Source organism: Flavisolibacter ginsengisoli DSM 18119, assembly GCF_900129295.1.
Lineage (GTDB): Bacteria > Bacteroidota > Bacteroidia > Chitinophagales > Chitinophagaceae > Flavisolibacter > Flavisolibacter ginsengisoli.
On record NZ_FQUU01000001.1, the window covers coordinates 1 to 115,343 of the forward strand.

General features: G+C 39.3%; 91 protein-coding genes (1 of these 91 running past the window's edge). 27 read left to right on the top strand and 64 right to left on the bottom strand.

Features of this window, described 5'->3' with window-relative positions:
• The 4 genes from BUA53_RS00005 to BUA53_RS00015 form a co-directional block, all read left to right on the top strand.
• Window positions 1-1,828: T9SS type A sorting domain-containing protein (locus BUA53_RS00005; RefSeq protein WP_084079724.1), on the top strand; the 1,828-nt coding region annotated here is incomplete at its 5' end.
• Window positions 1,829-1,977: 149 nt separating this feature from the next.
• Entirely contained in the window at window positions 1,978-2,103 is a 126-nt protein-coding gene (locus BUA53_RS21610) for a hypothetical protein (protein ID WP_262494382.1), read from the top strand.
• Between the two features lie 397 nt (window positions 2,104-2,500).
• Window positions 2,501-4,546, top strand: a complete 2,046-nt coding sequence (locus BUA53_RS00010; RefSeq protein ID WP_217652895.1) for a glycoside hydrolase family 97 protein — start codon at window positions 2,501-2,503, stop codon at window positions 4,544-4,546.
• A gap of 22 nt (window positions 4,547-4,568) precedes the next feature.
• Window positions 4,569-5,273 carry an ROK family protein gene (locus tag BUA53_RS00015; protein ID WP_072833198.1) on the top strand — a complete coding sequence of 235 codons (705 nt, stop codon included), beginning with the start codon at window positions 4,569-4,571 and terminating at the stop codon, window positions 5,271-5,273.
• A 15-nt stretch (window positions 5,274-5,288) separates the two neighbouring features.
• Here the strand turns inward: BUA53_RS00015 and BUA53_RS00020 are convergent, their stop codons facing one another.
• A complete protein-coding gene (locus BUA53_RS00020) occupies window positions 5,289-7,910 on the bottom strand; it encodes an MGH1-like glycoside hydrolase domain-containing protein (RefSeq protein ID WP_245792979.1) in 2,622 nt (873 codons plus the stop codon).
• Window positions 7,911-8,042: 132 nt separating this feature from the next.
• Window positions 8,043-8,996 carry a glycoside hydrolase family 5 protein gene (locus BUA53_RS00025; RefSeq protein ID WP_072833199.1) on the bottom strand — a complete coding sequence of 318 codons (954 nt, stop codon included), beginning with the start codon at window positions 8,994-8,996 and terminating at the stop codon, window positions 8,043-8,045.
• Between the two features lie 387 nt (window positions 8,997-9,383).
• Here BUA53_RS00025 and BUA53_RS00030 point away from each other — a divergent pair, with 387 nt between their 5' ends.
• A complete protein-coding gene (locus BUA53_RS00030) occupies window positions 9,384-10,151 on the top strand; it encodes a hypothetical protein (protein ID WP_072833200.1) in 768 nt (255 codons plus the stop codon).
• 76 nt (window positions 10,152-10,227) lie between these two features.
• On the opposite strand, the gene BUA53_RS00035 is transcribed toward BUA53_RS00030, so the two are convergent.
• From BUA53_RS00035 to BUA53_RS00060, 6 genes are all read right to left on the bottom strand, one after another.
• Window positions 10,228-10,524 carry a cupin domain-containing protein gene (locus BUA53_RS00035; RefSeq protein WP_072833201.1) on the bottom strand — a complete coding sequence of 99 codons (297 nt, stop codon included), beginning with the start codon at window positions 10,522-10,524 and terminating at the stop codon, window positions 10,228-10,230.
• A gap of 39 nt (window positions 10,525-10,563) precedes the next feature.
• Window positions 10,564-11,745 (bottom strand): aldose epimerase family protein, encoded by a 1,182-nt coding sequence (locus tag BUA53_RS00040; protein WP_084079725.1) that lies wholly within the window; start codon window positions 11,743-11,745, stop codon window positions 10,564-10,566.
• 13 nt (window positions 11,746-11,758) lie between these two features.
• Window positions 11,759-13,723 carry a glycoside hydrolase family 127 protein gene (locus tag BUA53_RS00045; protein ID WP_072833202.1) on the bottom strand — a complete coding sequence of 655 codons (1,965 nt, stop codon included), beginning with the start codon at window positions 13,721-13,723 and terminating at the stop codon, window positions 11,759-11,761.
• 15 nt (window positions 13,724-13,738) lie between these two features.
• A complete protein-coding gene (locus BUA53_RS00050; protein ID WP_072833203.1) occupies window positions 13,739-17,074 on the bottom strand; it encodes an amylo-alpha-1,6-glucosidase in 3,336 nt (1,111 codons plus the stop codon).
• Between the two features lie 69 nt (window positions 17,075-17,143).
• Window positions 17,144-19,939, bottom strand: a complete 2,796-nt coding sequence (locus BUA53_RS00055; RefSeq protein ID WP_072833204.1) for a formylglycine-generating enzyme family protein — start codon at window positions 19,937-19,939, stop codon at window positions 17,144-17,146.
• A gap of 544 nt (window positions 19,940-20,483) precedes the next feature.
• Window positions 20,484-21,494 carry a LacI family DNA-binding transcriptional regulator gene (locus BUA53_RS00060; RefSeq protein WP_072833205.1) on the bottom strand — a complete coding sequence of 337 codons (1,011 nt, stop codon included), beginning with the start codon at window positions 21,492-21,494 and terminating at the stop codon, window positions 20,484-20,486.
• 186 nt (window positions 21,495-21,680) lie between these two features.
• Here BUA53_RS00060 and BUA53_RS00065 point away from each other — a divergent pair, with 186 nt between their 5' ends.
• The gene (locus BUA53_RS00065; RefSeq protein ID WP_072833206.1) at window positions 21,681-23,693 is read left to right on the top strand and encodes a beta-L-arabinofuranosidase domain-containing protein; all 2,013 of its coding nucleotides are present in this window, start codon (window positions 21,681-21,683) and stop codon (window positions 23,691-23,693) included.
• 173 nt (window positions 23,694-23,866) lie between these two features.
• On the opposite strand, the gene BUA53_RS00070 is transcribed toward BUA53_RS00065, so the two are convergent.
• The 13 genes from BUA53_RS00070 to BUA53_RS00130 all read right to left on the bottom strand — a co-directional run bounded on the left by BUA53_RS00070 (window position 23,867) and on the right by BUA53_RS00130 (window position 40,836).
• A complete protein-coding gene (locus BUA53_RS00070; protein WP_084079726.1) occupies window positions 23,867-26,068 on the bottom strand; it encodes a right-handed parallel beta-helix repeat-containing protein in 2,202 nt (733 codons plus the stop codon).
• Window positions 26,069-26,128: 60 nt separating this feature from the next.
• Window positions 26,129-27,190 carry a hypothetical protein gene (locus tag BUA53_RS00075; RefSeq protein ID WP_217652896.1) on the bottom strand — a complete coding sequence of 354 codons (1,062 nt, stop codon included), beginning with the start codon at window positions 27,188-27,190 and terminating at the stop codon, window positions 26,129-26,131.
• Window positions 27,191-27,368: 178 nt separating this feature from the next.
• Complete coding sequence (locus BUA53_RS00080) at window positions 27,369-28,448, bottom strand: DUF5007 domain-containing protein (protein WP_072833209.1); 1,080 nt, start codon at window positions 28,446-28,448, stop codon at window positions 27,369-27,371.
• 52 nt (window positions 28,449-28,500) lie between these two features.
• On the bottom strand, window positions 28,501-29,277 hold the full coding sequence (locus tag BUA53_RS00085) for a fasciclin domain-containing protein (protein ID WP_139256294.1): 777 nt from the start codon (window positions 29,275-29,277) through the stop codon (window positions 28,501-28,503).
• Window positions 29,278-29,296: 19 nt separating this feature from the next.
• Window positions 29,297-30,901 carry a RagB/SusD family nutrient uptake outer membrane protein gene (locus tag BUA53_RS00090; RefSeq protein WP_084079727.1) on the bottom strand — a complete coding sequence of 535 codons (1,605 nt, stop codon included), beginning with the start codon at window positions 30,899-30,901 and terminating at the stop codon, window positions 29,297-29,299.
• Between the two features lie 13 nt (window positions 30,902-30,914).
• Complete coding sequence (locus BUA53_RS00095; RefSeq protein ID WP_072833212.1) at window positions 30,915-32,243, bottom strand: SusC/RagA family TonB-linked outer membrane protein; 1,329 nt, start codon at window positions 32,241-32,243, stop codon at window positions 30,915-30,917.
• The gene (locus tag BUA53_RS00100) at window positions 32,240-34,135 is read right to left on the bottom strand and encodes a SusC/RagA family TonB-linked outer membrane protein (RefSeq protein WP_072833213.1); all 1,896 of its coding nucleotides are present in this window, start codon (window positions 34,133-34,135) and stop codon (window positions 32,240-32,242) included. Before BUA53_RS00100 ends, BUA53_RS00095 begins: the two co-directional genes overlap by 4 nt.
• Window positions 34,136-34,609: 474 nt before the next feature.
• Window positions 34,610-35,176: a 2-oxoacid:acceptor oxidoreductase family protein gene (locus tag BUA53_RS00105; protein ID WP_072833214.1), complete on the bottom strand. Its 567-nt coding sequence runs from the start codon at window positions 35,174-35,176 to the stop codon at window positions 34,610-34,612.
• A gap of 1 nt (window position 35,177) precedes the next feature.
• Window positions 35,178-36,014, bottom strand: coding sequence for a thiamine pyrophosphate-dependent enzyme (locus tag BUA53_RS00110; RefSeq protein ID WP_072833215.1), 837 nt, complete (start codon window positions 36,012-36,014; stop codon window positions 35,178-35,180).
• Window positions 36,004-37,074, bottom strand: a complete 1,071-nt coding sequence (locus BUA53_RS00115; RefSeq protein WP_072833216.1) for a 3-methyl-2-oxobutanoate dehydrogenase subunit VorB — start codon at window positions 37,072-37,074, stop codon at window positions 36,004-36,006. Before BUA53_RS00115 ends, BUA53_RS00110 begins: the two co-directional genes overlap by 11 nt.
• Before the next feature lie 32 nt (window positions 37,075-37,106).
• A complete protein-coding gene (locus BUA53_RS00120; RefSeq protein WP_072833217.1) occupies window positions 37,107-37,400 on the bottom strand; it encodes a 4Fe-4S dicluster domain-containing protein in 294 nt (97 codons plus the stop codon).
• A 216-nt stretch (window positions 37,401-37,616) separates the two neighbouring features.
• Complete coding sequence (locus BUA53_RS00125) at window positions 37,617-39,668, bottom strand: acetate--CoA ligase family protein (protein WP_072833218.1); 2,052 nt, start codon at window positions 39,666-39,668, stop codon at window positions 37,617-37,619.
• Window positions 39,669-39,771: 103 nt separating this feature from the next.
• Complete coding sequence (locus BUA53_RS00130) at window positions 39,772-40,836, bottom strand: glycoside hydrolase family 26 protein (protein ID WP_217652897.1); 1,065 nt, start codon at window positions 40,834-40,836, stop codon at window positions 39,772-39,774.
• On the opposite strand from BUA53_RS00130, the gene BUA53_RS00135 reads away from it, so the two are divergent.
• Both BUA53_RS00135 and BUA53_RS00140 read left to right on the top strand, forming a co-directional pair.
• Window positions 40,835-43,372: a sulfatase-like hydrolase/transferase gene (locus BUA53_RS00135; protein WP_084079728.1), complete on the top strand. Its 2,538-nt coding sequence runs from the start codon at window positions 40,835-40,837 to the stop codon at window positions 43,370-43,372. The genes BUA53_RS00130 and BUA53_RS00135 overlap by 2 nt on opposite strands.
• Window positions 43,373-43,509: 137 nt before the next feature.
• Window positions 43,510-45,483: a KUP/HAK/KT family potassium transporter gene (locus BUA53_RS00140; protein WP_072833221.1), complete on the top strand. Its 1,974-nt coding sequence runs from the start codon at window positions 43,510-43,512 to the stop codon at window positions 45,481-45,483.
• 466 nt (window positions 45,484-45,949) lie between these two features.
• Here the strand turns inward: BUA53_RS00140 and BUA53_RS00145 are convergent, their stop codons facing one another.
• The gene (locus tag BUA53_RS00145) at window positions 45,950-47,104 is read right to left on the bottom strand and encodes a TIGR03118 family protein (protein ID WP_084079729.1); all 1,155 of its coding nucleotides are present in this window, start codon (window positions 47,102-47,104) and stop codon (window positions 45,950-45,952) included.
• 161 nt (window positions 47,105-47,265) lie between these two features.
• Window positions 47,266-47,520, bottom strand: a complete 255-nt coding sequence (locus BUA53_RS00150) for a hypothetical protein (RefSeq protein ID WP_072833222.1) — start codon at window positions 47,518-47,520, stop codon at window positions 47,266-47,268.
• A gap of 245 nt (window positions 47,521-47,765) precedes the next feature.
• On the opposite strand from BUA53_RS00150, the gene BUA53_RS00155 reads away from it, so the two are divergent.
• A complete protein-coding gene (locus tag BUA53_RS00155; RefSeq protein ID WP_072833223.1) occupies window positions 47,766-48,236 on the top strand; it encodes a response regulator in 471 nt (156 codons plus the stop codon).
• A 34-nt stretch (window positions 48,237-48,270) separates the two neighbouring features.
• On the opposite strand, the gene BUA53_RS00160 is transcribed toward BUA53_RS00155, so the two are convergent.
• The 5 genes from BUA53_RS00160 to BUA53_RS00180 form a co-directional block, all read right to left on the bottom strand.
• Window positions 48,271-48,693 (bottom strand): tellurite resistance TerB family protein, encoded by a 423-nt coding sequence (locus BUA53_RS00160; protein ID WP_139256296.1) that lies wholly within the window; start codon window positions 48,691-48,693, stop codon window positions 48,271-48,273.
• A gap of 164 nt (window positions 48,694-48,857) precedes the next feature.
• Entirely contained in the window at window positions 48,858-49,130 is a 273-nt protein-coding gene (locus BUA53_RS00165; protein WP_072833225.1) for a hypothetical protein, read from the bottom strand.
• Window positions 49,131-49,174: 44 nt separating this feature from the next.
• A complete protein-coding gene (locus BUA53_RS00170) occupies window positions 49,175-49,927 on the bottom strand; it encodes an acyl-CoA desaturase (RefSeq protein WP_245792980.1) in 753 nt (250 codons plus the stop codon).
• An 87-nt stretch (window positions 49,928-50,014) separates the two neighbouring features.
• Window positions 50,015-50,443 (bottom strand): response regulator, encoded by a 429-nt coding sequence (locus BUA53_RS00175; RefSeq protein WP_072833226.1) that lies wholly within the window; start codon window positions 50,441-50,443, stop codon window positions 50,015-50,017.
• A 4-nt stretch (window positions 50,444-50,447) separates the two neighbouring features.
• Window positions 50,448-51,920, bottom strand: coding sequence for a sensor histidine kinase (locus BUA53_RS00180; protein ID WP_072833227.1), 1,473 nt, complete (start codon window positions 51,918-51,920; stop codon window positions 50,448-50,450).
• A 382-nt stretch (window positions 51,921-52,302) separates the two neighbouring features.
• Here BUA53_RS00180 and BUA53_RS00185 point away from each other — a divergent pair, with 382 nt between their 5' ends.
• Window positions 52,303-52,545 carry a KGG domain-containing protein gene (locus BUA53_RS00185; RefSeq protein ID WP_084079730.1) on the top strand — a complete coding sequence of 81 codons (243 nt, stop codon included), beginning with the start codon at window positions 52,303-52,305 and terminating at the stop codon, window positions 52,543-52,545.
• An 805-nt stretch (window positions 52,546-53,350) separates the two neighbouring features.
• On the opposite strand, the gene BUA53_RS00190 is transcribed toward BUA53_RS00185, so the two are convergent.
• From BUA53_RS00190 to cphA, 3 genes are all read right to left on the bottom strand, one after another.
• Complete coding sequence (locus tag BUA53_RS00190; protein ID WP_072833228.1) at window positions 53,351-53,560, bottom strand: hypothetical protein; 210 nt, start codon at window positions 53,558-53,560, stop codon at window positions 53,351-53,353.
• Window positions 53,561-53,656: 96 nt separating this feature from the next.
• Entirely contained in the window at window positions 53,657-53,848 is a 192-nt protein-coding gene (locus BUA53_RS00195; protein ID WP_072833229.1) for a DUF3606 domain-containing protein, read from the bottom strand.
• A gap of 82 nt (window positions 53,849-53,930) precedes the next feature.
• Window positions 53,931-56,570 (bottom strand): cyanophycin synthetase, encoded by a 2,640-nt coding sequence (gene cphA / locus BUA53_RS00200; protein WP_072833230.1) that lies wholly within the window; start codon window positions 56,568-56,570, stop codon window positions 53,931-53,933.
• A gap of 110 nt (window positions 56,571-56,680) precedes the next feature.
• On the opposite strand from cphA, the gene BUA53_RS00205 reads away from it, so the two are divergent.
• Window positions 56,681-57,550 carry a cyanophycinase gene (locus BUA53_RS00205; protein ID WP_072833231.1) on the top strand — a complete coding sequence of 290 codons (870 nt, stop codon included), beginning with the start codon at window positions 56,681-56,683 and terminating at the stop codon, window positions 57,548-57,550.
• Window positions 57,551-57,654: 104 nt separating this feature from the next.
• On the opposite strand, the gene BUA53_RS00210 is transcribed toward BUA53_RS00205, so the two are convergent.
• A complete protein-coding gene (locus BUA53_RS00210; protein ID WP_072833232.1) occupies window positions 57,655-58,686 on the bottom strand; it encodes a fatty acid desaturase in 1,032 nt (343 codons plus the stop codon).
• Window positions 58,687-58,797: 111 nt separating this feature from the next.
• On the bottom strand, window positions 58,798-59,049 hold the full coding sequence (locus tag BUA53_RS00215; protein WP_072833233.1) for a hypothetical protein: 252 nt from the start codon (window positions 59,047-59,049) through the stop codon (window positions 58,798-58,800).
• Window positions 59,050-59,200: 151 nt separating this feature from the next.
• Here BUA53_RS00215 and treS point away from each other — a divergent pair, with 151 nt between their 5' ends.
• Window positions 59,201-62,539 carry a maltose alpha-D-glucosyltransferase gene (treS, locus tag BUA53_RS00220; protein WP_072833234.1) on the top strand — a complete coding sequence of 1,113 codons (3,339 nt, stop codon included), beginning with the start codon at window positions 59,201-59,203 and terminating at the stop codon, window positions 62,537-62,539.
• Between the two features lie 423 nt (window positions 62,540-62,962).
• Here treS and BUA53_RS00225 read toward each other — a convergent pair whose 3' ends face one another.
• The 3 genes from BUA53_RS00225 to BUA53_RS00235 form a co-directional block, all read right to left on the bottom strand.
• Entirely contained in the window at window positions 62,963-63,766 is an 804-nt protein-coding gene (locus BUA53_RS00225) for a hypothetical protein (RefSeq protein ID WP_072833235.1), read from the bottom strand.
• A 152-nt stretch (window positions 63,767-63,918) separates the two neighbouring features.
• Window positions 63,919-65,301, bottom strand: a complete 1,383-nt coding sequence (locus tag BUA53_RS00230) for an ammonium transporter (RefSeq protein ID WP_072833236.1) — start codon at window positions 65,299-65,301, stop codon at window positions 63,919-63,921.
• Window positions 65,302-65,330: 29 nt separating this feature from the next.
• Window positions 65,331-66,395, bottom strand: coding sequence for an outer membrane beta-barrel protein (locus BUA53_RS00235; RefSeq protein WP_072833237.1), 1,065 nt, complete (start codon window positions 66,393-66,395; stop codon window positions 65,331-65,333).
• A gap of 562 nt (window positions 66,396-66,957) precedes the next feature.
• Between BUA53_RS00235 and gltB the strand changes: the two genes are divergently transcribed.
• The gene (gene gltB, locus BUA53_RS00240; RefSeq protein ID WP_072833238.1) at window positions 66,958-71,481 is read left to right on the top strand and encodes a glutamate synthase large subunit; all 4,524 of its coding nucleotides are present in this window, start codon (window positions 66,958-66,960) and stop codon (window positions 71,479-71,481) included.
• 84 nt (window positions 71,482-71,565) lie between these two features.
• On the top strand, window positions 71,566-73,047 hold the full coding sequence (locus BUA53_RS00245) for a glutamate synthase subunit beta (protein WP_072833239.1): 1,482 nt from the start codon (window positions 71,566-71,568) through the stop codon (window positions 73,045-73,047).
• A gap of 45 nt (window positions 73,048-73,092) precedes the next feature.
• On the opposite strand, the gene BUA53_RS00250 is transcribed toward BUA53_RS00245, so the two are convergent.
• From BUA53_RS00250 to BUA53_RS00270, 5 genes are all read right to left on the bottom strand, one after another.
• Entirely contained in the window at window positions 73,093-75,663 is a 2,571-nt protein-coding gene (locus BUA53_RS00250) for a phosphoenolpyruvate carboxylase (RefSeq protein ID WP_072833240.1), read from the bottom strand.
• A gap of 88 nt (window positions 75,664-75,751) precedes the next feature.
• Window positions 75,752-76,867, bottom strand: a complete 1,116-nt coding sequence (gene leuB / locus BUA53_RS00255) for a 3-isopropylmalate dehydrogenase (RefSeq protein WP_072833241.1) — start codon at window positions 76,865-76,867, stop codon at window positions 75,752-75,754.
• A gap of 12 nt (window positions 76,868-76,879) precedes the next feature.
• On the bottom strand, window positions 76,880-77,464 hold the full coding sequence (gene leuD / locus BUA53_RS00260) for a 3-isopropylmalate dehydratase small subunit (protein WP_072833242.1): 585 nt from the start codon (window positions 77,462-77,464) through the stop codon (window positions 76,880-76,882).
• 28 nt (window positions 77,465-77,492) lie between these two features.
• Window positions 77,493-78,899, bottom strand: a complete 1,407-nt coding sequence (gene leuC / locus BUA53_RS00265) for a 3-isopropylmalate dehydratase large subunit (RefSeq protein ID WP_084079732.1) — start codon at window positions 78,897-78,899, stop codon at window positions 77,493-77,495.
• Between the two features lie 5 nt (window positions 78,900-78,904).
• Window positions 78,905-80,077, bottom strand: a complete 1,173-nt coding sequence (locus BUA53_RS00270) for a 2-isopropylmalate synthase (RefSeq protein WP_072833244.1) — start codon at window positions 80,075-80,077, stop codon at window positions 78,905-78,907.
• 175 nt (window positions 80,078-80,252) lie between these two features.
• Between BUA53_RS00270 and BUA53_RS00275 the strand changes: the two genes are divergently transcribed.
• On the top strand, window positions 80,253-81,794 hold the full coding sequence (locus BUA53_RS00275; RefSeq protein WP_072833245.1) for a hypothetical protein: 1,542 nt from the start codon (window positions 80,253-80,255) through the stop codon (window positions 81,792-81,794).
• Window positions 81,795-81,901: 107 nt separating this feature from the next.
• Entirely contained in the window at window positions 81,902-82,354 is a 453-nt protein-coding gene (locus BUA53_RS00280; RefSeq protein ID WP_072833246.1) for an SET domain-containing protein, read from the top strand.
• A gap of 46 nt (window positions 82,355-82,400) precedes the next feature.
• Here BUA53_RS00280 and BUA53_RS00285 read toward each other — a convergent pair whose 3' ends face one another.
• Window positions 82,401-83,504: a glucose 1-dehydrogenase gene (locus BUA53_RS00285; RefSeq protein WP_072833247.1), complete on the bottom strand. Its 1,104-nt coding sequence runs from the start codon at window positions 83,502-83,504 to the stop codon at window positions 82,401-82,403.
• Complete coding sequence (locus BUA53_RS00290) at window positions 83,501-85,330, bottom strand: glycoside hydrolase family 15 protein (protein WP_072833248.1); 1,830 nt, start codon at window positions 85,328-85,330, stop codon at window positions 83,501-83,503. Before BUA53_RS00290 ends, BUA53_RS00285 begins: the two co-directional genes overlap by 4 nt.
• A gap of 411 nt (window positions 85,331-85,741) precedes the next feature.
• On the opposite strand from BUA53_RS00290, the gene BUA53_RS00295 reads away from it, so the two are divergent.
• On the top strand, window positions 85,742-86,767 hold the full coding sequence (locus BUA53_RS00295; protein ID WP_072833249.1) for an AI-2E family transporter: 1,026 nt from the start codon (window positions 85,742-85,744) through the stop codon (window positions 86,765-86,767).
• Between the two features lie 85 nt (window positions 86,768-86,852).
• Here BUA53_RS00295 and BUA53_RS00300 read toward each other — a convergent pair whose 3' ends face one another.
• Both BUA53_RS00300 and mgtA read right to left on the bottom strand, forming a co-directional pair.
• The gene (locus tag BUA53_RS00300) at window positions 86,853-87,347 is read right to left on the bottom strand and encodes a hypothetical protein (RefSeq protein WP_072833250.1); all 495 of its coding nucleotides are present in this window, start codon (window positions 87,345-87,347) and stop codon (window positions 86,853-86,855) included.
• Between the two features lie 188 nt (window positions 87,348-87,535).
• On the bottom strand, window positions 87,536-90,067 hold the full coding sequence (gene mgtA, locus BUA53_RS00305; RefSeq protein ID WP_245792981.1) for a magnesium-translocating P-type ATPase: 2,532 nt from the start codon (window positions 90,065-90,067) through the stop codon (window positions 87,536-87,538).
• A gap of 164 nt (window positions 90,068-90,231) precedes the next feature.
• Between mgtA and BUA53_RS00310 the strand changes: the two genes are divergently transcribed.
• Entirely contained in the window at window positions 90,232-90,618 is a 387-nt protein-coding gene (locus BUA53_RS00310) for a hypothetical protein (RefSeq protein ID WP_072833251.1), read from the top strand.
• 36 nt (window positions 90,619-90,654) lie between these two features.
• On the opposite strand, the gene BUA53_RS00315 is transcribed toward BUA53_RS00310, so the two are convergent.
• From BUA53_RS00315 to BUA53_RS00325, 4 genes are all read right to left on the bottom strand, one after another.
• Entirely contained in the window at window positions 90,655-91,125 is a 471-nt protein-coding gene (locus tag BUA53_RS00315; RefSeq protein ID WP_072833252.1) for a response regulator, read from the bottom strand.
• Between the two features lie 96 nt (window positions 91,126-91,221).
• Window positions 91,222-91,386: a hypothetical protein gene (locus tag BUA53_RS21095; protein ID WP_175545986.1), complete on the bottom strand. Its 165-nt coding sequence runs from the start codon at window positions 91,384-91,386 to the stop codon at window positions 91,222-91,224.
• A gap of 265 nt (window positions 91,387-91,651) precedes the next feature.
• Window positions 91,652-91,927: a hypothetical protein gene (locus BUA53_RS00320; RefSeq protein ID WP_072833253.1), complete on the bottom strand. Its 276-nt coding sequence runs from the start codon at window positions 91,925-91,927 to the stop codon at window positions 91,652-91,654.
• 317 nt (window positions 91,928-92,244) lie between these two features.
• Window positions 92,245-95,169 carry an FAD-binding and (Fe-S)-binding domain-containing protein gene (locus BUA53_RS00325; protein ID WP_072833254.1) on the bottom strand — a complete coding sequence of 975 codons (2,925 nt, stop codon included), beginning with the start codon at window positions 95,167-95,169 and terminating at the stop codon, window positions 92,245-92,247.
• A gap of 276 nt (window positions 95,170-95,445) precedes the next feature.
• Here BUA53_RS00325 and BUA53_RS00330 point away from each other — a divergent pair, with 276 nt between their 5' ends.
• Window positions 95,446-95,892: an SRPBCC family protein gene (locus BUA53_RS00330; RefSeq protein ID WP_072833255.1), complete on the top strand. Its 447-nt coding sequence runs from the start codon at window positions 95,446-95,448 to the stop codon at window positions 95,890-95,892.
• A 341-nt stretch (window positions 95,893-96,233) separates the two neighbouring features.
• Here BUA53_RS00330 and BUA53_RS00335 read toward each other — a convergent pair whose 3' ends face one another.
• The gene (locus BUA53_RS00335; RefSeq protein WP_072833256.1) at window positions 96,234-96,419 is read right to left on the bottom strand and encodes a hypothetical protein; all 186 of its coding nucleotides are present in this window, start codon (window positions 96,417-96,419) and stop codon (window positions 96,234-96,236) included.
• Window positions 96,420-96,775: 356 nt separating this feature from the next.
• On the opposite strand from BUA53_RS00335, the gene BUA53_RS00340 reads away from it, so the two are divergent.
• Both BUA53_RS00340 and BUA53_RS00345 read left to right on the top strand, forming a co-directional pair.
• Complete coding sequence (locus BUA53_RS00340) at window positions 96,776-96,976, top strand: hypothetical protein (RefSeq protein ID WP_072833257.1); 201 nt, start codon at window positions 96,776-96,778, stop codon at window positions 96,974-96,976.
• A 162-nt stretch (window positions 96,977-97,138) separates the two neighbouring features.
• The gene (locus BUA53_RS00345) at window positions 97,139-97,765 is read left to right on the top strand and encodes an HAD family hydrolase (protein ID WP_072833258.1); all 627 of its coding nucleotides are present in this window, start codon (window positions 97,139-97,141) and stop codon (window positions 97,763-97,765) included.
• Window positions 97,766-97,831: 66 nt separating this feature from the next.
• On the opposite strand, the gene BUA53_RS00350 is transcribed toward BUA53_RS00345, so the two are convergent.
• From BUA53_RS00350 to BUA53_RS00360, 3 genes are all read right to left on the bottom strand, one after another.
• Window positions 97,832-99,211, bottom strand: a complete 1,380-nt coding sequence (locus tag BUA53_RS00350) for a serine hydrolase domain-containing protein (protein WP_072833259.1) — start codon at window positions 99,209-99,211, stop codon at window positions 97,832-97,834.
• A gap of 301 nt (window positions 99,212-99,512) precedes the next feature.
• Window positions 99,513-99,653 (bottom strand): hypothetical protein, encoded by a 141-nt coding sequence (locus BUA53_RS21385; protein WP_217652898.1) that lies wholly within the window; start codon window positions 99,651-99,653, stop codon window positions 99,513-99,515.
• A 264-nt stretch (window positions 99,654-99,917) separates the two neighbouring features.
• On the bottom strand, window positions 99,918-100,523 hold the full coding sequence (locus tag BUA53_RS00360; RefSeq protein ID WP_072833261.1) for a hypothetical protein: 606 nt from the start codon (window positions 100,521-100,523) through the stop codon (window positions 99,918-99,920).
• A 356-nt stretch (window positions 100,524-100,879) separates the two neighbouring features.
• On the opposite strand from BUA53_RS00360, the gene BUA53_RS00365 reads away from it, so the two are divergent.
• Both BUA53_RS00365 and BUA53_RS00370 read left to right on the top strand, forming a co-directional pair.
• Window positions 100,880-101,674, top strand: coding sequence for a hypothetical protein (locus BUA53_RS00365; protein ID WP_072833262.1), 795 nt, complete (start codon window positions 100,880-100,882; stop codon window positions 101,672-101,674).
• Between the two features lie 476 nt (window positions 101,675-102,150).
• A complete protein-coding gene (locus BUA53_RS00370) occupies window positions 102,151-102,900 on the top strand; it encodes an SDR family NAD(P)-dependent oxidoreductase (protein WP_072833263.1) in 750 nt (249 codons plus the stop codon).
• A gap of 286 nt (window positions 102,901-103,186) precedes the next feature.
• Here the strand turns inward: BUA53_RS00370 and ygiD are convergent, their stop codons facing one another.
• The 4 genes from ygiD to BUA53_RS00390 are packed head-to-tail and all read right to left on the bottom strand — an operon-like array spanning window position 103,187 to window position 105,876.
• On the bottom strand, window positions 103,187-104,068 hold the full coding sequence (gene ygiD / locus BUA53_RS00375; RefSeq protein WP_245792982.1) for a 4,5-DOPA-extradiol-dioxygenase: 882 nt from the start codon (window positions 104,066-104,068) through the stop codon (window positions 103,187-103,189).
• 53 nt (window positions 104,069-104,121) lie between these two features.
• Window positions 104,122-104,586 carry a DoxX family protein gene (locus tag BUA53_RS00380; protein WP_072833264.1) on the bottom strand — a complete coding sequence of 155 codons (465 nt, stop codon included), beginning with the start codon at window positions 104,584-104,586 and terminating at the stop codon, window positions 104,122-104,124.
• An 11-nt stretch (window positions 104,587-104,597) separates the two neighbouring features.
• A complete protein-coding gene (locus BUA53_RS00385) occupies window positions 104,598-105,182 on the bottom strand; it encodes a YceI family protein (protein ID WP_072833265.1) in 585 nt (194 codons plus the stop codon).
• 31 nt (window positions 105,183-105,213) lie between these two features.
• Window positions 105,214-105,876, bottom strand: a complete 663-nt coding sequence (locus BUA53_RS00390) for an NADPH-dependent F420 reductase (protein WP_072833587.1) — start codon at window positions 105,874-105,876, stop codon at window positions 105,214-105,216.
• A 238-nt stretch (window positions 105,877-106,114) separates the two neighbouring features.
• Between BUA53_RS00390 and BUA53_RS00395 the strand changes: the two genes are divergently transcribed.
• The 4 genes from BUA53_RS00395 (at window position 106,115) to BUA53_RS00410 (ending at window position 109,051) form a co-directional block, all read left to right on the top strand.
• Window positions 106,115-106,912 carry a sulfite exporter TauE/SafE family protein gene (locus BUA53_RS00395; RefSeq protein WP_072833266.1) on the top strand — a complete coding sequence of 266 codons (798 nt, stop codon included), beginning with the start codon at window positions 106,115-106,117 and terminating at the stop codon, window positions 106,910-106,912.
• Between the two features lie 83 nt (window positions 106,913-106,995).
• Window positions 106,996-108,417 (top strand): MBL fold metallo-hydrolase, encoded by a 1,422-nt coding sequence (locus tag BUA53_RS00400; protein ID WP_072833267.1) that lies wholly within the window; start codon window positions 106,996-106,998, stop codon window positions 108,415-108,417.
• A gap of 58 nt (window positions 108,418-108,475) precedes the next feature.
• Window positions 108,476-108,742 (top strand): rhodanese-like domain-containing protein, encoded by a 267-nt coding sequence (locus BUA53_RS00405; protein WP_072833268.1) that lies wholly within the window; start codon window positions 108,476-108,478, stop codon window positions 108,740-108,742.
• Window positions 108,743-108,745: 3 nt separating this feature from the next.
• Window positions 108,746-109,051, top strand: a complete 306-nt coding sequence (locus BUA53_RS00410; RefSeq protein ID WP_072833269.1) for a rhodanese-like domain-containing protein — start codon at window positions 108,746-108,748, stop codon at window positions 109,049-109,051.
• A 220-nt stretch (window positions 109,052-109,271) separates the two neighbouring features.
• On the opposite strand, the gene BUA53_RS00415 is transcribed toward BUA53_RS00410, so the two are convergent.
• From BUA53_RS00415 to BUA53_RS00445, 7 genes are all read right to left on the bottom strand, one after another.
• Window positions 109,272-110,168 carry a cation diffusion facilitator family transporter gene (locus BUA53_RS00415; RefSeq protein ID WP_072833270.1) on the bottom strand — a complete coding sequence of 299 codons (897 nt, stop codon included), beginning with the start codon at window positions 110,166-110,168 and terminating at the stop codon, window positions 109,272-109,274.
• Window position 110,169: 1 nt separating this feature from the next.
• Window positions 110,170-112,344 (bottom strand): TonB-dependent receptor, encoded by a 2,175-nt coding sequence (locus tag BUA53_RS00420; protein ID WP_072833271.1) that lies wholly within the window; start codon window positions 112,342-112,344, stop codon window positions 110,170-110,172.
• A gap of 76 nt (window positions 112,345-112,420) precedes the next feature.
• Window positions 112,421-112,726, bottom strand: a complete 306-nt coding sequence (locus BUA53_RS00425; protein WP_139256297.1) for a hypothetical protein — start codon at window positions 112,724-112,726, stop codon at window positions 112,421-112,423.
• Window positions 112,727-112,846: 120 nt separating this feature from the next.
• Window positions 112,847-113,794, bottom strand: a complete 948-nt coding sequence (locus tag BUA53_RS00430) for an energy transducer TonB (protein ID WP_072833273.1) — start codon at window positions 113,792-113,794, stop codon at window positions 112,847-112,849.
• A gap of 23 nt (window positions 113,795-113,817) precedes the next feature.
• Window positions 113,818-114,285, bottom strand: a complete 468-nt coding sequence (locus BUA53_RS00435; RefSeq protein WP_072833274.1) for an RDD family protein — start codon at window positions 114,283-114,285, stop codon at window positions 113,818-113,820.
• A 178-nt stretch (window positions 114,286-114,463) separates the two neighbouring features.
• Window positions 114,464-114,862 (bottom strand): (R)-mandelonitrile lyase, encoded by a 399-nt coding sequence (locus BUA53_RS00440; protein ID WP_072833275.1) that lies wholly within the window; start codon window positions 114,860-114,862, stop codon window positions 114,464-114,466.
• Window positions 114,863-115,000: 138 nt separating this feature from the next.
• On the bottom strand, window positions 115,001-115,343 hold the 3' portion of the coding sequence (locus BUA53_RS00445) for an NAD(P)-dependent alcohol dehydrogenase (RefSeq protein WP_175545987.1). 752 nt of this gene lie beyond the right edge of the window; 343 of the gene's 1,095 nt are visible here — the last part of the coding sequence; its start codon lies off the right edge, out of view — the gene reads right to left on this strand; the stop codon is at window positions 115,001-115,003.

A 115,343-nucleotide genomic window follows, 5' to 3' on the forward strand; every position in this document is an offset into this window, starting at 1 on the left:
CGCAGGACAGAGCTACACCATACAACCTGCAGACGTTACACCGCCTGTGGTATCCAGCATCAACCGCCAGACACCATCCACACAGGTCACCTCCGCCACTTCAGTGGTGTACAGGGCTACCTTCTCAGAGACAGTCAGTGGCGTGGACGCTACAGACTTCACCCTTACTGTGCTTAGTGGTAATCCATCGGGAACCATCAGCAATGTGGCTGCCGTTGCAGGCACCAGCAATGCAGCCTATGATGTGACAGTGAGCAGTATTAGTGGAGCAGGTGACCTGCGCCTGGATCTAAAAGCCAGTGGCACCGGCATCACCGATGCTTCAGCAAATCCTATCTCAGGTGGCTTCACCTCCGGACAGAGCTATACCATACAACCAGTATCAACACAACCTGGTTTTGCTTCTGTAACACTTCTTGGTTCCATACCAATAGCCGAAAAAACCGCAGATAAACCCCAGGCTAAAGCATGGAAGTATGCAAACAGGTGGTGGTGTGTTTTATCGGCCACAAGCGGTACGCAAATCTTCCGTTTAGATGGTACTTCCTGGACTTCGGTATTAACTCTTACAACAAAAAGTTCAAGGCCAGATTGCTGGATAGTAGGTAATGTGGTACATATCCTGCTTTATAAAGGTGCTTCAAACAATTCATTCATATATTCGATAGAATATGATCCAGCTACAAATGCTTATAAACTTTGGAGCCAAAGACAGTCAGCAGTTACATTGTCTTTTCCTGCAGGTTCTGAAACAGCAGATCTGACTGTTGATGGACAAGGTAGGATGTGGGCAGCTTCTGCAGGAGTAAGCGAAGTTTATGTATGGTGGAGTGATGCTCCCTACTCTACCTGGAGCGCACCTATCATTATTGCCACAGGAGTAAAGGATGACGATATTTGTGCTATAACAGCAATACCTAATAAAGGAAAGATTGGAATATTCTGGTCTAATCAAAACACTAAACGGTTTGGCTTCAAAACACATAATGATGGCGCTAGTCCTTCTAACTGGTCTGCAGATGAAGTCCCTGCTTCCCAATCAGCCATTGATAATACTACAGCAGGCATGGCCGATGATCACATGAATTTAAAAGTTGCCAGCGATGGAACCTTGTATTGTGCCGCAAAAACAAGTTATAATACAAACGGTTTTTCAAAGCTTATATTACTTATAAGACGTCCAAATGGTACCTGGGATAACGCATATCCAGTTACTATGAACCCCGAGGGAACTCAGCCCATAGTTATTCTAAATGAAACATTAGGTAAGTTGAAAGTGGTCTATGCAACAGTAGAAAATGGTGGCGATATAGTCTATCGCGAGAGTTCGACTTCAAACATATCTTTTGGTTCACCAAAGCTTTTATTCGGCAACAATGGCAAACTTTATGATTATGTTACAAGCACACATCAGAATTATAATCCGGATATTGTTTTGATAGCTACTAATTTAAGCACCAATCCATTACAGGCTGTAAGTGTTTTGGCAACGGATGGAAATAATGCCCTTTCAAGTATTTCACCTTCCAGAACACCGAAAGATCAAAACCTTGAGGTGCAACAATCAAAGGCTATACTAAAGGCATATCCAAATCCTTCTACAGGAAATACAAGAATTGATTTTTCACTTACAGAGTCCAATGCTTACGCAATTACGTTGTATGATGCAAAAGGCACAAAACTTTTTGTACTCAGTCAGGGATGGGCGGAAGCTAAAGTGCAAAATACAATATGGCTTAATACTTCCTCGTTAGCCAACGGTTTATATTTAATAAACATTAAAACCAATAATGTTAGTCAAACGCTTAAGCTATTAGTGAAACAATGAACTAAAATTATCTTTTGTAGAAAGTTGGAATTAGGCAATACTATACTATATCCAGCTATATAAGTGTACTTACACATTACCCAATTACAATTAAATAATAATGAAGGTTTAAGCTTCTGATTGCAATTCTTTTTTTCAATAGTTCTCAAATGAGAAACACCAGCCTTCTCCATGTAATGGAGGAGGCTTTTTTTTTGAAAGTGGTGAATGAACAATTAGACCTGGCCAGGCTAAAGAATTTCTTAGCATGCTACAACTTCCCTGTTTTCATTTGAATGCGCAATCCTTTATTGTTTTGCCATAAGTGCCCTATTGGAATTCATTACTAATATTTATTAGGATTTCAATGATTTCGGCAGTAATATTTATCCACAGTCCACTCTAAACTCTTTTAAGGAAAAACAAGACACCAACCCAAAACAGGGATGTCCCGAAGATATCCCGAGGATATCCCGAGGATAAGCCGACGATAAGCCGACTCTTATAGAGTCGGGATATCCTCGGCTTATCTATGGCTGATGTATGACATATGGTTGGGACTTGGTAAGAGGAATTTCCGGTGTTGGGAGTTGGAAAGTTGGAGCAATGCAGGTTTGCATTAAAATTACTGGGAGAAAAGTTTATATTAAGCATTATTGGAAGCTTAACTTTAGATAGCAGGTAAACATATTTATGCTCCGGAAATTCATTGGCAGGAACTTTAATATATTATTCTATAAAGGTTTGATGGAAACACTACAAATGAGATTTATGTCATTGCTTTTATTTGCAATGCTACTTTTCACGTGTTACCAGGGATATTCTCAAAAACTTACCAGGCTTACTTCACCGGATGGGAGTATAGAATATGTTTTCCAACTTAAGAATCATCTTCCGGAATACAGTGTTTTTTACAAGCGGATAGCGCTCATAAAGAATTCAGGCCTGGGTTGGGCATTTAAGGAAAAAGGAAGCTTAAGGTATAACCTCAAAGTTCTTACTGTTAGTATTAGTGAGGGAACAGAAAGTTATAAGTTGCCATTAGGAAAAACCAGTTCTGTCAATGCTCATTATAAACAGTTGATCATTCCCCTGGAAGAAAGAAAAGTAAACGGAAGAAAATTAAACTTAATAGTCAGGGCATTTAATGATGGGCTAGCATTTCGTTATGAAGTGCCAGTACAAAAAAACTGGCAGGCATTTACATTGACAGACGAAGACACCCAGTTTAAATTAGAAGGAGATCCCAAGGTACGGGCCTTGTTCCTTCCAAATTATACTACTTCACATGAGGGCGAATACAGCTACCTGGCCTTGAGTAAAGTAAAGGAAGACACATTAATGGATATGCCAGCATTATTTGAATTTCCGGGCAATACTTATATGGCCATTACTGAAGCAGCCTTACTTGATTTTGCGGGTATGTACCTATGCAAGCAAAACGGCGTTCTTAGAAGCATGCTTTCTCCCCTGCCCGGCCAGCAGGATCTTAAAGTAAAAGCAAGGCTACCTCATCAAAGTCCCTGGCGGGTGTTGATGATCAGCGACAGGATCGGTTCACTGATTGAGACAAATATTTTAACCACCTTAAGCCCTCCCTGCAAATTAAAAGATGTATCATGGATCTGGCCAGGTAAAACCACATTCCCCTGGTGGAACGGTAGTATTATACCAGATACAACATTTGCTCCGGGCAACAATTTTGAAAACAACCAGTATTATATAGATTTCTGTGCCCGCAATGGATTGGAATATCACACAGTAGTGGAAAGTTGTGGTCATGAATGGTATACCAATGACGGAGAAGGTTACCAGCCGGGAGCACATGCAGATGTTACAAAACCAGTAAGTGGGATTGATATGAAGCAGATCTGCGATTATGCCAAAAGCAAAGGTGTAGGTGTCAGGGTTTGGGTTCACTGGAAAGCCTTATATCCTCAACTCGATACTGCCTTTGTGGTGTTTGAAAAATGGGGACTTTCGGGAATGATGGTTGATTTCATGGACAGGGATGACCAGGAAATGGTGAACATACAAGAAGAGATTTTACAAAAAGCAGCTGCCCACAAACTTCATATTCAATACCATGGAGCCTATAAACCTACCGGCTTATCGCGTACCTACCCAAACGAAATTACACGGGAAGGCACATTGAATTATGAAGTGAATAAATGGGAAAAGCGTATCACGCCTGATCATGATCTGAATATTATTTTTACCCGGATGCTTGCCGGGCCTACAGATTATCACCTGGGCGGATTCAGGGCTGTTCCTGATTCCCTGTTCAAAGTTCAATACACGAGGCCTTTACAATTAGGCACACGATGCCATATGCTTGCTATGTATGTTGTTTTGGAAAATTACTTAGGCATGGTCTGCGATTATCCGGCTGCCTATGAAGGACAACCCGGATTTGAATTTCTTAAAATGGTGCCTACCGTATGGGATGAAACAAAAGTACTGGAGGCTAAGGTTGGTGAATATATTGTCATTGCCAGGAGAAAGGGAAACGACTGGTTTATTGGTGCCCTCACAGGTCATAAAGGCCGGGTTATAAAATTCGATTGTAATTTTCTTGGAAAAGGAACCTGGGAAACCACTACCTTTTCAGACACCGAAGATGCCGGCATTAATCCCAACAAGGTTGATAAACAAATCAAAATGATTGCACCTAATGCACACATTGAATTCAAACTGGCTTCGGGTGGCGGAGCTGTCATGCACATTGTAAAGAAATAATTTATTCAAATATTATATTATCATGGAGAATGTACCTGCTCATAAAATATTAACTATAGATATTGGCGGCTCACATGTAAAAGCTGTGATATTAGATGCCCAGGGTGCACTTATAAGTGACTACAAAAGAGTGCCTACTCCTGTTCCTGCAACCCCTGAAGCAATACTCACTGCAATAAAACGTATAGTTACCGAATTTAGTTTTGATAAAGTATCTGTGGGTTTCCCGGGATATGTAAAAAACGGGATTGTTGAAACTGCACCTAATTTAGGAACTGAATCATGGATTCATTATAACCTGGCCGAGGCTATTTCACAAATCTTACAAAAGCCTGTAAAACTGGTGAATGATGCTGACCTGCAAGGATTGGGTCTTGCCAAAGGCAAAGGGCTGGAATTAGTGATCACATTAGGGACAGGTTTTGGAACAGCGCTGATCAATAACGGCATTCTTATGCCGCATTTAGAACTGGCACATCACCCTGTAACAAAAAAGAAAACCTATGATGAATACATAGGGCAAAAGGCGCTGGATAAAATAGGTAAAAAACGATGGAACAAAAGAATGGAAAAAGTTATAAGGATATTAAAAGTTGTCTTTCACTATGATTCTTTATTTATAAGTGGAGGCAACGCTGATAAATTAGATTTCAAACTTGATTCAAACATTACTATCGATTCCAACAGGGATGGCATAAAAGGCGGAGCTAAACTTTGGACATCGTAAAGCTTACAATTGATTTTAGATACTGTCCCGGATAAGGCATGTCAACAAAGCTGTCCACCCGGTCTGGTGGCTGGCACCCAACCCTCTTGAAGTGTCACCATGAAAATATTCATGAAATAACACAAGCTCTTTGTTTTCTGCTCTATTATAGAAATTGTTATACATTCCATATAAAGGCCTCATACCCTCATCATTTTGCAAAAAAATACTTATTAATCTATCAGTAAGGAAGTTGGCTACCTCTTTTAAATTCATTTGGTTGCCAGAGCCCCTTGGACAATCAATAAGAAGACTTTCACCGTAAAAAGCATAATACTTATGAATAGCTTTAATTATTAAATAATTGATTGGCATCCATACTGGTCCACGCCAATTAGAATTACCCCCAAAAAGGCCGGAAGTTGAGTCACCCGGATCATATTGCACATGAAATTGTGCCCCTTCTATATTGGCATTGTAAGGATGATCACCGTAGTACCTGGACAAGGCTCTTATTCCCCCCGGAGAAAGAAATTCTGATTCATCAAGTAATCGTTCCAATAGTTTTACCAGCTTATCCTTGTGAACAAGAGATAAAAGGATCAGATCCTGGTGAGCATTTTCTTCGTTAGGCAAATACATATTGTTATGCATCCTGTATTCCTTCAACCAGCCCATTCTTTTTTTCAGATCATTCAACTGTTGCAGTTTTTCCTTGCTTAAAACTGATACTGCCAACAAAGGTGTGATACCCACTATGGAACGAACTTTAAGAGGCATGGTAGTTGATCCATTTATCAAAAGCATATCGTAAAAGAACTGGTCTTCCTGGTTCCAGAGGCCTAATCCATTCAAAGCTTCTGCAATCAACACGAAATGTTCATAAAACTTGGTGCAGCTATCCTCGAATGACGGATCGTGAACAGCTATTTCAAGTGCCATATCCATCATGTTCAATGCATACATGCCCATCCAGCTGGTACCATCCGCCTGTTCCAAAATAACACCAGCAGGTGTATTACTCCGGTTAAAAACTCCAATATTATCAAGTCCTAAAAACCCACCTTCAAAAATATTGTTGCCATTGATATCTGCCCTGTTTGTCCACCAGGTAAAATTCAAAATGAGCTTTTGGAATATCTTTTTCAAAAAAGAAATATCCCCGGTTCCCTTGTTCTCCTTTTCAATGCGATAGACCTCCATGGCACAAAAAGCATGGACCGGTGGGTTGACATCACTAAAATTCCATTCATAGGCAGGTAATTGTCCCTGGGGATTCATATACCATTCCCGCATAATCAAGATCATTTGATGCTTGGCATAAACGGGATCAATCATGGCCATTGGGATACAATGAAATGCCGTATCCCATGCTGCATACCAGGGATACTCCCATTTATCAGGCATCACAATAATATCCTGGTTTTTTAAATATTTCCAGTTATGGTTTCGCCCATTTAACCTTTCATCACTTACAGGGGTAATCCCATCAGAATTGTTTATCCAACGCTCCAAATCATAATGATAATATTGCTTGTTCCACAGCAGCCCTGCGTATGCCTGCCGCTGAATATTTTTCAACTCAGGTTTAAGGTTTTCAGTAATTACAGAAGCATAAAATTCATCGGCTTCCCTTCTTCTCAGGTTAAACAGGTCTTTAAAATTTTCTTCAAAGGGGGTTTGAACAAATTGGTCTGAAAGGCGCAAGTATATGTCTTTTGATGTACCGGGTTCAATAGTCAATTGATAGAGCGGTGAAAATTTAGTTCCTTCATTTTGGGAGGCAACCAACTTCAGGTCATTGTTAATAACTGCCTCGTGAAAGGCATCCTTTACACGGCTGTATGCATTTGGCGTTCCAAATAACTTTTCTGAGTTGGTTTCATTTTCTGTAAATAAAAGTGCTGATGCTTCTTCAAAATAAAAAAAGTAGGACCCAAGCCGTTCATGTTCTGCTTTAACGGTTTGGTTGTCTACAAGGCTTAATAAGGGTCTTTCTTTTAATCCACCATACTGCCAGCGGTTATAAAACCATAAAGTGGGCAACAAAGAAATAGGGGCGGATTCATTTCCCCTATTACTGATCCTGATCTTTATAAATATGTCAGTGTCGGTCTTTTTTGCATATTCTACTTCAACATCAAAATATTTATTATCGTCAAATATGCCAGTATCCAGTATTTCGTATTCAGGTTCCTGCCTGGATCTTTGTTTATTTTTTTCAATTAATTCTAAATAAGGAAAAGCGGGCTGGGGGTATTTATAGAGATACCGCATATAATAGTGAGACGGTACATTGTCGAGGTAATAATAAAGCTCCTTTACATCTTCGCCATGATTACCTTCCGGGTTGGTAAGGCCAAACAAACGCTCCTTTAAAATGGGATCTTTATGATTCCAGACTGCTATGGCAAAACAAAGGTTTTGATAAAAATCACTGATACCGGCCAATCCATCCTCTCCCCAACGATAGGACCTGCTACGGGAGTGGTCATGAGGAAAGTAATTCCAGGCATCCCCGTTCTGGCTATAATCTTCTCTTATTGTCCCCCATTGACGTTCACTGAGATAAGGCCCCCACTTTGCAAGAGGGACATCTTTAACAGCATTTTGCTGTAAGCGCCGGGCTTCTGCATTAGGTGTATCGTCCATTTCCATGAACTATAAAAATACTTATAAGGAATTGCCTTTATGATTAAATGTCAGGTAATAGCACTTGATTAAACTATCAAAGGCAAAGAAGGATCAATTCCCAGAACTTTTTATATAGATTAGACGAAGTGTAAATCTCTATTTGTATTGTTTCAACAAAGCCCTGGCTTTTTTCCCTGATTCTTTAAGGTCCTTTTTGCTCCAGTTTCCATTGGATTTAGCACTGGGATAGAGTACAGAGCAGGTTTCATCCTTATCAGACACTGACCAGGTGATCCAACTAATCTTATTTTGTTCTGCCCAGTCTATCCATTTGAGCCATTCGGTTTCATTCAATGTACCATTACCAGTTGCCTCCATTCCTGCAGATTCTGATATAAATATGGGTATTCCTTTATTGAGAGCATAGTTACAACGATCCCTGAGATCCTGTTTGTGAGTGGTCGCATAAAAATGAACTGTATACATGAGATTGTCAAAGCCAGCCAAAGGAGCATCAGCCACAAGGTGAATATCCTGGTCCCAATGTGGATTGCCTACCAAAATAATATTATCCGGATCGTGTTTCCTGATCACCTGGATCACTTCCGTTGCATAGTTTTTTACATCTTGCCAGCTTTCCTGGTCAGGCTCATTAAAAATTTCATAGATGATGTTAGGGTATTTCCCATACTCACACGCCATTTGCGCAAAGAAGGTTTTTGCTTCCGCCAGGTTGATATTATGACTATGCCAGTCGATGATCACGTAGATACCCGATTTGATGGCTCCATCCACAACCGCCTTAATTTTCTTTGCAGCACCCTCAGGGTCTTCCTTATAACCTCCTTTTGGTTCCACTCCCATGGCTGCCCGGACAACGGAACAATTCCAATCGCTGGCAAGCCAGGCAACCGCACCGGGATTGTAAAAACGTGGCCAGAAGTTATGCCATCCAAAACTCATTCCACGCAATACCAGCGGCGAGCCTTTTTCATCGCATAATTGAGAGCCTTTTACCTGGAGTTGGCCATGAACTTTTACTGGTTGTGCATATACAAACCGCAATACGAAAACAAAAAAGGTTAACAGGAAGAGGTATTTAAATTTCATGATTTTTTATTAAAAACCAACAGGAATATAAATGAGAAATCTTAATGAATCATGTATCGTTAAAATAATTGAAATCATTGTTGGAATAGTACCGGAAAATACACGTAAAATAACATGAATACGTCCGATAGCATTTTAATTCAATTTTTAATATTATTGCAGTATTCAACCAAACCCAAATGAAAATATTGTTTACCCTTACTGCTTTTTTTATAACCCTTGTGAGCTGCCTGTCACAGAAAACTGCCGATTTTATAAAAGGTAGCCTGGTAAATGTTAGTTTTTTACTATCAAAAATAATGAGGCTATCATAATAGCTTGTATGTAAACTTCCACAGGATACAATACATTACAACCACTGCTTTTATTAACCAAAACATAAAGAAAATGAAATTAAAGTCTTGCGCTTTTTTATTGATGTTAGCTTCTTTTTTAACTCAAACAAGCAAAGCTCAAAATTGCGATCCCTGGATTGTACAGATATATAAAGAATTATACAATGCTACACCTACTGCAAAGGAATGTGATATCAAAAATTATAACAACGGTAGCTGGAATAGTTATAATGAGCTCAAGGGATATATTAAACAATACAAAACTTTTGGAACGGGGCAAAAGATCAACCTGACCTGGCAATACACTCCTTCAGAAGTTACAGGCGACCAATGGATCACCCAAATTTATAAGGAGGAATATGGCCGGAAGCCTAATGCATGGGAATATAATATTCAAAACTATAATGAAGGCCATTGGCGTACATATGATGAACTAAAAAACCTGATCAGGCAATACCAATCCAGTGTGGCCAGCGCAGGAATGTTTTTAGATCTGTATGACCTGGGCAATGGACGTTTTGTAGTAGATCTGAAGATCAATGGAAAATCGGTAGCTGTAAGTATGATTGAGGGACGAGGTGGCAATGTTGTAGCATCCGGAGGTGCCAATGTGGTTGCTGCAGGTGGTGGCAATGTTGTAGCCTCAGGTGGTGCTAATGTGGTAGCTTCGGGCGGAGGAAATGTAATAGCACCAGGTGGTGGAAACCTGGTAATTAACCCCAATGTCCAGGGTTTCAGACCAGGATCTATTTATCGTATTCAATCCGGAGCCAACAGAACTATTAAAACCACAGGAAGAGGTGGTATTATAATCAGATAATTATTTAAAAGAAAAACCATCGTTGGTCGATGGTTTTTCTTTACTTCTTTGCAGTTACGTGCTGCTGTTAAACCTTTCAGGATTTCTCCTTGATCACCAAAAAAATACTTTCAGTACTGCCGGTAACTTCATGCAGTACGTTCACTGGTATTTCAAACGTAGAGAACTCTTTCAATTCCGTTCTGCTTCCTTCCATTTCGAAAATTATTGAACCCTTTAATACTACCAGTAAAGCTGGAATAGGCGATAGATGTTTTTTTAATACCTGGTCTTTCTTCAGGCCTATTGCAATCACATTGCTTTTCTCTGTGTTTTTGATCTGCAATACCGCAGGTTTTTCATCTGACAATTGTAATGCTTCCGTAATGACCATATATTAATTTTAAATTTTCGCTCAATAATTTATGGGAAACTATTTATCTACTGAAAATTTATAAACAGAATTAGAGTGATATTCCTTGCCTGGTTGCAAAACAGTACTGGGAAAAGAAGGCTGATTAGGTGAATCAGGGAAATGCTGTGTTTCAAGGCAGAAAGCAGTTCGGAACTCATCTTTTGCACCAGTTTTAAAACTGTTCTGACCCTGCATAAAATTACCTCCATAGAACTGCAAACCCGGTTCTGTAGTAAAGATGTCCATAACAATCCCGGATTTTTCTCCCTTAATAGTAGCTGCATGTATCAATCCTGTTTTTCCATTGGCATCAAGGACAAAATTGTGATCATAACCTTTACCAAATTTCAGTTGCTCATTCTTATCGTTAACCCTTTTGCCAATAGCAGAAGGCTGGCGAAAATCAAATGGTGTTCCTGACACTGGTTCTATTTTACCCGTAGGAATCAGGGTTGAATCAACAGGCGAATAATTACCGGCATTTACCTGCAACAGGTGATCATTGATAGTACCACTACCCTCTCCATTTAAATTAAAGAAAGCATGATTGGTAAGATTGACAACGGTCTTTTTATCCGTCGTGGCCTTATAATCCATATTCAATCCATTATCTGCACTCAATGAATAGGTCACTGTAACATTCAAATTTCCAGGGAAACCTTCTTCACCATCTTTTGACAAATAATTCAGTATAAGTGTTGAATCATTTGGCTGGCTGGCATCCCATACTACTTCCTGGAATCCATTTTTACCCCCATGCAATGTATTGCGCCCATTATTTGCAGACAATGTATATTCTTTTCCGTCAAGGCTAAACCTGGCATTGGCGATTCGGTTTCCATACCGGCCGATAGTTCCGCCAAAGTATCTTTCTGTTGCTTTCTGGTATCCTTCCTGGCTATCAAAACCTACGACAACATCCACTGGCTTTCCATCTTTTCCGGGTACCAGCAAACTTACCAGCCGACCTCCATAATTAGTAAAGGCAGCTGCCATCCCGTTATGATTCTTTAAAACATATAAACGCGTAGACTTGCCATTTAAAGTATCAGAAAATTTTCCCGGATCTGGCAAGGCATATCCTTTGGCTTGAGATTTTTCCTGTGGCTCCTTTGTATTACTGTTCCCATCATTACAGGCCGAAAAAAAAGTAAATAAAACCAGGGAACTGGAAATAAGCAGTGTGTTGTGACGCTTCATATTGAGTCGGAGTTTAATAATTGAGCTTAATATTGGTGACAGTAGTAGGTAACCAAACCTGCATGGAACTTGCTCCCCTGTTATTCCATGAATAGTATGGAATAGCGGTTACTTTTTGAGTAGTGGTGGAAACAGATTTTCCATCTGCACTTACCTGTACAACATTAGCATCAAAGTTAATGGTACTGACACCCCCTAATAAGCCAGGTTGAAATGTTGATTCGAACTTTGGTTGTGCAGGCATAATGATATTCCAGGCATTGTCATTATTATCCTTTCCTTCCACGCAATAAACCAATGGACCATACTGTAATGCTATCCTGTCCTTATCCTGCTTTACCTCGGGGTTGCTGATCACCTGCCTTACTTCCATTGGAAATTGTATGGTTATGACATCTCCTTTTCTCCAAGTCCTGTTTATCACAGCATAACCATCATTAATAGAATAGTCAGCTGCCTTACCATTTACACTGAACACTGGTTTAATTTCTTTGGTTTCTGCATATTGGTATAACTTGCCCGGAACGGGTTGATTCAACCATCCGGGAATACGCAGGTGCATACCAAATGTTTTCTTTTTTGCAGGATCCACCGTAATGCTCACATCGCCTTTCCAGGGATAGCCTGATTGCATATTTAAACCAATCGTGTTGCCATCTACTTTTACTTTGGTACTGCTTCCGATGAACAGGTTGACCCAGACACCTTTATCTCCTGTGCTATAAATGTAATTGCCCAGGGAGGCTACCAAACGTGCAATATTAGATGGGCAACATGCGGTTCCGAACCATTCACGACGATTTTGTGTTCCGGCTGAAGCCAATGGATTACCATAGAAGAACCGATCTCCACTTAAAGAGAGACCATCAAGGGCTCCATTGTATAAGCTCCTTTCCAATACATCTATATATTTTGCATTTCCTGTAAGCATATTCATACGCTGGTTCCAGAAGACCATTCCAACAGAAGCGCAGGTTTCACAATAAGCCTGGTCATTTGGCAGGTCATAATCATCACCAAAGCCCTCATTCTTTGCCAATGCTCCTATGCCACCTGTCAGGTACATATTTCTATATACCACATCTTCCCAAACGGCATTCATGGCATTCATGTAACCTGCATCACCGGTAACCGCTGCTACATCAGCTGTTCCGGTATATAAGTACATAGCCCGGACAGCATGCCCTGTTATATCTCTCTGATCCTTTACAGGTAATTCATCCTGGCAATATTTTGGATCTTTCCACTGGTCCCAGATAACTCCTTTTCCATAACCATGACCACGTTGGTCCAGAAACCATTTGGCTTCCTGGAGGTATTTGTCCTTGTTGGTAAGATGATACAATTTCATCAAGGCAAGTTCTATTTCCTGGTGACCTGAAACCCAATGACGATCTTTCAAGCGGAACACTGAATCTATATGGTCTGCCAGCTTAATGGCCACATCCAATATCTTTCTTTTACCGGTTGTATTATAGTAAGCGATGGCAGCCTCAATGAGATGACCAGCACAATAATCTTCATGCTTCTCCATATCGGTCCACCGATTTTCCAGACCAGTTAGTGTATAATAGGTATTGAGATACCCATCTGGTAACTGTGCGGCAGCAATTTTATCTATCCATTCATCTGCTTTTCGTTCAATTGCTGAATCGGGATGGTTACGTAAAGAATAGGCCATCGCTTCCAACGCTTTGTATACATCAGAATCATCATAGTAAACACCTTCATGTTTGCCTTTGGTGTGCAGGGCTGCTCTTTCAAAATTGCGAATGCGCCCCGTTTTATTTTCTGTATAATCAATGCAGGCACGAAGTGTGACATCTGCAACTTTATTCATTTTTGGCGTCCAGAAGTTATCATTGATATATACTTCTGAAAAGTTTACGGGATATAATTTTTGAAGAGAGCCGGTCTGTGCCTGTGCTCCATTGCAAATAAGAATGAACGAAAATGTCTTCAGCCAGTTTTTGATCATAATGAATGGATTAACTCATTTATTAAATGTTATGCGAATTTCTTTGCTTATATATTTTTCGCCGGAGGAAGGAAAATCAACCTGAAAGGTATAAACGTTTTCTTTTCCTGCTTTCAAAACTGCTCCTTCAACTTTTCCAGGTGGAGTATATGCTACCATGTTAAAGGTATGCATTGTACCAGGTCGACCTTCAATAATGGCTTTATATTGATTTACCTCCAGGACCTCTGATAATATTCTTGCTCCATGAGATATGTCACTCGGCTGCGGCAAAACCACTATTGGTAAGGCCCCTATACCTGCTTCATGATCTATTGAAATGACAGTTTTGCCTTTCCCTATGTTTGTTTTGAATTGAAGCGTAATCCCTTCGGCATTATTCACAATGGTATAATTCGTGGCCATACCATTCACCAATACCTTTTTAATCTTTGTTCCCAATGGAAGTTTTGGATTGAAATTCAAATTCAGCGGTCCATTGCTACTTAATGAATAGCTGGTATTGTTGAGGGCCCTTTGCAAATGCATATCAAGGACCCGGTTCCCCATCTTAATATTTCTTACTGTAGCGAACTTCCAATCCCATGGAAAATAGGGGGAAAGTGAAATGGTATTGGTCATGGCATCCGGATATAGACCGAGCATGCCCTCGATAGCTGGTTGTAATACCATGGTTTCACTCCAGCATTGCTGGCTGCATACCCCATTTGGCTTATATTGGTCACCATTCAGTGTTTCTTCAACGCTGCCCAGGCCCCAGTTTCGGTAAACCAGCAAATTATTCATGATATGCTGAAAACCGGCCTTGTTATTACCAGTTTTAAACTCTGATAGCGCAGCCCAGCCGCCATAGAGTGGCCAAACCATGCCTGCATGGTAACTGCCTGACCTGTATTTTGATGAACTATCTTCTATCATGCGTATGCCCCAATCGGTTGAAAAATGATTACCGGCCAGCCGGTCATTTACTTTCCTGACTTTGGAACTGTCAATAACGGAATTGAGATAAATAGGAACTGTTGCCAATACAGTAGCATCGGGCATAAATGATCCATCTATCATTTTTCCATTATTGTAGAACTGTTGGTTTTGGTTCCAGAAATCTTTATCAATAATGAGTTTCACTTTTTCAGCATCCGTGCTGTATTGTTTGGCAAGTTTATTAATCTTCAGATGGCTGGCCATATAATTAGCGGCATCCAATGCTGCGGCCCAACAGCCAGCCAGGTAAAATTCTGTATGTGTACCAAACAAGCTTCCTCCCTCGATCCAACCATGGCCAACGTTGGTATTTTCAATTAACCCTTCTCCGTCTGTATCTGTAGCATAACAAAAATCAATTGCTTTCTTAATGGCTACCCAATTCCTGCTGATGAAATCAATATCGCCACTGTAGCGCATGTAATGCGCAGCCAGGATCACAAATAGCGGGGTAGCGTCCGAGGCATCATAATGGGCAACACCACTGGAGGTTAGTTCATGGTAGATTTTACCATTGATATCCTGGTAACGGATAAGAGTTTCCAGCATGCCTTTGACATTTTTATAATCACCATAAGCGTCAATGGCCATAGAACTCCATTCACCATCCCTTCCAAAATACCAGGCATAGCCCGGGCGCCCACTTATTGCATGCCGGCCGTTCCATCCACGGGCAGTGGTGCCAAAACCAGCCATCAGGGCAGTACCAATACCTGGTGTTGTTTGCCAGAATTGATCGGTGCGGGCCAGTGCCCATTTGTAACCTATATTGAATTGTGAATCCGGGGTTTCAAAGCTTAAATGTTCATTGATAAGGGATTGGTAATAGCCATTGGTCTTTTCAAACAAACGTGACATTTGAGCCTGTTTAGCAGATAGAAGGCTTAATGCTTCCTTGTAGGAATTCGTACTACCAGCAATGTAAACATTCAGCACTCTATTATCCTTCACAGAAAACCTGTTTTGAATATTTACCTGGTTCTTTTCAATACTGGCGGTTGCTGTTTCCGACAATGGCGCCTGACTATACATCACCACGGTACTTAACTCACCATTCTGACCAGTAATGATATGGCTGTTAGAAGCTTTATTAAACCCATACTGAATACTTCCAGTAGCAGTATAGTTGTAAGGCCACATAAAACGAAGGCTTGAGGCATAGTCTATCACCAGTTCCTTAATATCATCACCTTCTATTTCAAAATGCGCCACACCTGCAGGGTCTTCAAAAGAAACTGTGTAAATTTCTTTTAGTATCGAATTTCTGATCTTATAATTTCTGATTAAATATTCCGGAGCAATGGTGGCAGATACCGGCAAATTCTTAACCCATGTAATAGAATCCGTCCCTTTTAATCTTACACCTACTGAAAAATCCCGCAAGGCCATGAAGGGATGCATCCATATTTCATCAACACCACTGTTCATTTTACCCATCCATAATATCTTGCGGCCTACAAGGTCATAAAAATCTTTTGAAGCACTGTCCTGGTGCTGTGCAATGGTTGGTTTGGGAAGGTTCCATTTTCCAGGTTGAATACTTTTTACCGGTGTTGCAATGAAAGCAAAAGGACTAATGTTCGTTTCCTTAAAATCCCAAACATAGTTTTTACTCTTTTTGAGTTTGCCTGCAGCATATAAAAAAACGTAATTCGTAAATTTTTGCAAATGCTGCCTGTTATAATTATCTGCAGCGTAGTAAAGGTAGCTGCCGGCAGCAATGATCTTTCCCTTACCCAAATTATATTCCAGGAGGAGTTTGCTTGATTCCGTAAAAGTGATATAGGTCCATTGAATACCTATAACATTTGCTTTCGCAGGAATGCTGTTGCCAAAGAAACCATGCTTTCGCACAATATGATCCTTTTTTTGCTTGCTGGTATATACTCCACCTAACAAACCATCAAAAATAGGATGGGATTTAAAAGAGTGAAAACCAAGAGGTCTTCCAAAACCTTCATCTATTACGGTATCTCTTTGCAACTGAAATGCATTGGGTTCGATTCCCCAATCATTTAATAAAGGAACTGCTTCCATAGACAGGAATACACTACCGCCTCCTTTCACAAATGCTTTGATGGAAGCACCCAATGCCTTTTCGAAAACGGTAAGATCTGCCGTATCTGTACGATGGTACCAGACCTGGTTGAAATGATGTAAGGCAGCTCTCTTTTTTAAATCGCTTAATGAAACCTGCTGAATGCTAAACTGTTTATTTTTTTCCAGCATTTGGATCATAGCTGAGAGTTCTGCCGGAGCACAATGATCTTTTACAATAGCAATACGAATTGGCTGTGCCTGAAGTACATTCAGACTAACAATAAAAAAACAAATGGTCAATATGGATTTTAAAAACGGGGTAAGCTTCATGATCTGAATGAAATAATAATAGAAATAGAATAAGGTTGTTGTAATCAAATATCACAACAACCTTTCAATTTATTGAGCATCTTTCACGCAACGAAAACCAACTGTTGCATTACGTTCAAATCCCTGCGATACTCGTAATAATTGTTGCCTGTAGTGCAGTTCACGCGGACCACCCTGCACATACCACCAGCTGCTTGAAGGCTTAAAATAGCTGCCACCCTTCATAATGATGTATCGAAAACTTCCATTCATATAAAGGTCATTGGTCAATTGCCATACAGACCCTACCAGGTCCTGCAAGCCATATGGATTAGCGCCTTTACTGTAAGAACCCACCGGGTGCAGCCTGCCATCTCCAAGGTTGCACATGGAAGAATCTATTCCTTCAATAGCTGATGTAGATAATGTATTTGTTACATATTCAACTTTACGTTTGACGGGCGTGGCCTGTACCCAGGGCCATTCATTCAACGAAGGCGTTTGCGCAGCATATTGCCATTCTAATTCTGTTGGTAATCTTTTGCCTGCCCATTTCGCATAAGCCCTGGCATCTTCGTAGCTGACATAGATAACAGGATATTGCTCCTCTCCTTTTTTGATCTTTCCTTTTACCCAATGTTTCAGGTAATTAGCGGTATCTGACGGCCTGTACCCGGTAGCATCAATAAACTTTTTATACTGTGCATTGGTAACAGGAAACTTATCCATAAAAAATGATTTCATTTCAAAGCTGCTATCTACGTCCTGTTTTGGATAAGGAATGAATTCATCTCCATTGCTGGCCTTGAAAGTAAATTTGCCTGCCGGAATATTTACCATACCCTGGGGAAAACTATTAGCGGGAGAAGTTGTTTCAAGTTTGGAAATGCGTCTTGCTTCACCTCTTTGAACAGTAACTATTGTCTCATCCAGCAATATTCCATTATCCATTAACTGAATAACAAAATCTCCTTCAAATCGCCCAAATTGATCACTTAATAAAATTTCATTTTTCCCCGGCTTTAACATCAATGGTTTTTTCGCATACGATGGCGCTCCAGCCCAAATGCGTAATTCAGTTCCTTTTTGTGCTGTCTGAATAACCAGCTTATCTCCATTTCGATGAGCATTGATCAGTAAAGGCAACTGCGCTATACAGTCCACTTCACCTTCGTTATTGGTTCCTAAATATGCCTGATTGAATGCATTGGTTTCGGCATTTATCCACCACTCACCATTTTGCTCATTCGGCTGAACAAGGCGATGGTGCCAGAGATCAACAAAATGCTGGCTGGCAGCAGGCTGTACGCTAAATAATTGTCCTTTATAGCCTGCAGGGCGGATACTATAAATGGTATAAATAATTTTACCATCCTGGGGCCATTTATTTACCCAAATACTATCGGTAGAAGTTGGGATCAAAGGCTCCCAGTTACGGGAAGTAAAATTGTTAGTGTTCTCTCGTAGGATTCTTGTTGTACGTCCAAGGTATTTATATTGTTCTTCAGCCCAGTCAGGCTGGCCTGGTGCCATGATATTGATCTCTGTACCATAGCCATTAAAGAATGAGGTTGCAAATTCCCGCTGAATTGGCTCTTTAAAAAGCTCCGCTACTCTATAAATAGCAAATTCCGGTTTGATCAGCTTATTCAAATTGAGCATTGGCGCATAATACAATGCATTATGTACACGGCCTGATGGAATTCCTGCCATATCTTTTGGTACGGCCATGCCTTCACTGTACATTATCACTCCTTTTCTCACCTTGTCAGCAGATTGCTGAAGCTCTTTACTTGCTTCTGCCTTTGTATCCAGCACAACACCATCGGCCGCAGTTGCTGCGATCAGATCAGAAATGCCTCCAAAATGATTCTCGCTTCGAGTGCTTTCATCCCAGGGATTATAACATACAAAGAATTTGATATTCTGCTTATGGAGTTCGTCTGACAATTGATGAATCTTTTTAGTGCCACCAGGCAGATCCTGGAAAAGATCGAATTGGTTTCGTTGATCAAGGCCCAGTGTTGGCCAGGTTGGCCAAATGCTGATCACATCATCACCGCCATAAAGCTTTTTACCTCTTTCAACAAATTCATTCAGGTGAAACTTGCCATCTTTATAATCATAGTAAAACTTATCCCATGTCATCATAATATGCATAACATAAGAATGACGTATCCATTTCAAATCTTCTCTTTCAAAAAGACTGTTATCAAATTTCTCCACATCATACAACATTCTTCCCTGGAAAATTTGAGCCAATGCATCCTGCCATTTTGATGGTGCTGATTCTGCATAGAAATTATAAGTAACAGAACCTCCGGGGTATAAAATAGTTTCAAACCGTGTTCGTGTACCCTTTTTTATGCTTGCCCTGTTGCGACGCACAAGTCCTGTAACTGAAAGATCATTCTTTAAATTAAATGAACAATACCCCAAATCCCAGGCATTGTCCGGCACTATAACATTTACCGGCAATTTACCAGGAACAAACAAGTGGGTACGGGATAATTCATGATCTCCTTTACCCGTGATATAGATATGGTCTGAAGAAACACCAAAAGGAACTACATTTTCCAGGGTAATTGTATCTGCTGTAACATTGGTAAAAAGCAAGACTCCACGCAAGCCATTAGTGTTCTCTGACATTTCCTGCCAATGCAGGTTGACCTTGCTTTCGTTTCGGGATGATGTGTATTGTTTTTTATTTACAATAAAACTGGCCACAGGCAAATCTTTGGACAAACTAATTTTATCGGATCCCAAAATAACTTTCTCGACTTCCATTGAGTCCTTATCAAAACCAAGAGCTGAAAGTTTTTGCTGGGCAAATGGCTTTACATTGAACGCAACTGAACAGATCAATAAACAAAATAATTTTCTCATGTTGAACAAATAATACAGGATGGTATAAAAAGTACACTAAACAAAGGAAATTGAATATTAAAGCTTTCTTTTAAAAAGGATATTATAATATTATATCAATGAATCAATCTATGGTTTCCCATCATGTTATATTAGCATGGAATTTAGAGTTTGACTTTAAGCTCACCCGGTGGTAATGAAGCACCCCGGAGCAAGAAGATGACATTTCCAGGAAGATTATAGCTACCAGTCTTCTATGAGTATAGATTACTCTCATATTTTTTAATTGGTTTAGGAATCAAATAAAAATCTGCATCTCGTAAGGCTTAAAGTTACCCGCGCCTGCGATCAAAGAAGGTTTTGCAGTAAGATTTTTAATCAATTTAGCCGATAACGTTGCCGGTAACGTTATCGCAGAGGAATGAGTAATATTAGTATGCGGGAATGTCTGCCTACTGCTTGAATAGACCCAAAGTCTATTTTAAAGTAAAAACTATGTGGTTATTACAACACTTTGGTTACTAAAGCTAAACGGATAGTTGGCTGCCGGGTGGCCGGATACTTATTATTTGCTTGAATTCCGGATAACCAATTTTGTCCGAAGGCGGAATGTCTGGCAAGGAAAATTTTTATTTTGAATTTCATCGATCAATATTCCCATGGCCAGTTTACCCACTTCATATCCGGGTTGCATAACTGTTGTTAATGAAGGCTCAACATAACCGCTCACGGGATCATCATTAAAACCTACCACCCTGACATCTTCGGGCACTTTAATGCCTTTACTTTTTAAATACTTTAATACGATAACTGCCGAAAGATCATTGATACAAAAAATAGCATCTACTGCAGGCTTTACCGACATAATTTTCTTTACGGCCATTAAGGCATTTTCTTCAAAGGCCTTTGCAATTACAATTAAATCGGGATCTATTGGCAAATTATGATCTTTTAATGCACCCAGGTAGCCATTCATTCTGTTTACCGAAACAGATAAATCCGTTGGCCCGGTAATGTGAGCAATTCTTTTACATCCTTTCCTGATCAAATGTTTTACAGCATTATATGCGCCCTCATATTCATCAACGATTACTTTACTGCAGGAAAAACCGTTCAATATGCGATCATACATTACAATTGGAATACCTTTTTGTCTTATTTTTTCAAATTCACAAATATCACTGGATTCCTTTGATACTGAAACCAGTAAACCCTCGACATTACTGGCTACCAGCTTTTTAATACTGCTGATCTCCTGTGCTAGTGTTTCGTTGCTTTGGCAAAACATTACATGGTAATTAAATTCACTTGCTACATCTGTCATACCAGCCAAGGCCTGAGAAAAATAATTGGAATGAATTGCAGGAACAATCACTCCTATCATTTTTGTTTGCTTTTTCACCAGGCTTTGAGCAATAAAATTGGGCTCATAATTCAATTCTTCAGCCAATTTCAGAACTGCCTCTTTTGTTTCCCGATTGATATCCGAAGCGTTCCTCAATGCCCGTGATACAGTAGAAATAGAAATATTCAAGAGGCGGGCCAGATCCTTTATGGTCACTTGATCACTTCGCATTTTCAAATATCGCTTTATTTCGAGAACGTTACCGGTAACGTTCTCTTAAAAAACAATGCTGGTAAGGCATTGCCTACTCTTCAATTGTTATAGTTTAGAGCTTTTGTTAATATACTTTAAGTGTATTTTCCTTAGAAGAATTGAACCCTTCTATTTACACCATCAAATAAAATCAACAAGATTTACATGAAGAAACTTTTTTTTCTGTTACCTGCGCTGATGCTGGCAGTCATTACAGGCTATTCAAAGCCACCAGCTGATTCAATTAAAAACCTCTATTTACAAAACAGATATCCGCTCAGTTCAAAACCTTATATGGAACTACCCTTAGGAGCCATTAAACCCAGGGGTTGGTTACTCAATCAACTAAAAACAATGAAAACCGGGATGGCCGGCCAGTTAGATAAGCTTTACCCGGCCGTGTTGGGCAAACGTAATGGCTGGTTAGGAGGAGATGGAGATGTATGGGAAAGAGGACCTTACTGGCTAGATGGATTAGTTCCTTTGGCCTATATCCTCGATGATCATGAATTAAAGGAAAAAGCGCAAACCTGGATTGAATGGTCTTTGACTCACCAAATGAATGATGGTTATTTTGGACCGATTCCCCCCGAAAAAGAACCAGCTCCTGAGCCTGGACTACAAAGAAACAGGGCCCGTGACTGGTGGCCTAAAATGGTAATGTTAAAAGTCTTACAGCAATATTATAATGCTACGCATGACAAAAGGGTAATCGATCTTATGCTGAAATATGCACATTACCAGTTAAAAACCCTTCCTGTTACACCACTTGGCTATTATTCCTGGTGGGGGGCCCAACGAGCCGGAGATAATTTATTGGTTGTGCATTGGCTATACAACCTGACAGGCGAGAAGTTTTTGCTGGACCTGGCTAATATTATTCATAAGCAATCCTACGACTGGACAGCAAGTTTTTTATATTCAGACCTGTTACAATCAGAGTATAAATTTCATGGGGTAAACCTGGCACAGGGCATTAAAGAGCCTGTAATTTATTATCAGCAGGATCATGACCAAAAATATGTGGATGCCGTAAAAAAGGCTTTTCAAAACATACGCGACTTCCAGGGCCAGGCCCAGGGCATGTATGGTGCGGATGAATTAACCCGCGGCAACGATCCGGTGCAGGGGTCAGAACTTTGTTCTGCTACAGAATTAATGTATTCTCTTGAGAATATGATGGCTATCACTGCTGATGTAAGCATGATGGATCATCTTGAGAAGATCGCTTATAATGCTTTGCCCACCCAGATCGACGACGAATATATGAATCGCCAGTACTATCAACAGGCCAACCAGGTAATGATCACAAGGCACAACAGGAACTTTGTAACAGCCTATGATGGAACGGACCAGTGTTTTGGCCTGCTGACCGGTTATCCATGTTGCACAACCAACATGCACCAGGGATGGCCAAAGTTTGTGCAAAGCCTGTGGTTTGCTACTGAAGATAATGGACTTGCTGCATTGGTATTTGGAGCATCTGAAGTAAATGCAAAAGTGGGAGATGGAACAGAAATAAAGTTTATAGAAGAAACATCTTATCCATTCAATGATGAAATCAACTTCATATATAAAGCGAAAAAACAGGTTTTGTTCCCACTTCATCTTCGCATTCCTTCATGGTGTAACCAGGCAATCATAACGATCAATGGAGAAAAATGGACAGAATCCAAAGGCGGCCAGATCATAAAGATCAACCGAAAATGGAAAGATGGTGACAAAGTATCCCTGACGCTGCCAATGCAAGTTACCACCAGCCGATGGTTCAATAATTCAGTAGCTGTTGACAGGGGCCCATTGGTATATGCTTTAAAAGTTGAAGAAGACTGGAAAAATGTCAATGGAACAGACAGGTACGGAAGCTATAAAGAAGTCAGACCCCTTTCGCCATGGAATTTTGGGCTGGCCCAATCTTCTTTAAAAAATATTGAATCGGGATTCCAGGTTTCAATGAAAAAGAACATTGGTGATCAACCCTGGAACTTAAGCAATGCACCCATTGAAATTAAAACCAAGGGTAAACTGATACCTGAATGGAAACTATATAACGAAACCGCTGGACCTTTACCTTATAGCAATATAGAGTATCTGAAAAATGAACCGGAAATAGAAATTACCCTGATTCCATATGGGTGCACTACCTTAAGGATTAGCCAGTTCCCTGTAGTTGAATAAACTGATATCTCCATAAACAAATTAAAAGTTACCGGCAGTTTACACTGCTTCTTTTGCAAAGCAGAAGGCCTTAAGAAATTAAGGCCTTCATTTTTTATTTACAATAAGAAGCAGGTAAATTATACGCTAGAACTATAAAACGTCATATGCTTTACCCCACGTTCAAAGAAACATTATTTCTTTTCCACAGGTTGTAATGAAAAGAAAAGCATTCCATAGCCTCCATATTGAGCCTGAACCACACGAATGGAATGTTTTCCATTTAAGGAAATAAATGCGTCATTATGATAATCAGCGTCATAAATGATCTTAGTTGGATCCCAACTATTAATGACCAGCTTCCCATCTATAAATACCTTTACCATCTCCGATGCGCTGATTCCTAATCTGTATAACCCGGCCGGAACATTGATATCCGTGGTGGACTCTGTAACTATTTTTTCAGTTGGGATGTTCTTTCCAAATCCTTTTTCAAATACTGAACTCAGATCATGTCCTTCCGTAGTTTTTACAGGCATTGATTGCTGCAAACTATTGTAATAATTTTCATTTTTTACCGGGTCGTGGGTAGAATCTATTACAAACCATTTCATCTTCCAATTATATGATGGATTAAATTCTCTGTAATGAAAAAGATAGGCTTTCCCAGCAGGGTATAGTTTCCCAAAAGGAGAAACAATACTTTCCCCATTATATTCCAATTCAATATCAATATCCTTCATAGCAGAAGTATCTTTAACAAAACTAAGTATACCGGGTATAAAACCCGAAGCAGCAGAAGGTTGAGTGACTCCTTTGATATGCTTGATTTTCCATTTACCAGGTTTGCCAATAATATCAAAGTATAGTCTGCCGCTATCTGCTTTAGTTAACCAAAGCATAGGATAGTCAAAATTATAGGGCCCCCAAGGCGTCATCATTATATATTTCTTACCTTTTGGCTTTCCTGCAGGAATCATTGCATTTTGACCATTGGGTATTCCTGCCAAAACAGGATAAAAACTACTGTCATTAACCAGTGCTACACCGTCCCCGGTTTTTTCAATAACAATATCTTTTACTGTGGAATCAAATTTTTGCTGAAAGGAACTTTCAGTAACCTTATTATTGGTAAAAACTACATGGGCAGTATTATTTATTGAAATAACATTCCGCAAACCATTAAAGCTATTATTGGCAATAGTATAGCTCATGCTACGGGTATCTCTTTGTTTTAAAAATCCATTGTCCTTCGGACGATTGGGAGATGACCATAATTCAAGGCCAACTTTGTCGCCATTAAATTGGTTTTGGGCAATAATATTGTTATTACCATGTTCAATAGCTATAGCTGATAAATTATCAGCAAAATCATTATTAGCAATAATTGTGTTGTAGCTAAAACCGGCCCATATTCCATGCCAGCAGTCATGCATTTTATTGTTTATAACCTTATTCCTACTGAAGGTGATCTCAACTGCATTAGTTGGTGCATAGGAAAAATCGTTGCCATATATAAGGTTATCATTGCAACCACCTTCACCAGTGTCCATTGTTGATTGCCCTGCCCATAAAAACAAACCATCGCCGGAATGCGTAACTGAATTGTAAGCAAAAACATTGTTGCTGCTATTTTCAAAGACCAGTATTCCGGCAGAATCCTGGCCCCGGTAATAAACGCCAAAACTAAACCCACGTACGTTCCAATCCACCTTATTATACATGATCCTGTTTCCGCTGCTGCGATACATCCCTATTCCCAGGCCTGAATTGAAAGAAAAATTATTATTGTAAATCAATCCACCATTACAATTCGTCATCATTAAACCACACTGGCCATTCGTAACTGTTGTGTTGTGAATATCCATACTATCGCAATCACGTAAATAGATACCTGCTCCAAAACGAAGCCATTCGTCCCCTTCGTTGTGATGATAGCTTTGCCAATCAGCCAGGTCTTCCCGCTGCCTGTTACTATTTAAATGCTGCCTGAAATTATAGCTAAAATCAGCATTGTTTATATGCAGTCCATTGATCCCGCGAGCCATCAGTCCTACTTTATAGCCTTTTACAGTTAGGTTCTTCAGGGTTATATTGCGTCCGTTTTTAATAATTATACATGTCCCTTGAAACCGATCAGGATTTTCTTCATCGCGATTCCCTGAAATAACTGCTCCATTAAAATCAACCGTAATATTATTTCCTTCAATGATTATTGCTCCCTGGGATAAGGAATCTGCACCATCTAAATGATAAGTCCCCTTTTTTATGGTCACAGAATGCGTAATATGCATGTTACTATGTAATGGGACACTCTTTTGTCCTAATGATGCCAGGGGGATCAAAACAAATGATCCAAAAAGTAAAAACAAGAATAAGTGTAAGGTGAATTTCATTTCTGCAAATAGAATTAAATGAGCAGGACACCTTGTGAGGTGTCCTGTAGATGTAATGAATTATTTAAGATGTTTACTATGTTTATTTTTTAACTGCTGTTCCTTTTTCATGGCTGCATTATAATCAACCACGTATTCCCACCAGTTATTCAGATGTCCATCTTTGACATTGATCCCCTTATAATGAGGCAAATGCCTGAACCACCATGACATATAGCCTGAGTGACTGCATTGCCATTCATTACAATCAACTTCCCTGGCTTTTTTACCTTCTCTTTTTATATTGGGATAACTATACCATAGGTCGGCGTAAGTGGAAACGGTCCTTTTGTTTATCCAATCATAATCTGAATTTCCATTGGGTGGATAATGGATATTACCAACCTGTGCATTTCCGGGGGATACCTTGTCAATAGTTGTATAAATCTCCCAGTTATTAGGATCGGCAGCCTTATTATCCCAGCGGCCATATACTTTGCGCATGATTGACTCAACTCTATGACCATAACTTTCAAGCGCCATTGACATTTCTCTTTCGTAATTCAATCCCATAACAACCAGCAAATCCTTACAGCTTGTATTGGTTACGGGGTCTGAATTCAACCAGAAAGCATTTTCGCCTGCAAATGTAGATTCATACCCACCGGCATAAGGAAAAGACCACAACCAAACCTCGTTGATCTCATTTCGGTCTCTCATCTCGCAAAATCCATAATGTTGAATGAAAGCATTATAGTCAAACTGGGTACCATCTTTCTTTAATGTTGCCCATCCTGGTTCGGAAAGCAATGAAACAAGCTTATCCAATGACAGTAGCTCAGTTGAATTTTTCAGCTTTGTAAAAAAAATATTCTCGTCATAAATTTTTACAAATTCATATTTTACTACGCCATGACTGATAGCATTTAAGCTATCCCTGTATTGTTCAGCTAATTTCCAGGGATCGTTCCATTGAAATGTATAACCTGGTGTTTTGAATAATTCATGCATTCTCTTATTACCCATTGATGGTATCCTGGGATCTTGCATTACCACTGCCACTTTTACAATTTGGGGAGAAGCCAGCTTTTGCTTTTGGGCAAATGATGTTAGCAAGCATAAGATAAAGGTTGCTGTACACATTACTTTGAAAGCTACCTGCCGATTTGCTATTAGCAGAAGCGTATTACTATAAATAAATTTGCCTGGAAACTCAGTTTTCTTTTTTGTTGGTGTATATATCATTTTACCCAAATTGGTACGTAAATATGTTCAAAAGGTTCTTCAAGAATATTACACATATTTAATAAGCAAAAGATTATTAAATATGTGTATATGGAAACTTACACGAGATGACCCAGGTGCCGCTTTCCTTAAATAAAATTTTAGAGCGTAAACGGATAAACCATTTGGAAGCACCCCAGGAGTCAGCTGGCCATGGATTTAAAAATGGATACTTTTTATCATAATAAACACCCTGGTGAAGGGCCGCTGTATCAAGTTTGTCAAAACCCATTGTACCTCCCTTTAAGTAGGAAAGCAGATCCTGGCGTGTTGGCCATGGGGTCATTGGAAATTCAATCATGGCTCCTTCAGCTGTATTCTGCCGGTTTACTGCATAATCAAAATAACTCTCTGTGCCTGTGGAATACGTTCTATAATCCTGGGCGGGGAAAACCTTCCCGTCAGCATCCTTATACTGGATCAGTAATTTAATACCTGTTGATGGTTCATCACTGAGCTTATAAACATCCAGCAATTCTTTGCCATTTCTTTCATAAATATTCTGGTGTCTCTGCAGGTCATTATCAGTTATGTTATCATACAAGGTAAATGTAGTTGCACCTCCACCATTTACAAGTATTATTGCGACTACAGCATTATAAAATATGAATGGTTGAGATTCAGACGTTAATTTCAACTTGGCATAATCCTTATAGATCTTTTCACCATAGGAATTTTTCACTTTCACATCCACATGATATACATCTCCAGGCTGCTTCAGGTTACTGGTAGTTTCCAGGAATTGCAGCATTCCATTCACTGGGTTGATACTAACCGGAGGCAGTTCCGTGGTACTGATTTTTGCCTTAACCAATGCCATGGTGGTGTCCGTCTTATTGTCATATGGCTTGATCCATGTGTTATATGGATACTTTGTAAAAAATTGTTCTGACCTGTTTCCATTTTTATCCCGGATATTTTCCAGCGTAAAAAGGCATGGTTCGGAAGAACCATCCAGCCAGGCAACATTACTATTCCCTTTGGATCCTAATGCAAGGTTTATAGTATCTGTACCTTTTAAATATAGGTCGTTACTTAAAAATCCTTTTTGTTCCGGTACCTTATAACATCCCGCCAGGGCCAGCATTAATACTGAATAAACTATATTTTTTTTCATTTTTTTACTGATTTTAAAGTTGCACACCATTGTAAGAATAATTAGTTCTTCCCTACAACAGATCGTCTGCTCTTGTTCCAAAGAAAAATAAGGAATGATAATAATAGTGGTCGGTAAAATTATAATCTCCACTATAAATTACATGTACTACGCCGGTTGTAGTAATTACATCCGAGATGTACATTTTATAAACCTGGTCACATTCAGGCTTATCATATCCCAACATTACTCTTTGCTGAGGATCCATTTCCCAATTAGCACCTCTTTTGAAATGAACAGTTACCCTAACCGGTTTGGTCTGCATGAAATTGGCATACTGGTATCCTTCTCCGGGTTGGCCTCCCCCATCCCATGCCGTTCCCGGATCTGCCACGCTTTCATCAAGGCTTAAACGTAGGGAATCCCCTGCATGATGGGTAGCTAATATTATCCCTGATGCAGGAATACTGTCGCTTGCAAACTTATTATCAACAATATACATTCCCAGTTGGTCCAGTTCATCTACCGGAATGTCTTCTATAGTAAGAGGCCTGGCGTTAGGATCTAAACGTAACGCACGGTTATTTTTTCTCCTCAAATACCTGTTTACCGCATAATTGCTGGGAGCAATTATCGTTACATTGCCATTCACTTCATTGATTTTGCCGGCTCTTTCAATCAACCTTGCAGTTTCTGAAGTAGCCTCAAAGGACTTCAGAAAGTCGTAAGTGGTTTGATTTACTTTATTTGTTTCATTCTTTTCTCCACCAATTACATACTTGTCTTTGGAGCAAGAGTTGGCAGTGACAAGGCATATTGGTAGTAAGAAGAATATAATTGCTTTTCTCATTTGTAAGTCTTTAAGTTTTTTACCAAACTGTTTTTCCATTCCAAAAAGGTGTTTGCGTAAGCATTTTATTGGTAGTTAAAATATTACTACTTACAGGCCAGTAATATCCTTTTTGAGCATACCTGTCAGGGGTCATTACGGAGGAAACAGGGAAGTAATTATTCCGGACATAATCAAAGAACAATTTTCCCTCACCTATTAGCTCACTGGTGCGTTGTTGTAATACTTCAGTCATAGGATCAGAACCTGAATAAGTTTCCAATCCTGCTCTTGTCCGAATTTCATTAATTATTGACAAGGCATTTCCTGGCTGATTATTTTTAATAAAAGCTTCTGCAAATAGCAATTTAACGTCCGTGTAACGAAATACAGGAATGTTACAATCTGCGAAATAGGCAACATATTCATTCCATTGCCGGGAAGGGTCAGGAGAAAAATTAGCAAATTTTGTCATCCAGGTTACCATGTTCCTGTCTGTTGCAGTCGGGCTGACATCTGAGAATGGCTCATCATAATTAGATTCCCATGCAGTCCAGAACAAATCAGCTCTTGCATCATCAGGATATTCCGGATAAATCAAAGCTTTTTTAGAAGCCGGGACAAAGTTGATGCTGCTTGCACGATCCTTTGATACATCACCATCTATAGGAAGCAATTTGCATGTGAGGTATTGAATTCCGCCCTGGTCAACCCGGTAAGATTCATTTTGTTCAGTTGAAATGTTTAATTCAAATACTGCTTCAGATGATCTGCCCTTATACATTTGCCGAACCAAATCAGCACTTGCATAACTAGCCAGGCTATAGTTTCCATGTTCAACAACGTCCTGCAGTGCAGTTACAGCATTAGTAATATAAGAAGCATTGGTTTGACCGTCTCTTTGCTTTAAAAAGGCCATCCATAAATTAGCGTACCCAGATAATGCCAGTGCACTACCCTTATTGGCACGGATACCCCATTTGGAACTTCCGGGGATACCGAAGGCAAGCCCGTTCACAGCTTTTGTAACGTCAGCCAAAACATTGTCCATGATCTGTATATCCGTTGATCGTGGGGTATTTACCAGTTCATTATTTGCTGTTATGACCTGGCTTGAACTTTCAATGGATTCAATCATCAAAGGTGCATTCCCCCATATGGTGGCTATATTATAATATGTCAAGGCACGGAGAAAATATGCTTCTCCCAATAATTCCTCTTTTTGACCTTTCGCAAAAAGTTTATCATCCATGCTCTGGATATGCGTAATAACCAGGTTGGCCTGGGCAATTACTTTATAAAAACCACTCCAGTCAGCATACGATTCTATAGCGCCCCATGATTTGCGGGTACCATTAATATTAGAGTAATCACCTGGCAGGTAAAAATTAGGATCAGAACCACCGTTCCATCCCCTGTTGATCAACCCAGTAGTGACATCACCCCTGTTATACATTTGAGCATTTACCATTAAACCCCGGTATAAAGAATAGGTGCCGATCAGTGCTCTTTCTGCATCCTGGGATGTTTTCCAATAAACCTCATTATAAACCAGGTCAACCTGGGAAGGTGATAAAAAACTTTTTTTACAACTGCTTACTATCATTGCAACCAGAAGCAGTATCACTATATTTTTCTTCATCATGATTTTAAGAATATTAAAGTTGAACGTTTAAGCCAACAACAAGACTCCTGTTTATTGGGTAACCTTGTCCATTATAATAACCCGTTTTTGTGACCATTCTTGGATCAGGAACATTAGAGGCTTTCCACATATAAGCATTCCTAACTGTAGAAAAAACATTCACTCTTGTAAATCCAATATGCTCTGACCATTTTTGTGGGATGTTATAGGAGAGTGTGATGTCATCAACGCTCCAATAATCTCCTTTTTCAAGGAACATTGAAGATGCTCTAAAAGAACGGGCGCTTCCCCCATCACTATAACTGATATACCGCATAGGATAATAAGCATTATCTCCTGGCTTTTCCCAAAAGTTAATTGACCCGCTTAAATCGTATAATGCTTTAGTAAAAAATGCAGTATTATCATCATACTGAGACAATACCTGCTGTAATGATGTATTAAAAATATAATTGCCGAATGCAAAGGAACTCTGAACCCTCAGGTTAAGATTTTTATACTTAATATTTGTTTGAAATCCACCTTGGATCTTAGGTTCCGGCGATTTACCCTGGATTATTTTTTTATCATTGCCATAGTCAGCACCATCTATCAGGTAATCACCATTTACATCAGTAAACATGGGCATTCCAGGAAATATTTTTCCCTGTTGATTGATAGCCAGGCCTGCATCGGCGCCATAATATTTCATACGTTCACCAGTCATAGGATTTACAGGCAGATCATCTATGCTCTGCAACGGTCCCAGGTACTCATAGGTATAATATTGAAATGCAGGTTGACCTACAACAAATGCATAATTACTTGTAATATAATCACGTCCACCATTGCCTAGTTTGGCTATTGAAGTACTGTTCTTGGAAAAATTCAATGTCATATCCCATTGAAAAGGACTGGTACGCGGAAATAAATATCCGGTAACTCCAAACTCCCATCCATTGCTGATCATATCAACAAGATTGGAACGGATGGAATTATAGCCTACCTGGGAAGGCAATTCTGAAACAAAGACAGAACCCGAAGTATACCTTGAATAAATATCGCCGGTTACATATATCCTGTGATTAAAAAATTCCAGGTCAATACCATAGTCGACTTCCTTGGACTTACTCCATGACAAGGATTTATTGGCTATTTTATTGAAGTCAGCCAGCAATGCACCAACGCCTCCATATGTCTTAACGTCTATTTTGTTAGCGTAAATATTATTTATACCCGCTCCAATATTTGTATTTGAAATAAAGGAATTGTACTGTAATAATGGATCAGCGGCTATACTTCCTGAAGCGCCATATGATACACGAAATTTACCAAAAGAAAGTACATTCTTTAAAGGTTTCAAAAATGGTTCTTCAGAAAATACCCATATGACTTAACTGATGGGAATGTAGCCCATTTGTTATTTTCTCCAAAACGGGACGAAGCATCGCGCCTTAAAACAGCTTCGATTTTGTACCGGTCTTTATAACCATATGAAACATTTCCGAAATAGGAAAGCAAATTTGATTGTACGATATCACTATACCCATTAACGTTTTCTTTCTTAAACCCTTGTACAACGCGGATATAATCGCTTGGTCCACCTTCACCGTATAAAAGAGACATAGACTCCTGGTCCATATTTACCTCTGATCCAAGTAAAGCTGTGATATCATGCTGATTAAACCTTTTATTATAGCTTAAAAACGAATGGGCGTTTAAGGTAAAGTTTCCGCTGTTGGATGATTCCGCATAAGACAAGCCATTATCAGTGGCAGAAGATGGAACAAAGTATTCTTTCTTACCAAAAGTTCCTGACACAGAGCCCTGGTTGTCTAAAGTCAGACCTGGGGCCAGGTCAATCCGTAAAACTTCACTTAAAGACCCCTGGTAGGTTTTATTATTATTATAGGTATTTCCAAGTTTACCAGATAACAAAGACAACTCTTCCGGAGTTTTATAAAACAAAGAAGACGGAAGATCAGTAGGACTGGTAGGGAAAGAACGCAAATTATCTGACTGACCTCCCTGGCGTGTTAAATAACTTAATCTTAGAGACAGATCATTATGCAGTTTTTTGCTGATCTCTGTAGTAAGGCTCGAATTCATTGTAACCCTGTTGAATCCAAAACCAACCAATACACCTTTTTCCTTGTAATAGCCAAGGCTGGTACGGAAGGCATTCTTTTCATTGCCTCCGTCCATACTTAAATTATATTGTTGTGTAACGCCTGGTTGGTAAAACATTTTCTGGTAGTCATAGGCATTATTAAAAGCAGGATTGTACTTATCTGTTAATACTGCAGGCAACATATATCCTTTGACCTCAAGTCCATTTCTAACATCAACCCAGGCCTGCTCTCCGAAAAGACTTTTAAAACTTTCATTGTACAATCGCAGCTTTTCATCCCTTTCTGCCTGGCCAATGAATACCTTAAGTTTAGTTGGTTCAAAGTTGATTCCTGTAGAAGAACCTATATTGAAACGTGTCTTCCTGTTGCCACCTCTTTTGGTTTTAATGATAACAACACCATTAGCTCCACGGGATCCATAAATAGCAGTAGCTGCCGCATCTTTTAAGATATCCAGCGATTGAATATCATCCGGATTGAGTGTTGCAAAAAAATCATTCTGGGTAACATCAAAACCTGCAAGATCTTCCAGTGATACAGGTACTCCATCAACTATATATAATGGATTACTCAGACCAGTGACATCACTCGCGTCTGAGAGGTTTGTATTACCCCGAACCACCAGGCCACCACCCGCTCCACCTGGCAAGCCGGTGCGAACAATTGCCTGCACTCCAGGGGCTTTACCTGCTAACACATTAAGCAATGATGAAGTGGGAATGTTTTCCAGGTCTTTTGTTTTGATGGAAGCTATGGACCCGGTAACGGCCTTTTTAATAACACTGCTGTAACCTACCACTACAACCTCATTCAGGTTTTTATCTTCTGCTTTTAGCTTAACATTAATTACAGTTCTGTTATTAACCGGGATTTCCTGTGTAAGATATCCGATCCTGGAAAAAATCAATATGTCATTTCCATTGGCCAATATATTAAAATGGCCGTTCGAATCTACAGTTTGACCCCGTTTGGAGTTTTTAATAAGTATTGACCCTCCGCTAATGGCTGAACCATTTTCAGCATCACTTACAGTTCCTCTTACAGCATGTGTTTGTGCATTTAATTCTGGTGTCGCAAAAAACAAAAGAGGAATCCAGAAAATCAACCTGGAGAATTTTCTCATAATTAGACAAGTGTGTTAGTTAATAAAATTGATGGATGAAATCGAGCAATTACCGGAGTCAAATTAGATAATTATGTAGTACACCATTGGTTTCACAAGCCTATTGCAGCCGGTAACGTTTCCGGTAACGTTACCGGCTACAATTTGTATTGATAAAACGGAATTTTAATAAGACAGGAAACTGAATGAACTGCAAAATCCAAATTCAGAAATAAGACAATAGCGAATTGACTTATGCTTATTTAGATCCAATGCCAGATTTTTAGAAAAAAATGACAATAAAGAGATAGAAATTGAACGACACACTGGCGAAGCTCTGAAAACTGTTTACTAAAACATTGGAAGGGATAATGCCCGGGTCTGTGAAATAATAACCTTTAAAATATAATGGCCACTATCCCGTAGTCTTCAGCTTAGCGATTTATAAGAAGTTAAATACTTCCATGATAAATTAGAGAAGGAATATATAGCAGATCAACAAACCAACATCACAGGTTCTTCCAATTCATGGATCAATTGTTCTCCTTTTTCCAATGCCATTTCATTGATAGGAAGCAGGTGATGGTATTTTTCAGGCAATACTTTTTTCAAAGCCTCCAATATGGAATCAAGGCTTACTACTGGTTTTAAATGCAGGTAGGCACCAAGGATGATCATATTCATGATCCTGGCATTCTTCATCTTCAGCGCCTCTGCAGTGGCAGGTATACCAACAATAGCGATGTCTTTTCGATCACTGGGGCGTAAAATTGTCCCCGATTCATACAGTAACAATCCTCCAGGCTTAACCCTTGTCGCAAATTTGTCCATAGAGGGCTGGTTCAACACTATAGCTGTGTCAAAACAGGAAAGTATTGGAGAACTGATCTTATTATCCGAAATAATAGTTATGCAATTTGCAGTTCCTCCCCTCATTTCCGGCCCATAAGAAGGCATCCATGAGATCTCTTTTCCTTCTACCATTCCTGCATAAGCCAGGGTCATTCCCATTGATAATACCCCTTGTCCTCCAAAACCTGCTACGATAAGTTCTTCTAACATGTTATGCCTCCTTTAGATTTTTAAGATCTTCCGCTTTTGGCAGCTTAATATCCCCGACAGGAAAAGTCTTCATCATCTGTTCTTCTACAAAACCTGTACACTCAATAGGTGTCATTTTCCAGTTAGATGGACAATTGCCAACTATCTCTACCAGGCAAGTGCCTTTTTTTAACCTTTGATAATTAAAAGCATTTTGAAGCGCTTTTTTAGTCCTTCTAACACCATTGGCATTATTCACAGCCTGCCTCGTTACATAAAATGCACCGGGCAATGGTGCAACCAGTTCTGATATTTTAATAGGGTGTCCATGAATATTTGTATCCCTGCCTGCAGGACTTGTAGTGGTTTGCATGCCAGTCAAAGTGGTCGGTGCCATCTGACCACTGGTCATTCCATAAACCGCATTATTAATAAAAACAATCAGAATATTTTCTCCACGATTAATTGCATGAATCGTTTCAGCTATTCCTATGGCTGCAAGGTCCCCATCACCCTGGTAAGTAAATACATATTTATCTGGCAATAATCGTTTGATTCCAGTGGCTACAGCAGCTGCCCTTCCATGCGCTGCCTGTTGCATATCAATGTCCATATAATCATAAGCAAATACAGAACAACCAACTGGTGCCACTCCAATGGTTTGTTCCTGTATATCCATTTCTTCTATTATCTCCATTAAGAGTTTATGAACAAGGCTGTGGTAACATCCAGGACAATAATGCATATCAACATCGATAAGGGTTCCTGGTTTTTGATATACAGTTTCATAGGGCTCACCAATTATATTATTATCCTTTTCCTGGATAATATCAATGTTTGATCTTTCTTCAATTGTCATGGTGATACTTTATTAAAGTTTCTAAATGTTCAGCAATGCTTTCCGGTGTAGGCATCATGCCACCCATTCTTCCATAGAATTCAACCGGAACCTTTCCATTAACGGCAAGTCTTACATCCTCTACCATTTGTCCACTGTTTAATTCCACACTTAAGACCAGCTTTAATTGCGGCGCCAATTCCGCCAGGCGTTTTGAGGGATAAGGAAACAAGGTTATGGGTCGCAACAATCCCACCTTAATACCTTTTGCTCTTGAGATATCCATAGCTTTTTGACAGATCCTTGCACTTAATCCATAGGCTACAAATAAATATTCAGCATCAGTAGTATTCATTTCCTCAAAACGGACTTCATTTTCCCGCATTAACCTGAACTTAGCTTCCAGTTTCTGGTTGTGCTGTTCCATTTGTTCAGGCTGAATGAAAAGAGAGGTTATATAATTGCGGCTCCTGGTTTTTGGTTTGCCTATAGTAGCCCAGCTTGATTTATCCACCCTTGGAGGCTGATAGGCATGGAACTGCACTTTTTCCATCATCTGGCCAATTGCTCCATCAGATAATAGCAATACCGGGTTTCGGTATTTATCTGCAAGGTCAAATCCAAGGAACACATGATCGGCCATTTCCTGCACTGAAGATGGTGCCAACACAATTAATTTATAATCTCCATGACCACCTCCCTTCACAGATTGGAAATAATCACCCTGCCCGGGCTGAATGGTTCCCAAACCAGGACCCGCACGATTTACATTTACTACCAGGCAAGGCAATTCAGCACCAGCCATATAAGATATACATTCCTGCATCAGGCTTATGCCCGGGGATGATGAGGATGTCATGGCACGAAATCCAGCTCCGGCAGCACCATATACCATATTAATTGATGCTACTTCACTTTCCGCCTGCAAAACCACACCCCCTCTAACGGGCATTTCACGGGCTAAATATTCCAACACTTCTGATTGAGGTGTGATAGGGTAACCGAAATATGCATCACAACCGGCTAGTATAGCCGCTTCAGCCAAGGCTTCGTTACCCTTCATCAATTTAGTTTCTGTCATAATGCAAATTATTTTTAAGAACTGATAGCATACTATTCCTCCTTACCTATAGATTTATCTGCCGATTTTTTCTTAAGTGGCGTTCTATATACTGAGATCACTGCATCAGGGCAAACAAGGGCGCAGTTGACACAGCCGGTACATAGATCATTATTGGCTACGATGTAGCGATAACCCTTAAGATTAATATGATTGGAAACAGAAAGAACACCCTCCTTACATGCCAGGGTACATAATTCGCATCCTTTGCATTTTTGAATATTGATCTCAACCTTACCCTTAACCTTTCTTTCTTTTACAGAAGCAGCAATCGTTTGTTGTTCCATGGTAATGGAATTTGGTGAAGTGATAACCTATCCAAATGTCGGCAGAAGCTTTATTGAAATGTAATGGAATTGTCATATGACTGTATGATTATTATCAACTTTGCAGGTAAATCAATGCTCGAAAAAAATGCAGGTATTAATATCTTATTCAAAATCCGGCAATTAAGAAAAACTTTCATAAAAAGTAAGCAGGGTTATTCTGTGAAGATTGCCTAATCAAGAAATGCATATACGTGCATCTACAGCGATTAATGATGTAGAGTTGCCAATAAAAGGATTAATATCCATTTCCGTTATTTCAGGAACCATCTGTAAGAGAGCGCTGATTTTTAAAATAGCATCTACAATAAGTTCTTCATTTACTCCTTCCTTTCCACGTATGCCTTTTATCAAAGGATATGATCTTAAATGCCTGATCATTGAAATAGCTTCATCTCTTCCCACCGGCGCAAGTCCTGAAGAAATGTCTTTGAATACTTCTATAAATATGCCTCCCAGGCCACATAATACCTGGTGGCCAAATTTATCTTCCGCTTTTGCACCAACATAGATTTCAGAACCGGTCAGCTGTTGTTGCATAATAACTCCATTAGCACCCGGCATGGCTATTAACTTTTCAAAGACCGTTTCTAATAATTGAAAACTGGTAATACCGGGTACAACTCCACCACTATCTGATTTATGCAATATGCCAGAAACCTTTAAAACAAGTGGAAAGCCTAGTTCATTAGCACTTAACAAAGCTTCCTCTTTTGAAGTTACTACAGCCTGCGCAACTGTGGCTATGCCTGCTGATTGCAACAATTCAAACACTTGCCCAGGTTGTAAATATCCTTTTGGAGACTGGTCTATAATTTCTATCGCTTTAGCTTGTTGTATTTTAGGTAGGACCGCCTCAGGAAAAGGTGGTTTCATTTTGTTAACCCTGCTTAACACATATCCAAAACTTACTTCATCAGTAAAATTCACATGACCCATGGATTGAAAATGACTTACTTCTTCTGCTGCCTGGATGGCTGATGGGAGAATTGGGAATATGGGTTTACGGGAAGTACGCATTTTTTCATGCAACAACATATAAACATCATCCACACTCCACATACCCGTTGTTCCAAATACAACAACTGCCGCATCAATTTCTTCAAAATCATTTTCTACCGCATCCAATATTTCTCCCAGTTGTTCGGCAGTTCCGGTTGCCAGAAAATCAATTGGATTAGATACTGTTGATCCGGGATACAGCTTCGACAATAACATGGCTGCTTTATCCCCCTGGAGTTGCGGCACTTTCATTCCATTTTTTACCAGGATATCTGTCAACATCACCCCTGGACCTCCTGCATGTGTGATCACTGCAATACGATCGCCCTTCAGTGGTGGAATAGTGAAAATAGCAGCAACATAAACCAGTTCTACACGGCTATAGCACCTGATAATGCCTGCCTTTCTAAACAAGGCACTGACTGCAGAATTAGAACCGGCGAGAGCCCCGGTATGTGAAGAAACCGCTCTTGATCCAGCCTCAGTGTTTCCTGATTTAATAGCCGCAATCCTGCACCCCTTATTTACCAGTGACCGCGCATGCTTTAAAAAACGTTTTGGATCAGTAATTTGCTCCATGTAAAGGAGCTTTATTTTTGAACTTCTCTTTTCATCAAAGGTTTCATCCCAATACTGTAGTACATCCTCTACTCCCACTTGTGCACTGTTTCCAACAGAGAAAATATCCCGGAACTTTAATCCCCTGGGAATAGCCATCTCAAGAATATAAACCATTGTTGCACCAGAAGCAGACACACAATCACATCCCTTTGGATCGTAGGCAGGAATAGGGCCTGCAAAGACTCCCTTGTATGTTCCTGTGATCACACCAATACAATTAGGCCCTACCAATGTACCACCAACATCATTCACAATTTTAACACAGCGCTTTTCCAGGCATTTGCCCTCTGCACCTGTTTCACTAAATCCTGCCGAAAACAAAATAAAGGCCTTACATTTTTTTTCGTATGCCAGTATTCTCATCACAGCCTCCACCTGGTTAGCAGGGATGGCTATAATAGCAAGGCTAACCTCTGGTATTAAATTGCAGTTTGCAAAACAGGGAACGCCCTGCACTTCCCTTTCTTTTGGATTAACCCCAAATATTTTCCCTGCAAAATTATTTTTTAGAATATTATATAAGACCTTTCCCCCTGGTTTCGAAGTGTCATTAGAGGCACCTACAATCACTATGCTTTCAGGATCTAATAATTCTTTTGTGATCATACTTAAAATCAGCCTGGGCCGACTGGCCTAAAGTAAACTTTAGCTGGTTTACAAAACCTGATAAGCATCAGTTGGTGAAGCAGCATAGATCAGGGCGGAAATTCTATTTATAAATATTTCCCAGGTCTTTTTCAAAAAGCGTATAGGGATCATTATAGAATTTTATGAAATCAGGCACGCTGTTGTGCCCGGGGAATGGAGCATAATAATGCGTAGGACTTTGTGCATCATTGCGCCATACCAACACATAACAAAGTTGCTTATTCCCTGAATGCATAACTTTGAGCAACACTTCCATCCACCAATTAGGGTTAGGCAAAGACTCAAGCCCCGTTTCTGTAAATGCTGCTAATTTCCCATTCTTACGTGCATAATCACTTATAATCTGGAGCTTTTTTGATGCCTGGTCCAAATTGTAACCATCCCTGCCCATATCTCCATAATTATCCATTCCTAACAGGTCAACCCAACCATCACCCGGGTATCTTTCAAGGTATTCAGCAGTGGTTGTAAATTTATTATCAGGAGAAAAAGCATAGATGAAATTGTGCACACCCATAGAATCTCTTAAATAGGAGACGGTAAATTGCCATAAACTTATAAATTCCTCTCTTGTGCAATGAGGCTTTCCCCACCAGAACCATTCGCCATCAAACTCATGGAATGGCCGGAAAATCATAGGAACAAGCTTTCCATCCGCACCTCTTGTATTATTTGCCCAGTTGGCAATACTCCTTAGAATTTCCTTGTAAGTATCATGCGCTTTACCACCTGGTATTATGTATTTAACTGCAGGAAGAGAAACCGAATCTTTCCAATAAAATCCTCCTGTCGATACAGGGTTAGGAAAATGCCAGGCAACAGTAATAATACCACCCCTGTTATAAGTATCAATTACTGTTTTCCTTACCTCTGTTTTTGTTTTTTCAACATCCGCGGCAGGTCGTCCGCTAAATCCACTAAGATCCACCCCTATTACTCCCGGATGGCTACCCGTCACAGACTTCACATCTGACCTGTTCTCATCCCCTACCCAACCATGTCCATATTCAGTAGCATGCTGATGTCCAAACACCGTATGGTGCTTTGCTAATTTCTTCAAATTCTTATATAAAGCTTTCGTTTCCTTTGTAGCCTTTGCATCAACAGGTCCTTGGGACTGCGCCATGACGAAATGGCTAGCTGAAATGCTTAATACCAGGATCAGCAAACGGGTATGGATCATACATGAAATGTTTTTATACCGTAATTTAATAAACACATTGTATTCCTGCGAGATATATTATCTTGAATCTCCAAAGGTGGATAGCGTTGTATTCACAAGCTTACATATGAAATTCAGGCAACTCTTTTTATTCCTTCTTGCATTTTCTTTCCAGGTTGGGTTACTTGCCCAAACCAGACCTTCCTGCCTTGCTAGCAAAAAAATCATATACCATAGTTCTAAGGCTGCAGAAGTATACCTGGTATGGGGCATCAATTATTGGCAAACTCCCTCTTCCCTTTTGCTTCCGAAAAACAGCATCATTAAAAATAAATTCGCTTACACCCCTCTGGTAAGATCCGGTAACAATTATACCGTTTCTATTACCATTCCCTGTGATACAAGGCTTGATTATTATTTCTGGATATCAAAAGATAACAAAGGAAATACAGTGGATGGTTGGGATACCAATAATAACAACAATTACTATACGGTCAATGGCAATAATGAAAATATAGATATAAGCGATACCAATTTAAAATTTTATAATAAACCTTTTTCAATCATTGAAAAGGGAAAACTATTTCTCTTTTTTTCATTCTTTGCATTCCTTATTGCCGCAGCCTGGTACCGTAAAACCAGGAATGTAAAAGCATATAATTTTTTACCGGGCTTATTCCTCACAGCACTGGTCTTTATTGTACTTTCCAGGTTTGAAATTTCAGGCTATTCGAAGTTATCCTTTCCTATTTCTATTGGCACTTTGTTTCCAGACCTGGTTTGGCTGGCTCTGGTATTAATTTTCACCGCGTTACTGCAATACATTTTCAGAAATAGAAAAAGCTTTTCTATAAGTATAGTGATTGGTTACGGCATTATACTTTTGATTTCCATCGGCATTTCTTTACTAAATATTGAAGTTGTCAGGCAATTAGGCACACCTTTTAGCTATAAATGGCTTTATTATTCCGATTTTCTTAAAGGCAATGATGCGCAGGTTGGTGCTGCTAAAACATTAACCCCATGGTATATCAAAAACTTATTAGCGCTCCTTTCCAGCTTTGTGTTGCTTGGTTTTGCAGTATCTATCCTATTCTCCCAGTTCCGCCAATTTAAGTCAGGCAGGATTGCTTTTTATTGCATCCTGTTTCTTACTGTCATTGCAAGCTATGGGCTATACCTTAACTTGCATTTTCCATCTTCAAAAATTCAGAACCCGGTATTTGCTTTTGTTTCTTCAATGGTTGACCCTCCCGGCAAAAACAAATTGTCGAAAATGCCAATTCCTGATTCCGTTAAAAGTTATTTCACACCTGCACAAGCGCCAATTAGTAATACCATCTATGACAGTCTACATCCAATAGAAAATGTCATTGTTTTCGTTTCTGAATCGACACCTTCCCGGTATATCAGTTTGTATGATTCCTTATATAATTGCACACCTGGCTTAAAGAAATGGCAATCTATATCCAGGATGTATAGTAATATGTATGCCCACATTCCCAGTACACCCAACTCAATGCTTTCCATATTATCCGGTATATATCCCATGATCGATTACAGGTCGGCATTGCTTGAAAAGGTTCAATTACCCTCACCTTCGCTACCACAATTATTAAGATCAAAGGATTGGAAAACATCATTATTCTTTTCATCAGATCTTGATTATGCTGGTATGCGTAAATATGCCACAGCTCAAAATTTTACTACCGTTGAAGACAACCGCTCTATACCATGCAAACAAACATATACAGTAACGCATTCAAATATCGACGGCCTGGATGATTCCTGTATTGTTACCAGGTATTTGGATTGGCTGCGAAATAGCCAGGGGCAAAAGACATTTAGCCTGCTATGGACAAATCAAACACACAACCCGTACTATACTGTTACAAATGTTCACTATAGCAGCGATGAAACATTAAACAGGTATCTTAACGCCCTGCATCATACTGATAAAGTTTTTGACCAGCTATTGACCTCCTTAAGCAAGGCAGGCACCTTAAACAAAACTCTTGTCATATTTATTGCAGATCACGGTGAAGCATTTAATACGCACGACCAGAAATTACATGCCTCAAAGGTTTACGAAGAAAATGTTCACATTCCATGCATATTGTACAATCCTCTATTATTTAATGGTAAAAGCAATAATGATATATACGGCCTGGTAGATATAGCACCCACGGTTGCCCAGGTTTTAGGCATGAATATACCATCTCACTGGCAGGGCAATAGTTTGCTTACAAATAAAAATAAATCCTCCCGGACATTTTTCATCAGTCCCTATACTGACCTTTTAATGGGTACGCGTCATGGCAAGTGGAAATATATTTATAATGTTGATACAGAAGAGGAAGAGTTATTTGACCTTGATACGGACCCCGCGGAATTAAATAACAGAAAGAATGAATTCAGTCAAATAGCCTTGCAGGAAAAACAAATGCTGGGCGGATGGTTACAATATGTAGATGGTAATTATAAAGCCTGGTCTAAGTAAAAAAAATGATACTGTATTCCTGCCTCTGTTTATAAGGTTTTATTCCTGGCCTTATTCGGTAAAAGATGGCTTTTGAATGTTTAAAACGTGGTTAACAGGCTTAAGAATCCTATACCTTTGCCGCTTATTTACGTTTAATGTCAAGATCACATAACAGGGTTACAGTTGCCGGATTACTTATCGCATTAGGGATTATTTACGGCGATATAGGCACTTCTCCTCTTTACGTACTCAATGCCATTACAAGTGGAAAGGTCATTTCGGAAGAATTGATCATAGGAGCATTATCCTGTATCATATGGACACTGACCCTTCAAACCACAATAAAGTACGTTATTCTTACACTGCAGGCTGATAACCGTGGTGAGGGGGGCGTCTTCTCATTATATGCACTTGTGCGGAGACGAAAAAAATGGCTTGTCATTCCAGCTATGATTGGAGGTGCTGCCTTGCTGGCTGATGGAATGATCACTCCACCCATTTCTGTTACTTCTGCTATTGAAGGTTTAAAACAGGTGCCTTCTCTTTCGCACATAAGCCAGGGCACTATTGTATATATAGTAATAGGAATACTTTCATTCTTATTCTTTATACAGCAGTTTGGAACCGCTTTTATAGGCAGGTTCTTTGGCCCGCTCATGAGCATTTGGTTTATTATGTTGGCACTATTGGGCGTAATACATTTTGCAGATGATATGCATGTATTTCGTGCCTTAAACCCCTACTACGGAATAAAGTTGTTGGCTACTTATCCCGGCGGGTTTTATATTTTGGGGGGCGTCTTTCTTTGCACGACGGGTGCTGAAGCATTGTATTCAGATCTTGGACATTGCGGCAAATGGAATATCCGTTATTCCTGGGTGTTTGTAAAGACCTGCCTGATTTTAAATTATTTTGGGCAAGGGGCCTGGCTTTTAAGCAACTATAATGGCAAACGTATTACTGCATCATTGATAGAATCTGGTTTTAATCCTTTCTATGGATTGATGCCGCACTGGTTTCTTTATTTCGGCATTGCTATAGCAACAGCTGCAGCCATTATTGCCAGCCAGGCATTAATATCAGGGTCTTTCACCCTGATCAGTGAATCTATAAGGCTCAACCTGTGGCCTAAATTAAGGATCGTTTACCCAACTGAAGCAAGAGGCCAACTCTTTATCCCTGCTATCAATTTTATTCTTTTTTTAGGTTGCATCGGAATTGTTTTGCATTTTAAAAAGGCATCCAATATGGAGGCTGCGTATGGACTTGCCATCACCTTATGCATGATCGCTACTTCTATTCTTTTTGCCAACTACCTGGTTCTTCATCGTGCTAAAAGGCCCATTGTTTACTTGTACCTGGCTGTTTATTTCACTTTAGAATTCAGCTTTTTATTTGCCAACATGGAAAAGTTTCCCCATGGAGGTTACGTAACAGTGATCATTGGAGGTTTATTATTCCTGGTAATGTTTAATTGGTTCAAAGCCCGGAAGATCAAAAACAGGTACATAGAATTCGTCAAGCTGGAGAATTATATTCCAAAGATCCAGGAGTTGAGCAATGATCGTAGCGTACCCAAGTATTCCACTCACCTTGTTTACCTAACCAGTGCAGATAATCCAAATGAAATTGAACATAAGATCATTTATTCCATTCTAAATAAGAAGCCAAAAAGAGCTGATATATATTGGCTTGTTCATGTGGATACCCTTGATGATCCCTATACTTCTGAATATTCTGTAGAGCATATCATTCCTAATGATATTATCAGGGTTGAGTTCAGGCTGGGTTTCAGGGTTCAACCCAGGATCAACCTGCTGTTTAAAAAAGTGGTAGAGGACCTTGTAAAAAACAGGGAAGTGAATGTAATCAGCAGGTATGAAAGCCTGGAAAAAACAAATACCATAGGCGACTTTCAGTTCATAGTTATGGAAAAATACTTAAGCCAGGATAATGATCTTCCAATTTTTGAACGATTGGTAATGAAAGTACATTTCTGGCTAAAAGCTATTAGCCTTTCAGAAGAAAAAGGTTTTGGACTTGACCTCAGTAATGTAACAGTAGAAAAATTCCCTCTTATTGTAGCACCAGTAACCAATGTAAGGCTAAAGCGAATTGAAAAGGGCTGATCCAAGCAGTTGACAACCTATCTTTTTCAAATTCATGCAATTAGCGGGACATGAAATAGATAATAAGGAAAAACAATAAAAAGTTCACCAGGCAAATAAGCATGGATGAATATTCTTTGAAAAATGAAGTTGGTCTCATAATAAAATGCTTTTCATGAATGGTTAACTATCAGACGATCTGTTGAAAATGATTGTTACACCATTTTTGAAGTTTTTCTGTAAGGATGAAAGGAGCTGTTTAAAATTAAGGGGCCGGAATAAAAATTCAGCCCCGTTTTAATCCAATATCCTATGAAAAACCAGTGCTAAAGTATATTTATAGCGATTACTGGCCTAAGGTGAAAACACCTAACTTATTACGTACATTTTCTTCGTTTGCAGTGAGATCATAACCCCTTATAAGTCAACCGGAAAAAGAATATTTATCCGAATAAATTCAAGATATTCTATCGCCATGAACCGTCGGTTATTGTTTGGTTATGTATCCAAACAAACCATCTTGCTCATCATTAGGACCCGCAGCGAAATACAGGCGATTAGGATCAATAGTAGAGGTAGCTGGAGGAAAACTGATACCCCATAACTTTTCAATTACTATTGGAGCTCCATGTGACCGTAATTGACCTAAAAACCTGCCTTCTGTTGAATATGCATTGATTCGCCCATCTCCTAGGTTACCCACTAATACAGCAGCTTGTGCCGCCCCGCTTTCATCCGTAAAAAAACCTGCAGGTGCCCAGGCCACACCCCATGGTGCATTTAATTGACCTTGGGAAACAAACCGGTTTATTAATGTTCCCATGGCATCATAGATATCTACATAGCCATTGCCAGGCTTGGCTACCTCATCTCCATCAGCACCGAGTTTTGCATACATTACGTATAGCATACCACCCACATTTTGAATATTAAAGGGTGAATAATCAGATGGTAAAGCAGGATCTGTAAAGGACATCTGAACTGAATTAAAATCCTTGTCCCAAACATCTATTTTTCCTTGGCTGAAATTGGCAGCATACAAATAATAGGCTCCTGAAGATGCCCTGGCCATTGCTAATCCTGTATAAGAAGCGGCAGAGGCATTATTTGCTATAACAAGGGCATTATTACCCGCTGCACCATTCCATCCGGAAATGACACCGTCTGCCCCTGCAAACATAAATCTAGCGGAAGTGTTGTCCGGTAGTTTAAAATCTGTGGTATTAGGGTCAATATTCAATACAGTTCCTGTGGGATTTCCACCCATGCTGCTTCCTGGAGATGGTATGGCTACTTCTGGACGTGCTGGAATTAAATTACCGTCCATGTCATACACAGAAGATACATGCCCTTCCTGCGAACTTACCCAGGCAATTCCGTTTGCACTGAATGCTATTCCCCACGCATTCATTAAATGTGGATCAATATGAGCTGCCCCATAATTTCCATTGTTTGCAACAAGATTTACCTGTACAAAATCTTTTAATGTCCGGGGATCTTTATAGGGTTGCTGTTTTGATAAGCTTGTAGCATTATCAGCTACAGCTGTTGTTTCTTTTTGACATCCTGGTAAAAAGATTAAAGACCCTAACAATGAAATAGCAGATAAGGTTTGAAATACCTGGTTGTACAACCTGTTCATATAGTTAAGTTTTAATGACAACTTTACTTCAAACAATAGTTATCCAGGTCGGATAAGCCATATCAGTAAACGGCCTGCATTAAAAACGTTGGTATGAAACGAAAGGTTGCCTTTCCTAAAATCAGAGAGGGATCATTAAAGGCACTATAAGGATTATTATATCAGCAAAAAGGAAGTAATGGAGAGATATCTATTTTGTTTAAGTAAGGTTTCAACTCTTCAGTGGAATGAAAGGTTTTGATGTAACCTATCTGCTCCTCCTGGTAATCGTAATAAACCTCCGCATAAAAAGAGTCTATTTGGTATAAAAGTAAAATATATTGATCCTTCAACCGGTTAGCAACATAAACACCATAGTCAAGGATCATTTTCTTTTTGGCCTGTTTTGTTTCGTATTTAAATTCCTGTAGCAGCATCTTAAAGTGGTTGATATAGGTTTGAAATAGGATTTTAAATTAAAACAGATTAAGTCCATAAAATATAAAATAAGACCAAATGGGTAAAAACGTAGTTAAGTTCCTGGTACTTAGTAAGCAAGCCCTGCTGTTGTTATTTAATAAAGTTTTGCCACCAGTTGTTAATTTGCACCCGTTGTTTAAATACTTCTTGTTGTATTTTTACAAACTAGCAATTAGTTACCCTAACAGGCAAATCCTTAACCATGACCAATGTTGATGCATTTAATCAACTTCCTATCAATTCTATAATCCTTGCTGATGATGATCGGGATGATCATGACTTTTTCAAAGATGCACTTGGAGAAATAGCTCCAATGGTACGGTTAAGTATTGTAGAGGATGGAGAAGCACTTCTTAAACTTTTAAAGCACTATGTTCCTGACTTCATATTTCTTGACCTTGACATGCCCTGCAAAAATGGATTGGAATGTTTAACCGAGATCAGGAACAATCCTATATTGAATTCCATTCCCATCGTTATTTTTTCCAGTACCTCCAGGCCGGCAAATATTGATACTGCTTATGAAATGGGGGCAGACCTGTTTTTTATAAAGCCTTCTAACTATAATGACCTTGTAAGTTCTATAAAAGCCATACTGTCTTTAGACTGGAAAAATCCTTCGGTTGTAAAAGAACAATATTTCATCAATGGCAGGTATGCCGCCTTTTTGTAATCATCCATCCAACGCAAAAAGTTTTTGATATAATTCAATCCATAACTTCTACGTTCCATTTATTGCGTATAAGATAGGTCGCAAGGATCATTTTCATCCTTTCCATAGTGATCTTTAAATGAAGTGCTAACAGCGCAAAGATCTTAGTCTTCTTATCATTTATCTGTCCATCCAGCAAAACCACTTCGCTGACCATTGCAAATAAGGTTTCACGAAATTCTTCTGTTATCAATGCTGAACAATATTCTATGATCTCTGCTGGTTCATGGCTTGCCTGGAGAGCAATTGCTTTTTTGGTCATTTCATTAAGATCACTCCCCCGAAACCGTGAACAAAGAACTACAGCCCTGGAAAGATGTTCTATCTGTTGCTGCGAGATATTGCCTGATTGTTGCATGGCAGCCGAGAATAATATCGTTACTGCGGCTTCCTGTTCATTTTCTATAGGTAGTTCCATAATTTTTGTCCTTACCAGCGTTTTCCAGCTGCTTTCATTCAGTAGTGTAAAAATAACGCTCCGGAAATAAACCAGGTAATAGCGCACTTATTACATAGCTCTTATTGCAATACGTAAAAGGGGACTATAGAGTCCCCTGCAAATTTTTTACAAATATGATAGCCTTATTTCTTCTTGGATAATTGTTCTTCCTGTATTTGTTCAGTAATGGCATCATTTAATACATCTTCTGCACTGTGTATCCAAAGGGGTAATACCGAAGCTGATGTCTTCCATTTGCCTTCCACATCTTTATACATCTGGAATATGATGCGGTTGCCCTTATCATCTGGTACATCTACATGGTATTTAATTTCCGCCCCTGCCGACAATTGGCGAAAATTAAATTCTCTTTGCCTTTCACCCGCTTTGATCACTTTTGAAAAATAACTGCTCATAATGCTCTTTGCTTAAAATTTCTTTTCACTTACCAATAAACCTGCTATGGCTCGATTAACACATCCTTTTGATTGTTCATCCTGATAATCTTTAATTTTTCAAATAACAGGACAACAGGGTAGATAGGGTCAAACTCTCCCTTTTTCATAGCAAAATTGCTACGCGAAGGAAATTTGTGATGGTTATTATGATAACCCTCCCCCAACATTAGCAAATCTACCTTAAATAAATTACGGGAAGTGTTATCTGTTTCAAAATTTATATTTCCATATTTATGAGCAAACCAGTTAATGATCACCCCATGAATTGGCCCCATGGCAATATGAAAGGGAATAAGAAGAAACCACCAGGCTGATGGGGCAAAAATGATATACAAAGATATGTATATACAGCTCCACAATATTCTCGACCACCATGTATTGCCCCAAAGATCAAAACTGGTCCACTCAGGCACATTCCTGGTGAATTTGGGGTCAACAGTTGCCCTGTTTCGTAATATGCCAACATAGGTAACGCTGGTACGCCACATCATTGCCAGCACAGTTTTATCGAAGGAAGGCGAATGCGGATCCTTTTCTGTATCTGTATAAGCATGGTGCACCCTGTGCATTATGCCATAGACCCTGGGGCTCATGTATGAAGAACCTTGCGTGATGTAAGAAAAAATAAAAAAGAACCTTTCCCACCCCCTATTCATCTTAAAGGCGCCATGGGCTGCATAACGATGGTGGAAAAAGGATTGAGCAAATAATGATAAATACCAATGTGCAATGAAAAATACCAATATAAAAATCACAGACTGTAGAACATTTGGGGTGAAGTACTAATCTGGCAAAAATCGTTCAAATTTTAAATCAACGGCAGCTTTTTTTTAGTTTCCCGCTTATTCATATCCTTTCATATTCATCAGGTCTATTACCAGGTTGAAAGAATCAAGGGAGGAAGTGTTATTGATCTTAAAAGGTTTGAGAATATACCCGGAAACTCCCAATTTCTTCGCAGCTTCCTTATCCACCTTTTCATCAGATGTAGTGATCATAAAACATTTAATTTTCTTCCATTCCGGCGTATCCCTGATCACCTGTAAAAATTCAAGCCCGTTCATGCGTGGCATATTTATATCGATCAGAATAATATCAGGCAAATTTTCCAAAGTCACCTCGTGGTTACCTTTCATCATGTCTATGGCTTCCTCTCCGTTTTTAGCAACTACCAGTTTATACAAAACATTTAGTTTATCCAGCGATCGCTTGATATCCATAGCATCAAGCTGATCATCCTCAACCAATAAAATTGTTGTTATTCTACTCATACTATTATTTTTTCCATGTAAAAGAAAAGATAGATCCTGTGCCTGCTTCTGATTCCAGTTTTATTTCTTCCCCTCTTGAATCCAGAATTTTTTTAACTATAGCTAATCCCACACCTGTACTTTCAAAACTATCGCGTTCCTTCAGTGTCTGGAAGATCATGAATATTTTTTCGTGGTAATTTTTGCTAATACCAGGCCCATTATCTGAAACAAAGAATTCCCAATGGCCGGGATATTCCTTATGGTACACTTTCACGAGACCATTTGTCTTATCATTATATTTTAAAGCATTATCAATAAGATTGGAAAAAACCTGGAGCAAGGGCAGCTTTACCGAATAGATTACGGGCATTGCTTCCGAAATGTTTATGGTAGTCCCTTCCTTCATTGAGAAATTTTCCAACACTTCTTTAAGCAATGCTTTTGTATCAATTTTTTCTTCTCCTTCTTCCTCCTTTCCCACCCTTGCATAGGAAAGCAATCCCTGTATCAGGCTTTCACCTCTTATCACCCTTCCTTTTATCAAACGAATGTATTCTGCCACTTTAGGAGTTAATTCGTCCTTATGGTCTTCTTCAATCCAACTCACCACATTATCTATACCCCTTAAAGGTGCCTTCATATCATGCGAAACTATATGTGCAAACTGGTCCAGCTCCCTGTTCTTTTTGGTTAACTCATTAATATTAGAGGAAAGTGTTTTTGCCATATAATTCAATGAGCGCGCAAGTCCGCTTAATTCATCCTTACCAGTTTCTTCGGTAGATACATTGTAGTTACCTGCGGCAATGCTGTCTGCCATACGCACCATCTTAAGTATTCTTTTTGAAATCCTTATGGTTAGAAAGGCCACGATAAAAAGAGCCATGAGTACACTAAAAGTGATCATGAAAAAAGAAATGGTTTTTGTCATCTGCAAAGAATCATTCAACAATTTCTCACGCTCAGATCTTTTTTCATACTCAATATTCACAAATTCCCTTATTTCTTCCTGCAGCCTGGTATTTAATTTACGTTCATCACTAGACTGCATTTTTTCTCTATACAGTTTATTGAAATATGGAAGGTTGACATCCGAGGCTTCCGCACCAATTTTTGCCTGGCGCAGGGGCTGTCCAAATTCTGATAACCACCTGTTATTCAAGCTGGCTATATCAACAAGCAGCTTATATTGCCTGGAAGTGGTGTCAAGCTGATTGAATAAATCAGTAAGTATAAGTTTGTTTTCTGTGGCGGCGGAATCATATGCCTGCAGAAATGAATCTTCTCCAGTCAGCAAAAACCCCCGTAACCCACTTCCCATATTGATAGTATTTCTCTGGAAGCGGTTGCTACTCCTTACAATATTTCCTGACTGGTTAACGAAATCAGTATTTTCCTTTACTCTTTCTGAAAGGCGGAAATTAATAAAGGTGGTAAATGCAAAAAGCAAGAGTATGGACAAAAAACTAAGAAAAATAAGGTAGGAAATGCGCATGCAAGGGTGGTTAAGGGCCGCAATGTAAAAAAATATAAATTTTAATTCCAGTTACCAGCTCCCAATAGTGCATTTATAAGGGAATTCTAATACCAGGCAACTAAGCACATTCTTGTGCACATTCAAAAAATAAATAAAAAAACAGGACAATAAATATTGGTGTGCATTACTGTTGTGCTAGATTATTTCGTAACTTGATGTAGAGGTGCATACTCAAAATATCAGAAATTGTCGGAAATCCTTAAGAAATATAGAAGTTATAAGGGGTTTTCAATATAGAAAGGGCAAATAAACTCAGGCATTATTTTTTAATAACCATACTTGCATCCATTCCCTTCTAAACTACTCTAATACATTTCTAAACATTATAAACTTTATTGTTATGGTAGAAAATCGTAACCAGGAGGAGTCCAGGGATATGAATCAAAAAAGCCGTAGAGGATTTGCGGCTATGGACCCGGAAAGACAAAGACAAATTGCCAGTGAAGGTGGACGTGCTGCCCACAAACAGGGTGTAGCCCACGAATGGAGTGCTGAAGAAGCCAGGCAAGCAGGCCGCAAAGGCGGCCAAAACTCTAAAGGCACAAGGACAAGGGATACGTCAGTCAGGGGAGAAATGGATTAAAACAATTTGGCTCCGAAAACAAAATCTTAAAAGCCTTCTTAAACTGGAAGGCTTTTTTATTTCCTGTTTGCATAGGCTATCCTTATCCCTACTTCACAGCATGCCTATTATTTAAAAAATCTAAATACTGGCTGCCTGGCTGGACAATACATTTACACAGTTCAACCTTCCGCCCTTACCTGGCTGATTATATATTTCAGGGCAATGCACAGTGTATCAATCATCAGTTCTACCGATGCGTAAATATAATTCCCAAAAGAAACCCCGAATCAAGGTTTAAACATTGCATAGCCGTTTTCATTAAGATTATAATTCAGGATATTGTAAGAGGCCAGCCAATAAATTTCCAGGTAAGTTCCTTCAATTATGCAACGGCTATGTAACGGCTATGTAACGGCTCTGTGCCGCCTATGTAACGGCTCTTTAAAGAGGCGTTACATACCTGTTAGAAAGGTGCCAGATGACTGGTTAAATAATGGTTGTTAAGACAATTATGGTGGTAGAAAAAATGTTTCAGCACCTTTCAGTCACAAATTGAGGTTAGTGATCTGTGCTTCCGGAAACTAACTAAAGCCCGGATTTTATATTAAGGGGAAATAATGGTCTTATTTAATAAGCCTCCAATCTGCCTTTATCACTCATAATTTATAAGTATATATATCAACCCTTCTACCTTGTGGAGAAATTAAATAAAGATACATTATTTATATTCTTTATAAGTTTTTTTGGTTTAATTTATAGGGGCATCAGTAAATAAAAAACGTTCTGCGGGTAACAGAACGTTTTTTATCTTCAGAAGCGAAGTTTATTCACCTCCACGGCCTTTATTTCCTCCGCCACTACTGCTCCTTCCTCCACTTTGAGAGGCTTCTCCACCTTTCTTGGAAATGTCCTTTTTGGTGCGATCACTTGCAGAGGACATTCCTCTTTCAGACTTTCCGCCTTGATTTCCACTATTATTTCCACCTTGGGTACTACGCCCAGATCCCTGGTTTTCACTTGAACTTCTTGGCATAATGGTTCAATTTTGAGTTAATAAATAAGAGAACTATTTTATATTGAAGTATTAAATAAATATAAAAGCCCCATGGACCATGAGGCTTATTTAGGATTATCTTTTATTTCCCCTGTTCTTCAGAAATTCTTCGATTTTTTCCCTGCTATTTCCAACCTGCTGGATAGCTTTCCGAACTTCTTCCTGGGAAACTCCCATTTTTTCAGCAATATGTTGCAATTCATATGCTTCGTTGCCCGCCACCCTGGAACGGTCGCGGCCATCTCTTAGATTTTTATCATCTGCCATAAGAAATGTTTTCAAAATAATATAAAATATTGTGCCATAGCATGAATCAATGTAATATTAATTCCTATATACAAACAGCGGATTATACAGCCCTTTTTAAACAGGTTAAACTTTGCAATGCCTGGGATTGATGCTTAAGAACGCATTCTGTTACGGCTACATAATTTTCTACCAATACTACTATTAATGAACCTGGCTTCCTGTGAAGGATAGCATGTTCTACCGCATCACATTCGCACCCTATGAATTGAATTGGTTTAGCAGGATCTATTTCCCTGATCCCGGTTGTCAACAGCTCATCCATTTCCTCCTTTGACCTTCCTCTCATGTCTTCATCATGGCGGATTATGATTTCATCAAATATGCGGGCAGCTTCTTCTGCCAGTGCAATAATATCCTTATCCCGCCTGTCACCTACTCCTGTGATAATACCTACTTTACAACTTTGTTCAAAGGAATTTATAAATTTACCCAGGGCCTTTAATCCATGTGGATTATGGGCATAATCGATCATGACCGTGCAATCATTCAATTCAATTATATTGGCCCTGCCTGGGGTGGTTTCACTTGAAGGAACGAAAGTTTGCAATGCTGTGCGTATAACACTAAGCCTTATATTATTTGTATAAGCTGCAAGCATAGCGGCTAAAACATTTGCAATGTTATAATCTGCCTTACCACCAAAAGTTATAGGAATATTCTGCATCTCCTCAATAGGTACGATGTGATCTGCCACCCTTAAAATCAAGTAACCCTCCTCCGGGTAAGCAGCAATACCACCCTGACTGCAATGTTGCTCTATTCTATCACTGTTACTAAATAAAGAAAACAACGCCACTTTACATTTCACGTTTTCTTTCATGGCGTATACGAGGTCATCATCCGCATTAAGAATAGCATAACCATTAATGTTTACACTTTCCGGAACCACTGATTTCACCCTGGCAAGTTTTTCAATGGTATTGATGCCCTGCAAACCCAGGTGATCTTCAGCTACATTGGTTACTATGGCAGTATTGCACTGATCGAATGCTAATCCTGATCTCAGAATGCCACCCCTGGCTGTTTCCAAAACAGCGAATTCAACAGAAATATCCTTAAGTATGGTTTCAGCTGATTGAGGACCGGAACAATCACCTTTGTATACCAATTCATTACCTATATAAATGCCATCTGTAGTTGTATAACCTGTTACAAATCCTGCAGCCTTTGCCATATGCGCCATTAAGCGGGTGGTGGTTGTTTTACCATTTGTACCCGTAACAGCTACTATTGGAATTCTTGAATCTGTACCCTCGGGAAACAACATATCAATTACAGGTTGCGCCACATTCCTTGGAGTACCTGAATTTGGTTCAAAATGCATCCTGAATCCCGGGGCAGCATTTACCTCCAGTACCACTCCACCGTTTTCGATTAAAGGATGGGAAAGATCTGGCGCCATCACATCAACACCACATATATCCAACCCAATGGCCCTGGCAGCTCTTTCAAATAAAACAATATTGGAAGGGTGCACTTCGTCTGTGACATCGGTAGCAGTACCGCCAGTGCTTAAGTTAGCAGTAGGCTTAAGGTAACATATGCGACCAGCTGAAAGCACGGAATCCAAATTGAGCCCTTGCTTGTTTAAATATTCAAGGCATACATCATTGATCTCTATACATGTCAGTACATTGTCATGCCCTTTGCCCCTTCGAGGATCACAGTTAACAATTTCAATCAATTCCCTGATAGTATGATGCCCGTCGCCTGAAACAGATGCCGGTGTGCGAAGAGAAGCTGCTACGAATTTATTATTGATAACAAGAACCCTAAAATCTTTACCCTTAACGTATTTTTCAACTATAATTTTTTCTGAATAAAGTTTTGCACGTTCAAAACCCTTCACGGCCTCTTCCCAGGATTCAACATTTATTGTAGCACCTTTTCCATGATTTCCGTCAACAGGCTTCAACACAATGGGGTAACCAATAACATCTATTACTTCTTTCAGTTTTTCCACAGAAGAAACAATTTCTCCCTGTGGGACAGGAATATATGCCCCTGTTAATATCTTCTTGGTCCTGTGCTTATCACAGGCTATATCGACGGCTATAGAACTGCTACATCCTGTGAGGGTAGCTTCAATTCTTTTTTGCCTGCATCCATACCCCAATTGCACGTAGGCTTCTTCGTCAAGCCGAAAAGCAGGTATTCCTCTTTTCTTTGCTTCCTGAACTATAGCATTGGTACTTGGCCCTAATCTTTCCTGCATCCAGAGTTTCTTTATCTCAAAAATGTCAGTTTCCAGGTCGTAAGATCCACCATCAATTAAGGTTTCAGCTATCCTTACAGCTGCTTGGGCAGCATAAAAGCCTTCCTTTTCCTCAGCATATTCAAAAACGACGTGGTAAATACCTGCCTTTCCAGTGCCACGCGTTTGACCAAAACCTAAGTTAATACCTGCAAGCGATTGAATTTCCAAAGCGATATGCTCAATTACATGGCCCATCCAGGTTCCTCTTTTTACTCTTTCAAAGAAACCGCCGGGCTTGCCTTCACTGCACCTATGCTCATATAACGAAGGAAATAAGGACTGCAACCTTTCACTAAAGCCATTAATTTTATTTGTAGGGAAATTTTCAAGGTCTTCAAGATCAAGGGTCATTTGGATCAAATTCCCGCGCTTGATAGACCAGAAATTGGGGCCTCTAAGCGCCTTCAACTCCAAAACTTTCATATAACAATACTTGGTTCGATTGTATTTATTATAAAATTTATACCAATTATTGCATTGGTAACCATAATGATGTTACTAACGAATGGCATGCATTTTTTTAAAACATGTATATGCAAAGTCCAAAAGGTTATTTAATTGCTATAGGTGGTGCTGAAGACAAGGGATCAGAAGCAGAAAAGGAAAGACAAAACAGTTTAGACTTCTTTAAAGAAGGTATTCTGCAGCAGATAGTGGACCTGGCAGGAAAAAAGTCAACCCCTAAAATTGAAGTAGTAACTACAGCCTCTTCCATACCGGATGAAGTAGCCCAGATTTACAAAAAAGCTTTCAAAAAACTTGGCCTGGTAGATATCGGCCATTTAAAGATCACCAATCGAGAAGAAGCTGATAGTAAAAAGACCCTGGAACGCCTGGAAAAATGCAATTGTATTCTTTTTTCTGGTGGAGATCAACTGCGCCTTTGTTCCATAGTAGGAGGAACTGAATTTCTGGATATTTTGAGGGAACGATTTGAAAAAGAACATTTTGTTATAGCTGGCACAAGCGCTGGAGCAGCTTGCATGGGCAATACCATGATTGCCGGTGGAGAGGAATCCAAGGCATATCTGAAAGGTCGGGTTGAATTAAGTATAGGGCTAAGCTTTTTGAGAGATGTGATCATTGATACGCATTTTGATGCAAGGGGAAGATTTGGCAGACTGGCACAAGCCATTGCAGCCCAACCTGGCGCTATTGGTATAGGACTGGATGAAGACACCGGTATAGTAATAGAAAAAGGGAGGATGCTGAGAGCTATAGGTTCAAGCAGTGTAGTGATAGTAGATGGCAGTAGCATCAGTCATAATAATATAGCAGATATCAAGTCAGGTATGCCCATATCTATTTCCAGCCTGGAAGTAAGTATTATGACCAACTCCGATGTTTATGATATAGATACAAGGGAATTTGTTGGTGTGAAATTTAATCATCATGAAAATTAAAAGAAGAACTACTCCTCCTGCAACTTATTTTATTGCTCGGGGCAAAAAAAAACTCCATAGTTTTTAAAGCTATGGAGGGTATCATATAAGTTGGTAGAACTGGCTTAATTAGCAGTAAATTCCGGCTCTGTAAATTTCTTTTCCCTGGCCAGTAATTCAACATCAGGTTTAGATTCATCAACCAAAGGAACTTTGCCCCTGTTCTTTCTTACTATCCTGGAGAATAAAGATATTTCCCTGTCAAAAAGGAATCGAAGCCATAATTTAGTCCAGGACCTGTGAGACGCAAGGGAATCGTAGAATACGGGTGCTGTGCTTTTGATTTGTGGCAACTTATTCCAGGGAACTGAAGGAAAATCATGATGCTCATTGTGAAAGCCTACATTAAAAGCAACTGTATTCAGTACTCCATAATAACTATAGGTTTCCTGTTCTCCATGCGTGAGGTAATGTTCCTGTATCCAACGTCCACCCAATGGATGTAAACCCACTGAAAAGAAGAAAGATGCCGTTAGAAAAGCCACTGCTTTTATACCTACAAAATACCAAATGGCAGCCATAAAAATGATCTGAACACCCCAGTTCAAAGCGATCCACCCATCAAATGGCTTGATTTCCTTTAAACGGGATACCCTGAAAGCCTGGAAGAATGGATAAAAAAGAAACCATATGGATTTGCCAATAAAGTTATTGTTGATAAGACGTGCTTCCCAGCGGTTAGGCAGGTCAGCATCCAGTTCATGAATGCCCTGGAAAGAATGATGCTTGATATGATAACGTTCAAATGATACAGAACTTGCAAAAACCTGCGGAATATTGGCAAAAATGCCGGCAAGCCTGTTGGCTACCTGGTTTTTAAAGATCAGGCGATGAGCGCATTCATGGATCATTACAAACAATGCATGATCTATAAAGGCCCCTGCAAAGTAAGCTGCAACCAATAAAAGCCACCAGGGTTTATCAGCAAGATAAATGGCTCCACCAACCTGCAGACCCACCAACAAAAGGATAAACCAGAAGGTGTTTGGATTCTTACCTATTAATTTCCTTACATCGGGATGTTGCTTTAGTATCTGCTTGGTTCTAATTCTGTGAGGTTCTGACGAATCAGAATAGATAAAATCTCTTTTCCGCATTAGTTTTAAAATAAGGTTTAAAAATAAGGAAGGTATCCGCGAATATTCTAAAATATTAATTAATATCTTTTCAGAAACAGGTAATTGGGAATATATTTTGGTAAAGCGGCCTTAGCAGTCTTGTAAGGACGTGATATCTATTTCCTCCAGGTATGGCTCCAGGGCACTGGTTTCAGCAAATCCTCTAAATCCCTGGATCATGCAAAAGCTGTTGTTATAAAATACTTCGGCATAAAAAATATTGATCTGGTAAAGGAAGATTGTGAAGTCTTTATAAACCCTTTCAGCGACTAAAACCCCATAATTTAATAGTGTTTCAGCCTGTTGAATTTCATCCTGTTCATTGAAGTCATCCAGTGTCATGAACCGGCAAGATAAAAATCCTATTTAAACAAAGCAATTGAACTTCTGAAAAGAACTCACATATTTTTTAAATGTATAAGAAATAAATCCAACCCATTATATCAGTTATGGCACATTAATTTGTGCAATAAAGGCAAAACAGATAGGTATTATGATTCAACCAGAGACGGCAATTGATGATAAAATACATTGGTATAAGGATGCTATCATTTATGAACTTCATATAAAAGCTTTTAGCGATAGCAATGGAGATGGCATTGGCGACTTTGAAGGTTTGCTGACCAAACTGGATTATTTACAAGAGTTGGGGATCACAGCTATCTGGCTACTGCCCTTCTATCCTTCGCCATTGAAGGATGATGGTTACGATATCTCTGATTATTATACAATAAACAGTAGTTATGGTACTATAGAACAATTTCAGCGATTACTGGAAGAAGCCCATAAGCGCCAGCTAAAAGTGATTACAGAATTGGTTATCAACCATACCTCTGACCAGCATCCCTGGTTCCAGAGAGCAAGGACAGCCCCTAAAGGTTCAATAGAAAGAGATTTTTACGTCTGGAGCGATGATCCGGAACTTTATAAAGAAGTGCGCATCATTTTCCAGGATTTTGAAACTTCAAACTGGAGCTGGGATCCTGTAGCACAACAATATTACTGGCATCGGTTTTTCCATCACCAGCCCGACCTGAATTATGACAGCCCGGTGGTACAACACGAGGTATTAAACATTCTTGATTATTGGTGCCAGATGGGTGTGGATGGATTCAGGCTGGATGCTGTACCCTATCTTTTTGAAAGGGAGGGCACAAATGGGGAGAACCTTCCTGAAACTCATGCTTTTTTAAAAAAGCTAAGGGCACATATTGATGAAAAGTTTCCTGGAACCGTTTTTCTTGCAGAAGCCAACATGTGGCCAGAAGATTCTGCTTCTTATTTTGGAAACGGGGATGAGTGCCATATGAATTACCATTTTCCTGTGATGCCACGTATGTTCATGGCATTACAAAGGGAAGACAGGTATCCTATCACTGATATATTTGAGCAGACACCTTCCATACCGGAAACCTGCCAATGGGCGATGTTCCTGCGCAACCATGATGAATTGACGCTGGAAATGGTAACTGATGAAGAAAGAGATTATATGTATAAGGTCTATGCCAAGGATCCAAAAGCACGGATCAATTTGGGCATCAGGCACAGGCTGGCTCCTTTGATGGATAATGACCGAAGGAAAATTGAACTCATGAACTCACTCCTATTCTCCATGCCTGGCACCCCTGTGATCTATTATGGTGATGAAATTGGCATGGGAGATAATTTTTATCTTGGAGACCGCAATGGTGTAAGAACACCCATGCAATGGTCGCCGGACCGCAATGCTGGATTTTCCGCAGCGAATCCCCATAGTTTATACCTGCCTGTTATAATAGACCCGGAATATAATTATGAAGCTGTAAATGTGGAATTACAACGAAGGAATACCTCCTCCCTATTCTGGTATATGAAACGCATTATTACACTCCGGAAAAATTATAAAGCTTTCGGAAGAGGTGATATGAAATTTCTTCATGTGGATAATCCTAAGATATTGGCTTTTACACGCACGTATCAAAATGAGACCTTACTGGTAGTGGTCAATCTTTCAAAATATTCCCAATCAAGCGAAATACCCCTTCATTCCTTTGCCGGCTATGTGCCTATAGAAGTTTTCAGCAAAAACCCCTTTCCTACAATCAAAGAAGATGCGCCCTACTTTTTTACACTAGGACCGCATTCCTTTCTCTGGTTTGAATTACAACCGGCTTTTGAACCTTCAAATGAAGGGGAAAAATTGTATGAATACTCCCTATCATCAATAGGTGATGTGGAAAGCAAGAGTTTCCTGGCAGAATTGGAGAAAAACATATTACCACATTACTTATACAAAACCAACTGGTTTGTTGGAAAAGAAAGAAGCATACACGACATTTCAATTATTGAAAATAACAGGATAACCATTGCAACAAACGAGATAAACCTGTTACTGCTTGAAGTTAACTATGAAAATGGGTTGCCGGAAAATTATATTCTACCCATAACAGTGGCTAAGGACCCATTAATGAAAACTATAAAAGAAAATTATAGTGAGTCGGTGATAGCTTTATTAAAATCTGGTAATGAACGCGCTTTGTTATGTGATGCTTTTTATATTCCTGAATTTCAGCAATGGATATTCAGGAACTTACAATCAAATAGTACAATAAAGTTACCAGGTTCATTACTTCAATTTACGGCTGAAGAAGCAGTGAAAAGCTATACCGCAGGTACAGAGTTAAAGTCCAGGATTCATCCGGGACATCAAAAAAACACATCCATTGCTTTTGATAACAGGTTCTTTTTGAAGTTGTACAGGAAGGTTGACAGTGATATCAATCCTGATGTTGAACTTTCGTATTACCTGGCTAAGAGAACAGCATTTACCTACACCCCTTTATACCTTGGCAAACTGGAATGGCAAATAGCAAAAAGGTCTTTTGTTTTAGGACAAATTCAGGAAATGGTGGAGAATCATGGTGATGGACGTACCTATATGACGGAACGTCTCAATAATTATATTGAACGGATATTAGCCAAGAATCATTATAACAATAACTTACCGGAATGCTTTTCAAGTCTAACGGAGCCATTGTCCTATGATCAATTGCCCCAGGAGTTGCAAACATTATTAGGAGGGCCTGCTTCGGAACAAAGCCAGTTGTTAGGTAAAAGGGTAGCCATGATGCATATTGCATTATCGTCAGGGAAAGACAAAGATTTTGTTCCGGAAGAATTTTCACTTCATTACCAGCGTTCCCTTTTTTCGTCTATGCAATCAATGGTAAGGGAAACCTTTCAAAATATTAGTAAAGTTCCGCCAGGTACAAGAAATGAAAACTTTCATCAACTGAAAGAAATTGTAAATAAAAAAGATATACTGCTGAACATATTAAAAGAGATATATAGCAAGAAAATAGAAGCAAGTAAAATACGAATACATGGTAATCTTCACCTCCAGCAGATCTTATTTACCGGGAAAGATATTGCAATACATGATTTTGGTGGTAACCCACATCGCAATTACAGTGAAAGAAGACTAAAGCGATCGGCATTCCGTGATGTAGCATCAATGATACGATCATTTTATTATGTTGCCCATAAGACCTTTCTTAATAGCAACCAGTTTGATAAAGATGAAATGAATGCATTACTGCCTTTTGCTACAATATGGTCACACTATATGAGCGGGTTCTTTTTAAAGGCATACCTGGAAAAAAGTAAGGGCAATAGCTTTATTCCTGAAAACAGGTCTGAACTTGAAATATTGATCAGGACCCAACTTTTAGAAGGAGCAATCAACGACCTTAATTTTGAATTAAACCATAGGCCTGAATATATTTTTATCCCATTAAAAATTATTGATGCGATAGTTAACCCGGTGGAAACAAAAAAAATCCCCGTGGCTTAACACGGGGACAAATATTGTCAGGCGATCAGTCTTGGCTGTTTGTATGGTTGATCATTATTGGACGCCTGGGTTCTCAAAGGTTCGGATAAGGATAGGATTGGATTTAAACGGTCTTCTAAGGATAATCAGAACATTGGTTATTCGAAAGGATAAGGAAAGAAGTTGACTGATATTGGATTTAGTTTTGGTTTTTCAGGACTTGGATAGTTCGGTTTTCTGGACATTGGATGGATTGATATGTATCAATCAACTTCTGACACAAAAATAGCTCAGCCTGCTATACAAGGCAATGGCATTTTTGCCCTATTTTTTTATTATGGTTTTTACTTAAAAGCCACATTATTATTAGTGTGATTACGAATCAGGGCACGTAGATATACGAAAGTTGTATAGCAGAATAAATAGAATCTAATAGTAATAGAGTTAGAGCGATCCATTGAGCCGACCCCTTTTAGTGCTGTCATATACAAACCTGACCTTTGCACTTTTCACTTCAGTGGAAGATAGAAACAATTGGTATCGCCGCTCCCCTGCAGTTACTATCAGCAATGCAGTATTAGGAGGAATAGAGCCGAGATTTTCAGCGATCATTTCAACTTCCTGGAATCTATGTTGCAGGTCGATAGTTACTGTTGCAGTTATAGGCTTAGCTGTTAATCTTTGGTGTGTTAGAATCATCTGGCCGTTTACAAGCACCGAAATAGAATCTCCATCTATTTCATTATTATCATAGAAATCCAGCCTGAGTGTACCCGTATCTACCGCAACTTCAGGTATTTCCTTAAATGCAGATTCTTTGATTCGTGATAACACGATAGTGCCGTCTTCACAACTAATGTTGGTTCCTAAAATCACACCTGTCCATCCACCAGAAAGTGTTTCTAATTTGCCTTCACGCCTATAAACAAGCTGGTATTTTTTTATGCATACCCTACACTCCGGCCGGATTTTAAAAGTTGTAACTTCTTCTTCCTGCATCACTATTTTTTTCTCATCAGGGTTATACGACCCCTTAAAGTTCTTTTTTACATAGTTATCAATATCCATATAATGATACGAATCCCCAGTTACTTCTGTTCCTGAATTGGTTATTTGTAATTCGATATTATTTATGGGGAAACAGCCACCGGCCATTGTAAGGGTTCCTTTCCAGAATCCATTTATATTTTGTGCATTGATACATTGTGATAATAATAAAAGAACCAGTATGACAAGGTTGCGTTTCACATAAGGAATTTACTACTATTTCCTGCGGTGGATTCACAAAGTTATGTGAACCCTATTGACGGAACATTCATAAAGCTCTTATAATAAAACAGTAAAGCCAGGAATCCTGGCTTTACTCAATCAATGAAAAAGAATACTTATGACTTCTTATGCTAATTAACAATTTCCTCTTCAACCAACCCTTCTTTTGTAGCTACCAAAAGGGTACCCTGTACATATTTTTCATTATGTTGGGTGGCATCTAGCCCTTCTTCTTCTTCTTTGCCGCTTACCCGGATAGGCACGAAGAAATTGATCAATTTAAAAATGAGAAAAGAAACCGTAAAGCTATAGGTTACTGCTATTGCCATTGCCTTAGCCTGTATAAGGAAAAATGAAAAATTTCCATTGGCCCAACCATTAGCACCTGCAGCATTAACAGCTGTGGTAGCAAAAATTCCAGTCATAAGCATGCCCACCATTCCACCAATACCATGGCAGGGAAAAACGTCCAGGGTATCATCTACATCAGATTTGGATTTGAAATGCACTGCCAGGTTAGAGATTACAGCAGCTACCACACCTATAAAAATACTTTGAGGGATAGCTACAAATCCGGCAGCAGGGGTAATAGCCACCAGGCCAACAACCGCACCTACACAAAAACCTACAACAGAGGGCTTCTTACCTCTCATGATATCGAAGAACATCCATGACAGGCCAGCAGCCGCTGCTGCAGTATTAGTAGTGGAGAAGGCGGAAACTGCAAGCGCATTAGCACCTAATGCAGATCCTGCATTAAAACCGAACCATCCAAACCAAAGAAGACCTGTTCCTATCAATACATAAGGTATATTGGCAGGTACATTTTCCTTTTGTTCAATATGAGATTGTCTTCTTTTTAATACAAGAGCACCTGCAAGTGCAGCACATCCTGCAGAAATATGTACAACAGTTCCCCCTGCAAAATCCAGTGCTCCCATTTTAAACAAAAATCCATTTGGGTGCCAGCTCCAATGGGCTAAGGGTGCATATACCAATAAACTAAAAAGAACAGTAAATAAAACATAGGCAGTAAATCGCATTCTTTCGGCAATGGCACCTACAACTAATCCAGGAGTAATAATAGCAAACATCAATTGAAACATGGAAAATAATGGCTTTGGAATTGTTGTAGCCAGCCCCCATGGCTCACCTGAAGCAACATCCTTATAAAAAAGATGTGTCATGGGGTTACCTATAAATCCACCAATAGAAGTTCCGAAACATAAACTATAACCAACTACGATCCACAAAACACCAACCACCCCTGCAGCTACAATACTCTTCATCATAGTAGAGAGTACATTTTTACGGTTTACCATACCCCCATAAAAAAACGCAAGGCCAGGGGTCATGAGAAAAACAAGAGCAGTGGAAACAAGGATCCATGCTATATCTGCACTATTATATTGCCCTTTATCAAAATTGGGGAGAGAAGGTACAAATACGGCTGCTAATGCTATGCAGGCCAATACAAGAAAAGGAGCGGAAGATTTTAAGTTCAGTTTTTTCATTGATTTAATATTTATAGTGAATAATTCATTTAGAATTGATAAACAGCCGCTAATAAAATATTGGATGCGGTTTTGGAAGGGTTGCTGTTTTTATTGGTGAACAGGTATTTACTTGCCTTATCTATTCGGAGCTCGGGAATGAAAATAAAATTGTCGACTTTGAAATTTGCAGATAGCGTACTCGCTATTACTGTACCACCAACGGGGGATGAACTGTATACTTTTAAACCATCTTTATCACTGAAGTATTCCTCCCTGAGTGTTAGACCGAAATGAGAAGAAGCATCAAAATTCAGGTATAATGCAGAGCCCCACCAGTTCTTATTCTTATCATATGCCTTATTCCCCAGGTAAATACTGGTATTGTTATAAGTTCCATTGAAAGCAAGGTTGAAATGATCTGAAAGCTTACTGGTAAAAACTACATCATATTGTTTTGTTTTTGTAGTATCTATATTCTCACTGTTTACATAGTTAAAATAGGCTTTGAAAACATCAGATGGGGCAAAGCTATACTGAGCTATGAATGCTTTTTTATTGATGAATCCATCAGGTACATATTTGTAATCCGTAGGATTGGCCAGGCCTATCATTAATCCATGAGGACCATAATTCGCTTCACCTTTTACCCCTGTATGTGAAAACGGTCCATTGGTAAACATATAGGACATACTATAGTTACGGTTCAAATAGGCATCAAGAACTTCATATCCTACATGTGTTGACCAACTACCTGCAGTAAACTTCAACCAACTTGCAGGAGAATAACTAATATATAATTGCTTAATGGCGGCTGATATACCATCATCAGTATAGGAAAACTCTTTTGCTCTTTTTCCAAAGCCAAGGTCAGTTACCAATTCCACCTTAGGTGTTTTATAATCGAATTTTACACTGGCCATGCCTGGTTCGAAAGTGTTGTGTGAATTGGTGAAAGAAGTAAGGTTGTTGGATTTTGATTTTCCAAAATCGTATTTATAATAAACATCGGCAGACCCTGAAATAATAAGCGAAGGTTTGGTTAAGGAATCTTGTGCAAATGCCATATTTAAGGCTGATACGGCAATGCCTGAAGAGATAATTTTTCTTAACATTGTGATGGTATTTAAGTTAAAAAAGAAGGTATTGCCTGCCCTAAGCTTGTTCCAGAAGCTTAAATAGTTGCAAGCAATACCTTTTGTTTATTTGTTCTTTCTGCTTTCTCCGCGGAAATCACAGAATTAGATTTTTCTGTAAAACTTTTACAAACCGTAAATCTTTCTATTACCAGCCCAATTTATCCCAGCTTTTACATCATTTACTTTTCTAAAAGTAGTTAACCTATACATTTATTTCAAATATTTTTTATGATAATGTGTGTTTCATGTTTAAAATTCTACCTATTAAAACAAATAATCTGATTAATTACATGGTTTAAAGTTAAATCGCAATACTTTATTCAAATATTTGGGCATAAATAATATATATTATTCAATTTAATATTAAAGAAGCCAAAGGTCTTATTACTACTTCCAGTACATTCCTTTATGCTTTAGAAACCGTAATTCTTGAAAATAATGGAGTGGAAAAGGGATTTTACTCTGTGCTGAATTAGTATATTCGTAAGGTTCGCTTGCTATCAATTATTCAACAGTTAACGCCTTAAAGTAATTAGATATGGTAAGCAACACAGGTCTTTATTCTCCCTCCTTTGAACACGATTCCTGCGGAATAGGTTTTGTTGCCAATATAAAAAGTTCCAAATCTCACCAGATTGTTTCAGATGCATTAACCATTCTCGAAAACATGGAGCACAGGGGTGCTTGTGGATGTGAGAATAATACCGGTGATGGTGCCGGAATAATGATACAGGTACCTCATGAATTCTTTTTTGATGAGTGTAGTAAACTGGGAGTTCACCTACCCGCCTTTGGAAAATATGGTATAGGCGTTTTATTTTTTCCTAAGGATATCCGGCTGAAAGAAGAATGCAGGGATATCTTCAATCGCTGTGCTGAAAAGTTGTCATTGGAAGTATTAGTATACAGAAAAGTTCCGGTTGATGCAGATACTATAGGCTTTACTGCACTGAGCGTGGAGCCGGAGATGGAACATGTAATTGTTACTTGTCCAGACCACATAACCAATCCGGAAGATTTTGAACGTAAACTGTTTTTGTTACGCAATTATGCTTCACATACTATAAATAATACAGTAAAACGTGATGCAGTTGGATTTTACATAGCGTCACTTTCCTATAAAACAATTGTATATAAAGGCCAGCTAACCAGCAAACAGGTAAGAGAATATTTTCCTGACCTAAGGAATAAAAGAATGGTATCAGCATTTGGACTGGTACACTCACGCTTTGCTACCAATACGTTTCCTTCCTGGAAGTTGGCTCAACCATTTCGGTTTATTGCGCATAATGGTGAAATCAATACACTACAGGGTAATTTAAACTGGCTTAAGACAAGTGAAAGAAATTTCACTTCGCCCTACTTCACAAAAGAAGAGATGGACATGCTTTTGCCAATCATTACTGAAGGGCAGTCTGATTCAGCCTGCCTTGATAATATGATAGAGCTCCTGACACTTTGCGGCAGATCTCTTCCTCATGTAATGATGATGCTTATACCTGAAGCCTGGGATGATAATGATCTTATGGATCCTTTGAAAAAAGCCTTTTATGAATTTCATGCCTCATTTATGGAACCCTGGGATGGACCGGCTTCCATCTCATTCACCAATGGAAAGATAATAGGTGCTACCCTGGATAGAAATGGCCTAAGGCCTTCCCGCTATTGCGTTACCAAAGACGACAGGGTTATAATGGCGTCGGAAACTGGTGTACTTCCTGTTGATCCTTCTATGATCCTTGAAAAGGGAAGACTACAGCCAGGTAAAATGTTTGTGGTGGACCTGGAACAGGGAAGAATTATAAGTGATGAAGAATTAAAACAAACCATTTGTTCACAGAAACCATATGGTGACTGGTTAAATAAATATAAGATCAGGCTGGAAGAACTTCCCGAACCCCGTGTACAATTTACAGATCTGCATCATGAACAGGTTTTTAAATACCAGAAAGCTTTTGGATATTCTGCAGAGGACCTTGATACAATCATAACTCCCATGGCGCTTGATGGTAAAGAACCACTAGGATCAATGGGTTCTGATGTTCCCCTGGCTATCTTAAGTGATCAGCCCCAACACCTGAGCAGCTATTTTAAACAGTTGTTTGCACAGGTCACCAACCCTCCTATTGATCCCATAAGAGAGAGAATGGTGATGTCGCTGGCAACTTTTGTTGGTAACAATGGTAATTTATTAAACGAAGATCCCCTGTCCTGCCATAGTGTGGCTTTAAAACAGCCCGTACTTTCCAACCATGAAATGGAGACACTGCGGAGTATAGATACGGGTATTTTCCAGGCTAAGACTTTGCAATCCTATTTCCGCGCAGATGGCAGAAATGGTTCATTAAAAAGAGGGCTTGACCGTTTATGCCGTTATGCTACAGATGCAGTTGAGGATGGGTTTGAAGTATTGATCATTTCTGACCGGGCCATTGATTCAGAACACGCACCTATTCCTTCGTTATTAGCTACTGCGGCTGTTCACCATCACCTTATCAGAAAAGGACTTCGTGGCCAGGTTGGGCTGGTTATTGAAGCAGGAGATGTCTGGGAGGTTCATCACTTTGCGTGCCTGATCGGTTTTGGAGCTACTGCTATTAATCCATACCTGGCATTATCTACTATTAATGATCTTAATGAATCTAAAAAGCTGGGGCATGTTCATGATGTAAAGCAGTTGACAAAAAATTACATCAAGGCTGTCAATGATGGATTGTTGAAAGTGTTTTCAAAAATGGGCATCTCGACGCTTCAGTCCTACCAGGGTGCGCAAATCTTTGAGATCATAGGGCTGAACAGATCTGTAGTGGATCAATACTTCACAGGCGCCACTTCAAGGATTGAAGGAATGGGCATTGATGAAATAGCTAAAGAAGCATTGGCCAAACACCATTTTGCATTTACTAAAAAAACACAACCCATAGAGCGCTTACCCATAGGTGGTATCTATGAATGGAAACGAAAAGGTGAGTTTCATTTATTTAATCCTCAAACCATTCATTTGTTGCAGTATGCTACCAAAATGAATGATTATACAACTTTTAAAAAATATTCTAAGCTTGTTAATGACCAGTCCCAACGGGCCTGTACGTTGAGAAGCCTGTTCCAGTTTAAAAGGAACCGCCAGGCTATTTCCATTGAAGAAGTAGAACCTGCAGAAAACATATATAAGAGGTTTGCTACCGGCGCTATGAGCTTTGGGTCGATCTCTCATGAAGCCCATTCCACGCTTGCCATAGCAATGAATCGTATTGGCGCAAAAAGCAATACTGGTGAAGGTGGGGAAGATGAACTCAGGTATGAGCCTTTGCCTAATGGCGATTCGATGAGATCAGCCATCAAGCAAGTGGCGTCTGCCCGTTTTGGTGTAACGAGTTATTATCTTTCCATGGCAGATGAGTTGCAGATCAAAATGGCCCAGGGAGCAAAACCTGGAGAGGGAGGACAATTACCCGGCCACAAAGTAGATGAATGGATAGGAAAGGTTCGGCATTCAACTCCGGGTGTTGGTTTGATTTCTCCACCCCCACATCATGACATTTATTCTATTGAAGATCTTGCCCAGTTAATCTTTGATTTAAAAAATGCTAACCGTGAAGCAAGGATCAGTGTGAAGCTGGTTTCAAAAGCTGGAGTAGGCACTATTGCTGCGGGTGTAGCCAAAGCCAAGGCGGATGTTATTTTGATAGCTGGACATGATGGAGGCACAGGGGCTTCACCTATCAGCTCCATCAAACATGCAGGCTTACCCTGGGAAATGGGTCTTGCAGAAACACATCAGACCCTGGTAAAAAATAAATTAAGAAGCAGGGTCGTAGTGCAATCAGACGGCCAGTTAAGAACAGGAAGAGATATTGCCATCGCCACTTTGTTGGGGGCGGAAGAATGGGGAATAGCAACTGCTGCCCTTATCGTGGAAGGCTGTATCATGATGCGTAAATGCCATTTAAATACCTGCCCTGTAGGTATAGCTACACAAGATGCAGAATTAAGAAAACGTTTTAATGGTGATGCCGATCATGTAGTTAACTTTTTCAGGTTTATAACCGAGGAATTAAGAGAGATAATGGCAGAACTAGGATTCCGTACCATTAATGAAATGGTGGGTCAGGTAGACAGTCTTGAAGCACGTCCGGATATTAAGCATTGGAAATATAGCAAACTTGACCTTTCACCTATTCTCTATAAAGAACCGCTTTCGTTATATACAGGTTTGTATAAGCAGGAAGAACAAGACCATGGATTAGAGAATATTCTTGATTGGAAATTAATTGAAGCTGCAAAACCTGCCCTGGAAAACAATGAAACTATTTCGGCTGCATTTAAAATACTAAATACAGATCGCACAGCCGGAACATTATTATCTAATGAGATTTCAAAAAAGTTCAAGTCTGCAGGGCTGCCTGATGATACCATTCATTTCAAATTTACTGGCACTGCAGGCCAAAGCTTTGGAGCTTTTGGGGCTAATGGCCTTACCCTTGAATTGGAAGGTGATGCAAACGACTATTTCGGAAAGGGACTTTCAGGAGCAAGGCTAGTAGTATATCCGCCAACTCAATCAACCTTTTCTCCGGAAGAAAATATTATTATCGGCAATGTTGCATTTTACGGCGCCACATCAGGCAATGCATATATAAGAGGAAAAGCAGGAGAGCGTTTTTGCGTACGCAATTCAGGTGTTAATGCTGTGGTGGAAAGTATAGGCGATCATGGCTGCGAATATATGACCGGGGGAAGGGTAGTTATTTTAGGTGAAACAGGTAGAAATTTTGCTGCTGGTATGAGTGGAGGTATTGCCTATGTGTACAATACAAAAGCGAATTTCGACATAATGTGCAATAAAGAAATGGTTGACCTTGACCTGGTAGAAGAAGCTGACATAGATGAAATAAAAAAAATGATTATGGATCACTACAGGTTTACCGGAAGTACGGTTGCCAAATTTATCCTCGATGATTTTGACAACCAGCTTAAGAATTTCATCAAAGTTTTTCCTAAAGATTACAAAAAAGTTCTGCAAGCTGACCTACGAAGAGAGCTTCAGAAAAACATCGCTTAAGGACGCTTGCTTTTGCTGCTATTTGAAGCTAACGATTGCTGCTATATTGATTCGTGTATTACTGTAAAATAAAAACATTATTTCATGGGCAAAACAACAGGGTTTTTAGAATTTACACGTGAACTTCCGGATAAAAGACCGGTACAGGAAAGAATTCATGACTATAATGAATTTGTTCAGCGGTACAGTGAGCAAAAGCTCCATGAACAATCTGCCAGGTGCATGAATTGTGGTGTTCCATTTTGCCATAATGGTTGCCCGTTGGGAAATTTCATTCCTGAATTTAATGATGCAGTATATAGGGGCCAGTGGGAAGAAGCATATGAACTGCTGAGTTTTACAAATAATTTCCCTGAATTCACGGGACGCATCTGCCCTGCCCCATGCGAAAGCTCTTGCGTACTGGGCATCAATCAGCCGGCCATAACTATTGAAGAAATAGAAAAGCATATTATTGAAATAGCTTTTGAAAAAGGCTTGGTAAAGCCTAACAAACCAACTTTCCAGACAGGCAAAAAAGTGGCAGTCATCGGTTCAGGACCTGCAGGTCTTGCGGCAGCTGCTCAACTAAATTATGCTGGTCATTCTGTCACGGTTTTTGAAAGAGATGAAAAACCGGGTGGTTTGTTAAGATATGGAATACCGGATTTTAAATTAGAGAAATGGGTAATAGAAAGACGCATATCAATTTTAGAACAAGAAGGGATCGTTTTTAAATGCAATGCTAATGTTGGAGTGAACATTCGCATCAATGATATTTTAAGAGAATACCAGGCTGTTGTTCTCGCCGGGGGATCCACTATACCGAGAAATCTTGACATTCCAGGCAGGGATCTTAAAGGAGTGCACTTTGCCATGGATTTTTTGAAACAGCAGAACAAACGGGTAAGCCAGCATGCAGTTGAAGGAGAGGACATACTCGCAGCGGGCAAAAACGTAATAGTAATTGGTGGAGGAGATACAGGTAGTGATTGTATTGGAACTTCCAACAGGCAAGGCGCTGCATCAGTCACTCAATTTGAATTACTTCCCAAACCTGCATCAGAAAGAACTCCGTTCATGCCATGGCCTACTTATCCAATGATTTTAAAAGTGACCTCTTCGCATGAAGAAGGTGCTGACAGGCATTGGGCTATAGCTACCAAGGAATTCATTGGTGATGATAAGGGTAATCTCAAAGGTTTGAAAGTGGTAAACCTGGAATGGAAATTAACTGCTGACGGGAAAACAGCCGGCTTTAGTGAAATCCCAGGTTCAGAAAAAGAGCTGCCTTGTGAATTGGCCCTATTGGCAATGGGTTTTATTCATCCGCAACACCAGGGATTGATCAATGAGTTGGCTGTAGAACTAGATGAAAGAGGCAATGTTAAAGCTTCAGAAACATCCTACCAAACCAATATTTCCAAGATATTTTCCGCAGGTGATATGAGAAGAGGTCAATCACTGGTGGTATGGGCCATCAGTGAAGGAAGGGAATGCGCCCGCAAAGTAGATGAGTTTCTTATGGGTGCTTCCTCCCTGGAATCAAAAGATCAAAGTTACCTCTCACGGCAGGTACAATTTTAATATTATTGTGCTCTGTCTTTAGTATAGAACAGAGCACAATATTAATTATACTGAATTTCTTCCCGCATTAATAATACCAAAGGAACTTCTGACTACCAGGTGCTCTAATATTTCTTTTTCTTCAGCATTCATATGCTGCACTTCTCTCATCCTTGTTAAGGCATATTGCTGAATGGTAGTCAATGGGAGCACTATCTTTTCCCGCATTTGTATGGAAAGCTGCTCAACTGGATAATTACTCATTAACTCATTTTGTCCTGATAATTTTAGAAGATACCTGTTTGTACGTTCAAACTCTTCGTATATAATATTCCAGATCTCTCCATATTGAGGATGTTCAGACAAATAAGCAGTGAGAGGAAAGAAATTTTTTTTCATTGCCATCTCACAGTTATCAATGAGTGTTTTAACATAAGGTGAAAGCAAGTAAATCTTTCTTACCTCCTCAAACTTACCGGCTTTATCCATTTTTTCCAGTGCTGTACCTAAGCCATAAAAACCAGGTACATTTTGCTTTAATTGACTCCAGGCACCTACGAAAGGAATGGCCCTAAGATCAGTAAGCGAAAGTTTGTAGGATTTACCTCTCTTCGAGGGGCGGCTACTTATGTTTGTTTCACTATAAAAGTTTAAAGGACTGACTTGAGATAGATAATCAAGGAAATAGGGATGTTCCTTTAGCTGTTTATAGCTCTCAAAACTATAGTTAGCTACTTCTTCGATGACCTTTTCCTGCTCAGGAGTTAAATTCTTTTGGGATTCAGCAAAAACATCATTGGATATACCGGCATTAAGCAACTGCTCAATATTAAATTGGGCAGAATCAACAGTTCCAAAGTTAGAACTAACTGTTTGCCCCTGTATGGTCAATTGAATTTCCCTTGATGAAATCCTTTTTCCCATGGATGCATAAAACTTATGAGTTTTTCCTCCGCCCCGCGCTGGAGGGCCACCCCTGCCATCAAAGAATATTACATTGATACCATATTCTTTAGAAACAGCTGTAAGTTCTTCCTTTGCCTTATAAATACCCCAGTTGGCCATCAGGTAACCCCCATCTTTAGTACCATCAGAAAACCCAACCATTATTGTTTGAATATTATTACGTTGCTGTAAATGTGCATTGTAGGTTGTATTCCTATATAATGAACGCATTACATTAGAAGCATTTTTCAGATCATCGACTGTTTCAAACAAAGGCACAATATCTATAGGTAAATTATTCTTATCCCAACCAGCAATCAAAAACAACCCAAATACCTCCATTACATTTAACGCGCTATCGCAATGGCTGATAATATAACGATCACAACCTTCTGGTCCATTGAATTGTTGTATGGTCCTGATCGCATCTATAGAAAGTAAGGTATCTTTTACTATATCTTCAAACAATTCAATATTTACAGGAGCTGCGATGTTTGTAAGTACATTGATCTTTTCCTCATTTCCAAGCTGGGCGTAATTTGAAGGTAGTACGTCAGATTTTTCAGCAATAGTTTCCAACACCTGGTTGTGCACGGAACTATCCTGCCTTATATCCAATGAAGCAAAATGCAAACCGAAAACCTGCACTTTATTAATAAAATTATCCAACAAGTGCAGGAATAACCCATTGTGTTGGTGAACGATGATTTCCCTGATCTCAAAAAGAGATTGTAGTATCTCTGACCTTGTAAGGTTTGTTCGTTCGCCGGGTATAAAAATGTTGCGGTATAATATAGATTCCAGGTCAGCTAGTATAACATCTACGCCTTTAAAAGTTAACCTGCGTTTTAGTCTTCTGACATCCAGGTAATAACATTTTATAATACTGGAACGTAAGGCTTCGGCAACACGTAAAGTAATGTCTGTGGTAACATATGGATTTCCATCTCGGTCTCCTCCCGGCCAGAAGCCCATTTTAATAATAGGATTGCTATTAAGATCAACATCTACAAAATGGTCTTTCAAATAATAGATGATTCGGCCCACAGCATTATAGAAAACATTTTCAAGATACCATACCAGGCTTATAGCTTCATCATATGGTGTCGGCTTATGTTTTTTAAATAATGGTGTTTTTCCCAATTGCTGCAGGTACATATTAATAAGCCCTGCATTGTTATCTTTTAAAGCTTTAGCCAGGTCATTAATAATAGCCAAAACTGGCCCGGGATAAAACTGTGTAGGATGTGCTGTGAGAACAACTGATACTGCAAAATCTTTAAGTGTCTTCAGCAGTTCCTTCTGCTTGCCTTGCTGGATCACCTCTGTTTCTAGCTGTTTAAGTGTTCCTATTCCTACCACATCATGGGTTTCTTTAAATGCTGCATCTTCAAGTGCATCAAATAGGACTACCTGTCTTTCAGCATATTGAACAAAACGAAAAAGCAAGTCAGTTTTTTCCTGCTGGGTTTTTACAGTTGTAAACCTTTCAAAGAAATCTTCAACAATAAAGCTTGGGCTTTGTTTCTTCTTAAACTGCTCCTCGGCATGGTTTAAAAAAAGTGACAATAATATCCCGGTTTTTTCAATCCTGTGAAAAGGAAGAGAAGTAAACAGGCTATTGTATAACTGAAATTTTATACCGACATGATTCCTAAAATTTTCTAAAGCCCGGGCTGAAAGATGGTCCATATTAATAAATTTAAACAAAAAACAATAGCAAGCTTCCCGTTTAAATATAATGGTGCTTTGATGAGCCGGTTGTAAGCAACTTAATAAACTAAATAAGAGTGGATTTTCTTAGTTCAATATTTAATAAATTGACATCTGAGGGAATCTTCTCGGTCACATAATCACAGATAAGGTCACCAATGGTTGAGGTAAAATAATAATTTACAGGATCAATATCCTTAGTCACGAATTTCGAATTCAGTGTCCAGTCTACTGCTGCCCGCACTAGGTTAGCCTCTTCATACAATTTAAAATGATCAAGCATCATGGCTGCAGATAAGATGGAGCCAACAGGATTAGCAATATCTTTCCCTGCAGCCTTGGGATAGGATCCATGAATAGGTTCAAATAAGGCTGAAGAAACACCAATGGAAGCGGAAGGAAGCAATCCCAGTGAGCCGCTGATTACACTTGCCTCATCACTTATAATATCTCCAAACATATTTTCCGTAAGGATCACATCAAATTGCCCGGGATTTAGAATAATCTGCATGGCTGCATTATCTACAAAAAGATAATCAACAGTAACATCTGTATATTCTTTCGAAATCTCCTGCACGACCTTTCTCCATAGTCTTGAGGTTTCAAGTACATTGGCTTTATCTACAAGAGTCAGTTTCTTCTTTCTTTGTTGAGCTGATTGAAAAGCCAGGTGTGCTATCCGCTCTATTTCAGTTTTAGTATAACTGCAAAGATCAGAAGCTTCAGTATAATCTGCATTAACCTCTTTTTTGCCGAAATAAATTCCACCGGTAAGTTCCCTATAAATAATGAAATCCACACCTTGCAGTTGCTGGCTTTTTAAAGGGGATAAATGCTCAAGTGATGAATAAGTATTAACAGGGCGAATATTGGCAAATAATTGCAGTGTTTTTCTTAATTGAAGCAAGCCCTGCTCAGGGCGAACTTTTGCTGTCGGATCGTTATCATACTTTGGATGACCAATAGCTCCAAATAAAACAGCATCGCTATCAAGGCAGGTGGTAATTGTTTCTTCAGGCAAAGCACTACCCGTCTTATCTATAGCATCTGCGCCCATCAGGCCATAATTATATATGAATCGATGTCCAAATTGTTTAGCAATGCAATTCAAAACTTTAATAGACTGCTGGGTAACTTCTGGTCCTATACCATCTCCTAAAATAACTGCGATCTTCTTTTCCATAACCTACTTTCTTTAATACTGTTGTTGTTCATATTGTTCGATATCTTCCTTTATGCTCAAAAGAAAATCTATATCATCATATCCATTAAGCAGGCAGGTTTTTTTATAATTATTGATCTGGAAAACCTCCTTTTGTCCTGTATTGTCGATTGTTATTGATTGATCTTCCAGGTTAACTGTCAATGATGCATCCGGATGTTGCTTAAATAGCTCCTGGAGAAATGATTCACTTACCTGTACTGGAAGAACCCCGTTATTTAATGCATTATTCTTAAAGATGTCTGCAAAAAAACTACTAACAACCACAGTGAATCCATAATCATGGATAGCCCAGGCAGCGTGTTCCCTTGAGGACCCACAACCAAAATTTTTACCTGCTACCAATATTTTACCTTGATAAACGCGTTGATTAAGTACAAATTCCTTTACCGGTCTCGATTCTTCGCCATTTTCATAACGCCAGTCACGAAAAAGATTCTTTCCAAACCCCTCCTTAGTAGTAGCTTTTAAAAACCGCGCTGGAATGATTTGGTCCGTATCAATATTCTCCATTGCAAGAGGAACAAATGTGCTATGTATGATCTTTATCGGTTCCATATTAAAAAGCTTTATTTTATGGAGTCATTTATTGCTCCATCAATTCACGAACGTCCGAAACTACCCCCGTTATGGCTGCAGCGGCAGCGGTTAAAGGGCTAGCCAATAAAGTTCGTGCACCTGCGCCCTGTCGTCCTTCAAAGTTCCTGTTGCTGGTAGATATACAATATTCTCCAGATGGTATTTTATCCTCATTCATACCCAGGCAGGCACTGCAGCCAGCCTGGCGAACTTCGAAACCAGCTTCTTCAAAAATGCGATTCAGACCTTCTTCTTTTGCCTGGGCAGCCACCTGTTGTGATCCGGGAACTATCATGACCTTAACATTTTCACTTTTCTTCCGTCCTTTAACAACACTGGCAACTAGGCGAAGATCTTCAATACGTGAATTGGTGCAACTGCCTATAAATACATTTTGGACCGGCATTCCTTTAAGCGGTTTACCTGCCTGAAGTCCCATATATTCCAGCGCTTTGATAATATTTTTTCTTTCACCTTCTTCCGTAATAGATTCAATCGAGGGTATCAATGCATTTATGGCAATTCCAAGCCCTGGATTAGTGCCATATGTGATCATTGGTTCAATATTTTCTGCATTGATAGCGATTTCTTTATCGAATTGAGCATCTTCATCGCTAAACAACTGTTTCCATTGACTTGTTTTCCGTTCCCATTCTTCTCCACTTGGGGCAAAATGCCTTCCCTTTATATAATTGAAGGTTGTTTCATCAGGAGCAATCATACCTCCCCTGGCTCCCATTTCTATACTCATATTGCATATGGTCATACGTGACTCCATCGACAGAGATCTTATGGCAGAACCAGCAAATTCAATAAAATAACCTGTGCCACCACTGGCAGAGATCTTAGATATGATATACAGGATAATATCCTTTGACACAACACCTTTATTCAGGGAACCTTCTATATTAATGCGCATTAATTTAGGCCTGTTCTGCAATAAGCATTGAGAAGCAAAGACCATTTCCACTTCACTTGTTCCTATACCAAAGGCTATAGAACCAAAAGCGCCATGTGTGGAAGTATGGCTATCTCCACAAACTATAGTCATACCCGGCTGAGTGATGCCCAGTTCAGGACCGATTACATGAACTATTCCCTGGAAGGGATGCCCCAGTCCATATAGCTCAACGCCAAAGTTCTTACAGTTTTCAATCAACTGGTCAACCTGCAACCTGGATAAACGGTCTTTTATAGGCAGGTGTTGATCTTTGGTAGGTACATTATGGTCCGCCGTAGCAATAGTCCTATCAGGACGAAACAATGCCAGGCCTCGCTTTGCAAGCCCAGCAAATGCCTGTGGGCTCGTTACTTCATGGATAAAATGCTTATCAATATATAATACATCAGGGCCATCTTCTATGGTACGCACCACATGCTTATCCCAGATCTTTTCAAACAGTGTTTTTCCCATAATTATTAAGCTACTCTTTGTATTTCAGGTTGGTATTCCCTGGCCAACTGCGCCAGGTCTTCTTCCATAACCTCTTTTTTTGAATCCGCCAGTTTTAAAAAGGCCAGATACAATATATCAATATCATCGCGTGTATATTGAAACCCTAATTTGTGAAACCTATGTGCAAGGGCACTACGTCCACTTCTTGCTGTTAATACGATCTTGCTTTCTTCAGCTCCTACTTCTTCCGGATTAATAATCTCGTAAGTTTGAGCATCTTTAAGAAACCCATCCTGGTGAATACCTGACGAATGTGAGAATGCATTGGCTCCAACAATGGCTTTATTGGGCTGAACAGGCATTCGCATTGTTTCTGACACTTTCCTGCTTAAAGGGTTTAATTGTTTGGAATTTATGTCAGTGTAAAGGTCAAGGTCCTTATGCTGCTTCAGTATCATGACAACTTCCTCCAGCGAAGTATTACCAGCTCTTTCACCAAGTCCATTGATCGTACATTCTATTTGCCTTGCACCGCTTATGACCCCGGAAATAGAATTGGCGGTAGCCAACCCAAGATCATTATGACAATGACAGGATATAACAGCCCTATCAATATTACTAACATGGTTGACAAGGTAGGATATCTTTTCACCATATTGCTGCGGAAGACAATAGCCTGTCGTATCGGGAATATTAACCGTAGTGGCGCCCGCGGCTATAACTGCTTCTATTACCCTTGCCAAATATTCATTATCAGTTCTGCCTGCATCTTCTGCGTAAAATTCCACATCATCTGTGAAATTACGCGCCCATTTTACACATTGTACTGCCCTATTCAAAATGTCTTCCCTTGTGGAATTGAACTTGCTTTTTATATGATAGTCTGAAGTACCTATTCCTGTATGTATTCTCCCCCTTCTGGCATACTTCAAAGCCTGGGCGGCCACCTCGATATCCTTTTGCACCGCACGGCTAAGGCCACAAATAACAGCATCCTTAATAGTCCTGGATATTTGCGTAACAGATTCAAAGTCGCCAGGACTTGATATAGGGAATCCGGCCTCTATTATATCAACTCCTAGGCTTTCAAGTTCAAGGGCGAGCTCTACTTTTTCACTAGTATTCAACTTGCAGCCAGGTACTTGTTCCCCATCACGAAGTGTGGTATCGAATATGTAAATTTTTTGTGAAGGCATACAAAAATGTTGTATGTATTTTTGAATAAAAGAAATCTATTGTATTATAACCCCGAAAATAGACGGTATAATGCCTTTTTAGGCTATCATCTTTTAAGGGTTTTCCGGCTTCAACACAGTCCGATTATAAGCCGAAACACTTAACTGCATTGAATTTGATAAAATTTCTGATACGATGCCCAATCAACAAAACGACTCACTGTTTACACTGATCCAATCCCTTACCAAAACGGAAAAACGCTATTTTTCATTGTATATAGCTCAACAGCACTCCGAGAACATTAGTAAATACATGAAGCTGTTTACCGTCATGGAAAAGATGAATTCCTATGATGAAAAGCAGATATTAAAAAAAGAACCTTCCATTAAGCCCTCCCAGTTATCCAATTTAAAAGCACATTTATACAAGGAATTACTTACGGCATTAAGACTATGTCATAGCGGAAAATTTGGTGAGATCCAGATAAGGGAACAAATAGACTTTGCCCGCATATTGTATAACAGGGGCCTCGTAACGCAAAGCCTTAAGATCCTTGAGAAAGCTAAACAGGTTGCCAAGACAAACAGTCATTTTATTTTGACCCTGGAAATATTGCAGTTTGAGAAGAATATTGAAGCCAGGCATATAACAAGAAGTATTAAAGGGCGGGCCGAAGAGCTGGAAAAAGAAACAGAATATATCATTAAACAGGTGGACGAAGTGGCCCAACTTTCGTCCCTGGCCTTGCGTATGTATGGACTATACCTTGAAAAAGGCCATATTAAAAATGAAAAGGAAAGTAAGGCTCTTGAGAAGTTTTTCAAAACCAGGCTCCAGGATATTCAATATGACCAGGTAAGTTTTTTTGGAAAGGCATATCTCCATCAGTCTTATTGCTGGTATTATTACATCCAACTTGATTTTCCTTCTTATTTCGCACATGCACAAAAATGGGTCAACCTTTTCATCCATCATCCGAAGGTTAAAGAAGAAGACCCCTTACTCTATGTCAAAGCATTGCATAATTTATTAAATGCTCTATTCATTATTGGAAAACAAGACAGGTTGAAACAGGAAATCGAAAGACTGGAAGAAGTGTACCAGGAGGCAGGACAACATCAAAACCTGGAAATCCAAACATTTATTTACCTGTATACAGCAAAGATCAATTTTCATTTTCTGACAGGCACTTTTACAAAAGGACTGAAGATTATTCCAGAGATAGAAAAAGGATTAAAGGAGTACCAGCGCTATATTGACACCCATCGTATCATGATCTTTCATTTCAAGATAGCCTGCCTCTATTTTGGTGCTGGTGATAATGAGAATTGTATTTTATATCTCAATAAAATTATAAACCTGAAGGTGGGTCATTTACGTACAGACATCCAATGTTTTGCCCGCCTCCTTCATTTAATTGCTCATTATGAATTGGGCAATACGGATATCCTGGAACACCTTATAAAGTCGGTTTACCGGTTCCTTTCTAAAATGGATAGTCTTGATGAAGTACAATTACAAATACTCCGTTTTCTGCGCAGGTCATTAACCTCCCGCCCAAAAGATCTTATTCAAAGCTTTATGGAATTAAAAGAGAAACTGGAAAAGATATCAGAAAGCAAATACGCAAGGCGGTCCTATCAATACCTTGACATTGTTTCCTGGTTGGAAAGTAAAATAAAACGTAAACCGGTGGAGTATATCGTTCAAAGCAGGCATCATACCCATTCTGCCTGATCAACCATACATCGCCAGTAAAATTATTAGTGCTGCAAAAAATTCTATGCAGGCATCAACCTATTGCTCCTTATCTTCACGGCCTTTAAAATATACTTACTTGTTGCATGGCATTACTTGAAAAACAATTGGAAGTTAAAGAATCCACCATACCTAATTCCGGCAAGGGTTTATTTACCACGGCATTTATTCCAAAGGGAACAAGGATTGTTGAATACAAAGGGAGAATCACTACCTGGAAAGAAGTAAAAAATGACAGCGGCAATGGGTACATCTATACCATCAATAACAACCATGTGATAGATGCCCAAAAAACATTAAAAGCGCTTGCCCGTTATGCCAATGATGCCCGCGGACTTATAAGAATAAAAGGCGTAACAAATAATTGCACTTATGTTAATGATGGACTCAAAGCCTATATCGAATCTATAAAGGATATCCCTGCAGGTGCGGAGATATTTGTTGATTATGGTAAAGAATATTGGGATGTTGTCAGGGAAAACCTGAAAAGAGATAAACAAAAGAATTCCAAAGCAAGTGCCAAATCAAAAAGAGCATGATTATACAGGATTTTCCAGCAAAGCATTGCATCGAACCCTGAATGCGCTATTTCCACTCAACCACTACCTTAATTTCTTCGGGTGTAGGGTGTTTTAATGCCCTGGAAAAATCTTTATACGGCACTCTGTCTGTTATAACCGATTTTATCACTGAAGGCCATCTTTCCAGGCTCCCCTGCAAATCTGCCACTGCCATTTGGTAGTGATGAAGGCTTGCATTTACACTTCCAAGTAAAACCTGGTTTTTCAAAACCAATTGCTTCATAAGGCTATCTGCGGACAAATTTAAAGGCCTGTTACCACCAGGTATCCCGGTAGCCACATAAATACCATTTACAGCCAGGGCATCGATCAATTGCAATTGTAAATCGGCAATTCCTGTAGCTTCAAAAATAAAATCTGCTTCACCATAGGTTGTATCAATATCTGACACCTGGATCTTTCTTCCATCAAGGTATTTCCCTCCTATCTGTTTTAGTAATTGAGACCGCAGGGAATCTTCATCAACTATATCCAGTCCAATCACTTCAGCTCCACGCAGCCGCAATGCAAAAGCAGCCATTAATCCTATTGGGCCAAGGCCTGCAATAAGCGCTTTTTTCCCTTCCAGCCAATTTTTGTTATTTGTAAAAGAACCAAGTCTTGCTTGCTGTATTTGCATGGATTCATCAATAGCCTTTGAAGCAACTGACATAGGTTCTGTTAAAACACCTATTTCTTTCATGCCCTCAGGCACCTTTACAAGGTATTGTTCCTCGTCCACAACATATTCTGACTGGAAGCCATTGGCAGCTTTAATACCCCTTTCAGTATAATTACCTGTATAACACATATCACTTCTTCCATTCCTGCAGGCATCGCATTCACCACATCCCCTTCTTACCATAAAAACACCATAATCCCCTTTTTGTACTTTTGTCACTGCATTTCCTGTTTCAGTAACCTGGCCAAACATCTCATGACCAATCACTAATTGTTTTTGACCTTCTGGTGCGTCGGCCCTTCCCCCTGATACTTCTTCCCGGTCTGTACCACATATTCCTACTTCCCATACTTTTAATTTGACCTGGTTGGGAGAACTAATGACTGGTTCTTGAACTTCAATTAATGAAACTTCAGTTGTTCCCGGAATTAATGCAATGGCTTTCATAAATTAAGGTTTAGGCTTTTATTCCTGCTGTCGTTTAATTGCTGGTTTAAGTTGTAAGCTGCACTGATCAATCCCAGGTGTGTAAAAGCCTGTGGGAAATTACCCAGGTGCTCACCTTCAAAACCTAATTGCTCTGAATATAAACCCAGGTGGTTGGCGTACCCTAACATCTTCTCAAAGTAAAACCGCGCCTTTTCCAATTGTCCGGATCTTGACAGGCATTCCACATACCAGAATGAACACATAGAGAAAGTTCCCTCATGGCTGATTAGGCCATCAGGTGCCGCTACTTCTGGTCTATACCTGTATACAAGTGAATCTGATACCAATTCCTCTTCAATTCTTTTTAATGTAGATAGCCAGCGTGGGTCTTTGGGACTAATAAACCTTGCCAATGGCATAAGTAAAGAGGAAGCGTCAACTGTTGTTGCACCTGGATATTGCATGAACGCTTTATATTCATCACTCCAAAAATCTGTATAAATACTATTATAAATTTTGTCCCTTTGCACCTTCCAGTGTCCATTAATAGGAAACGATCGTTGCCGTGCAATTTTTATCGCCCGGTCAAGTGCTACCCAACAATACATACGAGAATACAAAAAATTCTTTTTACCACCCCTCACTTCCCAAATGCCTTCATCGGGCTGGTTCCAGTTTTCACTCAACCAATCCATCTGCTCACTCAGGTCTTTCCAAAAATCATAGGAAATAGGTTCTCCATATTTGTTATACAGGTAAACAGAGTCCATCAATTCGCCATAGATGTCCAGTTGTAATTGACTATATGCATTATTACCTATGCGAACAGGCGATGACTTTTTGTATCCTTCAAGATTGTCCAATATTTTTTCTTCCAATTGACGGTCCCCATCAATACTATACATAATTCCCAGCCTGTTTTTCCCTTTAATATCCCGGCACAATTTTTCCACCCAATTCATAAAAGCTCCAGCCTCTTTAGTATATCCCAATCGTAGCAATGCATAAACAGTAAAGGACGCATCCCTTATCCAAGTGAACCTGTAATCCCAGTTGCGCTTAAAACCGATACTCTCTGGTAAGCTAAAAGTTGGTGCTGCAACGATGGAACCATAACGAAACGAAGTCAACAGTTTTAAGACTAGTGCAGAACGGTTTACTATTTCCATCCACCTTCCTTTATAGTTAGACTGCGCAATCCAGTTCTTCCAATAATTCATTGTCCGGAATAAGCTTTCTGTAACAAATTCCTTGAAGTTTCGTTCATTACCTGGCTGTTTATCAATGTGTTCTAATAAAAAGTCTGCTGTTTCATTAGGCTTTAAAGTAAATTCAGCAATAACATGATCATTTATTATTTGAAGCGGCACGGTACTTAATAAACGTAACTCCGTTTTATCCTCTCCCTGGCTGGTAAATATTACCTCCATATCTGAACGCTTATCTATGGTATGCAAACTTCTGGCATAATTAAACCTTGGCTCGCAATGCATTTTATACTTTACGTTCCCACGTATGGTTGTTACCCGTCTTATCAATTCTTTCCCACTGTACAATTCTTCAACAGGCATAAAATCCGTGATCTCTCCAACACCATCCTTTGACAAAAACCTGGTTAACAATACATTTGTATCCGGAACATACAATTGCTTTGTCTTCATTTCATCGAAGGCCGGAGTAATCAAAAATCGTCCACCTTTGTCTGCATCAAGCAGTGCAGCAAATATTGATGGAGAATCAAAATTGGGGAAACACATAAAATCTATTGAACCACTAAGGCTTACCAACGCGATAGTATTTAAATCCCCAACAATCCCATAATTTTCAATAGGCTGATACCTCATACATGTTTTTATACAATAGGCATTCCAGCCTTTCCTATAAAATATTTATAATCCCCTAATTCTAATTCAATTATAATATCAATTGACTTTTTAGAATAAACTAAAATCTAATTAAAGGAAACTTTTGATAACTCATCAGTTGAAAATATTACTGTGACTGATATACGAAAGAATAGCCCGGTATCGGATACAAGTTTAAATTTCTTATTAAAGTGATCCAATTCTCACTTTATCACCATTCCTATTTGGACAAGTGGCCATCCTGTTATTATCTGGCAATATAGTTGAACCGTGCTTATAAAGCATCGCTTTTACTCAGGTAAATCTTTTGGAATTTGAAGTTTTTAATTATTTACACTGCCGCTTTCTAACCATACTTCGGGGACTATCATAACAAATATTCAATATTTAATGGAAAAAGATAACGCATATAATCTAAAGGATTTCACGAAAAAGGCATGGATCGCTGGAGGTATACTTGCATTTATCCTCATACTATTATTATTATTTAAAGCTACTTTCAATGTACTATTGTTAATACTGGCTGGTACCCTTATTGCCGTTTTCTTTAGAGGTTTCTCCGGATTGATTAAACGCAAAACAAAATGGAAAACGGGCACTTCATTGATCATTTCAGTGACAATATCCCTTTTATTTCTAATCCTAATATTTTGGTTGATGGGATCCAAATTGGCAACACAAGTAACACAATTCAATGAATCATTTCCTACAACAATAGAGAACGCCAAACAACAATTGAATAAAACCGAAATTGGTAAACAGGTAGTGCAAAAATTATCATCAGAAAAAACCCATAAAAAACTAACATCGGTTGCCCAAACATTCTTTAAAACAAGTTTCGGAGTGTTGGGTGATATATATGTGATCTTATTCATTGGGCTCTTCTTTACTGTTTCTCCTGGTGTTTATAAGAAAGGATTGGTAAAACTTGTACCTGCAGCAGGAAAACATACAGCAGAAGATATACTCGAAAAAATGGCAGGCAACCTGGAGAAATGGTTAAAGGGAAAATTATTTGCAATGCTTGTTGTCTTTGTGCTTACAGCCACTGGTTTACTTATCATTGGGGTACCTATGTGGCTGGTCCTTGCGCTTATTGCAGGCATACTTAATTTCATTCCCAATTTTGGCCCCCTGATAGCTCTTATACCTGCTGTACTGGTAGCCTTATTACAGGGACCATCAACAGCAGCATGGGTGGCGGGCTTATATATATTTGTTCAAATAGCTGAAAGCAATTTCATTACACCAATGGTTCAGCAAAAATTGATCAACATTCCCCCTGCCCTAATCATCATTGCGCAATTGATGATAGCCCCACTCTCGGGTGGGTGGGGCCTGGTAGTTGCCACTCCGTTAATGATCCTCATCATAGTGCTTGTTCAGGAATTGTATATTAAAAAACAGCAGGCCTGAATTATTGCAATCATGAATTGAGACCTAATTAAAAACTTTTGAATAGCAAAGCGTATTCAAAAGTTTTAATTAAATGAGTAAACTTTTAACCAGCCTTATTATAATTTTCAACTTCATCCAATTGCCCTTCTTCTACCCGCACAATTATCCATTTCTTCAATCCCTCCAGGTTCACCACCCATAGATCCCTGTTATCCATCTTTACATTCACAGCTCTTGTAATATTGTAGTCCGGGTATGCTGACATTACCTGTGTTTTTATCTCTTCCGGAAGATTGTTTTCCTTCCCAAATCGAATATGGTAAACCATTCTTCCATTCTTTTTGAATAGGGCATTGTTTTTCATATCTCCTGTAATAAAAGTTACCAGGTAATTTTTATTCATGCGGTACCATTGAGGATCCATAGCATCCTTAAACCTTTTTTCAAAAGCATCCGTAACAGCTTTATTGACATTAGATTTGGCATAAATAACAATAGGCTCCATCATCTTCATGGTATCTTCCTGGGCAAACGTTGTATGGAAAAAGCCAGTCAAAACCAATGCAAGACTTATGGGAGCAAAAAGACTTTTTTTCATATAATTATTTTTTAGTTCAAGAAAAGTACAATGTGAAGTTTCCAATAAATAAAGAATCATTACAATGACCATTGTCAAAAACAACGGTGATGCCTGTCAGTGAGACCAGGGTTTACAAATAATTATCTCTGCTATAAACCAGTTTAAAATAATTTGACTTTGGCCAGGCATATACCTGAGAGGTTAGGCTAAAATTTTCGAATAAGATACTTTTTAGAAAACTCAGCAACAACTACATATAGAACCACTACAAGTATAATAGCTATCAATACCATTATGGGAAGTGGAGAAAGTTCAAAAAGGTGAGCAATAGGAAGATAAGGTAAAATAACCGCAACAATAAATGTAAATAATGAGGCCCATAACAGGTATGTTGAAGGCTTGCTTTTAAAAAATGGACGCCTGGTACGAATGACAAGCAAAATAAGTATTTCGGTTAACAGGCTTTCAAGGAACCATGCAGTTCTAAATTCTTTCACATTAGCATGAAAGTAATAATACAGTAGCCCAAAAGTTGCAAAATCAAAAACAGAACTCTGCAAACCAAAAACAACCATAAATCTCCGGATATTGGAAATGCTCCATTTTTTGGGCTCATGAACCAACTCATCATCCACCTTATCTGATGCGATAGTTATGGCAGGAAGGTCGGAAAGAAAATTATTGAGAAGTATTTGCACTGGCAATAAAGGTAAAAAAGGCAATAACAGGGAAGCAATTGCCATGCTGAACATATTTCCAAAATTGGCACTGGTGGTAACAAAAATGTATTTCAATGTGTTGGCAAAGGTCTTTCTGCCCTCCTCTATACCTTCATTGATCACATTAATATCCTGGTCAAGCAAAACCAGGTCAGCAGCTTCTTTTGCTACATCTACTGCATTCTGAATAGAAATGCCTACATCTGCAGCTTTTAATGCATTGGCATCATTAATTCCATCGCCAAGGTATCCAACACAAGACCCTGAACTTTGAAAAGCTTTAACGATCCTTTCTTTTTGCGAAGGTAATATCTCAGCAAACACATCCACTTCACTGCATTTTCTTTGCAACGCTTCTGTAGTCATATTATTCAGGTCTGATCCTTTCAAAATTTCACTGTGTTTTAAATGGATCTGCTTTGCCAGGTAACCAGCAACAAGGCCGTTGTCGCCAGTTATAATTTTTAAAGAAATACCCTTTGCCCTTAAATTTTCAATGGAGCCCATTATCCCGGATTTAATTGGGTCGGAAAAAACAAGAAACCCAAAAAAGATCATTTCCCGTTCATCATCCTTATTTATAACAGGATCCCCGGTTACATCTTTGTAGCTCACCGCTATTACACGGAAACCTTCATTACTGAAGTGGTCGTACTGTTGCAATATTTTTTGGCGTTCATTCTCTATAGGCAACACCATATCAGACCCACTTGCAACACTTGTACAAACCTGCAGGATATTATTTACAGCACCCTTTGTGATCATAGTATGCTTATTAGCTGAAGCAACAACAATACTCAAGCGTTTGCGTATAAAATCATAAGGCACTTCATCGCATTTATCAAACCCATTAATATCTATATTGGTCAGCTGCCTGATAGAGGCATCAATGGGATTAGCAAAGCCAGTCTCGAAGGTTGCATTCAGGAATGCATATCGTAGAAGCTTCTCATTTTCTTTACCATCAATATCACAACTGCAATTAAGTTTTACAATCCCTTCCGTTATGGTACCTGTTTTATCAGAACATAAAATATCTATTGCTCCGAGGTTTTGAATAGCGCTTAGCTTTTTCACAATCACTTTTCTTGAGGCCATTCTTTTTGCTCCGGCAGCCAGGGTAATCGTCATAATAGCAGGTAATAATTCGGGTGTCAATCCCACGGTTAATGCCAGGGCAAATAATATAGATTCAATAAAGGATCGGTGAAAGACAATATTCAGAATAAGAATGATGCCTGTAAATAATATGGTTAACCTCATTAATAAATTGCCAAATTGAATAACACCTTTTTCAAAAGCAGTCAAAGGTGAAGCCTTATCAAGTGAACTTGCGATTTTGCCTAGTTCTGCTTCAGCCGCTGTGTTTACGCATACTATAGTGGCCGTACCATTAATGACACTTGTTCCTTTAAAGACGGAATTGGTAACTTTTGAAAGTACTTTAGCATCAGAGGATCCTGCAAACTTTTCAGCAGGAAAAGACTCCCCCGTCAATGTTGATTCATTAACGTGCAGATCATTCGCTTTCAATATAAGTGCATCTGCGGGAATAATATCCCCGGCATTTAAAAGAACTATGTCGCCAGGCACTACCTCATCAACTGGAATTTCGTATTCTTTATGATCTCTGGAAACCATCGCCATACTATGTACAAGAGCTATCAGTTTTTGCACTGCCTTGCCAGCATTTCGTTCCTGAAAGAAGCCAAGGATACCTGTAGTAACCAGTACAGTAAGAATTATAATGCTATCAGAATACTCTTTTAAAAAGATTGATAATATAACGGCAAATACCAGTAATAAAATAAGAGGACTTTTGAATTGAGATGCAAGAAGCTTAAAGTCTGCAAGCCAGGGTTTTACTAATTTTTGCCTGCTTTTTTGTGCTTTAAGTCTTTTTTGAGCTTCAGTTTCTGATAAACCTTCCTCAGATGAATGAATTCTTTCTAAAAGATCATCAGTATCCAGTAGCCAAAATTGTGGTATAGCTTCCAATTCGGAAATTATATAATGCAAAATAGAAGAAGTATTGATTTAATACACTAACCATAGTCACCACTTTTACTGATCAGCATCATTCTTACGAAATCTTCATCCATTACCCTAAAATTTAAAAAGGTGAATAGAATATTCCACACTATATAGATTCAATTCATTAATTAAAGTTCAAAATTTATGGCATGTTATTAGAAAAACTTAGGTATCACATTTATTTGGTTGAAAAGGTAAACAGCTTGCTGATTTTGAAGAGTCCGGGTACGAGAAAAGGCTGTTTACCTTTCTATATTTTCACACTTGAGCTTTCTAATATCATGAATGCAGCAATTTTCAATAAACTAGACACAGAATCGCAAATAAACATTGCTATGTCACAAGGCACCTTCCTGGCTCAGTCTAATAAATATAATTTACACTTATACCTGTTTCAACTTGATAAAACTTATATTGAACTATTCAGTAAAGATGACTCCGGAGAAATCATTACAGTACGAGCCTTCGAAGACACCTCACACTTAGAGATCTATCTCCAGGAAATTGACATATCTTCTTTATTGGAAGTTTGTTGATCACTTACCCTAAATTCAATAATCACCTTATAGATATTAATAGGTGCCCGATTGAGAAGTAAATGGAACAAACCGGTTGTTCATGAAATAATATTTGCAATCAGATTGTTGTTGTTTCCATTCCATTGTTAAAATGGATTCAAGTGCGTTTTGCAAGTGAAAAGAATTAAAAGGCTTTACCATGTAAAGGTCTGCCTGGTGCAGGTAACTTTTCTGAATATCTGTCATATGGGTAGAACTACTATAGACTACGATGGTCAAATGTTTGAATTTATCCTGCTTCCTTATTTCAGATAGGCATTCAAACCCATTTTTACCAGGCATATTCAGATCCAGGAATAATAGATCAGGGGTATGATCAGAAAGAAAATTTATAAGTTCTTCTCCATCTTTCACAATGGATAGTGATCGAACAGCATCCACCTTTTTAAGCACGTAGTGAAACAAGAGACCGTGGTCCCGGTCATCATCAGCTAAAACAACGTGATGTAATTCAAGAGCGCTCATTTTGCCCGTAACAATTTCAATGTAAAATGTATTGTTTCTATACGAAAGACTTGTTGTAATTATTGCGCCTGTCTTATAAAATTATACTATTAAATATCACCTTAGTTTAAGTTCTGCTTTTAAAACTTTAATCCTCTGCCATATACTACTTAAGGCATGAATATCCGCATTTGTCTTAAGAGCCTGCGTATATTCCTCCTCTAGTTGTGAGATACGTTCTTCGATCTCATTATTGGCCATTTGTTTTTCATCAGTATTCACTCCAATCCTTTTCCTTATTTAAACAATTTAGATACCAAGCTCTGTAAATACCCTGATAAAAGTTGATCTTCAGTGAGTTATAAACTATTTAATGCCAAGAGCAACAAGTGTGGAATTGAGAAAATTTGTAGAAAAAATACTATTTCCCCATTCCGATTTTATAAATAATTGGTGATTCGTTTGGCTTCTATGTATAGGTATGAGGATCCTAAGAAAAACTATGGCCTTAAATACAATTACCTTAAATACTTCTTTGACAATACTTTTACTGGCACACAATCGAAGTGTCAGAATGTTGCAAATAATTTATAGTTTCCCTCTGTATGATCACTTCAACGATCTCTCTTGGCTGTATAAGAATGGAAGCTGGTTTTGAAAGAATAAATTTTTGGTTCTGATCGCCCTCTATTGAAATAACCAGCCATACATTTCCTTCATTGCATTGTTCCTCACTCAAACTATCATTTGTCAAAAAATAATCAATCCTGCAGTCTTCAGCATTTGAGTGAAAAAAGTATTGGTACAAGGTATTTAGCTGCATAGGTTAGATTTGAGTTCAAGATAGAAACGATATTTCTATTCCCGGGAATATACATTTCCACAAAAAAACTTTGAACACTCCTGTAGCCCTTACCAGTAAAGCACTATACTACGAAAGTGGAATTTATACACAACATATAAATTTTACTACTTTCAGGAAAGCGATAAAAAAAATAGTTTCAAAAGTGTGCGCCATTCTATGTACACAATAAGCATAATACATGTCTTGAATAATAACCCTGATCAAATAAATTTTCATAAAAGAATTGCAGCACTGTTACAATTAAAAGGTAGCAGGTGAAATTAAAAGTAACCTGGTTATTTTCCTACCAGCGCTTCGTATAATATCTCAACAGGATGGAGCGCTTTCCTGGACGTGCCATCTTTTATTTGATGGCGGCAGCTGGTGCCTGGTGCAGCAATTATTATATCATCCGCTTGTTCACGCACAGAAGGAAACAAAACCAATTCTCCTATTTGCATAGAGATTGCATAATGTTCTTTTTCATATCCGAATGATCCCGCCATTCCGCAACAACCAGAAGGAATAACCTGAACCTTATAATTCTTAGGGAAAGACAAAACCTGAATGGAAGATTTAAGTGCATTCCACGCTTTTTGCTGGCAATGACCATGAAGCTTTATAGTGCGCTCACTGGAAGTAAACATCTCCTTATTGATATTTCCCCTATCCATTTCTCTTGCCAGGAATTCTTCCACAAGAAAGGTATTTTGTGATAGAAGCTTTGCATCATCCAATTTTTCTTGATCTACCAGGTCTAAGTATTCATCCCTGAAAGTGAGGATAGCAGAAGGCTCTATGCCTATCATTGGTGTAGTTGCTGTAATCACACTACTTAACAAGTCAACATTTTTATTAGCTATCTTTTTTGCCTTTCTCAATAATCCCTTGGATAGCCAGGTTCGACCGCTTTCGTCATGCTCTGTCAATAATACTTTATAACCCAGTTGCTCCAGTAACAGTATCGTTCGGATTCCTAATTCAACATCTGTATAATTGGTAAATTCATCGCAAAATAAATATACCGTTCTATTAAGATCAGTAAGGGCCTTGGACGCCACATGTTTTTTGTACCATCGACGCAAGGTGGTGCTATAGAGCGTGGGCATTGAGCGCTGAATTGCAAAACCCGAAAGCTTTTTTATAAACTGGCTTATGCCGGCACCCGTCATTGCATAATTATATAAACCTGGCACTAAAGCACCAAGGCTGGCACTTGCAGTAAATCTAGCTATAAGTTGGGAACGGAAAGGAACACCATTGGCATCATAATAATGTTGCAAAAATTCTGCTTTCAGCTTGGCCATATCAACATTAGACGGGCATTCACTTTTGCATCCCTTACAACTTAAACACAGGTCCATCACCTCCTTTATCTCCTGGTGATCGAAACGATTTAATTTTGTTGAATGGGTAAGAAATTCACGCAGAATATTCGCCCTTGCTCTTGTTGTATCCTTCTCATTACGCGTTGCCATGAAGGATGGGCACATGGTTCCCCCCGATAGCTGCGTTTTACGGCAATCACCAGAACCATTACATTGTTCTGCATGTTGCAAAACATCCTGGTTTTCGTACCTGAAAATTGTTTGAAATGGAGGAGTCTTTTGGCCAGGTGTATACCGAAGCATTTTGTTCATTGGCGGCGTATCCACAATCTTATGAGGATTGAAAATATTAGATGGATCCCAGCTTCGTTTGATTTCTTTCAGCAATTCGTAATTCTTTTCACCAACCATGAAAGGAATGAATTCACCTCTCAACCTGCCGTCTCCGTGTTCACCACTTAAAGATCCCTTGTACTTTTTTACAAGGATAGCTATTTCTTCCGCTATTTGGCGAAACAAGCGGTTGCCCTCTTCAGTTTTCAGATTAATGATTGGCCGCAAGTGTATTTCGCCAGATCCGGCATGCGCATAGTGAACAGAATACAGGCCATATTTTTTAAGTATCTCATTAAACTCCCTTATGTAAGCCGGGAGGTCTTGCACATCCACTGCAGTGTCTTCAATCACAGCCACTGCTTTTTCATCACCTGGCAAATTGCTTAATAATCCAAGGCCTGCTTTCCGCAAGGTCCATATCTTCTTGGTATCATCTCCAAACAATAAGGGAAAATGATAGCCTAATCCATGTCCTCTCATTTCCGTTTCTACATGTTGGGCTATCTCCATTACTTCTGCCCTTGTTGTCCGGGCATATTCTATCACCAGAATGGCTCCGGGATCACCTAACACAAAAAAACGGTTCTGAGATTGCTCGATATTGTCCTTAGTACACTCGAGAATATAATGATCTATCAGTTCACTAGCACTGGGAGCATATTTCAATGCAATTAAATTAGCCCTTAATGCTTCATCTATAGAATGAAAATGCACGCACAAAAGACCAGCTTCTTTGGGTGGCAGGGGCACTACATTCAACCTGATCTCCACAAGAAATGCCAGGGTGCCTTCCGACCCCGCTAACAATGTACAGAAATTAAAATCTTCTCCACCAGCTGTAAAAGGCGCCTGCTCAAGTAACAGGTCAATAGCATAACCTGTATTACGCCTCTCAATGCTCCTTTTTGGAAAATCTTTTCTTATGGACTCCTGGTTCTCGTATTGGCTTAATAGTTTCCTTGTGCTTTTGTATATGGAGGATTCCAACGTATCTCCTTCGCATTTCTGGTGAAATGCCTCGAGGTCCATGGCTTTAAAGACCGCTTCTGAGCCATCACTTAAAATAGCGTGTACTTCCAGTAAATGTTCCCTGGTACTACCATAAACTACAGAGTTGGACCCACAGGAATTGTTCCCCACCATGCCACCAATCATCGCCCTGTTGGCAGTAGATGTTTCAGGGCCAAAAAACAAACCATGTGGTTTTAAATACAGGTTTAATTCATCACGAATAACACCAGGCTGCACGCTCACCCAACCCTCATCCGTATTCAGTTGCAATATCTGGTTAAAATATTTTGACACATCTACTACAATGCCTTCCCCCACCACCTGGCCTGCCAGTGAAGTACCTGCAGTCCTGGGAATAAGAGAGGTATGTTCCGCTTTGGCAAACGCCACCAATTTCTTTATATCTGCCTTTGACTTTGGCATAGCAACAGCCAATGGCATTTCACGATAGGCTGAAGCATCTGTCGCATAAAGAATGCGCATAGTATCATCATAGAATAACTCACCTTCCAATTCTATTGCTAATTGTTGAAGTTTTTCCTTCATTTCGTGAAAGTTAATTGAATATCCATTATCAGCTATTCTAAGTTATTGAATCATAAATTGTCACCCTTATTGACCTGCATATCTTATTCAATATTATTAAGAATTAAATTTAATAGCATATTCCAAAACCCAGGATGATTAAAAAAAGATGTCAATTTGGTTATGTATTTGAACAATTACATTAATATCAATTCCTAAAGAATTTATTTATCTATCATTTCCTATACAATCTCATTGATAAAAAATGATTATTTTTTCTCTTGTAAATTAAATTACATGCAAACCAACTTACCAATATCAGATCCAATTGTAATAGAAGTACTACTTGATGCGCCTGTAGAAAAAGTATGGAAAGCAATTACAGATAAAGAAGACATGAAAAAATGGTATTTCGATATGGAAGCATTCAAACCAGAGGTTGGTTTCACCTTTACGTTCTTAGGAGAAAAGGATGGGCGAAAATTTGTTCACCTGTGTACAATAAAGGAAGTCGAGATCAATAAAATGCTAAGTCATACCTGGACATATGAGGGTGTAGTAGGAGAAACAATGGTTCATTTTGCATTATATCCACAGGGTAAGCAAACTAAGCTACGGCTAACCCATGAAGGATTGGAAATGCTTCCCCAAACTGAAGACTTCGCTAAAGAGAACTTTATGAAAGGATGGACATATATTATTGAAACTTCTCTCAAAAACTTTATAACTGCTGGTAATATTTAAAGAGGATTTTTTTGCCCTTGAGGATGTAGAACCCGGAGTATTTACTTATTTTATCCCTTATCAAGACACACTCTACAGCAATTACCATGTATGATTATTACACTTTAGAAATTTATTTTAAAGGTATATTGGTAATTAATGTAAACTGTTTGAGGAAAAATCGTTTTTGGCACCCATCTTGACCTTAATCAATTGGCTTTATAATCTATGACTATTTCTGATAGTCTTAGATGGATGTAGACTTAAACAATAATACCAGGGCTGAATTTCCATTCGGCCCTTCTTTATTATTAATGCTTTAATTAGTTCAAATAAGTTTGGAAACGCATGGAAGTGTAATACTATCTTTCTTTTTCCCTATCTGTGCTTTCTTCATTATCCCTTGAGGTAGGAGTAAACCGAACGGTGCAATGTTCAGTATCACTGTTTAAAGTACATTTATATTCACCTTCTTTCACTACCGCTTTGGTAAGAAGTAAATTCAATAACACCTCTCCTGTCCTGTTCATTGGGATATCATCTCGCATTATTCTTCATTATGGCCCATTAAGTCCAATCATCGTGCCCTCCTGTAAAAAACTTTGTTTATTCTAGATGTAGACAGAAATACAACTATCCTAAACAATAGAATTCAGCTCATCCTTAAGTTTAAAGGAAAAAGCTCATTTTATTGTATAAAGGATTATAGCTGTTTTAATAGAAAGCATCATTTCTCAATCCCATCATGAGGAAATCTATAGTCAAAAATTACAAAGCAAAACAGCTTTATACAAACTACCTTGATAATTCCTGGTGACAATTAAACTATATGCTCAACTTAAAGTCAGTAAGATGCGGCGTTTGCCGGAAACAAATACTTGTTTAATTAAAGAAACTGTAAATAATGAATTTTATAACTATAGCCTTCACTTCCATGGAACAGCTTTGGGAATTTAAACAATTAACCAATACATTGAATTGCAGGATCAACTCGGTTGATTGTACCATTACCTCTGAATTTAATGAAGCTCAGGTTAAATTAGCTGAAACTATGTTCCAGGCAAGGGCTGTAGAAAACGAAAGATTAAAAGCCTTTGCATCATGATCTTTTTGTCTAACCCTATTCATTTCCTTCTCTTTTATTAAGGCTTGTTTGCCAAATAACATAAAAGCGCTTTCTTTAGAGTATACGATAGTCAATAGATATTGGACCTATGGGAATTCCCCATGTTCATACTATTTTCGCGCACTTACCAATGAAAAAGCAATGAATTACACGCTTGACCAGGTGAATAAAGACAAACTGGCGAAACTAAATGAACTTACTAAAGGAAAATACAAAGCCTTTTTATATGATTGCGATGGCACCCTGGCTGATAATATGGGGGCTCATAAGGCCGCATTCGTCAAAGTAGCAGCAAGTCATGGTATTAAACTGGATGATTCAATTATAGATGAGCTGGCTGGCTGGCCTACAGTGCTGGTAGTAGAAGAAATTTGCAAAAGATATTCAGTAACCCTTGATATCCCCAATTTTGCACAATCAAAATCCAGGCTTTTTGTTGAAGAATTTATTTCAGAAACGCTTCCTATTCCTTTTGTGGTAGAACACCTGAGGTTACATGCTGGTGAAATAAAAATAGGTGTCGTATCAGGAGGCAGCCGCTCTACTGTTACAAAAACCCTCTCTATTCTTGGCATTGATCATTTGATTGAAGTGCTTGTATGCGCAGGAGAAACCCCTAACGGCAAACCATTCCCCGACCCTTTTTTATATGCAGCAAAGCAATTAGGAGTAGAACCCAAAGATTGTATGGTGTTTGAAGACGGCGAGCCGGGTGTGCAGGCAGCTATCAGTGCCGGTATGGATTGGATCCGTGTGGATCAATTGTAGTTGAACTAAAGTATCTGTATTAAATTCCATCCCAAGTACAGTAAGGTTGGTTTTTACAAAGCATGTTTATTGTTGAATTGCCTGTATTATTTCTTTAAGCATCAGGTTTTCATCTATGGTGTGCAATCCCAACCTGACCACCACCAGCTTTTTGGAAGGAATGATATAGATATCCTGACCACCATATCCATCCGCAAAGAACATGTCATTAGGCACATCAGGATACATGCGTTTAGAGGGGTCTTTTTTATCATATCCATTCAACCAGAACTGGTAACCATAGTGCTTTAATTTATCAGCCACGGATGGCTGCACGCTCTGCTGCACCCAATCTTTAGGCAATATCTGTTCTCCTTTCCACAAACCATTATAATAATACAATAAGCCAAACCTGGCAAAGTCCCTGGCTGTAGCATAACTATATGAAGATCCAATAAAAGTACCCCAGGCATCAGGCTCCAGCAATGTTGAGTACATATGAAGCTTATGGAACAATTCTTTGTAAGGAAAGGCTACATAATCTTTATCGCCTACAGTCTGCCTGATAATGCGGCTTAGAATATTACTGTTACCGCTGGAATAATTAAATTCAGTACCGGGCTCATATTTTAAAGGAAGGCTTGCTGTGAAGCTGGCCATGTCTCCACTCTTGAATAACATATTGGTAACCTCAGAAGGCTTCGTATAGTTTTCTTCAAAATCCAGCCCGCTTGTTTGCTGCAGCAGATCTTTCAACCTGATCTTTTGCTTTTTTGTATGTTGCCATTCAGGCACCGGTGCAGGTGCATCCACATTTAGTTTTCCCTGCTGCACCAATACCCCTATTAAAGCACCGGTCAGGCTTTTGGAAATTGACCAACCCAACATTACAGTATGTTCATCAAAACCGTTTGCATATTGCTCTCCAACTAACTTACCGTCAAATACTACCAGCATCGCCCTGGTATATGTGGACTTCCCATCTTTTTGGGCATGCATGGAATGATCAATGGCCTGTTGCAACAATGGCCTGTTGATCCCACCAGGCGCAGAATCCCTTACCTGGTCTCCATAAGGCCATGAAAGACTATCCAACTGTATGGTTGGTGTATCCGCCAACTGGTATACCTGCTTTCTCAATGCCTCTTCTGTGATATCGTTTATTAAGGTGCAACCAAGGCCTGAACGGTAAATGGCTTTACGTTTTGCCAATCCCCATACAGACCCGGTAACAGATGAATCATTCATATTAACTGTATACTTACCAATTGTAAAAGGAAATTCGCCCAGGTCTTCCTTTAACACTGTGGCAACGTCACGGTGTTGCACAAATACGGCAGATGCCAGGTTTTTTGCGCCATATCCGCTGATGATGGGGAAAGCCTGCCAGGCATATATAATACCTGCAACAACCAGGAACACTATCACTAAAACTATAATACGTGAGATGAACTTCTTTGCAGGCATTTAATATATTGTAGTTATAGCTGCAAAATACAATAACCTGGCTTTTAAGCTTTATGGTTAAAAACAATGTTTATAGGCCAATAGATAATAAAACAACCTCAAAAAGGTATATATACGCACCTTTGACAGGTAATCATTCATAGAAGATCGAGTTGTTTACCTCTTGTCCCGCAATGTCGCTTGCTATAGTTTTGTATCAGAAGTTGATTGGTAGTTAAGCATTATCAATCAGATCCAATTCCTGAAGAAAAACCAATAATCCAAACAATCCAACAGGAAAACCAAAAACCAAAATCCAATATCAGTCAACTTCTTTTTTTTCCATTTCCTTTGAAAGACAAAAAGATCCATTAGCCCGGTTAAACCAATTCAATCCTATCCAAAACCAACGGCATCCAATGATCCTTAACCATAGGAATCCGCCAAATTCGACTTTAATCATATTGATGCCCCTCAAAAAGGGGCATCTTTTATATGGCATTGCTTGCTGGCTTTATTGCATTGTTATCATCATAGTATCCATCATTTCATTAACAATTAGTCCTGCTTTACTAAAATATCCGTCAAATAGTATTGGAGCATTTAAGGTAATGGATAATTAAAAAACTGATTTTAAAATAATTATAATGTTGATTAGCATATTGGCTGCCGATAACAAAGATGGAAGCATTGCTACTGTACAAATTCAGTTGGTCATGCCATGCTTTTACAAATGCACTTCTTGGACAAAGTTTTTGTAATGCTCAACAAGATTTGAAAAATCTTTGTCATTATATTTAAATCCTAGTTGATTGCTTAAGTCAAAATATTGAATTAATCCGTTTGTAAATCCAATAACAAATAATGCTTTTATCCATCTGCCAGGAAATCTGTAAACATAAAAAGTTTCTTGAATTTCATTCCAATTGAATACTTCGTCGTTTATAGTTAGATCTTTAGATGTAAAAATGATTGGTGAAGTCAAACTTTTTATAGTCAAGTTTTTGTATCCAACAAATAGAAACAATATTATAAGAGAAGAGGGAACTATTACGCCAAAGATATTAACATCGTTGCTTTTAAGATCATTGACAATACCATAAATTAACGGTCCTAATATTAGAAAAGCCATAACAATCCATATGAATAAGTCAAGTTGTATGTTGCGATGAATTCTAAAAGGTTTATCATTTAAATCAAACTTAATTTTTGTGTTGGCAGCAACTTCTTTTGTCGTTTTAATTAGAGATTTTGGTGTCAACAAAACTCTCTTAGCTTTTTCTGTCTCTAAGATTTTATTCAGGAACTTTTGTTCCCATAAATCGTCGGTCATTAGTAAGGTTGTATTTTTTTCGCTCAACACATAAATATATGATGTAGGATTTAACCTATCAATAAAAACAGCTTTTGATTCACAATTACTTCTTACTAAACTTTTTGTATTGTAGTTAGCATAATCCACCCTGCTCTTACTTCATAATTCTTAATTCTCCGATAATAGTACAACGCCTTTGAAACGCCTTTGCGCCGCCTATGTACCGCCTTTGTGCCGCCTTTTATAAAGCGGCGGTGCATACGCATAGCATGGTCTTTTCATAGATTGATTACTGGTGTATAGATTTGCTTATTACTAAATTATTTAGTATTTTAGCATTGTAATTAAATCCAAATCTTTAAAAACCCAATCTTATGGCCAAATTAACAGGTCTGCTTTCCTTTACAGGCAAACTACAAGGCATATCCGCCCATAATCGAAGAGGCACTAATGCCATCATCATCAAACCACGCTATGGTCCCAGCAAAAAGGATATTGATACCAAACCCTCGTATGCCAATACACGAAGGGTCAATAAAGAATTTGGCGGACGCTCTACCGCTTCTAAATATATCAGGGATGGATACCTTGCCTTAAAACAAATATTAGATCCTGATAACCTTGGCAGGCTCAATGCTTTACTTCAAGCTATCCAGGTACTGGATAGGGATAATGTATATGGCCAACGCTCAGTAGCCCTTTCCTTAAACAGGGGCTTATTGGAAGGCTTTAATTTAAATGCATGGCACCCTTTTGAATCCATGGTGCATAATCCTATTGGTTTTACTATTTCAAGGGAAGCGTTAAAAGCTATGGTTACAGTACCTCCCCTGCTGCCAGGTGTAAACTTCTTCCCTCCAGGCAAACATTCTTTCTTCAGGATGGTGGCCTCACTAAGCATAGTGCCGGATTTGCATTATCATGAAAATAAGTATAGGCCCCGGGAAAGTTATGGCGTGTTGCACCCACAGGTAATAAGGTCAGAATGGATGGCAGTGAATTCAGGCAGTGAGGCTGTAAGTATGGAGCTCCAAATGCGTGAAGCCCCACCCAATGAGGAGTTTAGCCTTGTACTTACCATTGGCATTCAGATGGGAACTGCTCAAAGCACCAGTGTAATACAGTGCGTAAAATATGCCGGCGGCGGCAAAATACTGGCAGTGGTATAAGAAAGGAGGAAGAGGTCAGAAACAAATAGCTTCTCTAACCTTAATCCACATGCGTAGTTATCCTAAACTGCAGGCTTTAGTGCAGATTTGAAAATGATTCAAGGAGGTTTTTATAAACAGCGCTCGTATAAAGAGGTTCCTGTCATTAAATTGATCAGCAGCCAACTATTAGGAATTTTAGCCTGGCTCCATATTAGGGCTCTGCCAGGATGTTTCAATGACAACCCTGCAGATAAGTAAACAAATAGATTATTGCTTAGCTGTCAACTTACAGTGATGGAAACTGGAAATAATTAACTGCTCATGTTATAGAACAAGGTCCATGGTGAATCTATTACCGTTTATAGAAGTAGCTTTGCAACAGCGACGCTTTCCCATTTCAACTCATCATGCTTTGATTGACGTATGTTCCGTATCCCACCCAGGGAATAATGGATAATTAAACTTATTGATTTCTTACTTTTTAAATATACAATATGAAACAGTTAGAAAATAAGGTGGCGATCATTACAGGCGCTGGTTCGGGAATTGGAAGATCAACTGCAATGCTGTTTGCATCTGAGGGGGCAAAGGTGGTCATATCTGACGTTAACGAAGCACATGGCAATAGTGTTGTAGATGAGATAACAAAAAATGGAGGTGCTGCATCATTCATAAAAGCCGATTCTTCAAAGCCTGAAGATAACGAGGCACTTGTAAAGCAAACATTGGACAAATATGGCGCATTGGATATAGCAGTAAATAATGCAGGCATTGGAGGCCCGTTGGCAGTTACGGGTGAATACCCGCTAGATGGATGGAAGAAAGTTATTGATATAAATCTCTCCGGGGTATTTTATGGATTGCGTTATCAAATACCTGCCATGCTGAAAAACGGGGGAAGTATCATAAACGTAGCATCGATACTGGGCCAGGTCGCCACTAAATTTTCCCCAGCATATGTGGCTGCCAAGCATGGCGTTGTGGGGTTAACAAGAGCTGCTGCCCTGGAATATGCAGATAAAAAGATACGTGTTAATTCTATAGGGCCAGGTTATATCAAAACACCCTTAGTAATGGATTCGCTTGATGCATCTACTTTGAATGGATTGGTCGGATTACATCCCATAGGACGGTTGGGCGAATCTGAAGAAGTTGCAGAATTATTACTCTGGCTAGCCTCTTCAAAAGCTTCTTTTATAACGGGTGCCTACTACCCTATTGACGGTGGCTACCTGGCACAATAAGACTACTTTTTAAAGATGTAGTTGGTGGGATAATCAATAGAAAATAACTTACCTATATGAAAACGTAGCAGGTGCTCTATTGGGTAATCCTGGTAAGTTATGTGTACGCATAGGCTTACAATAGATTCTATTACCTCCCTGGCGTAACGTATGTGGATCTAAAGGGCATATACTCCATGTGCTGCCAATACTTTTAGATCATAAAGATTTTTATCATTTTGAACAAGGTGAGGTATCTGCTGCTGCATCCTTTTCCTTATCGAAATGATACCCTTTTCACTCCTGGTTAACCCAATTTTACGGAGGTCATGGTTAGTGATCCCCCTACTGCTTTATCATTGAAAACTGAGACCTCATCTTTATTGTTCTTTAACCCCAGGGTGTACATCAAAGGCAGGTAGTGTTCAGGTGTAGGTATGGCAAGCATTGCTTCCCTGCCTAAACTGTTATAATTGATCAAAGGTTTATGGTCACCGGATTGAATCAGCTCTTTAAATTTATCATTCATTTTTATCGTCCAGTCATAAGCATACTCCGGGTCATTCAATTTATCCCAGGCTACCATTCTCAGGTTGTGCACCATGTTACCACTACCGATGATCAATACACCTTTTTTTCTAAGTGCATTTAACTCTTTGGCAAGGTCATAATGATATTGAGGACCTTTTGTATAGTCAATACTTAATTGTAATACAGGGATATTAGCTTCCGGGTACATATGTCTTACCACTGTCCAGGCACCATGATCTAAACCCCAGTCATGGTCCAGGTCAACATGTGCTGAGTGCAATAAAGCAGCGGTTTCTTTTGCCAGTACCGGGTTTCCCGGAGCCTTATATTGAACATCGAAAAGCTCTTGTGGGAATCCGCCAAAATCATGAATAGTCCGGGGAAAGTCCATAGCCGTTATCTGCGTGCCTTTGGTGAACCAATGGGCTGAAATAACCAACACCGCTTTAGGTGTTGGTATTTCTTTGGCCATTTGTGTCCATCTGCGACTGAACTCTGTATCTTCAATTCCATTCATAGGTGAACCATGCCCAATGAACAGAACAGGCATTAATTGCTCCTGTTGGTCCAGGTTATTTGTAAATGATCTGAATGATGATAATGTGGTCATACCTACTACTCCTTTCAAAATTGTTTTAATAAAAAGTTTTCTTCTCATAATCAAAGGCAGGCTAATATTAATTCTATTTTCATTGTACCATGTTTAATAACTTATTGATTCAGGGCCATAGCCGTTCTTTTTATGCTGTAGTTACCAGGTTGTTTTTTGCCCTGGAGCAGGTAATCAATTGAAAACTTGCCACTGCCGGCAAACAATAATACCAGGTACACCAGCAAATATTGGAAGGCAAGTTCCTGCTTTGCAAAAGGATCGGCTGCGTGAATGAATACCAATGCTATGACCATGGTAATGATCAGTGGAATGACTGCCAACCGGGTAGCAAATCCTGCTAACAGCAGTATAGAACAAAACACTTCGGCAAAGACTGCAAGACCTAAAGAAAGTTCAGCGCTCATGCCCAATATGGGAGGAAACTGTACAGGCGCACCAGATAAAAGCATGAGCAATTTCGGGATGCCATGTGTTAACATAAAGGCTGCAATTCCAGTCCTGGCCACTAACAATGCAATGTCAGTGGCACTACTAGTCGTATTAACATTCAATATCTTCTTCATTAGCGTTTATTTTATTTGTTTTCATTTTGAATGAATTCACCATCAGCTTTGATCATTACTTCATTACTGATCATAGGTGCAGGAAATTTAGGCCCAATATTAAAGTCAGAACGATTAATCGTACCTGTTACCTGGAAGCCTGCTGTTTGATTCTTACTCATTGGATTTTCTATAGTTCCTTTATACAAAAGATCCATAGTTACTGGCTTTGTAATACCGTGAAGCGTAAGATCACCGGTAAGCTTGTATTTGTTTTTGCCTGCGGGTTTTACTGCTGTGCTTTTGAAATTCATTGTGGGATATTTTTCCACATCAAAAAAGTCTGCACTTTTCAGGTGGTTATTTCTTGCTTCCACTCTTGTATCGATAGAGGCTGTTTTAGCACTTAGCTCAATTACGGCATCACTAAAGTCAGGCTTTGAAGATTGCAGGGTTACATCAAAGTCATTAAAAGTTCCGGAAACATCATTGATACCAAGGTGTGATACTGTAAATCCCAATTGTGAATGCGGATCATCATTCTGCCAGGTTGGTAAAACTGTGGTGAATGCTGTTAGCGTAACAATTGCTGCGAGAATCAGGGCGATTTTTTTCATGTTGTATAATTTTTATTTTTATGTCAGGAGATTAATTATGTAAGATCTTCCAACCGGCCAGCCAGTTGTAATTGTTTTTCATTCCCAGCTGTATCAATAACAGTTGCATATTTTCCAATGTTCTGCTAACTGAAAGATCACCAGCAATGATGGGATTGAAGCCTGAAGTAGCTACGAGTTCGGATACTGTTTGTAAAGCTTCTTCATCATTACCCGCCACGAAAGCATCGACCTGGGCACCATTGATAACCGGGGCACTAAAGTCTGCAGCGAACGTAGTATTGAAAGCCTTTACTATTTTAGAGTTCGGCAGTAGCTTTTGAAGTTCTTCTGCAGCACTGGTACCAGGTGCTGTTACCAATCCATCGTAGTTTTGATTAAGTGGATTAGCAATAGAGATCACTATTTTCTGGCTGGCTACTTCTTTGATCTGAGGAGCGATATCTTTTTCTGCCTCATATGGCACAGCCAGGATAATGATATCAGCTTCCCAGCTGGCCTCTGTGGGACATATGACCGATTCAACTTCAGCCTTGGGGCTTTGGCTTTGAATATCCTTAACAAGGGCATCCATCTTTTCCTGGTTGTTTGCCTTTAAAAGCAACCTGTATGGCCCTTTAGCTATTGATTTTGCTATGGCAGAGCCCATATTGCCTGTGGCTCCTATTATTGCTATGGTTTGTTTAGTTTGCATGATCCTTAATTTGATCATACAAAGCTACCGTTACCCTTACCCCTTACCATTGCGTTAGGATAAGAAATGGTGTTGACATATATCAATGAAAGGAGGTGAAAAAGAAGTTTGGTTAACAGTTCCATTAACATCATCTCTATAGGGATACTATGTTAACTTATTAACTGACATACATAGACGTGACGTATATCACGGGTAATGATTATCTTATCTACCAGCTTTGCATTAAATTAAGAGCATGGAACTAGCTGGTTATATCGCATCCTTATTTATTGGCATCTCCCTTGGCCTGATTGGTGGCGGAGGATCCATATTAACTGTGCCTGTAATGGTGTATCTTTTTGGACTACAACCTTTGCTTGCTACCTCTTATTCCCTGTTTGTAGTTGGATCAACAAGTTTTGTAGGCGCTTTTAATAATCTGCGGAAAGGGATGGTGAATGTAAAAGCAGCCCTGCTTTTTGGTGCTTCTTCCATTGCCACTGTATTTCTTACCCGAAAATTCCTTGTACCTGCAATACCGAAAGATATTTTTACTATCAGGGGATTTACTATTACTGAATCAATGCTAACCATGGTATTGTTTGCCATATTGATGCTGGTTGCCTCAGTTAGTATGATCCGAAATAAAAAGGTTGTCAAACATGAGGAAGAGAACAAGGACCACTTCCGGTTTGGCAAGCTGGTGACCTATGGAATTACCATTGGACTGGTTACCGGGTTGTTGGGTGCGGGCGGAGGTTTCCTGTTGATACCGGCCCTGGTGCTACTATTAAAGTTGCCAATGAAGAAAGCAATTGGAACATCTCTTATGATCATTGCATTGAATTCACTTGTTGGATTTACAGGGGACCTGGGGCATTTTTCCATTGACTGGTTCTTCCTTGTAAAAGTAACAGCCATTGCCATTGCAGGGATCTTTATAGGGGGTGCTTTGAGCAAAAAAATTCCAGGTGAGAAGTTGAAGAAAGGCTTTGGATGGTTTGTGCTGGTAATGGGTATTTACATCATTGTTAAGGAAACGGTATTAAAGTAAGATAGCAGGCCGGTTGTGACTGCTATCACGAAATAAGAAATGAACAGTAATGAATTTTACTATAATAATTTAAAAATTACAAAATGAAAATAGAACAGATCTACACCGGATGTTTGGCACAGGGTGCCTACTATATAGAAAGCGAAGGTGAAGCTGTGATCATTGATCCATTGAGGGAAGTGGAATCTTATATAAAAAAAGCCGAGCAGGATGGCGCAAAGATCAAGTATGTTTTTGAAACACATTTTCATGCTGATTTCGTTTCTGGTCACCTGGACCTTTCCAGGCAAACCGGGGCAGCCATTATATATGGGCCCAATGCGAATCCATCCTTTGATGCAATTATAGCAAAAGACAATGAAGTATTTAAAGTGGGTAAAGTTAGCTTCAAAGTGCTTCATACGCCAGGGCATACAATGGAAAGCACCTGCTACCTGCTACGTGATGAGGAAGGAAGAGATTATGCGCTTTTCTCCGGTGATACTTTATTTATTGGAGATGTAGGCAGGCCTGACCTGGCACAGAAAGCTGCACATATGACACAGGAAGAACTGGCAGGAACATTATATGATTCATTGCGCAATAAGGTTATGCCCCTCAGTGACAATGTAATTGTCTACCCGGCCCATGGCGCAGGAAGTGCCTGTGGCAAGAACATGAGTAAAGAAACTTCTGATACACTGGGTCATCAAAAGCAAACAAACTATGCATTGCGGGCTAATATGAAAAAGGAAGAATTCATTAAGGAAGTGACAGAAGGATTAACTACGCCCCCGGCATATTTTCCTCTTAATGTGATGATGAATAAAGAGGGTTATGAGAGCATTGCTGAAGTGATGCAAAGAGGCAGGCATGCGCTTTCTCCCGAAGCCTTTGAAACGGCTGCTAATGAAACAGGTGCCATAGTCCTGGATACAAGAGATGCTCAAATGTTTGCAAAAGGGTTTATTCCCAACTCCATCAATATTGGCATTGACGGTAGCTTTGCTCCTTGGGTGGGAGCATTGATACCTGACATTAAGCAGCAAATATTATTGGTAACTGATGAAGGCCGTGAAGAAGAAGTCATCACGCGCCTGGCCCGTGTAGGATATGATTATACCATTGGGTACCTGGAAGGTGGCTTTGAGGCCTGGAAAGCAGCAGGAAAAGATATTGACAAGATCACCTCGATTTCTGCAGAAGAATTCAGCGCGCAATTAAAAGACAAGAAAACTAAAGTATTGGATGTGCGAAAGCCAGGTGAATACCAAAGCGAACATGTGGAAGGTGCTCTGAATACACCATTAGACAATATCAATGATCACCTGTCTTCGCTGGACAAAGACCAGCCTTATTTTGTTCATTGTGCAGGGGGTTACAGATCTATGATATTCAGCTCCATATTAAAAGCCAGGGGATTTGACAAACTGGTAGATATTAAAGGTGGCTTTAAAGCAATTAAGGAAGTTGGATCTATCCCTGTAACCGATTATGTATGTCCAACTACATTGGTTAATAAATAAATAGTTTAACCCAGGGGAAACAAAACATTTCTCCTTTTAAAAACAAGAAAAGAATACTATGAAAAACATACCCGAAAATGCAACCATACTTGATGTACGGACAAAAGAAGAATTTTCAGGAGGACATTACCCAGATGCCATCAATATCCCTTTAGACGAATTGCCGCAAAGGATTAATGAAATCAAAGAGATGAAACAACCAATCGTGGCCTATTGCCGTAGCGGTAATCGCAGTGAAATGGCTGTTTCCATCTTAAAACAAAACAGGCTTACAGAAGTATACAATGCAGGTGGCCTGAGCGATCTTTTACAACAAAAAAAATAACTAATGCTTTCATTTTTTAAACGATTGTTCCAACAAAGCTATGAGGGCCTTGAAAAGGCATTTCAAAAAGGGGCAGTGATCGTTGATGTCCGTACTAAATCCGAATATCAGCAAGGTCATGTTGCAGATTCAAAAAACATCCCGCTCAATGAGATCAAAATTAAATTAGACACGATCCGTAAATGGAATAAGCCTGTAATCACTGTATGCAGGAGTGGCAGCCGAAGCGCCATGGCAAAAAACCTGTTAAAGTCAGCAGGAATAGAAGTCTATAATGGCGGTGCTTGGACATCACTGAATAGAAAATAAAGAACATCAGGAATTGAAGTTATACTTCCCTGTAATACTTTAATTCAGGAGAATAGAATTGGCGAGGTTGAGGTTTCTGCCATCATCCCCTTGAACTCCATTTGTGCCATTGACAACCCCAAATTGAAGTCTTTGGCAAAAACAGTCAGTGGAAAATTAAAATAGGTCGTTGACAGCTAATAGCCTGATGGTTGGAGTATTTAATTCGTAATCATAGATATCAATGTGCTTCCTGCGCCATTTCAATCGTACTGTGGTGAATGTTGTTGTGTTCCAGCTCGTGTTTGATTTCAGCAATGACATCCAACTTCCGGGTAAAAGGTAAGTGCTCATCAATAACCACATGAGCCGTCAATGCATTTTCCGTGGTACTTAATGGCCACACATGGACGTGATGAACATGCTTTACATGGGGTACTTTTTTAATTAACTTTTTGATGGCTTCCAGTTCTATCCCAACGGGCACGGCATCAATGGTCATTTTAAAGCTGTCTCTTAGTAAACCCCAGGTGCTTATTAAAATCACAACCATGATAGCAAGGCCAATAGCAGGGTCAATCCAATAGAGGTGAGTGCGGGAAATAATAATGCCGGCTACAACAACCCCTAACGACACCAATGCATCTGCCAGTAAATGCAGGTAAGCAGCTTTGGAGTTCAGTTCCTGCTTTTGCCTGAAGAATAAAAATGCAGAAACACTATTGACAACTATTCCCAGGCCAGCTACCCAGGCAATCACATCACCCTGCACCGGTTCGGGGCGAGCAAGGCGGGTGCCTGCCTCATAACCCAGGATGCCAATGGCTACCAGCAATACAACTGCATTCAACAGGGCAGCCAATACGGTGGTTTTTTTATAACCATAGGTGTATACCGCACTGGACTTCTTTTTAGCCATCCAGAAAGCCACCATTGATATGACTAAGCTTGCCACATCACTCAAATTATGCCCCGCATCTGTGAGTAGGGCCATAGAATTGTAGATAAGGCCTGCTACCAACTCCGCTACTACAAATGCCAGGTTCAAGCCTATACCGATCAAAAAAACATTTTGATTGCTTTTATTGATCTGCACTGAATGAGAATGGCCATGATCATGGCTATGTGAATGTTCCATTTTAAAATTTTATCTTAACTCCACCATTTATAACAAATCCTTCCGTGTGTGTCCATATCTCATCAAAAACCGGGTCTAGATGTGAGCCATTCACCACATTTTTATACCTGCTTTGCCTGGTATCTGTAAAGTTCTCCAGGTTGACAAATAAAGAAAACTTTTTGAAGATCTTCTCGGCCATAAATCCATACTCTGCAAATGAAGGGGTTTTTGTTCCATCATGCAAATACTGCCTGCCAGTAAAATATCCTTCCAGGCCCAACTTTATGGAGCCTTCCCGCTCATAGATCATCGCCGTATTGAGTTTATCCCGCGGCACTAAAGGCAAAAATTGTTCTCCTGTGAGGTATTTGGCCCTGGTATCTGTAAATGTATACCCAAGGAAAAGCTTGAAATTCTCTTTGAAGATAAATTTTGCATTGGTTTCAAAGCCCCCACTCTGCACCGGCGATGATGCGTTGATGAACCTGTATTGATCGGTCATAAATTTCTCTAATACCAGGGGGGTGCTGATCCATGTATAAAAGAACATGTGGTTGAAAGAAAATACCAGGTCTTCGCTGATATTGGTTCTGAAGTTCACATCAGCGGTTCCACCGTAGCTTTTTTCGGAGCTTACTTTACTTAATTGTGACAGGTTTTGGTATTGCATGGTTTCCGTTTCCTCGGTGAACAAGGTAGGTGTTTTATAGCCCATGCCTGCACCCACTCTTGAAGACCATTGAGGACTGAATTTTACCAACAGGGAAACCCTTGGCAATACAAATACTTCCGTGTTGGAATAAAGTGTATTCCTATAATTGGCAATATCAACCCGAAGGCCACTTTCCAGTTTTACTTTATCTGTAGCGTCCCATGTATGCTGCCCGTATAATCCTCCGGTGCTGGAAGTATTATCTTTATTGCTGTTCCCTTTATTTTTATCGTTGAACTGATCGTAAATGAAATTGGCACCCAGCACAAAAGCATGTTTGTTGCCATTGCTCACCCATGAAACATCTGAGAAGCTATTGTAGTTAACGCCTGCAAATGTATAGCTAGGTATATTGATGGTTCGATAAAAAACGCTGAAACTTTGCCTGGCTATAAACCTGTTCTTATCATCTAACTTTTTGTCCAGCTCGAAACTGCTGCTATTTCGAATGGATTTGTTTTTCTCAAAGTACTGGTGCGAGGCATCTCCCTTTCCTTTGATCACCTGAATATCTCCACCTGTTCTTTCCCCCGTTGTAAAGCTATTACTGATGGTGATAGTAGTTTTTTCATTTGGGTAGATGAACAGTCTTGGGTTTATTATAAACTCATTGGATTTGGGTACTTCGGTAAATTCATCTTTATCCACATCGAAAGCATTGGACCGGTTGTACAGGGCAAGCAGGGTATAACCCAGTTTCTTCCCCCTAGCAGAAGCAAATCCACCGATATTGCTTTGACCAATATTTGACTGGTTAAGGATCAAACTGTATTCTGGCATGGTACGAGGTGTTTTTGAAATAAAGTTTACAACACCTGCTATAGCGCCACCTCCATACAAGGGCGATGCCGGGCCCTTAATGATCTCCACCTTCTTTAAGTCAAGAGGTGGTATTTCCAACACACTCAACCCACTGGAAAAATTGCCAAAGTTGGGAAAGCCATCTTTTAGCAGTTGAGTGTACCTGCTATCAAGCCCCTGTATTCTGATGCTTGCATTCCCAGAAGTCGCCGATGTTTGCTGTACCTGGATGCCCGTGCTTTCATGCAAGATCATAGCCACATTGGAAGGTCTCATATTGGTCTTCTCGTCGATCTCTTCAAGAGAGATGGTTTCTACCCTGGTTGGAACATTAGCAATTGCCCTGCTTGTCCTGGTGGATTGCACAATGATTTGTTCCATTTCATGTTCAATGCTTTCCAGTTCAATTTCAAGGGTATCTGAACTACATGGTATGGTTAATTTGATTTGCTTTTCTTCATAAGCTGCCGCGGTGATCAATAAAATGTATTCACCGTATGCAGGGAAAGGTATTATTAAGTGGCCCATCGAATCGGCTGTATAACCATTACCGGTTCCTTTTATTACAATGCTGGCTGGTACAGGAGATTTGTCCTCACTTTTTATTTGAACGTGCAGGGTTTGTTGTGCCCTGGTAATGTAGCTGAAACCTGATAGAAGTAATAATATGAATAACCGCATGTTGTAATGCCTTAATTGTATAAGGGAACGAATAGAATAAGAGGGTTTGCACTGCAAACCATAAGAGGTAGAAGAATTAACTAAAGCGTGGCGGCTGCCAGAACGAGGAAGCATACGAAGTAAGATGGAAGTTCAGGATTCTTTCATGGTGCACTTGCTTTTCTGATACAGGCAAAACCAATTGTATAGGTTTTGACAGTCCAACAAAGCCGGGGCAAGTAGCGCAGGCAAAGAAAGGCGAACAATTGCCTTCAGGCTGGTGCTTTTCATGACTGGAAGATGTGGCCAACTGGTCTGCACAGCATTCATCAACAATACAGCAGGGAAATAATGTTCCTGCTGTCGTTATAATCAACAATATGACAACCAAAAAGTTTTTCAATCGGGCCAAAGGTATAACAACAGCAACTTTAGATACAAAACAATGTTTGTAGCAGGGTTGCAGTCTATATGATTTCTTAATCATTATTTAAAACACAAAGCGATGGCCTTGATCAATACATTATTCTTCCTGGGAAAAGGTGATCGGTTGACGGTGAAAGGATTTTACATACCTACCATGAGACCTGGCAGGTATCCATTTGGGAGCTTTATAAAAAGCATTCAATGCGATCTTATCAAATTCCGGATGCAGAGGAATACTCACGAAAGGATCTGTAATATTGCCCTCCTCATCTATATACCAATCCACTGTTACTACTGCCTGCCCTGGTGTATCAAATTTCCATTGGGAGGGGAAATAAACTGATTTTGATAAATATTTCATCCATGCTTTCGGACCACCAGGAAAGCTGGCTTCTTTATCTGTACAAGAAGTATCTTTTATCGCTGCACCAGTTTCTGTATAATATTGCCTGGAAACCAGTTTGCCATGATCATATATTTCTACCGAACTCGTTTGACCATTCCTGTGAAAATATCTCCACTTGCCATCATGTTGAAAGTTGACAAACCTGCCTGCTGCTGCCGGAACTCCATTATCAAACCAGCTTACCATAACTCCACTCCCATCGGTCTGCCAGACGACTGAATCCATTAGATAACCATTAGGATACCACATCTTACGGTTGCCAACAGGATTCCCTCTTACATGAAAAGCAGAATCACTCATCATGCCATTATAATGATAACTCAACCACAACCCTTCCCTGCTTCCTTTTTCATAATTACCAACTGCCTGCAATATTCCATTGGCATGATAATAATGAAACTCACCCTGCGGCGTTTTATAACTGGTATCGGTATAGGCACCATCCATTTGTAATCTGCCGGTGCTGGCAAAATAATCTTTACGCCGCCATAGTCCATCCTTTTGCTCAATCACAGAATAATAACGTGCATTGGAAGCATCCGTACTTTTCCAGTTCCAGTCAAAGTACTGCGTTAGTTTTTGGGCAGAAGAAAATAGAGCCAGGAAAAAAAATATACAAACCAGGGTAGCAGATTTCATCGGGACAATTAAAATGTTACGATTTAATTAATGGTTGTATGAGTTGTACTAGTCAACTCCAATTCATTTAGTAAAATATTTGATGGATATAAATAAATAACCTTTGTTCCTGCCAGGTAATCACCCAGGCGTCTTTGCAAATTGAAAAAACTGACCTGTACTTCCACTGGCCACAGAATAATTAAAATATTCCGGACAAAACATTTCCCAACAGATGCAGGCAGGTTGGTTTTATTATCAACCACCTGGAGTTTTAGAATTCTTTTGGCAGGGCTTCTACCTTTAAAACTATCTTTCAAGAAGTATACGAACATCAGGCCCAGGAATAAAAACTGGTACCCGGCAGATTGCTGGAGGTCTCTTTGCCCTTCAATGGAAGCATTAACCAATGTCAATGCCAAAATAGGGACAAGCAGTGCAAGGCACATAATAAAATGATCCAGTAACATGGATCCTAATCTTACAGCTAACCTGGGTTTATCAAAATACATAGGGAGGCAGTAGATTTTGCAAGTGTTAGTAAAAAGGAAACCAGGATAACCTGCATTCCAAAAGCCTTCAAATTATATTATTGATTGTATAGATGCAAGCAGCCAGGGATCTAAAGGATCACATAATTACTTAACAGTTTCCCAACCATCCAACACCCTTTGCCAACCTTTTAACTTGTTAATCCCCGGAGTATTGTTCGTCGGTTACCTTTTCCATCCAGTCAACCACTGTGCCATTCAGATTTTCCTGTATGGCCATATGTGTCATTCCGGTTTTCGCCGTGGCTCCATGCCAGTGCTTTTCATTGGGCTCAAACCAAACGATATCACCTGGATGTACTTCCTCGACAGGACCACCCTGCCGCTGCACCCAACCGCAACCAGCTGTAATGATCAAAGTCTGGCCGAGGGGATGTGTATGCCAGGCCGTCCTGGCCCCTGGTTCAAATGTAACGCTGGCGGATGCGGCACGCCTGGCTTCGTTGGCTGCGAATAAAGGATCTATCCGAACCGCTCCGGTGAACCAATCTTCAGGACCTTTGGCAGAGGGCTGAGTACCAACTCTTGTTATTTCCATTAAGATCATTTTTAAATTTGATAATAAAGATTATGTTCTTGCTTTCCAAATAAGCAAGACAAGCTCTTTAACTATATCTATCTATTAAAATAGTTAACATGGCATTGTAAAAAGCATAATATTTATGAGGCCTGGCTCTTATCTTTTTAAAGAAGCCATATCAATAACAAAACGGTACTTGACATCACCTTTCAATAAACGTTCGTAAGCTTCATTGATTTGCTGTATGTTGATCATCTCTATATCTGCAACAATGTTATGTTTACCACAGAAGTCAAGCATTTCCTGTGTTTCTGCAATGCCGCCAATCATTGAACCAGCAAAACTTCTGCGGTAAGGGATAAGGCTGAATGCGGCTACCGGAAGCGGATGCTCCGGTGCTCCTACCAGGGCCAATGTACCATCTACCCTTAACAAGCTTAAATAAGCATTGATATCATGCTGGGCGGAAACTGCATCTAATATAAAATTCAGCTTGCCT

Excerpts from the sequence above, each read along its gene's own strand:
- BUA53_RS21610 (WP_262494382.1), top strand. The coding sequence starts at position 1,978 with ATGAGAAACACCAGCCTTCTCCATGTAATGGAGGAGGCTTTTTTTTTG.
- BUA53_RS00010 (WP_217652895.1), top strand. The coding sequence starts at position 2,501 with ATGCTCCGGAAATTCATTGGCAGGAACTTTAATATATTATTCTATAAA.
- BUA53_RS00015 (WP_072833198.1), top strand. The coding sequence starts at position 4,569 with ATGGAGAATGTACCTGCTCATAAAATATTAACTATAGATATTGGCGGC.
- BUA53_RS00020 (WP_245792979.1), bottom strand. The coding sequence starts at position 7,910 with ATGGAAATGGACGATACACCTAATGCAGAAGCCCGGCGCTTACAGCAA.
- BUA53_RS00025 (WP_072833199.1), bottom strand. The coding sequence starts at position 8,996 with ATGAAATTTAAATACCTCTTCCTGTTAACCTTTTTTGTTTTCGTATTG.
- BUA53_RS00030 (WP_072833200.1), top strand. The coding sequence starts at position 9,384 with ATGAAATTAAAGTCTTGCGCTTTTTTATTGATGTTAGCTTCTTTTTTA.
- BUA53_RS00035 (WP_072833201.1), bottom strand. The coding sequence starts at position 10,524 with ATGGTCATTACGGAAGCATTACAATTGTCAGATGAAAAACCTGCGGTA.
- BUA53_RS00040 (WP_084079725.1), bottom strand. The coding sequence starts at position 11,745 with ATGAAGCGTCACAACACACTGCTTATTTCCAGTTCCCTGGTTTTATTT.
- BUA53_RS00045 (WP_072833202.1), bottom strand. The coding sequence starts at position 13,723 with ATGATCAAAAACTGGCTGAAGACATTTTCGTTCATTCTTATTTGCAAT.
- BUA53_RS00050 (WP_072833203.1), bottom strand. The coding sequence starts at position 17,074 with ATGAAGCTTACCCCGTTTTTAAAATCCATATTGACCATTTGTTTTTTT.
- BUA53_RS00055 (WP_072833204.1), bottom strand. The coding sequence starts at position 19,939 with ATGAGAAAATTATTTTGTTTATTGATCTGTTCAGTTGCGTTCAATGTA.
- BUA53_RS00060 (WP_072833205.1), bottom strand. The coding sequence starts at position 21,494 with ATGCGAAGTGATCAAGTGACCATAAAGGATCTGGCCCGCCTCTTGAAT.
- BUA53_RS00065 (WP_072833206.1), top strand. The coding sequence starts at position 21,681 with ATGAAGAAACTTTTTTTTCTGTTACCTGCGCTGATGCTGGCAGTCATT.
- BUA53_RS00070 (WP_084079726.1), bottom strand. The coding sequence starts at position 26,068 with ATGAAATTCACCTTACACTTATTCTTGTTTTTACTTTTTGGATCATTT.
- BUA53_RS00075 (WP_217652896.1), bottom strand. The coding sequence starts at position 27,190 with ATGTGTACAGCAACCTTTATCTTATGCTTGCTAACATCATTTGCCCAA.
- BUA53_RS00080 (WP_072833209.1), bottom strand. The coding sequence starts at position 28,448 with ATGAAAAAAAATATAGTTTATTCAGTATTAATGCTGGCCCTGGCGGGA.
- BUA53_RS00085 (WP_139256294.1), bottom strand. The coding sequence starts at position 29,277 with ATGAGAAAAGCAATTATATTCTTCTTACTACCAATATGCCTTGTCACT.
- BUA53_RS00090 (WP_084079727.1), bottom strand. The coding sequence starts at position 30,901 with ATGATGAAGAAAAATATAGTGATACTGCTTCTGGTTGCAATGATAGTA.
- BUA53_RS00100 (WP_072833213.1), bottom strand. The coding sequence starts at position 34,135 with ATGAGAAAATTCTCCAGGTTGATTTTCTGGATTCCTCTTTTGTTTTTT.
- BUA53_RS00105 (WP_072833214.1), bottom strand. The coding sequence starts at position 35,176 with ATGTTAGAAGAACTTATCGTAGCAGGTTTTGGAGGACAAGGGGTATTA.
- BUA53_RS00110 (WP_072833215.1), bottom strand. The coding sequence starts at position 36,014 with ATGACAATTGAAGAAAGATCAAACATTGATATTATCCAGGAAAAGGAT.
- BUA53_RS00115 (WP_072833216.1), bottom strand. The coding sequence starts at position 37,074 with ATGACAGAAACTAAATTGATGAAGGGTAACGAAGCCTTGGCTGAAGCG.
- BUA53_RS00120 (WP_072833217.1), bottom strand. The coding sequence starts at position 37,400 with ATGGAACAACAAACGATTGCTGCTTCTGTAAAAGAAAGAAAGGTTAAG.
- BUA53_RS00125 (WP_072833218.1), bottom strand. The coding sequence starts at position 39,668 with ATGATCACAAAAGAATTATTAGATCCTGAAAGCATAGTGATTGTAGGT.
- BUA53_RS00135 (WP_084079728.1), top strand. The coding sequence starts at position 40,835 with ATGACGAAATGGCTAGCTGAAATGCTTAATACCAGGATCAGCAAACGG.
- BUA53_RS00130 (WP_217652897.1), bottom strand. The coding sequence starts at position 40,836 with ATGGCGCAGTCCCAAGGACCTGTTGATGCAAAGGCTACAAAGGAAACG.
- BUA53_RS00140 (WP_072833221.1), top strand. The coding sequence starts at position 43,510 with ATGTCAAGATCACATAACAGGGTTACAGTTGCCGGATTACTTATCGCA.
- BUA53_RS00145 (WP_084079729.1), bottom strand. The coding sequence starts at position 47,104 with ATGAACAGGTTGTACAACCAGGTATTTCAAACCTTATCTGCTATTTCA.
- BUA53_RS00150 (WP_072833222.1), bottom strand. The coding sequence starts at position 47,520 with ATGCTGCTACAGGAATTTAAATACGAAACAAAACAGGCCAAAAAGAAA.
- BUA53_RS00155 (WP_072833223.1), top strand. The coding sequence starts at position 47,766 with ATGACCAATGTTGATGCATTTAATCAACTTCCTATCAATTCTATAATC.
- BUA53_RS00160 (WP_139256296.1), bottom strand. The coding sequence starts at position 48,693 with ATGGAACTACCTATAGAAAATGAACAGGAAGCCGCAGTAACGATATTA.
- BUA53_RS00165 (WP_072833225.1), bottom strand. The coding sequence starts at position 49,130 with ATGAGCAGTTATTTTTCAAAAGTGATCAAAGCGGGTGAAAGGCAAAGA.
- BUA53_RS00175 (WP_072833226.1), bottom strand. The coding sequence starts at position 50,443 with ATGAGTAGAATAACAACAATTTTATTGGTTGAGGATGATCAGCTTGAT.
- BUA53_RS00180 (WP_072833227.1), bottom strand. The coding sequence starts at position 51,920 with ATGCGCATTTCCTACCTTATTTTTCTTAGTTTTTTGTCCATACTCTTG.
- BUA53_RS00185 (WP_084079730.1), top strand. The coding sequence starts at position 52,303 with ATGGTAGAAAATCGTAACCAGGAGGAGTCCAGGGATATGAATCAAAAA.
- BUA53_RS00190 (WP_072833228.1), bottom strand. The coding sequence starts at position 53,560 with ATGCCAAGAAGTTCAAGTGAAAACCAGGGATCTGGGCGTAGTACCCAA.
- BUA53_RS00195 (WP_072833229.1), bottom strand. The coding sequence starts at position 53,848 with ATGGCAGATGATAAAAATCTAAGAGATGGCCGCGACCGTTCCAGGGTG.
- cphA (WP_072833230.1), bottom strand. The coding sequence starts at position 56,570 with ATGAAAGTTTTGGAGTTGAAGGCGCTTAGAGGCCCCAATTTCTGGTCT.
- BUA53_RS00205 (WP_072833231.1), top strand. The coding sequence starts at position 56,681 with ATGCAAAGTCCAAAAGGTTATTTAATTGCTATAGGTGGTGCTGAAGAC.
- BUA53_RS00210 (WP_072833232.1), bottom strand. The coding sequence starts at position 58,686 with ATGCGGAAAAGAGATTTTATCTATTCTGATTCGTCAGAACCTCACAGA.
- BUA53_RS00215 (WP_072833233.1), bottom strand. The coding sequence starts at position 59,049 with ATGACACTGGATGACTTCAATGAACAGGATGAAATTCAACAGGCTGAA.
- treS (WP_072833234.1), top strand. The coding sequence starts at position 59,201 with ATGATTCAACCAGAGACGGCAATTGATGATAAAATACATTGGTATAAG.
- BUA53_RS00230 (WP_072833236.1), bottom strand. The coding sequence starts at position 65,301 with ATGAAAAAACTGAACTTAAAATCTTCCGCTCCTTTTCTTGTATTGGCC.
- BUA53_RS00235 (WP_072833237.1), bottom strand. The coding sequence starts at position 66,395 with ATGTTAAGAAAAATTATCTCTTCAGGCATTGCCGTATCAGCCTTAAAT.
- gltB (WP_072833238.1), top strand. The coding sequence starts at position 66,958 with ATGGTAAGCAACACAGGTCTTTATTCTCCCTCCTTTGAACACGATTCC.
- BUA53_RS00245 (WP_072833239.1), top strand. The coding sequence starts at position 71,566 with ATGGGCAAAACAACAGGGTTTTTAGAATTTACACGTGAACTTCCGGAT.
- BUA53_RS00250 (WP_072833240.1), bottom strand. The coding sequence starts at position 75,663 with ATGGACCATCTTTCAGCCCGGGCTTTAGAAAATTTTAGGAATCATGTC.
- leuB (WP_072833241.1), bottom strand. The coding sequence starts at position 76,867 with ATGGAAAAGAAGATCGCAGTTATTTTAGGAGATGGTATAGGACCAGAA.
- leuD (WP_072833242.1), bottom strand. The coding sequence starts at position 77,464 with ATGGAACCGATAAAGATCATACATAGCACATTTGTTCCTCTTGCAATG.
- leuC (WP_084079732.1), bottom strand. The coding sequence starts at position 78,899 with ATGGGAAAAACACTGTTTGAAAAGATCTGGGATAAGCATGTGGTGCGT.
- BUA53_RS00270 (WP_072833244.1), bottom strand. The coding sequence starts at position 80,077 with ATGCCTTCACAAAAAATTTACATATTCGATACCACACTTCGTGATGGG.
- BUA53_RS00275 (WP_072833245.1), top strand. The coding sequence starts at position 80,253 with ATGCCCAATCAACAAAACGACTCACTGTTTACACTGATCCAATCCCTT.
- BUA53_RS00280 (WP_072833246.1), top strand. The coding sequence starts at position 81,902 with ATGGCATTACTTGAAAAACAATTGGAAGTTAAAGAATCCACCATACCT.
- BUA53_RS00285 (WP_072833247.1), bottom strand. The coding sequence starts at position 83,504 with ATGAAAGCCATTGCATTAATTCCGGGAACAACTGAAGTTTCATTAATT.
- BUA53_RS00290 (WP_072833248.1), bottom strand. The coding sequence starts at position 85,330 with ATGAGGTATCAGCCTATTGAAAATTATGGGATTGTTGGGGATTTAAAT.
- BUA53_RS00295 (WP_072833249.1), top strand. The coding sequence starts at position 85,742 with ATGGAAAAAGATAACGCATATAATCTAAAGGATTTCACGAAAAAGGCA.
- BUA53_RS00300 (WP_072833250.1), bottom strand. The coding sequence starts at position 87,347 with ATGAAAAAAAGTCTTTTTGCTCCCATAAGTCTTGCATTGGTTTTGACT.
- BUA53_RS00310 (WP_072833251.1), top strand. The coding sequence starts at position 90,232 with ATGTTATTAGAAAAACTTAGGTATCACATTTATTTGGTTGAAAAGGTA.
- BUA53_RS00315 (WP_072833252.1), bottom strand. The coding sequence starts at position 91,125 with ATGAGCGCTCTTGAATTACATCACGTTGTTTTAGCTGATGATGACCGG.
- BUA53_RS00320 (WP_072833253.1), bottom strand. The coding sequence starts at position 91,927 with ATGCAGCTAAATACCTTGTACCAATACTTTTTTCACTCAAATGCTGAA.
- BUA53_RS00325 (WP_072833254.1), bottom strand. The coding sequence starts at position 95,169 with ATGAAGGAAAAACTTCAACAATTAGCAATAGAATTGGAAGGTGAGTTA.
- BUA53_RS00330 (WP_072833255.1), top strand. The coding sequence starts at position 95,446 with ATGCAAACCAACTTACCAATATCAGATCCAATTGTAATAGAAGTACTA.
- BUA53_RS00335 (WP_072833256.1), bottom strand. The coding sequence starts at position 96,419 with ATGCGAGATGATATCCCAATGAACAGGACAGGAGAGGTGTTATTGAAT.
- BUA53_RS00340 (WP_072833257.1), top strand. The coding sequence starts at position 96,776 with ATGAATTTTATAACTATAGCCTTCACTTCCATGGAACAGCTTTGGGAA.
- BUA53_RS00345 (WP_072833258.1), top strand. The coding sequence starts at position 97,139 with ATGAATTACACGCTTGACCAGGTGAATAAAGACAAACTGGCGAAACTA.
- BUA53_RS00350 (WP_072833259.1), bottom strand. The coding sequence starts at position 99,211 with ATGCCTGCAAAGAAGTTCATCTCACGTATTATAGTTTTAGTGATAGTG.
- BUA53_RS21385 (WP_217652898.1), bottom strand. The coding sequence starts at position 99,653 with ATGATTAAAGTCGAATTTGGCGGATTCCTATGGTTAAGGATCATTGGA.
- BUA53_RS00360 (WP_072833261.1), bottom strand. The coding sequence starts at position 100,523 with ATGACCGACGATTTATGGGAACAAAAGTTCCTGAATAAAATCTTAGAG.
- BUA53_RS00365 (WP_072833262.1), top strand. The coding sequence starts at position 100,880 with ATGGCCAAATTAACAGGTCTGCTTTCCTTTACAGGCAAACTACAAGGC.
- BUA53_RS00370 (WP_072833263.1), top strand. The coding sequence starts at position 102,151 with ATGAAACAGTTAGAAAATAAGGTGGCGATCATTACAGGCGCTGGTTCG.
- ygiD (WP_245792982.1), bottom strand. The coding sequence starts at position 104,068 with ATGAGAAGAAAACTTTTTATTAAAACAATTTTGAAAGGAGTAGTAGGT.
- BUA53_RS00380 (WP_072833264.1), bottom strand. The coding sequence starts at position 104,586 with ATGAAGAAGATATTGAATGTTAATACGACTAGTAGTGCCACTGACATT.
- BUA53_RS00385 (WP_072833265.1), bottom strand. The coding sequence starts at position 105,182 with ATGAAAAAAATCGCCCTGATTCTCGCAGCAATTGTTACGCTAACAGCA.
- BUA53_RS00390 (WP_072833587.1), bottom strand. The coding sequence starts at position 105,876 with ATGCAAACTAAACAAACCATAGCAATAATAGGAGCCACAGGCAATATG.
- BUA53_RS00395 (WP_072833266.1), top strand. The coding sequence starts at position 106,115 with ATGGAACTAGCTGGTTATATCGCATCCTTATTTATTGGCATCTCCCTT.
- BUA53_RS00400 (WP_072833267.1), top strand. The coding sequence starts at position 106,996 with ATGAAAATAGAACAGATCTACACCGGATGTTTGGCACAGGGTGCCTAC.
- BUA53_RS00405 (WP_072833268.1), top strand. The coding sequence starts at position 108,476 with ATGAAAAACATACCCGAAAATGCAACCATACTTGATGTACGGACAAAA.
- BUA53_RS00410 (WP_072833269.1), top strand. The coding sequence starts at position 108,746 with ATGCTTTCATTTTTTAAACGATTGTTCCAACAAAGCTATGAGGGCCTT.
- BUA53_RS00415 (WP_072833270.1), bottom strand. The coding sequence starts at position 110,168 with ATGGAACATTCACATAGCCATGATCATGGCCATTCTCATTCAGTGCAG.
- BUA53_RS00420 (WP_072833271.1), bottom strand. The coding sequence starts at position 112,344 with ATGCGGTTATTCATATTATTACTTCTATCAGGTTTCAGCTACATTACC.
- BUA53_RS00430 (WP_072833273.1), bottom strand. The coding sequence starts at position 113,794 with ATGAAATCTGCTACCCTGGTTTGTATATTTTTTTTCCTGGCTCTATTT.
- BUA53_RS00435 (WP_072833274.1), bottom strand. The coding sequence starts at position 114,285 with ATGTATTTTGATAAACCCAGGTTAGCTGTAAGATTAGGATCCATGTTA.
- BUA53_RS00440 (WP_072833275.1), bottom strand. The coding sequence starts at position 114,862 with ATGGAAATAACAAGAGTTGGTACTCAGCCCTCTGCCAAAGGTCCTGAA.